Origin of the sequence: Bradyrhizobium stylosanthis, assembly GCF_001641335.1 — a bacterium.
In the GTDB taxonomy this organism is placed as follows: Bacteria; Pseudomonadota; Alphaproteobacteria; order Rhizobiales; family Xanthobacteraceae; genus Bradyrhizobium; species Bradyrhizobium stylosanthis.
In genome coordinates, this window is sequence record NZ_LVEM01000009.1 from 1 (window position 1) to 112588 (window position 112588).

At 63.4% G+C, this 112588-nt stretch carries 106 protein-coding genes, 2 tRNA genes, 1 rRNA gene, 3 pseudogenes and 1 riboswitch; of the genes and pseudogenes, 47 read left to right on the top strand and 65 right to left on the bottom strand.

Annotation, left to right across the window (positions count from 1 at the left end; all coding sequences use genetic code 11):
• A 16S ribosomal RNA gene (locus tag A7X65_RS38525) occupies positions 1-238 on the bottom strand; the annotation flags it as partial.
• A 1026-nt stretch (positions 239-1264) separates the two neighbouring features.
• Between A7X65_RS38525 and A7X65_RS38530 the strand changes: the two genes are divergently transcribed.
• The 3 genes from A7X65_RS38530 (at position 1265) to A7X65_RS38540 (ending at position 5457) form a co-directional block, all read left to right on the top strand.
• The gene (locus A7X65_RS38530; protein WP_063694641.1) at positions 1265-3328 is read left to right on the top strand and encodes a M23 family metallopeptidase; all 2064 of its coding nucleotides are present in this window, start codon (positions 1265-1267) and stop codon (positions 3326-3328) included.
• A gap of 152 nt (positions 3329-3480) precedes the next feature.
• On the top strand, positions 3481-5100 hold the full coding sequence (locus A7X65_RS38535; RefSeq protein WP_063694642.1) for an SMP-30/gluconolactonase/LRE family protein: 1620 nt from the start codon (positions 3481-3483) through the stop codon (positions 5098-5100).
• Between the two features lie 90 nt (positions 5101-5190).
• Complete coding sequence (locus A7X65_RS38540) at positions 5191-5457, top strand: hypothetical protein (protein ID WP_063694643.1); 267 nt, start codon at positions 5191-5193, stop codon at positions 5455-5457.
• A 96-nt stretch (positions 5458-5553) separates the two neighbouring features.
• Here A7X65_RS38540 and clpB read toward each other — a convergent pair whose 3' ends face one another.
• Positions 5554-8193: an ATP-dependent chaperone ClpB gene (gene clpB / locus A7X65_RS38545; protein WP_063694644.1), complete on the bottom strand. Its 2640-nt coding sequence runs from the start codon at positions 8191-8193 to the stop codon at positions 5554-5556.
• Positions 8194-8435: 242 nt separating this feature from the next.
• Here clpB and A7X65_RS38550 point away from each other — a divergent pair, with 242 nt between their 5' ends.
• Positions 8436-9224: an MOSC domain-containing protein gene (locus A7X65_RS38550; protein ID WP_063694645.1), complete on the top strand. Its 789-nt coding sequence runs from the start codon at positions 8436-8438 to the stop codon at positions 9222-9224.
• Between the two features lie 129 nt (positions 9225-9353).
• Here the strand turns inward: A7X65_RS38550 and A7X65_RS38555 are convergent, their stop codons facing one another.
• A complete protein-coding gene (locus tag A7X65_RS38555; protein ID WP_063694646.1) occupies positions 9354-10031 on the bottom strand; it encodes a TIGR02594 family protein in 678 nt (225 codons plus the stop codon).
• A gap of 216 nt (positions 10032-10247) precedes the next feature.
• On the opposite strand from A7X65_RS38555, the gene A7X65_RS38560 reads away from it, so the two are divergent.
• The gene (locus A7X65_RS38560) at positions 10248-11111 is read left to right on the top strand and encodes an alpha/beta fold hydrolase (protein WP_063694647.1); all 864 of its coding nucleotides are present in this window, start codon (positions 10248-10250) and stop codon (positions 11109-11111) included.
• Between the two features lie 116 nt (positions 11112-11227).
• Here the strand turns inward: A7X65_RS38560 and metW are convergent, their stop codons facing one another.
• Both metW and metX read right to left on the bottom strand, forming a co-directional pair.
• Positions 11228-11893, bottom strand: a complete 666-nt coding sequence (gene metW / locus A7X65_RS38565; RefSeq protein WP_063694648.1) for a methionine biosynthesis protein MetW — start codon at positions 11891-11893, stop codon at positions 11228-11230.
• 2 nt (positions 11894-11895) lie between these two features.
• Positions 11896-13098, bottom strand: a complete 1203-nt coding sequence (metX, locus tag A7X65_RS38570; RefSeq protein WP_063694753.1) for a homoserine O-acetyltransferase MetX — start codon at positions 13096-13098, stop codon at positions 11896-11898.
• An 85-nt stretch (positions 13099-13183) separates the two neighbouring features.
• Positions 13184-13263, bottom strand: a riboswitch (SAM riboswitch).
• A 216-nt stretch (positions 13264-13479) separates the two neighbouring features.
• Between metX and A7X65_RS38575 the strand changes: the two genes are divergently transcribed.
• The 3 genes from A7X65_RS38575 to A7X65_RS38585 are packed head-to-tail and all read left to right on the top strand — an operon-like array spanning position 13480 to position 16396.
• Positions 13480-14328: a chorismate mutase gene (locus A7X65_RS38575; protein WP_063694649.1), complete on the top strand. Its 849-nt coding sequence runs from the start codon at positions 13480-13482 to the stop codon at positions 14326-14328.
• A 35-nt stretch (positions 14329-14363) separates the two neighbouring features.
• Positions 14364-15461, top strand: coding sequence for a histidinol-phosphate transaminase (hisC, locus tag A7X65_RS38580; protein ID WP_063694754.1), 1098 nt, complete (start codon positions 14364-14366; stop codon positions 15459-15461).
• The gene (locus tag A7X65_RS38585) at positions 15458-16396 is read left to right on the top strand and encodes a prephenate/arogenate dehydrogenase family protein (protein ID WP_063694650.1); all 939 of its coding nucleotides are present in this window, start codon (positions 15458-15460) and stop codon (positions 16394-16396) included. Before hisC ends, A7X65_RS38585 begins: the two co-directional genes overlap by 4 nt.
• A gap of 122 nt (positions 16397-16518) precedes the next feature.
• Here the strand turns inward: A7X65_RS38585 and A7X65_RS38590 are convergent, their stop codons facing one another.
• Positions 16519-17703, bottom strand: a complete 1185-nt coding sequence (locus A7X65_RS38590) for a DUF2125 domain-containing protein (RefSeq protein ID WP_063694651.1) — start codon at positions 17701-17703, stop codon at positions 16519-16521.
• 110 nt (positions 17704-17813) lie between these two features.
• On the opposite strand from A7X65_RS38590, the gene A7X65_RS38595 reads away from it, so the two are divergent.
• Entirely contained in the window at positions 17814-18422 is a 609-nt protein-coding gene (locus A7X65_RS38595) for a gamma-glutamylcyclotransferase (protein WP_063694755.1), read from the top strand.
• Here A7X65_RS38595 and A7X65_RS38600 read toward each other — a convergent pair.
• From A7X65_RS38600 to ftsE, 4 genes are all read right to left on the bottom strand, one after another.
• The gene (locus tag A7X65_RS38600) at positions 18419-19192 is read right to left on the bottom strand and encodes a lysophospholipid acyltransferase family protein (RefSeq protein WP_063694652.1); all 774 of its coding nucleotides are present in this window, start codon (positions 19190-19192) and stop codon (positions 18419-18421) included. The two genes, A7X65_RS38595 and A7X65_RS38600, sit on opposite strands and share 4 nt — an antisense overlap.
• Positions 19193-19203: 11 nt before the next feature.
• Entirely contained in the window at positions 19204-19908 is a 705-nt protein-coding gene (locus A7X65_RS38605) for a YdcF family protein (protein ID WP_063694653.1), read from the bottom strand.
• Between the two features lie 105 nt (positions 19909-20013).
• On the bottom strand, positions 20014-20982 hold the full coding sequence (locus A7X65_RS38610) for a cell division protein FtsX (RefSeq protein WP_063694654.1): 969 nt from the start codon (positions 20980-20982) through the stop codon (positions 20014-20016).
• The gene (ftsE, locus tag A7X65_RS38615; RefSeq protein ID WP_063694655.1) at positions 20975-21634 is read right to left on the bottom strand and encodes a cell division ATP-binding protein FtsE; all 660 of its coding nucleotides are present in this window, start codon (positions 21632-21634) and stop codon (positions 20975-20977) included. The genes A7X65_RS38610 and ftsE overlap by 8 nt, the downstream gene beginning before the upstream one ends.
• A 170-nt stretch (positions 21635-21804) precedes the next feature.
• Between ftsE and A7X65_RS38620 the strand changes: the two genes are divergently transcribed.
• Positions 21805-22683, top strand: a complete 879-nt coding sequence (locus A7X65_RS38620; protein WP_063694656.1) for an MJ0042-type zinc finger domain-containing protein — start codon at positions 21805-21807, stop codon at positions 22681-22683.
• 44 nt (positions 22684-22727) lie between these two features.
• Complete coding sequence (locus tag A7X65_RS38625) at positions 22728-23102, top strand: response regulator (RefSeq protein ID WP_025033579.1); 375 nt, start codon at positions 22728-22730, stop codon at positions 23100-23102.
• A 191-nt stretch (positions 23103-23293) separates the two neighbouring features.
• On the opposite strand, the gene A7X65_RS38630 is transcribed toward A7X65_RS38625, so the two are convergent.
• Positions 23294-24448, bottom strand: a complete 1155-nt coding sequence (locus A7X65_RS38630; RefSeq protein ID WP_063694657.1) for a DUF4175 family protein — start codon at positions 24446-24448, stop codon at positions 23294-23296.
• The gene (locus A7X65_RS38635; RefSeq protein WP_063694658.1) at positions 24436-26370 is read right to left on the bottom strand and encodes a TIGR02302 family protein; all 1935 of its coding nucleotides are present in this window, start codon (positions 26368-26370) and stop codon (positions 24436-24438) included. The genes A7X65_RS38630 and A7X65_RS38635 overlap by 13 nt, the downstream gene beginning before the upstream one ends.
• 170 nt (positions 26371-26540) lie before the next feature.
• Here A7X65_RS38635 and A7X65_RS38640 point away from each other — a divergent pair, with 170 nt between their 5' ends.
• The 3 genes from A7X65_RS38640 (at position 26541) to A7X65_RS38650 (ending at position 30030) form a co-directional block, all read left to right on the top strand.
• Positions 26541-26924 (top strand): carboxymuconolactone decarboxylase family protein, encoded by a 384-nt coding sequence (locus tag A7X65_RS38640; RefSeq protein ID WP_014491654.1) that lies wholly within the window; start codon positions 26541-26543, stop codon positions 26922-26924.
• Positions 26925-27161: 237 nt separating this feature from the next.
• Positions 27162-28067 carry an NAD(P)-dependent oxidoreductase gene (locus A7X65_RS38645; RefSeq protein ID WP_063694659.1) on the top strand — a complete coding sequence of 302 codons (906 nt, stop codon included), beginning with the start codon at positions 27162-27164 and terminating at the stop codon, positions 28065-28067.
• Between the two features lie 226 nt (positions 28068-28293).
• Positions 28294-30030, top strand: coding sequence for a tannase/feruloyl esterase family alpha/beta hydrolase (locus A7X65_RS38650; RefSeq protein ID WP_063694660.1), 1737 nt, complete (start codon positions 28294-28296; stop codon positions 30028-30030).
• Positions 30031-30069: 39 nt separating this feature from the next.
• Here A7X65_RS38650 and lysA read toward each other — a convergent pair whose 3' ends face one another.
• The 3 genes from lysA to argH form a co-directional block, all read right to left on the bottom strand.
• The gene (lysA, locus tag A7X65_RS38655; protein WP_063694661.1) at positions 30070-31335 is read right to left on the bottom strand and encodes a diaminopimelate decarboxylase; all 1266 of its coding nucleotides are present in this window, start codon (positions 31333-31335) and stop codon (positions 30070-30072) included.
• Positions 31336-31358: 23 nt separating this feature from the next.
• Positions 31359-31649 carry an LPS translocon maturation chaperone LptM gene (gene lptM, locus A7X65_RS38660; RefSeq protein ID WP_063694662.1) on the bottom strand — a complete coding sequence of 97 codons (291 nt, stop codon included), beginning with the start codon at positions 31647-31649 and terminating at the stop codon, positions 31359-31361.
• Positions 31650-31748: 99 nt separating this feature from the next.
• A complete protein-coding gene (argH, locus tag A7X65_RS38665; protein WP_063694663.1) occupies positions 31749-33140 on the bottom strand; it encodes an argininosuccinate lyase in 1392 nt (463 codons plus the stop codon).
• 101 nt (positions 33141-33241) lie between these two features.
• Here argH and tlpA point away from each other — a divergent pair, with 101 nt between their 5' ends.
• Complete coding sequence (gene tlpA / locus A7X65_RS38670; protein ID WP_063694664.1) at positions 33242-33907, top strand: thiol:disulfide interchange protein TlpA; 666 nt, start codon at positions 33242-33244, stop codon at positions 33905-33907.
• 6 nt (positions 33908-33913) lie between these two features.
• Here the strand turns inward: tlpA and A7X65_RS38675 are convergent, their stop codons facing one another.
• The 6 genes from A7X65_RS38675 to A7X65_RS38700 form a co-directional block, all read right to left on the bottom strand.
• A complete protein-coding gene (locus tag A7X65_RS38675; RefSeq protein WP_028182113.1) occupies positions 33914-34108 on the bottom strand; it encodes a putative motility protein in 195 nt (64 codons plus the stop codon).
• A 200-nt stretch (positions 34109-34308) separates the two neighbouring features.
• Positions 34309-35190, bottom strand: coding sequence for a 3-hydroxybutyryl-CoA dehydrogenase (locus tag A7X65_RS38680; RefSeq protein ID WP_063694665.1), 882 nt, complete (start codon positions 35188-35190; stop codon positions 34309-34311).
• A 209-nt stretch (positions 35191-35399) separates the two neighbouring features.
• Complete coding sequence (locus tag A7X65_RS38685; RefSeq protein WP_063694666.1) at positions 35400-36344, bottom strand: electron transfer flavoprotein subunit alpha/FixB family protein; 945 nt, start codon at positions 36342-36344, stop codon at positions 35400-35402.
• Positions 36344-37093 carry an electron transfer flavoprotein subunit beta/FixA family protein gene (locus tag A7X65_RS38690; RefSeq protein ID WP_063694667.1) on the bottom strand — a complete coding sequence of 250 codons (750 nt, stop codon included), beginning with the start codon at positions 37091-37093 and terminating at the stop codon, positions 36344-36346. The genes A7X65_RS38685 and A7X65_RS38690 overlap by 1 nt, the downstream gene beginning before the upstream one ends.
• A gap of 127 nt (positions 37094-37220) precedes the next feature.
• Positions 37221-37793, bottom strand: coding sequence for a cob(I)yrinic acid a,c-diamide adenosyltransferase (locus A7X65_RS38695; RefSeq protein ID WP_063694668.1), 573 nt, complete (start codon positions 37791-37793; stop codon positions 37221-37223).
• Between the two features lie 67 nt (positions 37794-37860).
• Positions 37861-38055 carry a twin transmembrane helix small protein gene (locus tag A7X65_RS38700; protein ID WP_018646527.1) on the bottom strand — a complete coding sequence of 65 codons (195 nt, stop codon included), beginning with the start codon at positions 38053-38055 and terminating at the stop codon, positions 37861-37863.
• A 165-nt stretch (positions 38056-38220) separates the two neighbouring features.
• Here A7X65_RS38700 and A7X65_RS38705 point away from each other — a divergent pair, with 165 nt between their 5' ends.
• Positions 38221-39114, top strand: coding sequence for a YihY/virulence factor BrkB family protein (locus A7X65_RS38705; RefSeq protein WP_063694669.1), 894 nt, complete (start codon positions 38221-38223; stop codon positions 39112-39114).
• On the opposite strand, the gene A7X65_RS38710 is transcribed toward A7X65_RS38705, so the two are convergent.
• The 3 genes from A7X65_RS38710 to A7X65_RS38720 all read right to left on the bottom strand — a co-directional run bounded on the left by A7X65_RS38710 (position 39041) and on the right by A7X65_RS38720 (position 42260).
• Complete coding sequence (locus tag A7X65_RS38710) at positions 39041-40312, bottom strand: ATP-binding protein (protein WP_063694670.1); 1272 nt, start codon at positions 40310-40312, stop codon at positions 39041-39043. The two genes, A7X65_RS38705 and A7X65_RS38710, sit on opposite strands and share 74 nt — an antisense overlap.
• 86 nt (positions 40313-40398) lie before the next feature.
• The gene (gene gluQRS / locus A7X65_RS38715; protein WP_063694671.1) at positions 40399-41286 is read right to left on the bottom strand and encodes a tRNA glutamyl-Q(34) synthetase GluQRS; all 888 of its coding nucleotides are present in this window, start codon (positions 41284-41286) and stop codon (positions 40399-40401) included.
• Positions 41286-42260, bottom strand: a complete 975-nt coding sequence (locus tag A7X65_RS38720; protein ID WP_245324065.1) for a nucleotidyltransferase domain-containing protein — start codon at positions 42258-42260, stop codon at positions 41286-41288. The genes gluQRS and A7X65_RS38720 overlap by 1 nt, the downstream gene beginning before the upstream one ends.
• Between A7X65_RS38720 and A7X65_RS38725 the strand changes: the two genes are divergently transcribed.
• Positions 42237-42890 carry a DNA-3-methyladenine glycosylase family protein gene (locus A7X65_RS38725; protein ID WP_063694672.1) on the top strand — a complete coding sequence of 218 codons (654 nt, stop codon included), beginning with the start codon at positions 42237-42239 and terminating at the stop codon, positions 42888-42890. The genes A7X65_RS38720 and A7X65_RS38725 overlap by 24 nt on opposite strands.
• On the opposite strand, the gene A7X65_RS38730 is transcribed toward A7X65_RS38725, so the two are convergent.
• Positions 42887-43774: a LysR family transcriptional regulator gene (locus A7X65_RS38730; protein ID WP_063694673.1), complete on the bottom strand. Its 888-nt coding sequence runs from the start codon at positions 43772-43774 to the stop codon at positions 42887-42889. The two genes, A7X65_RS38725 and A7X65_RS38730, sit on opposite strands and share 4 nt — an antisense overlap.
• A 183-nt stretch (positions 43775-43957) precedes the next feature.
• Here A7X65_RS38730 and A7X65_RS38735 point away from each other — a divergent pair, with 183 nt between their 5' ends.
• The 6 genes from A7X65_RS38735 (at position 43958) to A7X65_RS38760 (ending at position 51859) form a co-directional block, all read left to right on the top strand.
• Positions 43958-44932 carry an NAD(P)H-dependent flavin oxidoreductase gene (locus A7X65_RS38735; protein ID WP_063694757.1) on the top strand — a complete coding sequence of 325 codons (975 nt, stop codon included), beginning with the start codon at positions 43958-43960 and terminating at the stop codon, positions 44930-44932.
• A 51-nt stretch (positions 44933-44983) separates the two neighbouring features.
• On the top strand, positions 44984-46168 hold the full coding sequence (locus A7X65_RS38740) for an ABC transporter substrate-binding protein (RefSeq protein WP_063694674.1): 1185 nt from the start codon (positions 44984-44986) through the stop codon (positions 46166-46168).
• 25 nt (positions 46169-46193) lie between these two features.
• Complete coding sequence (locus tag A7X65_RS38745; protein ID WP_063694675.1) at positions 46194-47708, top strand: acyl-CoA synthetase; 1515 nt, start codon at positions 46194-46196, stop codon at positions 47706-47708.
• Positions 47709-47810: 102 nt separating this feature from the next.
• Positions 47811-48896 (top strand): DUF2855 family protein, encoded by a 1086-nt coding sequence (locus tag A7X65_RS38750; protein ID WP_063694676.1) that lies wholly within the window; start codon positions 47811-47813, stop codon positions 48894-48896.
• A gap of 75 nt (positions 48897-48971) precedes the next feature.
• The gene (locus A7X65_RS38755) at positions 48972-50747 is read left to right on the top strand and encodes a flavin-containing monooxygenase (protein WP_063694677.1); all 1776 of its coding nucleotides are present in this window, start codon (positions 48972-48974) and stop codon (positions 50745-50747) included.
• Positions 50748-50881: 134 nt separating this feature from the next.
• Positions 50882-51859, top strand: a complete 978-nt coding sequence (locus A7X65_RS38760; RefSeq protein ID WP_063694678.1) for a peptidyl-alpha-hydroxyglycine alpha-amidating lyase family protein — start codon at positions 50882-50884, stop codon at positions 51857-51859.
• A gap of 81 nt (positions 51860-51940) precedes the next feature.
• Here A7X65_RS38760 and A7X65_RS38765 read toward each other — a convergent pair whose 3' ends face one another.
• Positions 51941-52918 carry a Bug family tripartite tricarboxylate transporter substrate binding protein gene (locus tag A7X65_RS38765; RefSeq protein WP_063694679.1) on the bottom strand — a complete coding sequence of 326 codons (978 nt, stop codon included), beginning with the start codon at positions 52916-52918 and terminating at the stop codon, positions 51941-51943.
• Between the two features lie 165 nt (positions 52919-53083).
• Between A7X65_RS38765 and A7X65_RS38770 the strand changes: the two genes are divergently transcribed.
• A complete protein-coding gene (locus A7X65_RS38770; RefSeq protein WP_063694680.1) occupies positions 53084-53641 on the top strand; it encodes an HNH endonuclease in 558 nt (185 codons plus the stop codon).
• Positions 53642-53650: 9 nt separating this feature from the next.
• Here A7X65_RS38770 and A7X65_RS38775 read toward each other — a convergent pair whose 3' ends face one another.
• Both A7X65_RS38775 and A7X65_RS38780 read right to left on the bottom strand, forming a co-directional pair.
• The gene (locus A7X65_RS38775; RefSeq protein WP_063694681.1) at positions 53651-55111 is read right to left on the bottom strand and encodes a GH1 family beta-glucosidase; all 1461 of its coding nucleotides are present in this window, start codon (positions 55109-55111) and stop codon (positions 53651-53653) included.
• Positions 55112-55113: 2 nt separating this feature from the next.
• Positions 55114-56115, bottom strand: coding sequence for a glycoside hydrolase family 16 protein (locus tag A7X65_RS38780; protein WP_063694682.1), 1002 nt, complete (start codon positions 56113-56115; stop codon positions 55114-55116).
• A 320-nt stretch (positions 56116-56435) separates the two neighbouring features.
• Between A7X65_RS38780 and A7X65_RS38785 the strand changes: the two genes are divergently transcribed.
• A complete protein-coding gene (locus A7X65_RS38785; RefSeq protein WP_063694683.1) occupies positions 56436-57677 on the top strand; it encodes a glycosyltransferase family 87 protein in 1242 nt (413 codons plus the stop codon).
• Here A7X65_RS38785 and A7X65_RS38790 read toward each other — a convergent pair.
• The gene (locus A7X65_RS38790; protein WP_063694684.1) at positions 57674-58555 is read right to left on the bottom strand and encodes a DMT family transporter; all 882 of its coding nucleotides are present in this window, start codon (positions 58553-58555) and stop codon (positions 57674-57676) included. The two genes, A7X65_RS38785 and A7X65_RS38790, sit on opposite strands and share 4 nt — an antisense overlap.
• A gap of 158 nt (positions 58556-58713) precedes the next feature.
• Between A7X65_RS38790 and A7X65_RS38795 the strand changes: the two genes are divergently transcribed.
• Entirely contained in the window at positions 58714-58935 is a 222-nt protein-coding gene (locus A7X65_RS38795) for a dodecin (protein ID WP_063694685.1), read from the top strand.
• Positions 58936-59046: 111 nt separating this feature from the next.
• Entirely contained in the window at positions 59047-59694 is a 648-nt protein-coding gene (locus A7X65_RS38800; RefSeq protein ID WP_063694686.1) for an HAD family hydrolase, read from the top strand.
• Positions 59695-59794: 100 nt separating this feature from the next.
• Here A7X65_RS38800 and A7X65_RS38805 read toward each other — a convergent pair whose 3' ends face one another.
• The 6 genes from A7X65_RS38805 to A7X65_RS38830 all read right to left on the bottom strand — a co-directional run bounded on the left by A7X65_RS38805 (position 59795) and on the right by A7X65_RS38830 (position 67097).
• Positions 59795-60763, bottom strand: a complete 969-nt coding sequence (locus A7X65_RS38805; protein WP_063694687.1) for an ABC transporter ATP-binding protein — start codon at positions 60761-60763, stop codon at positions 59795-59797.
• Positions 60760-61755 (bottom strand): ABC transporter ATP-binding protein, encoded by a 996-nt coding sequence (locus A7X65_RS38810; RefSeq protein WP_063694688.1) that lies wholly within the window; start codon positions 61753-61755, stop codon positions 60760-60762. Before A7X65_RS38810 ends, A7X65_RS38805 begins: the two co-directional genes overlap by 4 nt.
• Positions 61755-62672 carry an ABC transporter permease gene (locus A7X65_RS38815; protein WP_063694689.1) on the bottom strand — a complete coding sequence of 306 codons (918 nt, stop codon included), beginning with the start codon at positions 62670-62672 and terminating at the stop codon, positions 61755-61757. The genes A7X65_RS38810 and A7X65_RS38815 overlap by 1 nt, the downstream gene beginning before the upstream one ends.
• A complete protein-coding gene (locus A7X65_RS38820) occupies positions 62638-63597 on the bottom strand; it encodes an ABC transporter permease (RefSeq protein ID WP_063694690.1) in 960 nt (319 codons plus the stop codon). Before A7X65_RS38820 ends, A7X65_RS38815 begins: the two co-directional genes overlap by 35 nt.
• A 29-nt stretch (positions 63598-63626) precedes the next feature.
• Complete coding sequence (locus A7X65_RS38825) at positions 63627-65417, bottom strand: peptide ABC transporter substrate-binding protein (RefSeq protein WP_063694691.1); 1791 nt, start codon at positions 65415-65417, stop codon at positions 63627-63629.
• Between the two features lie 261 nt (positions 65418-65678).
• On the bottom strand, positions 65679-67097 hold the full coding sequence (locus A7X65_RS38830) for a M20 family metallopeptidase (protein WP_063694692.1): 1419 nt from the start codon (positions 67095-67097) through the stop codon (positions 65679-65681).
• Between the two features lie 287 nt (positions 67098-67384).
• Here A7X65_RS38830 and A7X65_RS38835 point away from each other — a divergent pair, with 287 nt between their 5' ends.
• The 3 genes from A7X65_RS38835 (at position 67385) to A7X65_RS38845 (ending at position 69765) form a co-directional block, all read left to right on the top strand.
• Entirely contained in the window at positions 67385-68356 is a 972-nt protein-coding gene (locus A7X65_RS38835) for a S1C family serine protease (RefSeq protein ID WP_063694758.1), read from the top strand.
• Positions 68357-68405: 49 nt separating this feature from the next.
• Positions 68406-69476 (top strand): carboxylesterase family protein, encoded by a 1071-nt coding sequence (locus tag A7X65_RS38840; RefSeq protein ID WP_063694693.1) that lies wholly within the window; start codon positions 68406-68408, stop codon positions 69474-69476.
• 82 nt (positions 69477-69558) lie between these two features.
• On the top strand, positions 69559-69765 hold the full coding sequence (locus A7X65_RS38845) for a hypothetical protein (RefSeq protein ID WP_063694694.1): 207 nt from the start codon (positions 69559-69561) through the stop codon (positions 69763-69765).
• 75 nt (positions 69766-69840) lie between these two features.
• On the opposite strand, the gene A7X65_RS38850 is transcribed toward A7X65_RS38845, so the two are convergent.
• The 3 genes from A7X65_RS38850 to A7X65_RS38860 form a co-directional block, all read right to left on the bottom strand.
• Complete coding sequence (locus A7X65_RS38850; protein ID WP_063694695.1) at positions 69841-70503, bottom strand: DsbA family protein; 663 nt, start codon at positions 70501-70503, stop codon at positions 69841-69843.
• Positions 70504-70670: 167 nt separating this feature from the next.
• Positions 70671-71156, bottom strand: coding sequence for a PaaI family thioesterase (locus A7X65_RS38855; RefSeq protein WP_063694696.1), 486 nt, complete (start codon positions 71154-71156; stop codon positions 70671-70673).
• Between the two features lie 3 nt (positions 71157-71159).
• Positions 71160-71588 (bottom strand): acyl-CoA thioesterase, encoded by a 429-nt coding sequence (locus A7X65_RS38860; protein WP_063694697.1) that lies wholly within the window; start codon positions 71586-71588, stop codon positions 71160-71162.
• A gap of 100 nt (positions 71589-71688) precedes the next feature.
• Here A7X65_RS38860 and A7X65_RS38865 point away from each other — a divergent pair, with 100 nt between their 5' ends.
• On the top strand, positions 71689-72237 hold the full coding sequence (locus A7X65_RS38865) for a TetR/AcrR family transcriptional regulator (RefSeq protein WP_063694698.1): 549 nt from the start codon (positions 71689-71691) through the stop codon (positions 72235-72237).
• Between the two features lie 65 nt (positions 72238-72302).
• Here A7X65_RS38865 and A7X65_RS38870 read toward each other — a convergent pair whose 3' ends face one another.
• Positions 72303-72794: a hypothetical protein gene (locus A7X65_RS38870; protein WP_063694699.1), complete on the bottom strand. Its 492-nt coding sequence runs from the start codon at positions 72792-72794 to the stop codon at positions 72303-72305.
• A 224-nt stretch (positions 72795-73018) separates the two neighbouring features.
• Between A7X65_RS38870 and A7X65_RS38875 the strand changes: the two genes are divergently transcribed.
• Both A7X65_RS38875 and A7X65_RS38880 read left to right on the top strand, forming a co-directional pair.
• A complete protein-coding gene (locus A7X65_RS38875) occupies positions 73019-73291 on the top strand; it encodes a PsiF family protein (RefSeq protein WP_063694700.1) in 273 nt (90 codons plus the stop codon).
• 101 nt (positions 73292-73392) lie between these two features.
• Positions 73393-74478: an AbrB family transcriptional regulator gene (locus A7X65_RS38880; protein WP_063694701.1), complete on the top strand. Its 1086-nt coding sequence runs from the start codon at positions 73393-73395 to the stop codon at positions 74476-74478.
• Between the two features lie 3 nt (positions 74479-74481).
• On the opposite strand, the gene A7X65_RS38885 is transcribed toward A7X65_RS38880, so the two are convergent.
• Complete coding sequence (locus tag A7X65_RS38885) at positions 74482-75021, bottom strand: disulfide bond formation protein B (RefSeq protein ID WP_063694702.1); 540 nt, start codon at positions 75019-75021, stop codon at positions 74482-74484.
• A 164-nt stretch (positions 75022-75185) separates the two neighbouring features.
• Here A7X65_RS38885 and A7X65_RS38890 point away from each other — a divergent pair.
• Positions 75186-75270 (top strand) — tRNA-Leu (locus A7X65_RS38890).
• Positions 75271-75479: 209 nt separating this feature from the next.
• The gene (locus A7X65_RS38895; protein WP_063694703.1) at positions 75480-76850 is read left to right on the top strand and encodes a tyrosine-type recombinase/integrase; all 1371 of its coding nucleotides are present in this window, start codon (positions 75480-75482) and stop codon (positions 76848-76850) included.
• Positions 76851-76879: 29 nt separating this feature from the next.
• Here the strand turns inward: A7X65_RS38895 and A7X65_RS43960 are convergent, their stop codons facing one another.
• A complete protein-coding gene (locus tag A7X65_RS43960) occupies positions 76880-77146 on the bottom strand; it encodes a helix-turn-helix domain-containing protein (RefSeq protein ID WP_145669961.1) in 267 nt (88 codons plus the stop codon).
• Between the two features lie 198 nt (positions 77147-77344).
• Here A7X65_RS43960 and A7X65_RS42355 point away from each other — a divergent pair.
• Positions 77345-77485, top strand: a tRNA-Met gene (locus A7X65_RS42355).
• A gap of 690 nt (positions 77486-78175) precedes the next feature.
• Here the strand turns inward: A7X65_RS42355 and A7X65_RS38900 are convergent.
• Together A7X65_RS38900 and A7X65_RS38905 are read right to left on the bottom strand one after the other, a co-directional pair.
• Entirely contained in the window at positions 78176-79372 is a 1197-nt protein-coding gene (locus tag A7X65_RS38900; RefSeq protein ID WP_063694704.1) for a hypothetical protein, read from the bottom strand.
• Between the two features lie 17 nt (positions 79373-79389).
• Positions 79390-80160 carry a hypothetical protein gene (locus A7X65_RS38905; protein WP_145669962.1) on the bottom strand — a complete coding sequence of 257 codons (771 nt, stop codon included), beginning with the start codon at positions 80158-80160 and terminating at the stop codon, positions 79390-79392.
• A gap of 635 nt (positions 80161-80795) precedes the next feature.
• Here A7X65_RS38905 and A7X65_RS41160 point away from each other — a divergent pair.
• Positions 80796-82205 (top strand): annotated as a pseudogene (locus tag A7X65_RS41160) (helix-hairpin-helix domain-containing protein); the annotation flags it as partial.
• 157 nt (positions 82206-82362) lie between these two features.
• Complete coding sequence (locus A7X65_RS38925) at positions 82363-84399, top strand: ATP-binding protein (RefSeq protein ID WP_082885216.1); 2037 nt, start codon at positions 82363-82365, stop codon at positions 84397-84399.
• A gap of 117 nt (positions 84400-84516) precedes the next feature.
• Here the strand turns inward: A7X65_RS38925 and A7X65_RS38930 are convergent, their stop codons facing one another.
• From A7X65_RS38930 to A7X65_RS38955, 6 genes are all read right to left on the bottom strand, one after another.
• Positions 84517-85692: a restriction endonuclease gene (locus tag A7X65_RS38930; RefSeq protein ID WP_063694707.1), complete on the bottom strand. Its 1176-nt coding sequence runs from the start codon at positions 85690-85692 to the stop codon at positions 84517-84519.
• 65 nt (positions 85693-85757) lie between these two features.
• Entirely contained in the window at positions 85758-86483 is a 726-nt protein-coding gene (locus tag A7X65_RS38935; RefSeq protein ID WP_245324066.1) for an AbiV family abortive infection protein, read from the bottom strand.
• Positions 86473-87471: a restriction endonuclease gene (locus A7X65_RS38940; protein ID WP_063694709.1), complete on the bottom strand. Its 999-nt coding sequence runs from the start codon at positions 87469-87471 to the stop codon at positions 86473-86475. The genes A7X65_RS38935 and A7X65_RS38940 overlap by 11 nt, the downstream gene beginning before the upstream one ends.
• Before the next feature lie 45 nt (positions 87472-87516).
• Positions 87517-88416 (bottom strand): bacteriophage abortive infection AbiH family protein, encoded by a 900-nt coding sequence (locus tag A7X65_RS38945; protein WP_063694710.1) that lies wholly within the window; start codon positions 88414-88416, stop codon positions 87517-87519.
• Positions 88417-88475: 59 nt separating this feature from the next.
• Positions 88476-89165 (bottom strand): hypothetical protein, encoded by a 690-nt coding sequence (locus tag A7X65_RS38950; RefSeq protein ID WP_082885218.1) that lies wholly within the window; start codon positions 89163-89165, stop codon positions 88476-88478.
• Positions 89162-89674, bottom strand: coding sequence for a hypothetical protein (locus tag A7X65_RS38955; RefSeq protein WP_245324067.1), 513 nt, complete (start codon positions 89672-89674; stop codon positions 89162-89164). The genes A7X65_RS38950 and A7X65_RS38955 overlap by 4 nt, the downstream gene beginning before the upstream one ends.
• 161 nt (positions 89675-89835) lie before the next feature.
• Here A7X65_RS38955 and A7X65_RS38960 point away from each other — a divergent pair, with 161 nt between their 5' ends.
• Positions 89836-90627: a DUF5677 domain-containing protein gene (locus A7X65_RS38960; protein WP_063694713.1), complete on the top strand. Its 792-nt coding sequence runs from the start codon at positions 89836-89838 to the stop codon at positions 90625-90627.
• Positions 90628-90630: 3 nt separating this feature from the next.
• Here the strand turns inward: A7X65_RS38960 and A7X65_RS38965 are convergent, their stop codons facing one another.
• Together A7X65_RS38965 and A7X65_RS38970 are read right to left on the bottom strand one after the other, a co-directional pair.
• Entirely contained in the window at positions 90631-91737 is a 1107-nt protein-coding gene (locus A7X65_RS38965) for a hypothetical protein (protein ID WP_145669965.1), read from the bottom strand.
• Positions 91738-91761: 24 nt separating this feature from the next.
• On the bottom strand, positions 91762-92352 hold the full coding sequence (locus tag A7X65_RS38970; RefSeq protein WP_245324068.1) for a hypothetical protein: 591 nt from the start codon (positions 92350-92352) through the stop codon (positions 91762-91764).
• 121 nt (positions 92353-92473) lie between these two features.
• On the opposite strand from A7X65_RS38970, the pseudogene A7X65_RS43465 reads away from it, so the two are divergent.
• Positions 92474-92730: pseudogene (locus A7X65_RS43465) on the top strand (ArdC-like ssDNA-binding domain-containing protein); the annotation flags it as partial.
• A 253-nt stretch (positions 92731-92983) separates the two neighbouring features.
• Here A7X65_RS43465 and A7X65_RS42360 read toward each other — a convergent pair.
• Positions 92984-93373 carry a hypothetical protein gene (locus A7X65_RS42360; RefSeq protein WP_167358342.1) on the bottom strand — a complete coding sequence of 130 codons (390 nt, stop codon included), beginning with the start codon at positions 93371-93373 and terminating at the stop codon, positions 92984-92986.
• A 164-nt stretch (positions 93374-93537) separates the two neighbouring features.
• Here A7X65_RS42360 and A7X65_RS38975 point away from each other — a divergent pair, with 164 nt between their 5' ends.
• Entirely contained in the window at positions 93538-93774 is a 237-nt protein-coding gene (locus A7X65_RS38975; protein ID WP_011084405.1) for a helix-turn-helix domain-containing protein, read from the top strand.
• Between the two features lie 6 nt (positions 93775-93780).
• Here A7X65_RS38975 and ku read toward each other — a convergent pair whose 3' ends face one another.
• Complete coding sequence (gene ku, locus A7X65_RS38980) at positions 93781-94716, bottom strand: non-homologous end joining protein Ku (RefSeq protein WP_063694716.1); 936 nt, start codon at positions 94714-94716, stop codon at positions 93781-93783.
• Between the two features lie 566 nt (positions 94717-95282).
• Between ku and A7X65_RS38990 the strand changes: the two genes are divergently transcribed.
• The 3 genes and pseudogenes from A7X65_RS38990 (at position 95283) to A7X65_RS39000 (ending at position 96861) form a co-directional block, all read left to right on the top strand.
• On the top strand, positions 95283-95732 hold the full coding sequence (locus A7X65_RS38990; RefSeq protein ID WP_063694718.1) for a hypothetical protein: 450 nt from the start codon (positions 95283-95285) through the stop codon (positions 95730-95732).
• A gap of 2 nt (positions 95733-95734) precedes the next feature.
• Positions 95735-96463, top strand: a pseudogene (locus A7X65_RS38995) (SOS response-associated peptidase).
• A 125-nt stretch (positions 96464-96588) separates the two neighbouring features.
• Complete coding sequence (locus A7X65_RS39000; RefSeq protein WP_063694719.1) at positions 96589-96861, top strand: hypothetical protein; 273 nt, start codon at positions 96589-96591, stop codon at positions 96859-96861.
• Between the two features lie 1339 nt (positions 96862-98200).
• On the opposite strand, the gene A7X65_RS39005 is transcribed toward A7X65_RS39000, so the two are convergent.
• The 11 genes from A7X65_RS39005 to groES all read right to left on the bottom strand — a co-directional run bounded on the left by A7X65_RS39005 (position 98201) and on the right by groES (position 108712).
• A complete protein-coding gene (locus A7X65_RS39005; RefSeq protein WP_063694720.1) occupies positions 98201-98524 on the bottom strand; it encodes a DUF736 domain-containing protein in 324 nt (107 codons plus the stop codon).
• A gap of 618 nt (positions 98525-99142) precedes the next feature.
• The gene (locus tag A7X65_RS39010) at positions 99143-99454 is read right to left on the bottom strand and encodes a DUF736 domain-containing protein (protein WP_063694721.1); all 312 of its coding nucleotides are present in this window, start codon (positions 99452-99454) and stop codon (positions 99143-99145) included.
• Positions 99455-100160: 706 nt separating this feature from the next.
• On the bottom strand, positions 100161-102191 hold the full coding sequence (locus A7X65_RS39015; protein WP_082885230.1) for a ParB/RepB/Spo0J family partition protein: 2031 nt from the start codon (positions 102189-102191) through the stop codon (positions 100161-100163).
• A 743-nt stretch (positions 102192-102934) separates the two neighbouring features.
• Entirely contained in the window at positions 102935-104155 is a 1221-nt protein-coding gene (locus tag A7X65_RS39020) for a trypsin-like peptidase domain-containing protein (RefSeq protein ID WP_430643972.1), read from the bottom strand.
• 129 nt (positions 104156-104284) lie between these two features.
• Positions 104285-104620, bottom strand: coding sequence for a hypothetical protein (locus A7X65_RS41170; protein WP_082885232.1), 336 nt, complete (start codon positions 104618-104620; stop codon positions 104285-104287).
• 80 nt (positions 104621-104700) lie between these two features.
• The gene (locus A7X65_RS39025) at positions 104701-105192 is read right to left on the bottom strand and encodes an Hsp20/alpha crystallin family protein (protein ID WP_063694723.1); all 492 of its coding nucleotides are present in this window, start codon (positions 105190-105192) and stop codon (positions 104701-104703) included.
• 82 nt (positions 105193-105274) lie between these two features.
• Positions 105275-105733 carry an Hsp20 family protein gene (locus tag A7X65_RS39030; RefSeq protein WP_063694724.1) on the bottom strand — a complete coding sequence of 153 codons (459 nt, stop codon included), beginning with the start codon at positions 105731-105733 and terminating at the stop codon, positions 105275-105277.
• Between the two features lie 215 nt (positions 105734-105948).
• Complete coding sequence (locus A7X65_RS39035; protein ID WP_063694725.1) at positions 105949-106137, bottom strand: hypothetical protein; 189 nt, start codon at positions 106135-106137, stop codon at positions 105949-105951.
• Between the two features lie 64 nt (positions 106138-106201).
• Entirely contained in the window at positions 106202-106540 is a 339-nt protein-coding gene (locus A7X65_RS39040) for a hypothetical protein (protein ID WP_063694726.1), read from the bottom strand.
• Positions 106541-106742: 202 nt separating this feature from the next.
• Positions 106743-108362 carry a chaperonin GroEL gene (gene groL / locus A7X65_RS39045; RefSeq protein ID WP_063694727.1) on the bottom strand — a complete coding sequence of 540 codons (1620 nt, stop codon included), beginning with the start codon at positions 108360-108362 and terminating at the stop codon, positions 106743-106745.
• A gap of 35 nt (positions 108363-108397) precedes the next feature.
• On the bottom strand, positions 108398-108712 hold the full coding sequence (groES, locus tag A7X65_RS39050; protein ID WP_063694759.1) for a co-chaperone GroES: 315 nt from the start codon (positions 108710-108712) through the stop codon (positions 108398-108400).
• 429 nt (positions 108713-109141) lie between these two features.
• Between groES and A7X65_RS39055 the strand changes: the two genes are divergently transcribed.
• From A7X65_RS39055 to rpoH, 3 genes are all read left to right on the top strand, one after another.
• Complete coding sequence (locus A7X65_RS39055) at positions 109142-109600, top strand: Hsp20 family protein (protein WP_063694728.1); 459 nt, start codon at positions 109142-109144, stop codon at positions 109598-109600.
• Between the two features lie 179 nt (positions 109601-109779).
• Entirely contained in the window at positions 109780-110337 is a 558-nt protein-coding gene (locus A7X65_RS42985; protein ID WP_082885220.1) for a hypothetical protein, read from the top strand.
• Positions 110338-110484: 147 nt separating this feature from the next.
• Positions 110485-111441, top strand: a complete 957-nt coding sequence (gene rpoH / locus A7X65_RS39065) for an RNA polymerase sigma factor RpoH (RefSeq protein ID WP_063694760.1) — start codon at positions 110485-110487, stop codon at positions 111439-111441.
• A 168-nt stretch (positions 111442-111609) separates the two neighbouring features.
• Here rpoH and A7X65_RS39070 read toward each other — a convergent pair whose 3' ends face one another.
• Positions 111610-112002: a response regulator gene (locus A7X65_RS39070; RefSeq protein ID WP_063694761.1), complete on the bottom strand. Its 393-nt coding sequence runs from the start codon at positions 112000-112002 to the stop codon at positions 111610-111612.
• Between the last annotated feature and the right edge of the window lie 586 nt (positions 112003-112588).

The following is a 112588-nucleotide window of genomic DNA, read 5'->3' on the forward strand; positions in this document are numbered from 1 at the left end:
GGCCATTACCCTACCAACTAGCTAATCAGACGCGGGCCGATCTTTCGGCGATAAATCTTTCCCCGTAAGGGCTTATCCGGTATTAGCACAAGTTTCCCTGTGTTGTTCCGAACCAAAAGGTACGTTCCCACGCGTTACTCACCCGTCTGCCGCTGACGTATTGCTACGCCCGCTCGACTTGCATGTGTTAAGCCTGCCGCCAGCGTTCGCTCTGAGCCAGGATCAAACTCTCAAGTTGGACTTGAACTTTGAACCGGCTGATCACAACGTTTGACGAGGTCCCACCATTTTTCCGACGACCGAAGCCGCCGAGCTGCCTGCGATTCACATCGCTGGCAACGATGGTGTTTCCTTTAAAACGTGTACCGCCGAAGTCTTTCGTCCGGTCCCGATCCGAAAAGCCGAAGCTCTTCAGAAGCGAGACCCGCAAGGACTCCGCCGTCCACGTTTCTCTTTCTTCATCTTCACTTGTCAAACAGCCCGAGACCGGAGAGGTCTCAACCTTCCTGAGAGGAAGGGTTCCGACACCCTTACCGACGATGGATGAACTCCAACCGACTGGTGTCGGTTGTTGTGTCACTCAACAAGGTGAGGAGCATCAGTGACGCGTCCGCTCGCCTTGGTCAGTGACCCGGCGGCGCCGCGCTCAGTGGTTGGGGTTATAGGCCCCACCTTCCGGGCTGTCAACGCCAATCGTCAACAAATCGTCGTACAGTGGGTTGTCGAAAAAATTTCAATGATTCTAGCCGATTAGAAGGCCAGGGAGATCGCCTGACGGAACTGCGCCGCAATAAATCTGAAAAAAGTTTGGGCCTCAGGGGGCTCGGGAGGGGCTCCTGAGGGGGTCCTGGAGCGGCCTCCCCTGCCGCTCGCCCTAAGGCCCTCCGCGCCAGGCCGTTCAGGAAACTTTTTCCATATTAGGCGCCGTACTTGAGCCACAATCCCGCGGCGTTCTGATAAGAGACAAGCTTGAATCGCGGGGATGCCAGTGGGGGCTGCCGGCGATTTGCGTGGGGTCAGAGGAAGGCGATCATACCGATGAAGCGGCCTTCTTCAGACATTCGAGAGACATCGAGAGATCTTTTTCCGCTTAGCTGTTCGTAATTCCGGCCGGCCCGACCATCGGGCCTTCTGACCGCGGACGCCTGTGCGGCTTGCCCGTTCCTGCGATGCCCCTCCAAGAGGGCAGCCAGGGAAGGGCTCGAAACCGGGCTCTGGAGATCGAGCTCATTGGGCTCTTGGGTCGTTGATTGGGGGACTTGGGTTGAACCACAGGACGTCACGCGGCGCTTATGGGCGTGAGACCGGGATCATCGATCTCGGCCACGAGCCGCCGCTGTCCGTCGATGGTTCGGAAGCCGCCGTCATCGATCGCCGTCGCGTCTCGGTACAATGGTTCAGCGGGACAATTCTGACCGGACTCTGCGGCGCAGCCCTGATCGGCGGCGCCGTTTTCGCGTCTCTCGACGGCGAGATGACCTTCGCCAAGGTGCCCGAGCGGGTCGAAGGCGCGCTGCGTGGTGCCTTCGGCGCTGCCGACCGCGCCGCCACGCTGCACAAGAGCGACCGCCTGCCTCCCCCCAGTGAATCCACGGCCTCGCGCAACATCGTGCGCGTCTCGACGGTCGCCCGCGTCGGCAATCGCGACGTGATGCGGGTGCGCMCCTTCGTCCGCATCGCCGGCAATCTGTCGATGACGACGAGCGATCTGTCGGCGAAGATTCCGCCGTTCAACGCCCAGCGTCTGCTGACCGACGTCGGCTCCGATCCGAAGACGGCGTCGGAGGATCCGAACAATCCGGAAGCCGTCGAGCCCGACGCCGAGGTCTCCTTCGTCACCAAGGACCTCGCGCAGGTGCTGCCGAAGGCCAAGATCACCGCGGTGGTGGCGCTCGACGACATCCTGATGCGGGTGCGCGATGCCGCCAACTGGCGCGGAGGCAGCGGAGTGCGTTACGCCTCGCTCGCCAATGCCGCCGCCGACGTGTCCGGCGCGACCGGTCCTTCCGACATCAAGATGGCCTATGCCACCGAGGTGTCGTCGTCCGATCCCTATGCCGGCTTCGAAACCCGCGTGGTGCCGGAAAACGTCACGCTGCTGCCGAAGACCAAGGAACAGATCACCGGCGGCAATCCGAACGGCGAACGCGTCCACGTCGTCAAGAAGGGCGACAGCGTCGGCTCCGTCTTGCGCGATCTCGGCGCGACGGCCGAGGAAATCAAGGCGATCACCGCGACACTCGGCCCGCGCGGCCGCGACGGCGGCCTGAAGGAAGGCGAGAAACTCCGCATCCTGATGGCGCCCGCGAGCCCCGGCGCCCGGCTCCAGCCCTATCGCGTCGTGGTTGCTAACGACACCATGGTCGAGGCGATCGCGGCACTGTCCGACCTCGGCAAGTACGTCGCCGTCGACGTCTCCAGCATGAACACCGTCGCCGACGCTGCGGCCAACGCCAACAGCGACGACGATGACGACGATGACGGCACCGGCGTGCGGCTCTACCAGAGCATTTACGAGACCGCGATGCGCAACAAGGTCCCGATGCCCGTCATCGAGGACATGATCAAGATCTACTCCTACGACGTCGATTTCCAGCGCAAGGTGCAGCCGGGCGATTCCTTCGACGTCTTCTACGCCGGCGAGGAAGAGGGCACGACGTCGAGCGAAAAGAACGACGTGCTGTTCGCCTCCCTCACGGTCGGCGGCGAGACCAAGAAATACTACCGCTACCAGAGCCCCGACGACGGCGTGGTCGACTACTACGACGAGACCGGCAAGAGCGCGAAGAAGTTCCTGGTCAGGAAACCCGTCAACAACGCCATCATGCGTTCGGGCTTCGGCGGCCGCCGCCATCCGATCCTGGGCTATGTGAAGATGCACACCGGCGTCGACTGGGCCACCGCCTACGGCACGCCGATCTTCGCCTCCGGCAACGGCATGATCGAGAAGGCCGGCCCCGAAGGCGGCTACGGCAAATACATCCGCATCAAGCATTCCAACGGCTACGAGACCGCCTACGGCCACATGTCGGCGTTCGCCAAGGGCATGGAAGTCGGCAAGAAGGTGCGGCAGGGCCAGGTGATCGGCTTCGTCGGCTCGACCGGCCAGTCGACGGGCCCGCACGTGCACTACGAAATCCTTGTCAACGGCCGCTTCGTCGATCCGCTGCGCGTCAAGCTGCCGCGCGGCCGTTCGCTCGAGGGCGCGGTGCTGGCGGGCTTCGAGAAGGAACGCGACCGGCTCGACGGCATGATGAGCGGCCGCGGCGGCGCCATCGCGCGCATGTCGGACGCCACCGGCGGGCCGTTGCAGGTCAGCAACCGGTAGTCGCAACCGGCCGATACCGGCCTGACATCTCCAGACATTGCTGAAAACAGCGCTGCGAAACCGCAGGTCGCTTCACTGCATCACAACGTCAAGTTTCGTTTGCCAAAGCCGTGTGACGGGCGAATACTTTCCAAAAAACGGGAGGTCTCGCCATGAAGAGCAGGTTCGCCTGCGCGGCCCTGGTTGCCGCGGTTTTCTCCGTCTCGAGCGCATCGGCCGACACTTGGGAAATCACGAAGCTCGTTCCCGGCTCGGCCTTCCACGGCGTGCACGGGCTTGCGATCGACAAGGCCGGCCATTTGTTCGCCGGCAGCGTCGCGGGCGCGGCGCTCTACGAGGTCGACATCCCAGGCGGTACCGCCAAGGTTTCAATCCCGGCTCCGATCGGAATGGCCGACGACATTGCGTTCGCGCCCGACGGCACCATGGCCTGGACCGGATTCCTCGCCGGCGATCTCTATGCCCGCAAGGGCGACGGCCCGATCAAGAAACTCGCGTCGGGCCTTCCCGGCATCAATTCCCTCGCCTTCCGCAAGGACGGCAGGCTGTACGCCACGACCGTTTTCCTCGGCGACACGCTCTATGAAATCGACGTCGAGGGCGTCAAACCGGCCCGCCAGATCATGGAGAAGATGGGCGGCCTCAACGGCTTCGAGTTCGGTCCCGACGACAAGCTCTACGGTCCGCTCTGGTTCAAGGGCCAGGTCGCCAAGGTCGACGTCGACAAGGCCGAGCTCACCGTCGTCGCCGACGGCTTCAAGGTCCCCGCCGCGGTGAACTTCGATTCCAAGGGCAATCTCTTCGTGGTCGATACCGCGCTCGGCCAGCTCGTCCGGGTCGATCCCAAAACGGGCGCCAAGACGACGGTCGCGCAGTTGAAGCCGTCGCTGGACAATCTCGCCATCGACGACAAGGACCGCATCTACGTGTCCAACATGGCCGACAACGGCATCCAGCAGGTGGATCCCGCGACCGGCGAGGCCAAGCAGATCATCATCGGCAAGCTCGCGCTGCCCGGCGGCATCGGCGTCACCTCGGAGAACGACAAGGACACCATCCACGTCGCCGACGTGTTCGCCTATCGCACGGTGGACGGCGCGACCGGCGAGGTCACAGAGAAGGCCCGTATGCACGCCGCAGGCACCACGCTCGAATATCCGATGAGCGCGACGGCGAACGGCAATGACGTGATCCTGTCGAGCTGGTTCACCGGCACCGTGCAGGTGATCGACGGCAAGACCGGCGCAACGCGCGACATGCTGCACGGCTTCAAGGCGCCGCATGACGCGATCGTGCTGGCAGACGGCAGCATCCTGGTGGCCGAGCTCGGCACCAAGTCGCTGACCAAGGTGAGCGGGGAGCACGGCAAGGATCGCACCACGCTGGCAGGCAATCTCGAGGGCCCGGTCGGGCTCGTTCGCGGAAAGACCGACGAGGTCTACGTCACCGAGGCCTTTGCGGGCACCGTGTCCCGGATCGACAGCAACGGCGAGAAAACCGTGCTCGCCAAGGAGCTGAAGATGCCCGAAGGCATCGCGCGAGGTCCCCAAGGCCAATTGATCGTGGCGGAAGTCGGCGCCAGGCGGCTGATCGAGATCGCACCGGAGAGCGGCCAGGTCACGGAGATCGCGGCCAATCTCCCGATCGGCCTGACGGGCGCGCCCGGCGGCCTGCCGACGCACATTCCGACGGGCGTGGCGATCGGCGCAAGCGGCGTGATCTACTTCTCCTCCGACATCGAGAATGCGATCTACAAGGCGGTGAAGAAGTAGCGCCTGGCCGCGGAACCTCGCCGCACGGGAACCGGCCCCGCCGGTTCCCCGTTAAAGGCTGAGGGGAAGCCGACCAGCAGGAGGATCGCCATGACGCGGCTCTCACGCGACGATGTCATCAAGATCGTGGATCGGGCCGACGACGTCACCATTGCCCAGATTATCGGGACCGGCGCGACCGTCGAGGAACTCGCCGAGGCCCAGGCCTGGCTCGCCAATGACGAGCCGATGATCAACGATTTGCGGCCCTTGGCACAGGGACGGGTGCGCGAGCTCGTCGACATCCTGTCCGAGCTCGAGGAAGACGATGAGGAGGCCGCACCGGCCGCGCCCGGCGCCGCGCCGGCACTCGGCTAGGACGTCAACCCGGCGCGATCAAAACAGCTCGCTCAAAACAATACGCCCCGGAGAAACCTCTCCGGGGCGCTCTGTTGTTTCAGGCAGCGATGACGCTCAGTTCAGCTTCCGCTTCGACACCGGCGCCTCGAACTGGGCGATCTCAGCGGTTTGCGGCGCCTTGCCGTTGAAGGTCAGCACGTTGCCTTCGGACGAGATCGCGACGTTGTCGCCGTCGCGCACGTCGCCGCCGAGGATCATCTCGGCGAGCGGGTCCTGCAGGTAGCGCTGGATCACGCGCTTCAGCGGCCTTGCGCCGTAGGCGGGATCCCAGCCCTTGGCGGCCAGCCAGTCGCGGCCAGCGGCATCGAGCGTCAGAACGATCTTGCGATCGGTCAGCAGCTTCTGCAGTCGCGCGAACTGGATCTCGACGATCCGGCCCATCTCGCTCTTCTGCAAGCGGTGGAACAGGATGATCTCGTCGACGCGGTTGAGGAATTCGGGGCGGAAATGCGCCCGCACCGTTCCCATCACCTGCTCGCGCACGGCCGAGGTGTCCTCGCCCTCCGGCTGGTTCACCAGGAATTCCGAACCGAGGTTCGAGGTCATGATGATCAACGTGTTGCGGAAGTCGACGGTGCGGCCCTGGCCATCGGTCAGGCGGCCGTCGTCGAGCACCTGCAGCAGGACGTTGAACACGTCAGGGTGCGCCTTCTCGATCTCGTCGAACAGCACGACCTGGTAAGGCCGGCGCCGCACCGCCTCGGTGAGCGCACCGCCCTCGTCATAACCGACATAGCCCGGAGGCGCGCCGATCAGCCGCGAGACCGAGTGCTTCTCCATGTATTCGGACATGTCGAGGCGGACCATCGCGGTCTCGTCGTTGAAGAGATACTCGGCGAGCGCCTTGGTCAGCTCGGTCTTGCCGACGCCGGTCGGCCCCAGGAACATGAACGAGCCGGTCGGCCGGTGCGGGTCCTGCAGGCCGGCACGGGAGCGACGCACGGCGGTCGCGACCGCACGCACGGCCTCGGCCTGGCCGACGACGCGCGTGCCGAGCTGCTCCTCCATCTTCAGGAGCTTCTCCTTCTCGCCCTCCAGCATCTTGTCGACGGGCACGCCGGTCCAGCGCGAGACCACCTGCGCGATGTGGTTGGCGGTCACCGCCTCCTCCATCATCTCACCGGAGCCTTCACGCGCCTCGATGTCCGCGAGCTGCTTCTCGAGCTGCGGAATCCGGCCATAGGCCAGCTCGCCCGCCTTCTGGAATTCGCCGCGCCGCTGCGCATCGGCCAGATCGACGCGCAGGGCGTCGAGCTCCGACTTCAGCTTCTGGGCGTTGGAGAGCTTGTTCTTCTCCGCGCTCCAGCGCGCCGTCAGCGCCGCAGACTTCTCTTCGAGCTCGGCGAGCTCCTTCTGCAGTGACTCGAGACGGGATTTCGAACCGAGATCGCTTTCCTTCTTGAGCGCCTCCTGCTCGATCTTGAGCCGGATGATCTCGCGGTCGAGCGAATCCAGCTCCTCCGGCTTGGAATCGACCTGCATCTTCAGCCGCGCCGCGGCCTCGTCCATGAGGTCGATCGCCTTGTCGGGCAGGAAGCGGTCGGTGATGTAGCGGTTGGACAGCGTCGTCGCGGCCACCAGCGCGGAATCGGTGATCCGCACGCCGTGGTGCTGCTCGTACTTGTCCTTGAGGCCTCGCAGGATCGAGATGGTGTCCTCGACCGAGGGCTCGCTGACGAAGATCGGCTGGAAGCGCCGCGCCAGCGCGGCGTCCTTCTCGACGTGCTTCTGGTACTCGTCGAGCGTGGTCGCGCCGATGCAGTGCAGCTCGCCGCGGGCGAGCGCAGGCTTGAGCAGGTTGGACGCGTCCATCGCGCCATCGCCCTTGCCGGCGCCGATCAGCGTGTGCATCTCGTCGATGAACAGAATGAAGTTGCCCTCGCTCGCGGTGACTTCCTGGAGCACGGCCTTCAGCCGCTCCTCGAACTCGCCGCGGTACTTTGCACCCGCGATCAGGGCGCCGAGGTCCAGCGACAGCAGCTTCTTGTCCTTCAGGCTCTCGGGCACGTCGCCGTTGACGATGCGCAGCGCGAGGCCCTCCGCGATGGCGGTCTTGCCGACGCCGGGCTCGCCGATCAGGACGGGATTGTTCTTGGTCCGGCGCGAGAGCACCTGGATGGTACGGCGGATCTCCTCGTCGCGGCCGATGACCGGGTCGAGCTTGCCGTCGCGCGCAGCCTGGGTGAGATCGCGGGCGTATTTCTTCAGCGCGTCATAGGCGTTCTCGGCCGTCGCGGAATCCGCGGTGCGGCCCTTGCGCAGCGCCTCGATCGCGGCGTTGAGATTTTGCGGAGTGACGCCGCCTTTGGCGAGGATCACGCCGGCCTCGCTGGTCTTCTCCAGCGTGAGACCGAGCAGCAGCCGCTCGACGGTGACGAAGCTGTCGCCGGCCTTCTCGCCGGCTTTCTCGGCCGCGTCGAAGGTGCGGGCAAGCTCGGGCGCAAGATAGATCTGTCCGGCGCCGCCGCCGGAGACCTTCGGCACCTTGTTCAGGGCCTCTTCGGTCGCCTTCAGGATCGCACGGGAATTGCCGCCGGCGCGGTCGATCAGACCGGCAGCGAGGCCCTCGTTGTCGTCCAGGAGGACCTTGAGGACGTGCAGGGTGGAAAACTGCTGGTGCCCCTCGCGCACCGCAAGCGACTGCGCAGACTGGACGAAGCCCCTGGAGCGTTCGGTATATTTGTCGATATTCATGGTCTTTTCTTTCCCTCGGCCTGCCCCTGGGGCCCTCTAAGGCACCCCAAACGGCATCTTCATTGGGTTTCCGAATACCGCATTGACGTTTCTCAACCGGTAACGGTCGTCTTGGACCGGCGTTGCCGCCGGCCTGAGGCAGATGTGGGAAGCGGGCTGCTGATGCGAAAGAGGCGAGTTCACAATTTCGTGCGCTGATCCGCCCGCTTGGCGGGGCTGCGTCGAATCCCCTAAGTAGCGGCATGACAGCCAGCCAGACCGCCGAGATCACCGGCCTCTACCGCTACCCGATCAAGGGCCTGACGCCCGAGAGCCTGCCCCGGGTCCCCTTGCGGACCGGCCAGACGCTGCCGGCCGATCGCCGCTACGCCATCGAGAACGGGCCGAGCGGGTTCGATCCCGAGGCGCCCGAATGGAAGCCGAAAATCCTGTTCCTGATGCTGGCGCGCAATGAGCGGCTGGCTTCCCTCGACACCCGGTTCGAGGACGCGACCAATCGCCTGACCATCCGCAGGGGCGGCCAGATCGTCGCCAGCGGCGATCTGGAGACCGCCGCCGGGCGCACCGCCATCGAGAGCTATTTCACCGAGAACTTCCAGCCGGAGTTGAAGGGCCCGCCAAAGGTCCTGTCCGGCCGCGACCACAGCTTTTCCGACGTCGCCCGCAAGGTCGTGTCGATCATCAACCTGGACAGCGTCCGGGCCATCGAGGCGATGCTGGGCGGCACTGCCGTCCACCCGCTGCGCTTCCGCGGCAACCTCTATGTGAAGGGCTGGCCCGCCTGGTCCGAGCTCGACCTAGTCGGCCAGACGCTCGCGATCGGCGCGGCGCGGCTGAAGGTGGTCAAGCGCATCGTCCGCTGCCCGGCCACCAATGTCGACCCCGTGACCGCCGCACGCGATCTCGAGATTCCGCCGACGCTGTCGCGCCATCTCGGCCACATGGATTGCGGCATCTATGCCGAGGTGATCGCCGATGGCGAGATCGGCGTGGGCGATGCCGTCGCGGTGGAGCAGCCGAGACTGGTGTGACGGTTCGTAGGGTGGGTTAGCCGCAGGCGTAACCCACCACTGTCTGTCACCGCCGAAACAGAAGAGGTGGGTTACGCTGGCGGACCGCGCTTCGCGCGACCGCCAGCTAACCCACCCTACATCCTCACCTCAATTCGGCATCACATACGCATAGATGCGGCCGCGCGAGACCGGCGCCTCGCGGACGCGGTTGCCGTTGTTGCCTGAGATCATGATCGGATTGCCCTGCGCGTCGACGCCGGTGATGATGCCGACATGGCCGCCGCGGCGGCCGCGCGACATCACCGCGATGGCGCCGACCTGCGGGCCGGAGACACGCGTGCCATAGCGCGCGAACGAGCTCGCCATGTCCGAGCCGGTGCCCTGATGGCCGGTATGCTGCAGCACCATGTTCATGAAGCGCGCGCACCACAGGCTGCCGCGCCCGGTCGGGTTGCCGCCGAGATAGCGCCGTGCCTCGGACACGAGGCCCGATCCGCCGCCGAAGCTGCCGCTGCCTGCGACCGCCGTCGTGCTGGCCATTGCGTTGCGGGCCATGCCGCCGCTGTTGGCGTTCGGATCATAGGAGGCCTGGGTGTCGCCAAAGCCGCCCGCCTGCAACTGCGCCGCGCTGCGATCGAAGCGCGAGCTGCGTGCATGGTGGCGATAGTGATGATGTCTGGCGTGATGTGCGTGAGCGTGCCGCTCTGCGCTATGACGATGATGAGGCCTTGCCGAGGCCGGAGAAACGAAAGCGGCAACCGCCGCGAAGAAGATCGCCAGCGCGACAACACAGCGCGACAGGCGAGACGCAAACAACTCAAACATTCTTCATCCTTCGTTGACACCCCTCTTTCCCGTCGGCCCGTGCGGTGGCCGACAACCGACGAGCCGTAAAGCTTCCGGATGTGGCGAGAAAAAGACGCCACGCCCGGCGAATAGCTGCGATGATTTTGCGCTGGTGCTCGTTTCAGGCTGCCGCATTGCGGACAACAACATTAACTGCGATCCTGCGTGCACGGCTTGAAGAGAGGGAAACGGTTAATGCCCCACGCCACGACCAGGGATGACGTCCGCATCTATTTCGAAGAAGCGGGCCAGGGAACGCCGATCATTTTTCTGCACGAGTTCGCGGCCGACTACACCAATTGGGAGCCGCAGATGCGCTACTTCTCGCGCGGCCACCGCTGCATCACCTATTCCGCACGCGGCTACACGCCATCGGACGTGCCTGCGGGCGAGGTCTACACCTACAAGCACTTCTACACCGACGCGCTCGCGGTGCTCGATCATCTCAAGATCGAACGCGCGCATCTCGTCGGCCTCTCGATGGGCGCCTATTCGTCGCTCCAGATCGGATTGAACGCGCCGCAGCGCGCGCTGTCGATGACGCTCGCCGGTGTCGGCTCGGGCTCCGAGCTCGAGAACCTGGAGGCTTGGCGCAAGCAGTGCCGCGCCAATGCCGAGCAGTTCGAGACGCTGGGCTCCGCGGAAGTCGCAAAGGTCACGCGCGAGGCACCGAGCCGGATTCCCTTCCTTGTGAAGGACCCGCGCGGCCATGCCGATTTCTACGCCGCGCTGGCGCGGCACGATTCAAAGGGCTCGGCGCGCACGATGCGCGGCTTCCAGGGCGGGCGGCCCTCGATCTACACGCTGACGGAGACGATCGCGAAGGTGACGACGCCCGCGCTGATCATCTGCGGCGACGAGGACGATCCGTGCATCGGGGCGAGCCTGTTCCTGAAGAAGCACCTGCCCGCGGCCGGGCTCGCGATGTTTCCGAAGTCGGGCCACGTGCTCAATCTCGAAGAGCCCGCGCTGTTCAACGAGAGCGTCGAGCGCTTCGTGACGCTGGTCGAAGCCGGCCGTTGGCCGGTGCGGGATCCGAGGTCGCTGGCTGCGCATTAGGGCGACGGCGACGCTATACGCTCCGTCATTGCGAGGAGCTCTTGCGACGAAGCAATCCAGACTTCCTCCAAGGAAAGACTCTGGATTGCTTCGCTACGCTCGCAATGACGGTGAGGCTATTTCCCTTGCCCGCCGCGCGTCAGCAGGAACACACCCTGCTCGCCGAACATGTTCCACACCCACCAGGGCAGGTTCAGCGGCACGGGGCGGCCGTAGAGATCGAGCGCCACGGAGCGTTCCATCTTGACGTTGATCGCGTCGCAGAGCTCGACGAAATCCTTGATGGTGCAGAAGTGGATGTTGGCGGTGTCGTACCAGGTCGCGGGCAGATTCTCCGTGCGCGGCATGTGGCCGCCGATCAGGAGCTGGAGCCGCATCTTCCAGAAGCCGAAATTCGGGAACGACACGATGGCGCGATGGCCGATGCGCAGCAAGTTCTCCAGCACGACCTTCGGCTGCCGCGTCGCCTGCAGCGTCTGCGACAGGATCACATAGTCGAACGCGTCGTCGGGATAATTGACGAGGTCGGTGTCGGCATCGCCCTGCACCACCGCGAGGCCCTTGGCGACGCAGCGATTGACGCCCTCGCGCGATAGCTCGATGCCGCGCCCGTCGATGCCGCGGGCCTCGAGCAGCTGCAGCAGATCGCCGTCGCCGCAACCGACGTCGAGCACTCTCGAGCCCGGCTTGACCATCTCGGCCACCAGCAGATGGTCGGCGCGAGCCTGGCCGGATTGTCCGGCCGCAACGCCGCCGAGCGGCAGCACTTCCTGTACAGACATCGCTAGCCGTCCTTAGCCGTAAGCCCGCGTGCCTTGCCGGCCGACTGCAGGAAGGCGCGGGAGATGTCGAAGAATTCGGGCACGTCGAGCAGGAAGGCGTCGTGGCCGCGATCGGTCTCGATCTCGGCGAACGACACCCGCGCGCTCGACGCATTCAGCGCATGCACCAGCGCGCGCGATTCCGAGGTCGGAAACAACCAGTCGCTGGTGAACGACACCACGCAGAAACGCGTCTGGATGCCGGCGAACGCCTTCGCCAGCACGCCGCCATGGTCGGCCGCGATGTCGAAATAGTCCATCGCGCGCGTCAGATAGAGATAGGCATTGGCGTCGAAGCGCTCGACGAAGGACGAGCCCTGGTAGCGCAGATAGGACTCGACCTGGAAGTCGGCGTCGAACGAGAAGGTCGGCAATTCGCGGTCCTGCATGCGCCGGCCGAATTTGCGATGCAGCGCCGCGTCCGAGAGATAGGTGATGTGCGCGGCCATGCGCGCCACCGCGAGCCCGCGATGCGGATGGATGCCCTGATCGGCATAGCCGCCATTGTGCCAGTCGGGATCGGCCATCACCGCCTGCCGGCCGAGTTCATGGAAGGCGATGTTCTGCGCCGAGTGCCGCGTTGCGCAGGCGATCGCCAGCGCGGAGTAGACGCGGCCAGGATAGGCCGCGGTCCATTGCAGCACCTGCATGCCGCCCATCGAGCCACCGACGACGGCGAACAGCGTGTCGATGCCGAGCCGGTCGATCAGCATCGCCTGTGCGCGGACCATGTCGGGAATGGTGATGACGGGAAAATCGAGGCCCCACACCTTGCCGGTGGCGGGGTTGATCGAGGCCGGCCCGGTCGAGCCCATGCAGCCGCCGATCACGTTGGAGCAGATGATGAAGTAATGCCTGGGATCGAGCGGCCGGCCCGGGCCGACCAGCGTCTCCCACCAGCCGGACTTGCCGGTGACGGGATGCACATTGGCGACGTGCTGATCGCCGGTCAGCGCATGGCAGATCAGCACCGCGTTGGAGCGATCCGCGTTGAGCTCGCCATAGGTCTGATAGGCGATCTGGAACGGGGAGAGATCGACGCCGCAATCGAGCCGCAGCGGCTGGTCGGCGCCGAACTGTGCGACCGGCGAGCTCGGATGATCCACCTCATGCGACCGGTCGTCGGCACTGATCGCGGGACTGGGCACGGACTTGACGCCAACCATCATCGACCTCGTTTGCGACTGTCGTCAGACCGCCGCTGGAATCAGGCCATGAAAAACCCGGCCTGAACGATAGGTTCGGCCGGGATCGGAAGCGTCCCCGGCCTGTTTAGCGAGTTTTTTAACGTGGCTGCAAGCCGGCCGGCTCAAATGACCACGGAACGGGCAAAAAACTACCGGCTTGGGCGGTTTTCGTCAAGTCGCGGACCGGATCAGCCAAATTCATCCCTGTCTTGCCGGCCGGACAGGCCGTCATTTCTCTTTGCTTTCGCCGCCCCGACTGCCTAATCAAGACGTCGATCGCAGCGGATCCGGCCTTACCAGTTTCCTACCAGTTTCCTGGGCCGGCCCGCATTGGAACGCCTCTCAACAGTCCAGTCAGATATGTCCCAACGTCCGCCCGCGCCACCATCATTGCAGGACTTGCGCAAGGAGATCGACGCGATCGACGAGGGCATGCATCGCCTGCTGATGCAGCGCGGCGACATCATCGACCGCCTGATCCAGGTCAAGCAGACCCAGGAGGTCGGCTCGGCCTTCCGTCCGGCGCGCGAGGCCTCGATGATGCGCGAGATCGTGCAGCGTCATCGCGGCATCCTGCCGCTCGACACGGTCGAGAGCATCTGGCGCGTCATCATCTCGACCTTCACCTATGTGCAGGCGCCGTTCTCCGTGCATGCCGACATCTCGGTGAGCGAGCCGGCGATGCGCGATTCCGTGCGCTTTCATTTCGGCTTCACGGTTCCTTACGTCGCGCATTTCAGCGCGCAGGCCGCGGTCGAGGCGGTGGCGAAATCCAAGGGCGATCTGGCACTGGTCTCGGCGACCTCGAGCCGCACGCCGTGGTGGCTGGAGCTGGAAGCGGAAGGCGCGCCGAAGATCATCGCGCGGATGCCCTTCGTCGAGCGCGCCGACCATCCGGCCGCGCTGCCGGTGTTCGCGATCTCGCGCGTCGCCGACAGCGCCCTGGTGACTGAGGTCGAGACCTTCAGCGTGCGCGTATCGGGGTGGAACGCCGAGGTCGCGCGGGCGCTGTCGCCGCTCGCCGAGATCGTCGCGGTGCCCGATACCGCCTTCGACGGCGCGGCCCTGCTGGTCTCGGTCACGAGCGAGAGCAGCATCGACAAAATCAGGGCTGCCCTGATCGAGGCGGGGGCCTCGGTACGCTCCACGGCCCTCGTCGGCAGCCACGCAACGCGCTATACGGTGCCCCCGACCGGGCCGAAATCGTAAATCGCGTATCGCCTAAAGCCTATCCGGAGTTGAAGATGTCCCGCCCCGTGCCGAACCCCGGCATTCTCGATATTGCGCCCTACACGCCCGGCAAGACCCCGGTGCCGGAGCCGGGCCGCAAGGTGTTCAAGCTGTCGGCCAACGAGACGCCGTTCGGGCCCTCGCCCAAGGCGATCGAAGCCTTCAAGCGCGTGGCGGATCATCTTGAAGACTATCCGGAAGGCACCTCGCGCGTGCTGCGCGAAGCGATCGGCCGCAGCTATGGCCTCGATCCCAACCGCATCATCTGCGGCGCCGGCTCGGACGAGATCCTGAACCTGCTCGCCCACACCTATCTCGGCCAGGGCGACGAGGCGATCTCCACCACGCACGGATTCCTGGTCTATCCGATCGCAACCATGGCGGTCGGCGCCAGGAACGTGATCGCGGAGGAGACCAACCTCACCTGCAACGTCGACGCCATCCTGAAGGCGGTGACGCCGAAGACGAAGCTGGTCTGGCTCGCCAACCCCAACAACCCGACCGGCACCTACATCCCGTTCGACGAGGTCAAGCGGCTGCGCGCCGGCCTGCCCTCGCATGTGCTGCTGGTGCTGGACGCCGCCTATTGCGACTACGTTTCTCGTAACGACTATGAAATGGGCATCGAGCTCGTCGCCACCACCGAGAACACGGTGGTGACGCACACCTTCTCCAAGATCCACGGCCTGGCTGCGCTGCGCATCGGCTGGATGTTCGGCCCCGAGCACATCATCGATGCCGTCAACCGCATCCGCGGTCCCTTCAACGTGTCGACGCCGGCGATGTATGCCGCGGTCGCCGCGATCGAGGACACCGCGCATCAGGCGATGTCCAAGCAGTTCACCGAGACCTGGCGCAACTGGCTGACCGAGGAGATCACCAAGCTCGGCCTGAAGGTGACCCCGAGCGTCGCCAATTTCGTGCTGATCCATTTCCCGACCGAGAAGGGCAGGACCTCGGACGACGCCGACGCGTTCCTCACAAAGCGCGGCCTCGTGCTGCGCGCACTCAAGAACTACGGCCTGCCGCATTCGCTGCGCATGACCATCGGCACCGAGGAGGCCAACCGCCTCGTCGTCGACGGCCTGCGCGACTTCGTGGCCGGCAAATGAACGCGCAGGCGCACTTCCAGCGCGTCGCCCTGATCGGCTTCGGCCTGATCGGCGGCTCGATCGCGCGCGCTGCCAAGCTCCAGGGCTTGGCAGGCGAGATCGTCACCACCGCGCGCTCCGAGAAGACGCGCGCGCGGGTGATCGAGCTCGGCATTGTCGATCAGGTCGTAGCGACCAATGCGGAAGCGGTGAAGGATGCCGATCTCGTCATCCTCTGCATCCCCGTCGGCGCCTGCGGGCCGGTGGCGCAGGAGATCGCACCGCATCTGAAGCCCGGCGCGATCGTGTCCGATGTCGGCTCGGTCAAGGGCGCGATCGTCAGGGACATGGCGCCGCACCTGCCGAAGACCGTTCATTTTGTGCCGGCGCATCCCGTCGCGGGCACCGAGCATTCGGGCCCCGATTCCGGCTTCGCCGAGCTCTTCATCAACCGCTGGTGCATCCTGACGCCGCCGGAAGGCGTCGATGCGGCTGCGACCGATCACCTGCGCGCGTTCTGGGCCGCGATGGGCGCCAAGGTCGAGGTCATGACGCCGGATCATCATGATCTCGTGCTCGCGATCACCAGCCATCTGCCGCATCTGATCGCCTACACCATTGTCGGCACCGCCGACGAGCTGGCGCAGGTGACCGAGTCCGAAGTGATCAAGTTCTCCGCCGGCGGCTTCCGCGACTTCACCCGCATCGCCGCGTCCGACCCGACGATGTGGCGCGACGTGTTCCTCGCCAACAAGGAAGCCGTGCTGGAGATGCTCGGCACCTTCACCGAGGATCTCGCCAAGCTGACCCGCGCGATCCGCCGCGGCGACGGCGAGGCGCTGTTCGATCACTTCACCCGCACCCGCGCCATCCGCCGCGGCATCGTCGAGATCGGCCAGGATTCGGCAGCCGCGGATTTCGGCCGGCAACACGGACAGCTCGGCAAGAAGCCGTAAGCGCGCGTCCTCGCCGCTCCGTCATGGCCGGGCTTGTCCCGGCCATCCACGCACATCCGCGATTGAAGAGAGACGTGGATGCCCGGGACAAGCCCGGGCATGACGATGAAGCACGTAGAGAGCTAATACAGCGGCGGGATCTGGCCGACCTTGACCGGGCCGAGCAACACGGCGCCGTCGACGAATTTCAGCGGGAAGCTGCGCGCCTTCTTGCCCTCGAGCGTGCTCTCGGTGCCGATCGAGTTGATGCCCGCGGCAAGTCCGGCGTTCGCGTTCTGCTTGATGACCTTGCCGAGGCCGGGAACGGCGCGGTCGAGCGCGCCGAAGAGATTGTTGAGATCCTGCGACTTCACGCCGGGCGCGACGCGATCGAGGGTGGCCTGCGGCACGCCCTCCTCCAGCATCTTCTCGATGCCGAGCGCCGGGATCACGCGCTCGAGACCGGTCACCGTCATCTGCAGCTCGCCGTCCAGTCGGCCATTGGCCGAGAGGCCGAGCGTGCCGGCCGCGACCGCGATCATCTCGCCCTGCTGGATCCGCGACTGCACGATCTCGATATGGCCGCCCGCGGCCTGGATCTCGCGGAAACGCTGCGGCCATGGCTTCGGAGTGAGATCCGAAAGGCCGGTGATCTTGGCGCGGGTGTCGGCCTCGAACGGCTCGGCAAGCAAGGGATGAACGCCCTGGATGCTGCCTTGCGCGATGTGGAGCACGGTCTCAATCACAGGATGATCGGACTTCGACCCCTCCGCGAGACGCCCATGCAGCTCGATCTGCTTGGCGCGCGCGAGCGGCACCTGCACGCTGCCGTCGAGCCGATTCAAGGTGGGATCGTCGAACACGATGGAGGCGCGGTCCGGCACAGCCGGCAGGCCGACAACGCTGCTGCGACCCTTGCTCCAGTTCACCACGAAGGTGTTTTGCGTGACACCGTCGACCAGCGTTGCCGGCGCGGAGAATTCAGCGATGACGAGCTTGGGATCGTAGACCTGCGCAACGACCAGGATGTTGTCGAGCTTCGCCGTGAACGGCGTCTTGCTGGCATTCTGCGACACCAGGGCGACGCTGGCGCCGGAACACTGGACCTCGAAGCGGAACGGAAAGCCTGCGATCGAGCGCTTGGCGCAATCGTAGATGCGGCCGGATTTGGCCTCCTGCGCGCGCCAGGCGTCGGCGGCGACCTCGGCCTGCGACGCGGCATAGAACCAGAAGCAGCTCCACGCGACCGCGAGGATCAGGACGAGAACGGGTGCGATGAAAAGGCCCCAACGGGAGCGCCGGCCTGCGGCAACGGTCATGTTTGACATGCGGCGACCCTTTGACCCCAGATTCTGGCAAATGTAAGCGAGGCCGGCCCCCGGCGAAAGGAGGAGAATTCGCTTCGCTTGGGGTCCTCATTCTGGTAGCCGTGCCCGGCATGTCCGAAATCACCCTCCCCTCCGTCACCACAGCCAAGGGCGACCTCTGGGTGTTCGGCTACGGCTCGCTGATGTGGCGACCGGGCTTCGAATTCGAGGAGCGCGTCCCGGCGCGGCTGGTCGGCGAGCATCGTGCGCTCTGCGTCTATTCCTTCGTCCATCGCGGCACACCGGAGAAGCCGGGCCTGGTACTCGGGCTCGATCGCGGCGGCGCCTGCCGCGGCATCGCCTTCCGCGTCGCCGAGAAGAGCCGCGCCGACGTCGTCGCCTACTTGCGGGCGCGCGAGCAGGTCACATCGGTCTATCGCGAAGTCATGCGCTCGGTGTGGCTGGAGAACGATGCGCGCCAGCGCGTCTCCGCGCTCGCCTATGTCGTCGATCGCGGCCATGTTCAATATGCCGGCCGCCTGTCGCTCGCCGATCAGCATCGCCACGTCATCCAGGGTCACGGCCAGTCCGGCGCCAACCGCGACTATGTCACGGCGACGGTGAAGGCGATCGAAGCCGAAGGCTTTCGCGACGCGCAGCTGCATCAGCTCGCGACCATGCTGCACGGTGATGCACATTCCCTGCACGCGCCTGCGTCCGAAGACCGAGAGAACCGCTAGCTCTCCGACGGCGCGTAGCTTGGCGCGCTGCCGATCAGCTGTTCCTGCTCTTTCCGGCCCGCTTCGACGATGCGGCCCGTCGCCTCTTCGATGACCGTCTGCACGCGGGCGAGAAACTCGTCCTTCGGCAGCCCCGGCGGCAGCGGGTCGAGAAACTCGACCACCAGCGTGCCGGGATAGCGCATGAAGGTGCGGCGCGGCCAGAACAGGCCGGAATTGAGCGCGATCGGCAGGCACTGTACCCCGCAGGACGAATAGATCTGCGCGAAACCGGTCTTGTAGTCGGGCGGCGCACCCGGTGCGCGCCGGGTGCCTTCCGGAAAGATCACGAGCTGCTTTCCGCTGCGCACGGCATCGCGCGCCCGCCGCGTCATGTCCAGCAGCGCCTTCACGCCGGCGTTGCGGTCGATCGCGATCATCCCCGTCTTGGCCAGGAACTGGCCGAACACCGGGATCTGCATGAGCTGGCGCTTGAGGATGAAGATCGGGCGGTTCAAAAACCCGGGCAGCACGAAGGTCTCCCAGAACGACTGGTGCTTCGCCGCGATCACCAATGGCCCCTGCGGGATCTTCTCGGTGCCGCGGAATTCCACCCTGATGTTGCAGACCACGCGCATCAGGAACAGGGTCGCCTTCGCCCACCATCCGGCAACGGTCAGCATCGCGCGCGGCGGCAACGCGAAGGTCGGCAGCGCCACGATCGCGAGGGCGACCAGCACGGCGTAGAACAGCACGTTGAACACGAGCGAACGCAGGAAAATCAGGAACATCGAAGGTCCGATCAATTGGCCTGTGCGGTGGCGGGCCGCCTCATTTGCTGGCCTGCAGGCTGCTCCGACATCTCGGGCGAAAGGTCAATCCCGAAATCCTCCAGCCGCACCCTGAGCTCGGCCGCGATGTACTTGACATATTCGGACAACAGCAGCCGCAAAGTGGACGCCGAGGTCCACCATGGCTCCTCGCGCCATTTGTCGCCGACCACCGCGAACGGGATCAGCTTCGTCTCCGGCATCGCATGCGAGAATTCCACCAGCGCGCGGGGCATGTGATAGTTCGAGGTGACCACGATCAGCGACTTGAAACCGCGCCCCTCGGCCCAGCGCCGCGTCTCTGCCGCGTTACCGCGGGTCGTGAGCGCGGTGCGGTCGAGGTCGACGCAGCAGGTCATGAAGGACTGGTTCTCCGGCAGGGTCCGCGAGATGTCGTTCGCCGTCGAGGTCGGATGCACGCCGGAGATCAGCAGCCGCTTGCCGTAGCCGGCCGCCAGCAGCTCCATCGCGTCCGACACCCGCGAGGAGCCTCCGGTCAGGACCACGATGCCGTCGGCCTTGCGGTCCGGCGCGATCTCGGCGCCGCGCATCTGCGACAGGAACGCGACGAAGCCCGCCGCCGCGCTGACGAAAGCGAGCGCAATTGCCGACACCAATGCCGCGCGCAGCCAGCCGCGCGGCAGTTTCGGCGATCGATCGTCGGTCGGCGCGGTCATGCGATGTCGGTGATCCCTTCCCTGGATGATTTTAGGACGTTTTGAGGCGAAGTGGAGTCCGGTTTCTTCACCCTCTCCCACAAGGGAGCAGGAAGAACAGAAATCTCAATCCACGTCATTCAACGTCGCGAACAACGTCTGGCGCGAGGCCACCGCGGTGATGGCGCCGATCAGCACGGCCTGCACCGCGAGCACGACATAGCCTGATGGACGCAGCGAGAAGGTGCCGAGCAGCGCTGCGAACTGATCCCCGACGGGCGTGCCGGAGAACCAGCCCGCGATCGACTCGGAGAAGCCGAACACCAGCATGGCGACGCCGCCGCCGATCACGCCGCCCTCGAGGCCGAGCCTGAGGAAATGGCGCAGGAAGCGATTGGCGATGTAGCGGTCGCCGGCGCCGACGAAATGCAGCACCTCGACGATCGGACGGTTCGCCGCCATGGCGCCGCGGGTCGCGAACGACACCGAGATGATGGTCGCGATGATGACGAGCGCGAGGATACCGAGGCCGGCAAGCACGGTCGCATTGGTCATCGACCGCATCCGCTCGATCCAGGCGCGGTGATCGTCGACGCTGGCGCTCGGCGCGACCTGGGTCACACGGGCGCGCAGGGCGCCGAGGTCGAGCTGCGTACCGGGCTGCACCCGCGCGATGATCATGCGCGGCACCGGCAGATCGTCCATCGACAATCCGGTGCCGAGCCATGGCTCGAGCAGCTTGCCGCTCTCGTCCCTGCTGAACGGCTTGACCTCGACGATGCCGGGCTGCGAGCGCATCGCCTCGGTCACCGCCGCGGTGTCGCGGTCGAGGTCGCGCCCCGTCTGCGGGCGAACCTGGATGGTGATCTCGCTCGCGACGTCCGACTGCCATTCCGCGGCGGACGCGCTGACCAGCAGCACCGTGCCCGTGGTCATCGACGCCAGGAAGGTCATGATGGCGACGACCGCGACCAGCGCGCGACCGTGGATCGAGGCGCGCGGCACGATCGGCGACATGTTGCGCGCCCTCGCCGGGAGCTGCGGACGCTCCTGTCCGAGGTCGACCAGCACGCCGCGCTCGTCGGTCTTACTCATAGACGTGCAACCGTCCCTGATGCAGCACGAGCCGCCGCGCCTCGTACTGGTCCATCAGGCCGATGTCGTGGGTGGCGATGATGACGGCGGTACCCGATTTGTTGAGCTCGATGAAGAGCCGCAGCAGGCGGCGGCCCAGCGTCGGATCGACGCTGCCGGTCGGCTCGTCCGCGAGCAGCAGCTGCGGCCGCGAGATCACCGCGCGCGCGATCGCCGCGCGCTGCTTCTCGCCGCCGGAGAGGATGGGCGGCAGCGCGTCCATGCGCTCGCCGAGCCCGACCCAGCGCAGGAGGTCGATGACCTCCTTGCGATAGCTCGACTCGCTGCGGCCCATGACGCGGAACGGCAGCGCCACGTTCTCATAGGTCGTCATGTGATCGAGCAGGCGGAAATCCTGCAGCACGATGCCGATGCGCTTGCGCAGGTCGGCGATCTCGTCCTTGCCGAGCTGCGAGATGTCGTGGCCGAACAGGTTGACGAGGCCGCGCGTCGGCCGGTGCGACAGGAACAACAGACGCAGCAGCGAGGTCTTGCCGGCGCCGGACGGGCCGGTGAGGAACTGGAAGGAATGCGCCGGGATCTGGAAGCTGAGGTCGCGCAGAATCTCCGGCCCCAGACCGTAACGCAATCCGACATTTTCGAACCGAACCAAGCTCAGCTCCGTTCGAGAGGTGGCGACAGAAGCGCCGCGACGCTCCGCCTTGTGCGGCCAACGGTTTTTGCGGCCGTTATGGTTTCCGGTTCGTTAACGGTCGCCTTGTAGCATCCTGAGCAACCGCCACTCCGGCTCGTCAAGACCAGTTCGTGCATCAAGGCTCGTCCATGCATATCGTCTGCCCCCATTGTACGACATCCTACGCCATCAAGCCCGCGAGCCTCGGGGCGAACGGGCGGACGGTCCGCTGCTCCCGCTGCAAGGAAACCTGGGTCGCCTATGCCGAGGATGCCATCGAGGAGGCATCCGTCCCAGCCATGGTCGCGGCCAGCCAGGCCGACGACCAGTCCGACCTGGCCGAGCAGTGGAACTCCTACGCCAAGGACGATAACGCCGCCGACACCCCGGTGGTCGAAAGCCCCTCGATCGCGGGCGACTGGCCGGCCGAGACCGCCCAGGAGATCGAGGACGAGTGGTCGGCGGCGGCCCGGGCCGCCGAGGAAGAAGCCGTCGGCGCCCAGCACCAATCCTGGTTCCGCAACCTGTTCAGCCGCCCCGGGGCGCGGGTGAAGCGCCCGACGCCGGCCGTGGCACCGCGAAAATCCTATTTCGGCCTGCCGACCGCCTGCGCCGCCATGGCCGCACTGGTGCTCGCCATGATCATGTGGCGCGGCGACGTGGTGCGCCTGCTGCCGCAGACGGCGGCCTTCTACAAGATGGTCGGGCTCGACGTTAACCTGCGTGGTCTGACCTTCAAGGACGTCAAGCTCTCCAGCGAGACCGTCGACGGTAAGCAGGTGTTGGTGATCGAAGGCGTGATCGTCGGCCAGGGCAAGAAGCCGCTCGATATCCCGCGGCTGCGCTTTGCGGTGCGCGACGCGCAGGGCGCGGAGATCTACGCCTGGAACACCGTGCTGGAGCAGACCGTTCTGCAGCCCGGCGAGCGCGCCTTCTTCCGCTCGCGCCTGGCCTCGCCGCCGCCGGAGGGCCGCAACATCGACGTCCGCTTCTTCAACCGGCGCGACATCGCCGGTGGCAGCGTGTAATCAGGTTCGCAATATCCGCGGGAGCTGATCCCAAGGCTGGTCTCATGCCGAAAATCCTGATCGCCGACGACGAGGACTCGATGCGCACGCTGGTGGCGCGCGCCATCGCCATGGACGGCCACGAGACCGTGACGGCGCAGGACGGCGCCGAGGCGCTGGAGATCCTGACCCGCGAGGACGGCGCGTTCGACCTCCTGCTTACCGACATCCAGATGCCGGTCATGGACGGCATCGCGCTGGCGCTGTCCGCCGCGCGCGATTTCCCCGACCTCACCATTCTGCTGATGACCGGCTTTGCCGACCAGCGCGAGCGCGCCTCGAACTTGAATGCGCTGGTGCATGACGTCGTGACCAAGCCGTTCTCGGTCGCCGATATCCGCACCGCAGTGGCGGACGCGCTGGCGGCGAAGAAGGGGTAGCGAGCACCTGCCGCCGCTGTGACGCGAGGTTGCTCCTGCACGATCGGTGTCGTCCCGGCGAAGGCCGGGACCCATACTCCCCAGCAGCAGTCACGACGCGAGCTGGTCACTCCGAGTCTTCGCCAAACCACTCCCTGTGATTATGGGTCCCGGCCTTCGCCGGGACGACATCGGGGAGAGATCTCGCAGCTTCAAAAATCCTTCAGCAGCCGCTCGATGTAATCGAGCTCGATCTGCGGGCGCGAGGGATCGCCCAAGCGGCGGCGGAGCTCTTCGAGGATGCGGCGGACGCGCTGGGCGTCGATCTCGCCGGGGATCTTGACCGTGTAATCGTCGCTGAATTCACGGCCATGGAGCGGACGGCCGAGCGGGTCGGTCTGATTGCCGCCGCTCTGCTGACGGCCGGCCCGGTTGCCGGGGCCATCGCCCTGCCCGTCGCCATCGCCCTGCTGCATCGCCTCGGCCATCTTCTGCGCACCCTTGCGCAAAGCGTCGAGCGCCTTGCCCTGCGAATCCACGGCGCCGTCCGCATTGCCTTCGCCGAGCTTCGAACCGGCGTCGCCCATGGCGCCGTCGGCGGCGTCGAGGCTGCCGTCGTCATCACCCTGGTCGCCGTCCTGATCGCCATCCTGGCCGGACTGTCCGGGGTCACCCTGCTGGCCCTTCTGTCCCGGCTGACCTTTCTGACCCTTCGGTCCCTTCTGCGTGAGACCGCGCTTGGCGAGCTCGTCCTGCAGCTTCTTCAGGCGATCGCGCAGCGCCTGCTGGTCCTGCTGGAGGTCCGACATCGACTGGTCGCCCTGCGGCTTGCCGCGCGAGCGGTCACGCCGGGAATCCTGGCCCTGCTTGAAGGTCTTGTCGCGCAATTGCTGCTGCTTGCGGATCATGTCGCTGAGCTCGTTCAGCGCCTGCTCCATGTCGCTGTCGCCGGACTGCCCCGGCTGCGCCATCTGGAGATTTTCCATGATCTGCGCGAGCTGCTCGAGCATGCGCTGCGCGGCCTCTTTGTTGCCTTCGCGCGCGGCCTTCTCGATCTGCTTCAAGAGCTCGTCGAGATCGCGCTGCGTGATGACGTTGCGATCACGATTGGAGGACTGGCTCCGTTCCGTCGCGCGCTTGTATTCCTCGAGCTTCTGGATCGCGTCCGACTGGTTGCCCAAGCTCTTGCCGGATTCCTTCTGCCTGAGGCTGTCGCCGGAATCCTGCATCGCCTTTTCGGCGCTGTCGAGCAGCGCGTCGGGATCCTGGTCCAGCTGGGCAGCCGCCGGCGAGATGCCGCCGAGCAGCAGAGCGAGGCAGGCGATCGGGATCGCCTTGAAGACTGGCACGCGCGCTAGCTTCCGCATTTCCGGTCTCGCGTAAACTGGTTGGCCCCGTCGTTGCCCGCCTTGGCCCGGTTGCTCGCCGACTTGCGATAGGCCTGGAGCTGCTGGCGAAGCGCGTCCTGCTGCTGCGCCAACTCCTCGAGCTGCTCCGCCGTCGCATTCTGGGTCTTCTGTCGCAGCTGGATCGCCTTGTCGAGGATGAGCTGGACCTCCGCGGGGAACGGCTGCCGGGGCCCGAGCGGATTCTGCTCGGCGCGGCGGGCGAGATCGCGCACCTTGCCGGCCATGGCCTCGCGGAGCTTCTGCGTCAGCACCTTGATCTCGTCCTCGCTGGCGCCGCGTTCCAGCGCCCGCTTGAGCGCATCCTGCGCCGAGCGCAGCGCCGCGTTGACGCTGCCGGCGACGCCGTCGTCCTCGATGGTGACCGCGAACGCCCACATGCTGCCCACCACTTCGCGCAGCGCATCGTCGGTGCGGGCCGCTTCGAGCTGGAGCGCGAGGCTGCGCAGGCCGAGATAGCAACCGGCATCCGGCGTGAACAAGTCGGGCGCGATCATCAGCGCGTCGAGCGCGGCGTAGACGTCGGAATTCTTGTTGGCGTCGAGCGCGAGGATGCGGCGCTGCTCGATCAGCGCGCGCGCGAGCGAGTTGGTGAAGAGGCGCTCGGGCAGGCGCATGTTGAAGGGTTCGCTCTTGGCCTCGTTGCCAGCCTCGTCCTTGGCGGTGAGCGTCAGGGTGACGTCGGCGCCGGCATAGGGGTCCTCACTGAGATCCTTCACGGTCTGGCCGACGCCGTTGCGGGTGCGCGCATTCGGCAGCACCAGCGGGAATTGCGGCGGCTGGAACAGCGGCCGCGCGGCGGCGGCCTTGGTGTCGTCCTTAGTTGCGTCCTTGCCATCGGCAGCACGCAGGCCGATCTGCGCCTCGGCGCCGGTGACGCCGTAATCGTCCTCGATCTTGTAGGAGAGCTGCAGCGCGCCGCGGGCCTGGCGTTCCGGATCCTTGGCGAGCGAGATCGTCGGCGGACGATCGGGCGTCGCGGCAAAAGCCCATTGCGGCTGGCCGGACGGCGCGCGGACATGCGCGGTGCCGTCGGCGGTGATGGCAAAGTGCTTTTCGTTAGTGCCCTTCGGCGTGGCCTCGGTGGGAGCGACCTCCTTGAGGCCGCCGGAGACGACGACGTCCAGGTTGCCGCCGGAGGAGCGCACGATCAGGGTCGAGCCGGCGGGCACGGCGAGCGGACCGCTCGCCGGCAGCGCGGCGGCTTCCTTGTTCGCGGCCGACAGGATCACCGGCGGCTTGCCGGTGTAGAGCGGCGGCGTGACCCAGGCGTCGACGCGGACATTGGTCGGCGCCAGCACGCCGTTCCAGTCGAAGGCCGCGCCGAGGCGCATCGCGCGCTCATCGCCCGCGGCAAAGAAGGTCGCAACCAGCATCACCATGACCAGGGCGCGCAGAGCCCAGGGATCATGCAGCGCGAGCCGCGGCCGCGGCAGGCCGGCACGGATACGCTTGAGCGAGGCCAGCGTGCGTTCGCGCTGCGCCTGCCACAGCGCCTTCGCGATCGGGTCCTGCGAGCTCAGGGTGTCGGTGAGCGTGGTGGCCGGGCGATGGCGGATGCCGGAGCCGCGGTCGAGCCGGCTCAGCGCTTCCTCGCGGCTCGGCCAGCGGAAACGGATCAGAGGGAACAGGGCGGCGATCGCAAGACCGGCGAAGACGGCGAGACCGATGGCACGGGCAACGAACGGCAGCGCCAGCCAGAGACCGGCCCAGGACACCACCAGGAACAAGCCGATGACGGTCAATAGCCGCGCGAGATTTGGCCAGGCACGCTCCCACGCGATGGCATAGATGGCCCTGTCGAGGGCCTGCGCCAGCTTCAGCCGCGACAGAGCGTCGCCATCGCGGTTCGGGTCTGACGGGTCGGGGGTGACGCCGTTCAATAAGCTCTCCAGGTTGCCCGGTAGAGCGAAGCCTACCACAACGGCAGCACTGAGGCATCCGTTCCTGTACGGGAGACACCCCTTTTCCCGCATAACACGAGGACGTGACTGGCCCGCCGCAACCCCGTAATTTCCGCGCGCCATTCCCAAGAGGACGAGAAGGAAACGTCATGGACAAGAAAATGCACGACAAGGGCCTGGAAGTCCGCAAAGCGGTGCTGGGGGAAGCCTATGTCAACAACGCCCTGAAGAACGTCGACGACTTCAACCGTCCGTTCCAGGAGATGCTCAACGAATATTGCTGGGGCACGGTGTGGGGCCGCGAGGAACTGCCGCGCAAGACCCGCAGCATGCTCAACATCGCGATGATCGCGATCCTCAACCGCCAGCACGAGTTTCGCGCGCATCTGAAGGGCGCACTCACCAACGGCGTCAGCCGCGACGAGATCCGCGAGATCCTGATGCAGGTGGCGATCTATGGCGGCATGCCGGCCGCCGTCGACAGCTTCCGCATCGCGCGCGAGGTGTTCGCGGAGATCGATGGGAAGGCGTGAGGGCTGTGGTGAGGGGCGCGAACTCCCCTCACCACCGTCGTCCCGGCGAAGGCGGGGACCCATAACCACAGGCAGATGTGGTTACGGGGACTCGGAGTTATCAGCTTCGCGCCACACCGCTTCCTGGGGTTATGGGTCCCGGCCCCCCGCGCGCAATTGCGCGCTAGGCCGGGACGACACCGAGGATGTGGCGCGCAGTTCTCAACCGACAACGAATAACAAGCACAAGGAAACACCATGGACATCGGATTCATCGGGCTCGGAAACATGGGTTTCCCGATTGCGCGGCGGCTAATCGAGGCGGGGCACAGGCTCGTCGTGTTCGACACGCGCAAGGAGGTCACGGACAAGCTCGTGGCCCGCGGCGCGACGGCTGCGACATCGCCGAAGGACGTCGCCGACCAGGTCGAGACCGTGATGGCGAGTCTGCCCTCGCTGCAGGCTTCGCTCGAGGTCGCCACGGGCGCGAACGGCGTGATCGAGGGCAGGCGCGCCAAGCGCTTCATCGATCTGTCCACCGTCGGCTCGGCGATGGCCGTGAAGATCCACGGCCTGCTCGCCAAGCGCGGCATCGTGCAGATCGACTGCCCCGTCTCCGGCGGCGTCGGCGGTGCCGAGAAAGGCACGCTGGCGGTGATGGTGTCGGGGCCGAAGGCGGAGTTCGAGCTCCTGAAGCCGGCACTCGACGTGATCGGAAAGGTGTTCTTCATCGGCGAGAAGCCCGGCGCGGCGCAGACCATGAAGCTCGCCAACAATTTCCTGTCGGCCACCGCCATCGTGGCGACGTCCGAAGCCGTCGTGATGGGCGTGAAGGCCGGGCTCGATCCCGCCGTGATGATCGACGTCATCAATGCCGGCTCGGGCATGAACACCGCGAGCCGCGACAAGTTTCCGCGCTCGGTGCTGCCGCGCAGCTTCGATTTCGGCTTCGCCACGGGGCTGATGGTGAAGGACGTGCGGCTGGCGCTGGAGGAGATGAATCAGCTCGGCCTGTCGATGGAGGTCGCCGACGCGGTCGGGCGTCTCTGGGAGACGGTGATCGCCGCGGAAGGCGCCGAGTCCGATTTCACCGCGGCGATCAAGCCGATCGAGAAGAAGGCGGGGGTCGTGGTCGGCGGCAAGGGCGGCTTGGCAGGGAAATAGCCGCACGCCTTAAGCCGCGTAACCCGGATGGAGCGAAAGCGACATCCGGGATTGCTGGATCATTCCGAGAGTCCCGGATTGCACACCGCTGCATCCGGGCTACGACGCCGCAACTGGCGCGCGAGCGTCTCGTAAATTTCGCGGCGCCACCTTTCACCCTTGAGTTGTATTCTTTGTAAGTTATCCTGTCCTCTCTACAAGCCTGAAAAAATCCCGGGAGGACGGAATGAAGCGTCATCGACACTTACTTGTCGGTGCGACCATGGCCCTGTTTGCCTGTGTCGCGATCAGCTCGCCCGCAATGGCGACGGCGTGCACCAATCTTCGATCCTTGCAACTGCCGCACACGGTGATCAATTCGGCGGACGACAACACGACCGGCACCTTCGTGCCGCCCGGCGCGAGCCCGATCACCGGCCTGCCCGCATTCTGCCGCGTCACCGCAACCCTGGTTCCCAGCTCCGACTCCAGCATCAGGATCGAGGTCTGGCTGCCCGAGACCAGTTGGAACGGCAGATTCCTCGGCACCGGCGGCGGCGGCTTCCAGGGCGTGATCACCTACAATGAGCTCGCCATCGGCCTCCGGGCCGGCTTTGCCGCGACCAATAGCGATCTCGGCACTGGATCTTCAGGATGCAATCCGCTGTTCTGCGGCTCGGCCGGCAACATGGGCAATCCGCTCGCCATTCAATTCGGCGATCCCGCGAGCCCCTCGGCCGGCCTGTTCGGGCATCCCGAGCGGATCAAGGATTTCGGCTATCGCGCGATCCATCTGATGACCGTGCGCGGCAAGGAAATCGCCAATGTGTTTTACGGACAGCGGCCGCAGAGGGCCTATTTCGCCGGCTGCTCCACCGGCGGTCAGAACGCACTGATGGAGGCGCAGCGCTTCCCCAATGATTACGACGGCATCCTCGCCGGCGCGCCCGCGTTCAACCGCACCCACCTGCACATGGCGGGCCTCTATGGCTGGCAGAACGCGCATGCTACCCTCGGGCGGTTCATCCAGACCGGCCAGATGACGCTGATCAACCAGGCCGTGCTCAAACAATGCGTCGGACAGGACGGCGGCGCCCCCACCGATCAGTTCCTGACCGACCCGCGCGATTGTCGTTTCGATCCGAAGGTCCTGCTCTGCAAAGGCGGCAACGTGCCGCCCGCCTGCCTGACCTCCGAGCAGGTCACGACCATGCAGCGCTATTATGCCGGCACGATCGACCCGGTGAACGGGCAGATCATCAATCCGGGTTCGCAGCGCGGCAACGAGACCGACGATATCCTCGCGCTCGGTCTTGCCTTTCAGGAGCGGCTGCCCGAGCCAGCCTTCGACGGCCTGTTCTATTGGGTGTTCGGCCCGAGCTTCGGCTACCCTTCAAGCCCAACCAATTTTGCCAATTTCGACTTCCACCATGACATCGCCAAGGTGGACGACCAGCTTGCCGCGGTGCTGAACGCCACCAGCACCGATCTCGGCGAATTCCGCGCTCATGGCGGCAAGCTGCTGATGTACCATGGCTGGGCCGACCCGCTGATCCCGTCACAGAGCAGCATCAACTATTTCCTCGCGCTGGTGGGGAATGAGGGCCAAGGCGTGCAAGAGGCCAGCTTCTTCGATCATGGCAACGGACCTGGCAATCCAGCGCTGAGGCGGACCCAGAGCTACACGCGTCTGTTCATGGTGCCCGGGATGTATCATTGCTCGGGCGGGCCTGGTCCGAACACGTTCGATGCGCTCACACCGCTGGTCAAATGGGTCGAGGCCGGCGTCGCGCCGGACACGATCCTCGCCACGAAGTTCGTGGCCGATACGCCGCCTGCGGTCCAGATGACACGGCCGCTCTGCGTCTTCCCAAAGGTCGCGAAGTACAACGGCCGCGGCGACAGCAACAACGCGGCGAGCTTCACCTGCGTCACCGACGACAACGATTTCAATCAGAAGCCGGCTCCGAAATACGGGCCGTAACGCGCACGTAGCGCCGGCGAGTGCACCTCGCCGGCGTACTCACAGCCACGGCGCCGGCGTGTCCATCGCGATCAGCTGCTCGACCTCGATGCGCGGGCGCACCACGGCGTATTGATCGCCCTTCACCAGCACCTCGGGCACCAGCGGACGCGTGTTGTAGGTGCCGGCCTGCACGGCGCCATAGGCACCGGCCGTCATGATCGCGAGGAGATCGCCCGCCTTCGGCGTCGGCAGCGTGCGGTCGAGCGCGAGATAGTCGCCGGTCTCGCAGACCGGGCCGACCACGTCGGCCTTGATCGTGTCAGCCCCCTTCCCCGGCTGCGTCACCGGCAGGATGTCGTGATGGGCCTCGTACAGCGTCGGGCGGATCAGGTCGTTCATCGCGGCGTCGATGATGACGAAATTCTTGCCGTCGCCGTGCTTCACATAGATCACCTTGGCGACCAGGATCCCGGCGTTGCCGACGATCATGCGGCCCGGCTCGAACATCAGCGTACAGCCGAGATTGTGGCTGACGCGCTTGACCATGGCGGCATAGGCGGCGGGCGCCGGCGGCGCCTCGCGGTCCATGTAATAGGGAATGCCGAGACCGCCGCCGAAATCGACGTGGCTGATGTCGTGGCCGTCGCTGCGCAGCGTCTGCACGAAGTCGGAGAGGATGCGGAACGCCGTCTCCATGCCGGAGAGATCGGTGATCTGGCTGCCGATATGCACGTCGGTGCCGGTCACCTTGATCCCGGGCAGCTTGGCCGCGCGCGCGTAGACCTCGCGGGCGTGCACGATCGGGATGCCAAACTTGTTCTCGGACTTGCCGGTGGAGATCTTGGCATGCGTGCCGGCATCGACGTCGGGATTGACGCGGATCGAGATGCGCGCAGTCCTGCCCGTTTCGGTCGCGAGGCGCGACAGCAATTCGAGCTCGGGCTCGGATTCAACGTTGAGGCAGAGGATGTCGGCGGCCAGCGCGGCGCGCAGCTCGTCTTCCGTCTTGCCGACGCCGGAGAACAGGATCTTGCTGGCGGGAATGCCCGCGGCGAGCGCGCGCTTCAACTCACCGCCCGAGACCACGTCGGCGCCGGCGCCGAGCTTGGCCAGCGTGCGCAGCACCGACTGGTTCGAGTTTGCCTTCATGGCGTAGCAGACCAGCACCTTCTCTCCGGCGAAGGCCTCGGTGAAGACGCGGTAATGCCGCTCCAGCGTCGCGGTCGAATAGCAATAGAACGGCGTGCCGACGGTCGCGGCCAGCTCGGACAGGTTCACGGCCTCGGCGTGCAGCACGCCGTTGCGATAGTCGAAATGGTTCATGGCGTTGGCTCAGTTACCCCGGCCTACCGGCCGGGTTTGTCGTCCAGGAGCGGATCGAGAATAAACGATTTCTTGTTGCCCTTGGGTGCCGCTGGAGCTGCGTCCGCACCGTAGGTCGGATTGAACACGCTCGGCGTCTTCTGGGCTTCGGTGTCGGTATCGGTCGGCCCGGCGACGTTGGCCGTGGACGCACTGGAGGCGGTCGGCGGCAGATCGAGCGGACCTTTGCGGCCGCAGCCGGCCAGCGCGAGCGCCGTCAGGCTCAAGACAATGATGGCCCACCCCGAGCCGGCCGGGCGAAACTTTGACGTCACGACGAAATCCCCACTACGCGGGGCGCACCATACAGAGATTGGCGCGCTCTGGCGAGAGCCGGATGGCCATGAAACATAAGCGAAATTTTGCCCGCAGCCCTATTTCCGCTCTTTTTCCAGCCGCTTCGCCCAGCTCTTCGCCTGCGACATCACATTCTTCGGCGCGGTGCCGCCGAAGCTGGTCCGGCTCTTCACCGACGATTCGACCGACAGCACGCCGAGCACGTCCTTGGTGATCTTGGGCTCGATTGCCTGCATCTCCTTCAGCGGCAGTTCGTGCAGCGCCACGCCGCCCTCGGCGGCCTTGGCGACGATGCGGCCGGTGACGTGGTGGGCGTCGCGGAACGGCATCTTCAGCGTCCGCACCAGCCAGTCGGCGAGATCGGTCGCGGTGGCATAGCCCTCGCCTGCGGCGGCCTTCATCTTCGCTTCGTCGGGCACGAGGTCGCGGACCATGCCGGTCATGGCGCGGATCGCCAGCGACAGCGCGGCAAAGCCCTCCATGGCGCCCTGCTTGTCCTCCTGCATGTCCTTTTGATAGGCCAGCGGCAGGCCCTTCATCACGATGAGCAGGCCGTTGAGCGCACCGATGACGCGGCCGGTCTTGGCGCGCACCAGCTCGGCCGCATCCGGATTGCGCTTCTGCGGCATGATCGAGGAACCGGTGGTGAACTTGTCACTAAGCCGGACCAGGCCGACCAGGGGCGAGGTCCAGATCACGATCTCCTCGGCAAAGCGCGACATGTGCACGGCGCAGATCGAGGCCGCGGACAAGGTCTCCAGCACGAAATCGCGATCGGAGACGGCATCGAGCGAGTTCGCCATCGGGCGATCGAAGCCGAGCGCCTTGGCAGTGGCGTGGCGGTCGATCGGGAACGAGGTGCCGGCGAGCGCGGCGGCGCCCAGCGGCGATTCATTGAGCCGCTTGCGCGCGTCCTGGAAGCGGCCGCGGTCACGCGCGGCCATCTCGACATAGGCGAGCAGATGGTGGCCGAAGGTGACGGGCTGCGCAGTCTGAAGATGCGTGAAGCCGGGCATCACGGTCGCAGCATGTTCGAGCGCGCGATTGACCAGCGCGGCCTGGAACGCGGCGAGCGCGGCATCGGTCTCGTCGAGCACATCGCGGACATAGAGACGGAAGTCGGTCGCGACCTGGTCGTTGCGCGAGCGCGCGGTGTGCAGCCGGCCGGCGGCGGGGCCGATCAGCTCCGACAGGCGGCTCTCGACATTCATATGGATGTCCTCGAGCGCACGCTTGAATTCGAAGCCGCCCTTGCCGATCTCTGACAAAATCGTGTCTAGACCCTTGCCGATATTTTTCGCATCAGAAGCCGTGATGATGCCATTCGCGGCGAGCATCGCGGCGTGGGCCTTGGACGCGGCAATGTCCTGGGCAAAGAGGTGACGATCGACGTCGATGGAGACGTTGATCTCTTCCATGATCTCATCGGGACGCTCCGAGAACCGGCCGCCCCACATCTTGTTGCTCATGATCCCCTGCTCGCGCCTTGCCTTGCCGCACATTTGCTGGCCGCAGCCAGCCGTATTAAGAGGCCCCTGATAGCCATATCTGCGACCGGATGACAAACGATATGCTCGACAAGAAGCCCTCCGCCACGCGCCGGATCCCCCTCGTCATCGCCACCGTGGCGGTCGGAGGGCTGGCCGCGTTCGCGGCGCTGTACGGGCTGGGCCTGAGCCGGACGCCCTCGGGCGATCCGACCTGCAAGCCGGCGGTGGCGACGGCGCAAAAGATCGCCCCGCTCGCCCATGGCGAGCTGGCGGCGCTGACCATGGCCAGCGCGCCGCTGAAGCTGCCCGACCTCACCTTCGAAGATGCCGACGGCAAGCCGAAGAAACTGTCCGATTTCCGCGGCAAGACGCTGCTGGTGAACCTCTGGGCCACCTGGTGCGTGCCCTGCCGCAAGGAAATGCCGGCGCTGGACGAGCTCCAGGGCAAGCTGTCGGGCCCGAATTTCGAGGTCGTGGCGATCAACATCGACACCCGCGACGCGGAGAAGCCCAGGACCTTCCTGAAAGAGGCCAATCTGACCCGTCTGAGCTATTTCAGCGACCAAAAAGCCAAGGTTTTCCAGGATCTTAAGGCGATAGGCCGGGCCTTGGGCATGCCGACCTCGGTGCTGGTCGACCCGCAAGGCTGCGAAATCGCGACGATCGCGGGGCCGGCGGAATGGGCGAGCGAGGATGCGCTCAAGCTGCTGCGGGCCGCGACCGGCAAGGCCGCCGCCTCGTTCTAGGGTGGCTCAGGCCGTCACGTTGAGATTGCCGCCGACGCCGGGGCCGACATTGGCAAGCGAGGGCTGACCGGCGCCCATCAGCGTCAGGACCGTGGATTTCTCCATATCCATGTTCTGCTTGGTCAGCGTCGCCGCAATATTCGACTGCAGCGCGCCTTGCTGAGCGGCCAGCATGGTGCTGACCATCGCCATCATGTCCATTACGCGAACCCTCGTACTGGCCGTAACCTAGAGGCGAGCGGTTAATGGGACATGAATTGTCACGAAGTGGATGCCAGCCGAGGGCAACGGTGCCGTAGGGTGGGCAAAGGCGCGCTTGCGCCGTGCCCACCACCTCACTGTGGCCGCGAAAATGCGTGGGCACGCTTCGCTTTGCCCACCCTACGACACCTGGGAATGGATTACCGCGTCGGAACCGGCTTGGCGCCGCGGTAATCGTAGAAACCGCGCTGGGTCTTGCGGCCGAGCCAGCCGGCCTCGACATATTTCACCAGCAGCGGGCACGGGCGGTACTTGGAGTCGGCGAGGCCCTCGTGGAGGACCTGCATGATCGACAGGCAGGTATCGAGGCCGATGAAGTCGGCGAGCTCGAGCGGCCCCATCGGATGGTGCGCCCCGAGCTTCATCGCGGCGTCGATCGCCTCGACGTTCCCGACGCCTTCATACAGCGTGTAGATCGCCTCGTTGATCATCGGCAGCAGGATACGGTTGACGATGAAGGCCGGGAAATCCTCGGAGACGGCGACCTGCTTGCCGAGCTTGGCGACGAATTCCTTGGAGGCCTCGAAGGTCGAATCGTCGGTGGCGATGCCGCGGATCAGCTCCACCAGCTCCATCAGCGGCACCGGATTCATGAAGTGAATGCCGATGAAGCGCTCGGGCCGGTCGGTGGCGGCGGCAAGGCGGGTGATCGAGATCGAGGACGTGTCGGAGGCGACGATCGCCTCGGGCTTCAACACCGCGCAGAGCTCGTGGAAGATCTTGCGCTTGACCTCTTCCTTCTCGACCGCGGTCTCGATCACGAGATCGCAATCGGCGAGATCGTCGAGCTTCTCGGCCAGCGAGATGCGCGCCATCGCCTTGGTCTTGTCGTCCTCGGAGACGGCCTTCTTGGAGACCTGGCGGGCCAGATTACCGTTGATGGTGGCCATGCCCGACTTCAGGCGGTCCGCCGAAACGTCGTTGAGCACCACGTCGAAGCCGGCCAACGCCGCAACATGCGCGATGCCATTGCCCATCTGACCCGCGCCGATCACGCCGACCTTCTTGATCACTGCCGCCATAATGTCATCCACCGGAACGGCGCGCAGATCGCGCCCTGCCTATCCCCTGAGCCGGGAGGTCTGATTTGACCAGAAGCCTGATTTAATCAGAACCTTGGCTCGAAACCTAGATTGGATCGCTTCGAAGGCGTGCCCCACGCCAAAGAAAACGCCTCAAAAATGAAACACCGGCCGGAGTTTATACCTCCGGCCGGTGTTTTGTACGGCTTTTACTTGCCGAGCTTGGCGAGTTCGTCGGTCAGCTCAGGAACCGCCTGGTAGAGGTCGGCGACCAGGCCGTAATCGGCGACCTGGAAGATCGGCGCGTCCTCGTCCTTGTTGATCGCGACGATCACCTTGGAGTCCTTCATGCCGGCCAGATGCTGGATCGCGCCGGAGATGCCGACCGCGACATAGAGCTCGGGGGCCACGACCTTGCCGGTCTGGCCGACCTGCCAGTCGTTCGGCGCATAGCCGGCGTCCACCGCCGCGCGCGAGGCACCGACGCCGGCGCCCAGCTTGTCGGCCAGCGGCTCGATGTACTTGGCGAAGTTCTCTCGGCTCTGCATGGCGCGGCCACCGGAGACGATGATCTTCGCCGAGGTCAGCTCGGGACGGTCGCTCTTGGCGACTTCCTCGCCGACGAAGGACGACAGACCGGGATCGGCCGCCGCCGCAACGTTCTCGACGCTCGCGCTGCCGCCTTCGCCTGCTGCGGCGAAGGTGGAGGTGCGGACCGTGATGACCTTCTTGGCGTCCTTCGACTTCACTGTCTGGATGGCGTTGCCGGCATAGATCGGACGCTCATAGGTGTCGGGGGCGACCACCTTGATGATCTCCGAGACCTGCATGACGTCGAGCAGGGCGGCGACGCGCGGCATCACGTTCTTGAAGCGCGAGGTCGCGGGCGCGACGATCGCGTCATAGCCGGAAGCCAGCGAGACGATCAGCGCAGCCAGCGGCTCGGCCAGATCGTGCGCATAGGGCGCGCCGTCGGCGAGCAGCACCTTCTTGACGCCGGCGAGCTTGGCAGCGGCGTCCGCCGCGGCCTTGGCGTTCTGGCCGGCCACCAGCACCTCGACGTCCGCGCCGAGCGCGGCGGCCGCGGTCAGGGCCTTGTTGGTCGCATCCTTGAGCGACGCATTGTCGTGTTCGGCAATCAGAAGCGTCGTCATCAGAGCACCCCGGCTTCGTTCTTGAGTTTCGACACCAGCTCGGCGACGTCCTTGACCTTGACGCCCGCCTTGCGGCCCGCCGGTTCAGTGGTCTTGAGAACTTCGAGACGCGCGGCGACGTCGACGCCGTAATCGGCGACGGTCTTCTCCGCGATCGGCTTCTTCTTCGCCTTCATGATGTTCGGAAGCGAAGCGTAACGCGGCTCGTTGAGACGGAGATCGGTGGTGACGATCGCCGGTCCCTTCAGCTTGACGGTCTGCAGGCCGCCGTCGACTTCGCGCGTGACCTTGAAGTCAGATCCTTCGACCTCGAGCTTGGAAGCGAAGGTCGCCTGCGACCAGCCGAGCAGCGCGGCCAGCATCTGGCCGGTCTGGTTCGAGTCGTCGTCGATCGCCTGCTTGCCCAGAATGATCAGGCCCGGCTGCTCTTCGTCAGCAACCTTCTTCAGGATCTTGGCGACGGCGAGCGGTTCGACATTGCCGTCGGCCTTCACCAGGATGCCGCGGTCGGCGCCCATGGCGAGACCGGTGCGGATCGTCTCCGACGCCTGCGCCGGTCCAATGGAGACCACCACGACTTCGGTCGCCTTGCCGGCTTCCTTCAGCCGCAGCGCTTCCTCGACCGCGATTTCGTCGAACGGGTTCATCGACATCTTGACGTTGGCGAGTTCAACGCCCGATCCATCGCCCTTGACGCGGACCTTGACGTTGTAATCGACCACCCGCTTTACCGGCACTAAGACCTTCATCGATCCTCTTTCACTCAATTTGGGAGGGGGGATTATCAACTGGCGCGGAACCTAAAGGCCTGATCCGGCCCGGTCAACGCGCGAAGCGGCCAATTTTTAGACCTTAGAAATGCGCGATCCAAATGGGTCAGCGGTTCTGGCCCGGAACCCAGAGCACGTCCCCGGCGCCGTTATGGTTAGCGGCACGGCTCGCCACGAACAGGAAGTCCGAGAGGCGGTTCATATACTGGATGCCAGCGCTACCAACGGGCTCGCCCGGCTGCGCCGCCAGTTCCACGATCACACGTTCCGCCCTGCGGCATATCGTGCGCGCGACATGGAGGTAGGCTGCGGCCGGCGTGCCGCCGGGCAGCACGAAGGAGGTCAGCGGAGCGAGCTTGTCGTTGAGCGCGTCGATGTCGCGCTCGAGCCGCTCGACCTGGCTCGCCACCACCCGCAGCCGCTCCGCCTTGCCCTCGCGCTCTGGCACCGCGAGATCGGCACCGAGGTCGAACAGATCGTTCTGGATGCGGCCGAGCATCGCGTCGAACTCGGGCATCTCATGGGTATGGAGCCGCACCACGCCGATCGCGGCGTTGGTCTCGTCGACGGTGCCGTAGGCCTCGATGCGGAGATCATATTTCGGACGGCGCTCGCCCGAGCCGAGCGCTGTCGTGCCGTCGTCACCGGTCTTGGTATAGATGCGGTTCAGCACAACCATGCAAGATTCCTTAGTTTCAGGGCGTGGTCTGATCGGAAAACCGCTTCACACTTTTCCGGATCACGCCCTACCGCCCCATCGCCCAGACCGCGGCCATGGCGATCACGATCGCCACGAACTGGAGCAGCACGCGCCAGCGCATCAGCTTCTGCGAGGTGTTCGGTGAGCCGCCGCGCATCATGTTGACGAGACCGAGCAGCAGCACCAGCGCCACAGCGCCGACCGCGATCGGGAGGATGAAAGTACTCAGGATAGATGCCATCTAAAGGTAGATAACACCCTGCGCAGCGCTTCGCTATGGCGTTCCCGATCTGGCTTTTGAGCCAATAATATCAGAAGCTCATGAAATGATTTCCGATTTGCATCCGCCGCCGGCCCTCTTCGCCTCTCCCCGCGTGCGGGGAGCGGGGCAAAGCCGGGGCAAGCCGTGAACGCCGTCCGCACGATCTATGGCGTGGTGATGGACGCGTTCTACACGTTCCTGGCCGACGACGGCTGGGCGATCGCGAGCCATATCGCGCTGTCGACCTTGATGGCGCTGTTCCCGTTCCTGATCGTGCTGACCTCTCTCGCCGGCTTCTTCGGCTCCAAGGAACTGGCCGACCAGGCCGCCAGCCTGATGCTGCAGGTCTGGCCCAAGCAGGTCGCCGATTCGATCTCGGGCGAGATCCACGACGTGCTGACCACGACCCGCACCGGCGTGCTGACGATCGGCGCGGCCCTGTCGGTCTATTTCGCTTCGAACGGCGTCGAGGCGCTCCGCGTCGCGCTCAACCGCGCCTATGCCGTGGTGGAGATGCGGCGCTGGTACTGGCTGCGACTGGAATCGATCGGCTACACGCTGGTCGCGGCCGTCACCGCGCTCGCCATGGCATTCCTGATCGTGCTCGGCCCGCTGTTCATCGAGGCGGCGCGACGCCACATCCCGCTGTTCGTCGAGTCCAACGAGAGCATCCTCACCTGGCTGCGCTACGGCATCACCGTCGGCGCATTGGTGGTGGCGCTGCTGATCCTGCACGCCTGGCTGCCGGCAGGCCGCAGGAGCTTCGTCCAGATCCTGCCCGGCATCGTCTTCACCATCGTGGCGTCGCTGATCTCGGGCATCGTGTTCGGACAATATCTGGCGCGCTTCGCCAACAACTACGTCACGATGTATGCGGGGCTCGCCTCGGTCATCATCGCGCTGGTGTTCCTGTATTTCATTGCCGCGATCTTCGTTTACGGCGGCGAGCTCAACGCCGCGATCATCAAGTCGCGACTTCCTCACGGCGTGTCGCTTCAAGCAGCGCAGTCGCTAGAGCCCGCGGAGACACAGGCTTGACGAGGAAGGCGTCGGCGCCGGCTTCGCGCGAGGCCGCCTCGTCCTCGCCGCGCCCGGAGACCCCGATGATGGGGATCTGAGCCAGCGGCGCCGCCATGGCGCGAATGCGCCGGATCGCTTCGATGCCGTCGATCCCCGGCAGCACCATGTCCATCAGCACCGCATCGAAGGCGCCCTGCTCCAGCCGGTTCACGGCATCCTCGCCGCGCCCGATGAACTCGGCATGATGGCCGAGCTCGGTCAGAATGGTGTTGAGCACGACGCGGCCGAACGGATTGTCCTCGACGCTGAGCACGCGGAGCGCGGCGACCGCGTTCACCCCGGCCTCGCCCTTCGCTTTGCGCGACCGGGCCGGCTCTGCCGCATCCAGCGACACCGTCAATGTAAAGGTGGCGCCGCCGCCGCCGCGCGGCGCGACCGAGATGTCGCCGCCCATCGCGCGCGCCAATTGCTTCACGGAGGACAGCCCGAGCCCGGCGCCGCCGAAGCGCGAGGCGATGGTGACATTGGCCTGGGTGAAGGGGCGGAACAGCCGCTTGATCTCGGCCATGGTGAGACCGATGCCGCTGTCCGACACAGCGAAGGCGACGCCGACCCGGCCTTTGCCCTTGGCCTTGCCTTTGGCCGGCCGCCAGGGCGCGACCGCGAGCGCCACGGCGCCGTGCTCGGTGAACTTCACGGCATTATCGATCAGGTTCTCGAGCGCGGCACGCAGGCGGACGGGATCGCCGACCACCAGCCCCGACAGCTTGTCGGAAATCTCGACACGGGCCTGAAGCCCCTTGGCCGCGGCGCGCCCGGCGAGCGAATCGCCGGCGCTGCGGGCCAGCGCCCTGAGGTCGAACAGGTCCTGCCGCAGCGCGCTGCCGCCCTTGCCGGCTCCCTTGCCCGTTCTGGCCGCGTCCACGAACAGCGTGGCAAGGCTCGCCAGATGCTCCGCGCCGGCCTTGATCGTGTCGGCCCAGCGCCGCTCCCGCTCGCCGAGATCGGAGGTCGCGAGCAGGTCGCTGATGGCGAGAATGCCGGTCAGGGGGGTGCGGACTTCATGGGCGAAGGCGGCGAGCGCCGCCTGGACCACGTCGGGCGCGTCTGCCTTGGCGGCGCTGCGCTTGCGCACCTTGCCGGCCGCCCCGGACCGCTTCCGAGGCGGTCGCCTGGACGTCCGCGTAGTGCGCGCTGCGCGCGATTTCGCCGCCATAACTCCCCTTCGAAGTATCCCTTCGAACCCCGGGCCGTCGGGCAAGCATGGCACGGCGGAACCCCCGGAGTCACGGCAGCGTTTTGCTAACCCCCAGAGAAACTTGACCTAATCCCCACCAGCCGGCGGATACCGTCAGGCGAGGTCCCACCGGCACGCAACTCCCGCAATCCGGTGGCCTGGCTCGACTTCGACAGCTTCCGTCCCGCCTCGTCGCGAATCAGGCCGTGATGGCGGTACGCGGGTTCCGGCAGGCCGAGCAGGACCTGGAGCAGGCGATGGACCGAGGTCGCGTGAAACAGGTCCTGCCCCCGGACCACCTCGCCGACGCCCTGGAGCGCGTCGTCGACGACGACCGACAGATGGTAGCTGGTCGGCGTCTCCTTGCGGGCCAGGATCACGTCGCCCCAGGCCTCCGGACGCGCCGGCACGGTGCCGCACTCGCCATTAGGCCCCTCGCCGAGCTCGTTCCAGGTCAGGCCGCCAACGCGGCGGCAGGCGGCCGCCATGTCGAGCCGGAGCGCATAGGGCACGCCCGAGGCGATCAGGCGCGTCCGCTCGCCGGCGGCCAGCGACTTCGCTTCGCCCGGATAAAGCGGCGCGCCGTCGGGATCGCGCGGCCAGGGCCCGCCGGCCTCGCGCGCGGCCACCAGTTTTGCGATCTCGGCGCGGCTCTCGAAGGCGGGATAGACGAGGCCGAGCGCGGAGAGCTTGTCCAGCGCGGCGCGGTAGTCGGACAGATGCTCCGACTGCCGCCGCACCGGCCTCTCCCAGGCGATCCCGAGCCAGCCGAGGTCCTCATAGATCGCCGTCTCAAATTCCGGCCGGCAGCGCGTCGCGTCGATGTCCTCGATCCGCAGCAGCAGCCGCCCGCCGGTCTCGCGCGCGCGATCGAAATTGAGCAGCGCGGAATAGGCGTGGCCGAGATGCAAAAAGCCGTTCGGGCTGGGGGCAAATCGGAAAACGGGTGGCATCAGGCAAGCCGGAACGGAAGAACGGCACCGCTCTCCCGTTCGAGGCGCTCCACCACGCCGCGGTAAAACTGTTCTGCCCGAATGATCATCTGTTCCGATAAACCTGGTGCACTGCTCTCGAAGAGACGACGGGCAAGCTCGAACTCCGCATCGAGGAAACTGGCCACGGTGCGCGGCAGTGGCGCCGAGCCGAGCTCGTGCGTGATCGACTTCCGGGCCATGAGCTCGGCGACCTCCGATTTCAGTTCGCTCGGCGGGTCGCACTCCTCCATCAGGGTAGGAAAATGCATTGGCGCCACGGCTTCGGCAGGACGCATGCGCAGCCATCGCAAAGCGGCGGCGGGCCGAAGTGCATAGAAGATCTTCTTTTGCGCAACGCTCGTCCCGTCACCGAAATAGACACGCCGTTGGCGCTCGCCGAGATGAAGATAGTGGCGGCAGACCGCCTCCCGGCTCGCGGCCTCTCTGGCAAACGCCAGAAACTCGTCGCGAAACCATGCCTGCCCCCGGTAAACGACGGGCGAGCACAACCACTCCACGATGACTGCATTGCCCTTCAACAGGAGCTGGAGCGCCTTGCGCAAGTCCCAACCGTTGGCGTCGAGATCGCCTTCGAACGGGAGCTCGATGACGTCACGGCTGACCCACGGCGTGATGTGATCGACCGCGCGGCGCACATAGACAAAGCGGCAGTCATAGTCGCTGTCAGGAGACGCAAAACCCCAGGCTCGGCTTCCACTTTCGATGGCCAGCGGCAGGAAAACGCGGTGTTCATCGGCGACGCGATCCAGCATGGCATCGATCAGGGCGACTTTCCCGCCGTCCATCTCCACAGGAATACTTCTCAAAGTCATCGAACGCTTCCGGGATTCCGATAGTATGGTCTTAATCTTATCGTCCCAAGGCGTCCACAGGATGCCAAACCCGCATCGCGGCGAGCCGATGACGCCATGACCATCCACCTCGAAACCCAATCCGATCTCGAAGAGGCCGTCCAGGCGCTGATCAAGCGCGATCCGCGCCTCAAGCCGGTGCTCGAGGTCGCGGGCATGCCGGCGCTGCGGCGGCGCGAGCCGGGCTTTGCGGGACTCGCGCACATCGTCTGCGGGCAGCAGCTCTCGACCGCGAGCGCTGCGGCGATCTGGGGCCGGCTGTCGGCGGCGTTCGATCCGTTCGACCATGACGCCGTGCGCCGCGCCCGCGCCGACCGGCTGGGACGGCTCGGCCTGTCCGCCGCCAAGATCAAGACACTCAAGCATCTCGCGCGCGAGATCAATGCGCAGCGGCTGAGCCTCGAGGTGCTCGCGGAGGAAGACGCCGACGCCGCGCATCACACCTTGATCTCCCTGCCCGGCATCGGCCCCTGGACCGCCGACGTCTATCTGCTGTTCTGCCTCGGCCATGGCGATGCCTGGCCGGCCGGCGACCTCGCCGTGCAGGAGGGCATCAAGATCGGCCTCGGCCTGAAGGCGCGGCCGACGGAAAAGCAGATGGCGCCGCTCGCCGAGCCCTGGCGTCCGCTGCGCGGCGCCGCCGCGCATCTGTGGTGGAGCTATTATCGCGCGGTGAAGAAGCGCGAGGGCGTGCTCGCGGGATCGGCTTAGCCTCGCAACTGCTCGCGATCGGCGCGGGCACATCCGGCCACGAAGTCGATGACGGCGCGCACCGCGGACAGTTCGACAAGATCGGGATGCGCGAGCAGCCAGAGGTCGGCGACGCTGACGAGCTTCTGCGGCGCGACGCGCACGAGGTCCGGATAGCTCTCCGCAACGAAGCAGGACAGCGCGGAGATTCCGATTCCCGCGCGCACCGCCGCCAGCATGTCGCCTTGCGACGAGCAGCGCATCACGACGGTGCCCTGGCGTGTGATCGTGTCGCTCCAGCGCGCAAGCTGCGCGTTCGAATCCTGATCGGCAAAGCCGACGACGCTGTGCCCTTTCCATTCGCCGCTCCGCTCCGGCAGGGACCGGCCGGCGGCATAGTCGCGCGAAGCATAGAAGCCGGTGCCGAGCCGGCCGACCTTGCGGCCGACGAGGTTCTCCTCGCCGCTGTCGACCGGACGCAGCACGACGTCGGCCTCCCGGCGGCGCACGCTGGCGGGAAACGGGTGGGTGATGATCTCGAGCCGGATATGGTCATGCTCGCTCAGGAAGGATCGCAGGCGCGGCATCAGCCAATGCGACGCCAGCGTGGCGCCGATCGACAGCTTGACCGTGCCGCGCGCCTTGCGCCCGCCGGCGCCGACGGCGGCCTCGGCCCGAAGCGCGGCGGCCGCCATCGCCTCCGCATGCTCGCGCAGCATGCGTCCATCGGCGGTGAGCACGAAACCGTCCGCGGCGCGCGCCAGCAGCTTGGTGCCGAGCTGCGCCTCCAGCGCCGCGATCTTGCGGCTGACGGTCGGATGGCTGGCGTGCAGCCGCCGTGCCGCAGCGGTGAAGCTGCCGGTGTCGGCGACCGCGACAAAGGTCTTGCAGAGATCCCAATCCACCGGGCGGCTCCGTTCAAATCTGGTCAGGCGTGTGTTCAATATTGGACGATCCCATCTCCGCCGTCCAACCCTATAGTGGGGTCAAAGCGCCGGGCGGCGGATGTCCCCGCCGGTGCGACAATCGACATGGAAGCGCTCACCATCGGCCGGCAGGCCGTTGACGCGCGTTGTCAGGAGGATCGGATGGCACTGCCCGCCCTGCTCAAGAACAATCTGGAGCTGCCCGTCGTCGGCTCGCCCCTCTTCATCGTCTCCGGACCGGAGCTGGTGATCGCCCAGTGCAAGGCCGGCGTGGTCGGTTCGTTTCCCGCACTCAATGCCCGTCCGGTCGAGAAGCTCGACGAATGGCTGAGCCAGATCGAGGACGAGCTCGGCGAATTCAAATCGCGCAATCCCGGCAAGAAGGTCGCGCCCTACGCCGTCAACCAGATCTGCCATGCCTCCAACGACCGGTTGATGAAGGACATGGAAACCTGTGTGAAGCACAAGGCGCCCATCATCATCACCTCGCTGCGGCCGCCGGCGGAGATCGTCGAGGCCGCGCATTCCTATGGCGGGCTTGTGTTCCACGACGTCATCAACGTCAAGCATGCCCGCAAGGCCGCCGAGCAGGGCGTCGACGGCCTGATCCTGGTCTGCGCCGGCGCGGGCGGACATGCCGGCACGCTGTCGCCCTTCGCGCTGGTGCGCGAGGTCAAGCAATGGTTCGACGGCGCGATCCTGTTGTCGGGTGCGATCAGCGACGGTTTTGGCATCGCCTCCGCGCTGACGCTGGGTGCCGATCTCGCCTATATGGGCACCCGCTTCATCGCGACGCGGGAAGCCAATGCCGATGAAGCCTACAAGTCCGCGCTGACGCAGCACGCCGCGCACGACATCGTCTACACGAACCTGTTCACCGGCGTGCACGGCAATTACCTCGGCCCCTCGATCGCCGCCGCGGGACTCGATCCGGACAATCTCCCGGTCGCCGACAAGACCAAGATGAATTTCGGCTCCGGCGGCAACATGAAGTCCAAGGCATGGCGCGACATCTGGGGATCGGGCCAGGGTATCGGGCAGATTACCGACGCGCCGCCGGTCGCCGAGCTGGTCGGCCGGATGAAAGCGGAGTTCGATCAGGCCCGACAGGATTTCCTGATGCGAGCCAGCGCCTGACGGCTCGGTCCGACAAGAAGATTGGACTGAAAAGACAAACGGGAGGACATCATGAAACTGGCAGCCGCACTGATCGGCCTGTCGTTGCTGGGGCCCGCCGCCGGCAGCGCCTGTGCCGAAGGCGCCGGCGAGATCCGCATCGGCCAGACCCTGCCCTATAGCGGCCCGGCCTCCGGCTTCGGCGCGATCGGACGGACGCAGGAGGCGTTCTTCGAGAAGGTCAATGCCGAGGGCGGCATCAACGGCCGCAAGGTCCGGTTCATCACGCTGGACGATGCCTATTCGCCGCCGAAGACGGTCGAGCAGACCCGCAAGCTGGTGGAACAGGACGAGGTGCTGATGATGTTCGGCTCGCTCGGCACCGCCACCAACAGTGCCGTGCAGCGCTACCTCAACGGCAAGAAGGTGCCGCAGCTCTTCGTGCTCTCCGGCGCGACGAAATGGGCCGAGCCGCAGAAATATCCGTGGACCATGCCCGGCATGGCGGCCTACGAGTCCGAAGGCGTGGTCTATGCCAAGCACGTGCTGCGCACCAAGCCCGGCGCCAAGATCGCCATCCTGTCCCAGAACGACGATTTCGGCCGCGACTATGTCGCCGGCTTCAAGCGCGCGCTCGGCGAGAAGGCCGCGAGCCTGATCGTGGCGGAGCAGACCTACGAGACCAGCGCGCCGACGATCAGCTCGCAGCTCTCCACCCTGAAGGCCTCGGGCGCCGACGTACTGTTCGGCGTCGTGCTCGGCAAGTTCACCTCGCAGATGGTCAAGGGCGTCGCCGAGATCGGCTGGAAGCCCGAGCTGTTCTTCGTGCCGACCTCGGCCTCGTCGATCTCGTTCCTCGAGCCGGCCGGGCTCGACAACGCGGTCGGCCTGATCTCGTCGAGCAACCAGAAGGACACGATGGACCCGCAATGGGCCGAGGATCCCGGCGTGAAGGAATATTTCGCCTTCATGAAGCAGTACATGCCGACCGCAGACCTCTCCAACTCCAACTACGCGGCCGGCTACCACTACGCGACGCTGCTGATGACGGTGCTGAGAGCCTGCAAGGACGATGTCAGCCGCGACAACATCATGCGCCAGGCCGCCTCGCTGAAGGAGGTGAAGCTGCCGCTGCTGCTGCCGGGCATGTCGGTGACGACCGGCCCCGACGACTACCTGCCGTTCCAGCAGCTTCAGCTCCGCCGCTTCAACGGCAAGAGCTGGGTGGGCTTCGGCGACGTGCTGGATGACCGCTAGACCAAAGCGAGATTGAGGACACGCCATGATCATCAGCGGCGAACGCCGGATCGGCTATGACGAGATCCAGGCCCGCATCAGGCGGGCGGCGAGCGGGCTTCGTACGCTGGGCCTCGCCGAAGGCGCTCCGGTCGCCATGATGCTTCGCAACGATTTTGCGCTGTTCGAGGCGGTTGCCGCGTCCGCCGCGCTGGGCAGTCCTGTGGTGCCGATCAACTGGCATCTCAAGGCCGAAGAGGTCCGCTACATCCTGACCGACAGCGGCGCGAAGATCCTGGTCTGCCATGCCGATCTGCTGCCGCAGATCCGCGACGGTCTGCCGCCGGGCGTCCGTCTTCTCGTCGTCGCGACGCCGCCCGAGCTCGCGGCGACCTTCACGATTGCCCCTGGGCTGACCGAGGTCCCGGCGGGACTGACCGATTGGGACCGCTGGCGCGACGGCCATTCGGAAATGCAGGAGCCGCCGCGCCGGGCCGCGGCGATGATCTACACGTCGGGGACCACGGGCATGCCGAAGGGCGTGCGGCGCATGCCGATGCAGCCCGAGCAGGCGGCCGCCTCCGAACGCGTCGGGGCGATCGCCTATGGCATCAAGCCGCGCGACAATCAGGTCGTGCTGATCAACGGCCCGATGTATCACTCGGCGCCGCACTCCTACGGCATGCTGGCGTTCCGCGGCGGCTGCACCATCGTGCTCCAGGCGCGGTTCGACGCCGAGGAGCTGCTCGCGCTGATCGAGCGCCACCGCGTCACGCATATCCACATGGTGCCGACCATGTTCGTCCGGCTGCTGCGGCTGCCGGAGGACGTGAGACAGCGCTACGATCTCTCCTCGCTGCGTTTCGTCGTGCACGGCGCCGCGCCCTGCCCACCCGAAGTGAAGCTGGCCATGATCCATTGGTGGGGACCGGTCATCAACGAATATTTCGGCTCCACCGAGACCGGCATCCCGGTGTGGCACTCGGCCGAGGAGGCCCTGCAGAAGCCGGGCACGGTCGGCCGCGCCATCGAAGGCGGCATCGTCAAGATCTTTCGCGAGGACGGCAGCCTCTGCGGCGCCGGCGAGGTCGGCGAGATCTACATGCGCCAGACGGCGGTGCCTGATTTCGACTATCACGGCAAGGCGCAGGCGCGGGCCGAAGCGGGGCGCGACGGCCTCGTCAGCGTCGGCGACGTCGGCTATCTCGACGAAGACGGCTATCTGTTCCTGTGCGACCGCAAGCGCGACATGGTGATCTCGGGCGGCGTCAACATCTATCCTGCCGAGATCGAGAACGTGCTGATCGCGATGCCCGGGGTGCGCGACTGCGCCGTGTTCGGCATTCCCGACGCCGAATTCGGCGAACGGCTGTGCGCCTGCATCGAGCCGGAGACGGGCGCGCAGCTCTCCGCCACCGCTGTGCAGGCCTTTCTGCGCGAGCGGCTGGCCAACTTCAAGGTGCCGAAGGAAGTCCAGTTCCTGGATGCGCTGCCCCGCGAGGCGACCGGAAAGATCTTCAAGCGCAAGCTGCGCGATCCCTACTGGGCGAACCGCGCCTAGCGGAACGCGCGCGAACAGCGTTTAAAACTATGTTGAGGTTGCAAACTGGGTGCGCATAGCCGATGAGATTGCCGGCACGGATCAGAGCCGGGGATCGACGTCATGACAGCCACCGACTTCATCGTTGCACGGGACAATCTCGAAACCTGCAGGACGATCGCGACAGAGCTTCCCCCTGTGGACGCGCTGCCGCAGGATGCACTGCTCGTCAAAGTCGACCGCTTCGCGCTGACCGCCAACAACATCACCTATGCGGTGATGGGCGACGAGCTGAAATACTGGCAGATCTTTCCCGCCCCTGAAGGATTCGGCAACATTCCCGTGTGGGGCTTTGGCGAGGTGATCGCCTCGAAACATCCGAACGTCCCGGTCGGCGAGCGCCTGTTCGGCTATTTCCCGATGGCGACGCATCTCGTCATCGAGGCCACCGACGTCAGCAAGCGGGGCTTGCGCGACGGCGCCGCGCACCGGCAGGGCGTGGCGCCGGTCTACAATGCCTATGCGCGCGTCGGTGGCGATCCCGCTTACGCCGGACGGCAGGGCGATCATCAGGCGCTGCTGCGGCCGCTGTTCATGCTGTCGTTCCTGGTCGACGACTTCCTCGCCGAGAACGACGATTTCGGTGCACGCACCGTGCTGCTGTCGAGCGCCTCGAGCAAGACCGCATTCGGCCTTGCGCATCTGCTTCACGCGCGCGGCCGCAAGGTGATCGGGCTGACCTCATCGGGGAACACCGGCTTTGTTACCTCGCTCGGCTGCTATGACGAGGTCGTCACCTATGACCGCGTGACGTCGCTGCCGTCGGACGCGCCGGTTGCCTTCGTCGACATGGCCGGCAACAGCGCGCTGCGCACCGCGCTGCACAGGCATTTCGGCGACCGGATGACATGCTCGATACGCGTCGGATTGACGCATCGCGCGACCGAGGCCGACGAAGGCGTGCTGCCCGGCGCGAAGCCGCGCTGGTTCTTCGCTCCCGACCACATCCGCAAGCGCGCCAAGGAGTGGGGACCGGGTGGTATCGAGCAACGCTTTGGCGCCGCATGGTCCGGCTTCGCGCCGATGCTGGACCGGTGCCTGCGTGTGGTCGAGAGCCGCGGGCCTGAGGCAGTGCGGCAGGTCTATCTCGACACACTGCAGGGCCGCATTCCGCCGGAGCAGGGCCACATGCTCTCGCTGCTCGGGTAAAGCGCTTTTGGCGGCGCCTGATCCAGTATAGCGTTCCTCCCAAGGGAAACGCCGAAGACGGCCACGAGGTCGCGCATGCTGGATCGTACGACGGATATTGCTTCATCCGCTCAAGCCTGGCTCGATGAATTTGAGCGCACGCTGGGCAAACCCGAGCCCGCCTCGCTCGGCCGGCTCTTCTTCGTCGACAGTTTTTGGCGCGACGTGCTGGCGCTGAGCTGGAACCTGCAGACGCTTGCCGGACGCACCGCGGTCGCACAAGCGCTGGCCGCGCTCGCGCCCGAGGCCGCACCGACCGGTTTCAAAATTGCACCGAACCGCGCGGCACCACGCTGGGTGACGCGTGCCGGCACCAACAACGTCGAAGCGATCTTCAACTTCGAGACCGCGATCGGCCGCGGCAGCGGTATCGTGCGGCTGGTGCCCGACCCCGCCGACGGCGATCGCCTGAAGGCGTGGACGCTGCTGACCGCGCTGGACGAGCTCAAAGGTTTCGAGGAGCAGCTTGGCACCGCGCGGCCGCGCGGTCAGGCCTATTCGCGCGACTTTCGCGGGCCGAACTGGCTCGACCAGCGCAACGCATCGCTCGACTACACCGGCCGGGATCCCACCGTGGTCGTCGTCGGCGGCGGACAGGCTGGGCTGGCGATCGCGGCCCGGTTGAAGCAGCTGAAGGTCGACGCGCTGATTGTCGACCGCGAAAGCCGGATCGGCGACAATTGGCGCAAGCGCTATCACGCGCTGACCCTGCACAACCAGGTGCAGGTCAATCACCTGCCCTACATGCCGTTTCCGCCGAACTGGCCGACCTATATCCCCAAGGACAAGCTCGCCAACTGGTTCGAAGCCTATGTCGACGCGATGGAGCTGAACTTCTGGACCGGCACCGAGTTCGAAGGCGGCACCTACGACAAGGCGAAGGGCCAATGGACCGTCACGCTGCGGGGCGCCGACGGCAGCAAGCGGACCATGCATCCGCGCCATGTGATCATGGCGACCGGCGTCAGCGGCATCGCCAATATTCCCGCCATTCCGACGCTCGAAAACTTCAAGGGCACGCTGGTGCATTCCAGCCGCTACGAGGACGGCGAGAACTGGACCGGCAAGCGCGCCATCGTCATCGGCACCGGCAATAGCGGCCACGACATCGCGCAGGACCTTCACTCCAGCGGCGCCGACGTGACGCTGGTGCAGCGCTCGCCGACGCTGGTCACCAATATCGAGCCATCGGCGCAACTGGCCTACGCGGCCTACAATGAGGGCACGCTCGAGGACAACGACCTGATCGCGGCCTCGATGCCGACGCCGCTTGCCAAGAAGACGCATGTGATGTTGACCGAGCAGTCGAAGCAGCTCGACAAGGAGCTGCTCGACGGCCTCTCCCGCGTCGGCTTCAAGCTCGATTTCGGCGAGGCCGGGACGGGCTGGCAATTCAAATACCTCACCCGCGGCGGCGGCTATTATTTCAACGTCGGTTGCTCCAACCTGATCGTCGAGGGCGCGATCAAGCTGAAACAATTCAGCGATATCGAACGCTTCACCGCCGAGGGCGCGCGGATGAAGGGCGGCTCGACCATCCCGGCCGACCTGATCGTGCTCTCGACCGGCTACAAGCCGCAGGAATATCTGGTGCGAAAGCTGTTCGGCGACGGCGTCGCCGACCGCGTCGGGCCGGTCTGGGGGTTCGGCGACGGCTTCGAGCTGCGCAACATGTATGCGCGCACGGGACAGCCCGGCCTCTGGTTCATCGCCGGCAGCCTCGCGCAATGCCGCATCAACTCGAAATATCTCGCGCTCCAGATCAAGGCGATCGAGGAAGGGATTTTGGGGCGCGAGGTGAGCACAAGGTGAGCCTCCTCGTCATTGCGAGCGTAGCGAAGCAATCCAAAATCCTTCCGGGGAGACAGTCTGGATTGCTTCGCTACGCTCGCAATGACGGTGTGGAGACAGTGTCACACCGCGACGATGAATAAAGGAGACCACCCATGCCAGCCATTCTCGGCAGCGGCGACCACCGCTACCGCGTCGTCGAAAACTTCGCGAAACTACCTGACGGCTGGACGCTGACCGACGTCGCCTCGGTCGCCGTGGACAGCAAGGACCGCGTCTACGTCTTCAACCGCGGTGCCCATCCGATGGTGGTGCTGGATCGCGAGGGTAACTTCCTGCGCAGCTTTGGCGAAGGCCTGTTCTCGCGCGCGCACGGCCTGCATATCGATGCCGACGACAATCTCTATTGCACCGACGACGGCGACCACACCGTGCGCAAATGCACCACCGACGGCAAGGTGCTGCTGACGATCGGCATCCCCAAGAAGCCGGCACCATTCATGAGCGGCGAGCCGTTTCATCGCTGCACCCACACCGCGCTGTCGCCGAAGGGCGAGATCTACGTCTCCGACGGCTACGGCAATGCGCGCGTGCACAAATACACGCCGGACGGCAAGCTGATCAAAAGCTGGGGCGAGCCGGGCACCGATCCCGGCCAGTTCAACATCGTGCACAATATCGCCACCGATGCCGATGGCTGGGTCTATGTTGCCGACCGCGAGAACCATCGCGTGCAGGTGTTCGACGGCGAGGGCAGATACGAGACGCAGTGGAACAATCTGCACCGCCCCTGCGCGCTGTGCTGCTGCGGCGGCGCCAAGAGCCCGACCTTCGTGATCGGCGAGCTCGGCCCCGGCCTCGACATCAACCGCAATGTGCCCAATCTCGGCCCGCGGCTCTCGATCGTCGATGCGCAAGGCAAACGCATCGCCCGGCTCGGCGGCGAGGACGGCCCGGGTGTCGCCAGCGGTAAATTCCTGGCGCCGCACGGCCTCGCGCTGGATTCGAGGGGCGATATCTATGTCGGCGAGGTCGGCGTGACCAACTGGAAGGCGAGCTTTGGCGATCAGGAGATGCCGGCCGAGGTGCGCGCGACGCGGTGCCTGCAGAAGCTGGAGCGGGTGCGGGAATAGCGACGAAGACGTTATTTGGACGACGCCACTTCCCAACGTCGTCCCGGCGAAGGATGTGATCGTTCAACACTCCCAACACCCCTACTCCACCTTCACGCCTGACGCCCTGATGATCGGCCACCAGCGATCCGCTTCGTCCTTCTGGTACGCGCGCAGCGCCTCCGGCGATTGCTGGGCGAGCGGCGAGACCTGGATGCCGAGCTCGGCAAAGCGTTGCGTGACCTGCGGGCTCGCCAGGATCTCCACCATGGCGGCATTGAGCTTTGCGGCGATGTCCTTCGGCGTGCCCTTCGGCACCCACAGCCCGTACCAGAGCGAGGCGGAATAGCCTGACAGTCCCGCTTCGTCGGCCGACGGAATGTTCGACCACGACGGCGAGCGGGCCTTGCTGGTCACGGCATACGTCTTGATGCTGCCGGCGCCGACCAGCGCCTTGAAGTTCGACGCCGGCTCGATCATCGCGTCGATCTGGCCGGCGACGAGGTCCTGCATCGCCGGCCCGTTGCCGCGATAGGGCACGAACTGGAATGTCGTGCCGGTCGCCTTCTGCAAGGCGATGCCGGCGAGATGGCCGGTAGCGCCGACGCCCGCGATGCCGACCGAGGCCTTGTCCGGATTCGCCTTCAGCCACGCGATTAGTTGCTTGAGATCGTCGGCGGGAAGATCCTTGCGGCCGACGATCAGCAGTGGCTCGCTGCCGATCAGGATGACCGGCTCGAGATCGTGGAGCAGATCGAACGGCAGGGCGTAGAGCCCGCCCGTCAGCATATGCGTGGTCGAGGTTCCGATCGACAGGGTGTAGCCGTCGGGCGCAGCGCGGACCGCGCGGCCGACGCCGAGCGAGCCCGCGGCACCGCCGACATTCTCGATCACGATTGGCTGCTTCAGCACCACGTTCAGGCGCTCGCCGAGGAACCGCGCCAGGGTGTCGGTGGCCCCGCCCGCGGGGAACGGTACGATCATGGTGACGGGGCGCGCCGGATAATCCTCGGCCGCAGCAGGCCCATTCGGCCCCGCGCCGAGCATGGCCACGAGCAGCGCGGCGAGCCAGCCTCGCATGGACCCCTCCCCGAATCGCGGCGTTTTTGAGCGTCTTTGCCACCCCGCCGCCGCATTGCATGCGCCTGAATAAGTCGCTCAACGGGCTTCACAATCCCGTCACGCTGCATGTAGTATGTCAATACATGCTGCTTCGCAGCGTACATTGGAGGCCGGGAGCGTTACTTGAACGCACATGTCTCGCAAGGCAGTTGGCCGGTGTTGGTGCTGAATGCGGACTTCCGGCCGCTGAGTTACTACCCACTGTCTCTGTGGTCGTGGCAGGACGCGATCAAGGCGGTGTTCCTCGACCGCGTCAACATCGTCGCTCACTACGATCAGGCGGTCCACAGCCCCACGCTGCAAATGCAGCTGCCGAGCGTCGTCTCGCTCAAATCCTTCGTCAAGCCGACCACCCACCCTGCCTTCACACGGTTCAACGTCTTCCTGCGCGATCGTTTCGCCTGCCAATATTGCGGCTCGCCCGAAGACCTCACCTTCGACCACATCATTCCCCGCAGCAAAGGCGGCCAGACCACCTGGGAGAACGTGGTCGCTGCATGCTCGCCGTGCAATCTGCGCAAGGGCAATCTCACGCCCGCGCAAGCCAAGATGTTTCCGCGCCAGACCGCGTTCGCACCGACCGTGCACCAGCTCCACCGCAACGGCCGCCTGTTCCCGCCGAACTATCTGCACGATAGCTGGCTGGACTATCTGTACTGGGATACGGAGCTGGATCCGTAGGGGCGGCACTCACATCCCGATCGCATTCCGTGCCACCACGTCACGATAGAACGCGGCGCTCAGCTTCGGCACCCTTGCCTGCGTCTCGAAGTCGACGCGATAGAGGCCGAAGCGCTTGCTGTAGCCGAAGATCCATTCGAAATTGTCCATCAGGCTCCACAGGAAATAGCCGCGGATCGGCACGCCTTCGCTGATCGCGCGCTGCATCTGGGTCAGATAGTTGCGCAGGAACATGATGCGGTCGAGGTCGTAGACCTGGCCGTCGGCGGCGATCCTGTCCTCCGACGAGGTACCGTTCTCGCTGATGTAGATGTTCTCGATGTTCCAGATCTTCGCGGCGAGGCGCGGCGCCCAGTAGATCACCTCGGGGCCGACCCGCAACCATTCCGAGTTCATGTGCGGGAACGAGGTCGGGAACGGCAGCACGTGGAAGCCCGGCGCGCGGTCGGAGGCGGTGACGTAGTACTGCGGCGCATAGATGTTGAGGCCGACGAAATCGTTCGGCGTGCCGATGATCTTCAACTCCTCGGGCGTGAATTTCGGCGCGTCGGCGCCGGCAAAAGCGAGGAAACCGTCGCTGTACTTGCCCTCCAGCACCACGCCGAGGAAGCCGGCATTGAGCTCGCGCGTCGCGATCTCGGCGGCGCGGACATTCTCCGGCGTTGCGATCGCCGGTACGCAAGCGGCGATGTTCTCGGCTGCGCCCACCCGCGTGCCGGCCCGTCCTGACGCGCGTATCGCCTGCACGGCGAGCCCGTGCCCGAGCGCGACGTGATGGCGGGCCTGGTTGAGCTGCCCGGTCGGCAGCTTCAGGCCCGGCGCGTCGATGCCCCAGCCATAGCCGAAATTCAGGAAACGCCCGACCTCGTTCACGGTGAAGATGGTCTTCACGCGATCGGTCAAGCGAGCGGCGACGTAGGCTGCGTAATCGGCAAAGGCCTTTGACGTGTCGCTCGATTGCCAGCCGCCGACGCGGTCCTGCAGCGCCTGCGGCAGGTCCCAGTGATAGAGCGTGGCGTAGGGCTCGATGCCGTTCGCGAGCAGCTCGTCGACGAGGCGGCTGTAGAAATCGAGCCCCTTTGGATTGGGCTGGCCCGATCCCTCGGGAAACACGCGCGGCCATGCGATGGAGAAACGATAGGCCTTGACGCCGAGCGCCTTGATCAGCGCGGCGTCCTCCTTGTAGCGATGATAGTGCTCGTTGGCGCGATCGCCGGTCGAGCCGTCCTCGATCTTGCCGGGCGTGTGGCTGAAGACGTCCCAGATCGACTTGCCGCGCCCATCCTCGTTGACGGCACCCTCGATCTGATAGGACGAGGTCGCCGTGCCCCACAGGAAATCCTTCGGAAAGGGCGCGGGCGCGTGAGGATCGGCCGGAGCGGTCTCTGCGGCTCTTACGCCGGTCGCCGCGCCAAGTGCGGCGAGGCCCGCAAATCCCGCAAATTCGCGCCGCGAGACATCAGCTGACATCGCTATCTCCGCGCCTGCTCCATATCGATCTGATAGACGGAGATCCGGTCGATCTCGAAGGCGACGCTCGGCGGCGATTCCGCGTCGACCGGCCCGACACCGACAAAGAATTTCGATCCGATCGCGAGATTGACGATCATGTACATGGGATCGTCGAAGCCGATCGGCACCTTGATGTCGGAGACCGGCCGGCGGTCGATGAAATAGACCAGGCGATCCTCCGCCCACAGCACACCGTAATTGTGGAAGGTGCTCGACGCATCGCCAACCGAGAAATCGAAGCCGCAGGACTGGATCTTCTGGGTCGACGGTATCCGCCAATGCGTGGTCATGACCAGATCGCCCGGCCGCTCGCCGCGCCCCTCCAGCACGTCGACCTCCGGCGGCCAGCCGCCGTCGTCCGCCAGCATCCAGAACGCCGGCCACACCGCATGGCCGACCGGGACCTTGGCGCGGATTTCGAAATAGCCGTGCTTCTGCGCGAACGTGCCTTGTGTCGTCAGGATCCCGGAAATGTAGTCGTTGTTGAACAGCACCGATTTCAATTCCGGCGGCGTGCGGCTGGCAACGATCGACAATACGCCGTCCCTGACCTTGAACGGATCGAGCCCGAGCGGCGCAGCGCCGCGCCCGGCGTAGCGCGGATCGACATAAATCTGCTGCTCGCCATTGGCGCTGGTCTTGCGCTTGAAGTCCGAACCGTCACCGCCCCAGTAGCGTGCCTCCGGCCACGCCGCACCGCCGGCATAATGCGGCACCCAACGCCCCGTCGCGAGCGGGTGCTCGTCGAAATCGTCGTTGAACGTCCGGCGCAGCGACAGGAACGCGAGCGAGGTGGGATTGACCGTCTCCAGCTTGCGGCACTCGATCGTGGAGGGATCGGTGGTGATCTGCAGCGACATCGTGCCGGGCGCATCGCCGAGATCGTCCTGCGCGACGACAGGTGCGGTCATGGCCGACAGACCGATCGCGATCAGAGCGCCCTTCGTCCAACGGTCGATCATCGCTGCACATCGCACATTTAAGGAAGCGCGCCGAAGTTAGCTTGCCTGTCCCTGAACCGGCAAGCACACCCGGTCGACGCCCCCGGGCGATTTCGAAAAGACATCTCGATTGCTCGCGCGAAACGAACAATGCGTCATTGGGTGCGGGACCGATGACGATCCGGCCGAATCCCGTGCCTTGATTCCTGAAGGAGCGGGACCACCCGCCAAAATCCTTCCGGATTCGTTACCGTCCCTTAAGGCTCCAATGGCAGTTTGGCAGGGATCTGCGGACCTGCCCGCCCGGCCGCCAATCCGTCAGGTACGAGGTTGCAGCCGCCATGCTGGCCGACACACTGGAACAGGTTCAGCTCTCGCCGTCGAAGCGGGCGACCTATGTGCGTCTGGCGCTGGCCGCGCTGACGGCGATCGTCGCTTTCAAGACGTTCTGGTTCGCCCGCTGGGGCGGCTGGGCCGACCGCGAGCTCGCCGACTTCGACGCCTTCCACATCGTCGCGCAGCGCGTCTGGCGCGGCGACCTCGACCAGATCTATCACTTCGCCGCGCTGCTGAAGATGCAGCTCGAGGCCGCCGGCGGCGCGACCGGCTTCATGCCCTGGACCTATCCGCCGCAATACGCTCTCCTGCTCGCGCCGCTCGCCTTCCTGCCGGTCGGGCTCGCCTATCTCCTGTTCACGGCCGGCACTCTCGCGCTCTATCTCGCGGTGCTGCGCAGGATCGCGGACGTGAATTTCGCGCACGTACTGGTGATCCTGTTTCCGGCGCTGGCGATCACCATCGGCTCCGGGCAGAACGGCTTTCTCACCGGCGCGCTGATCGCGCTCGTGTGCCTCAACGTCGAACGGAGACCGCTTCTCGCAGGCCTAGCCCTCGGCGCGATGGTGATCAAGCCGCATCTTGCCATTGCCGTCGGCGTCTATCTGCTGGCGACGCGGCACTGGATCGCGCTCGCGACGGCTACAGCCGTCGTACTGGCGAGCTCACTGCTCTGCACGCTCCTGTTCGGCTGGCAGATCTGGACGGCGTGGCTGGGCGCGATCAAGGAATCGGCGAGCTATCTCGAGCAGGGCTTCTATCCGCTCTATCGCATGGTCTCGGCCTATGCGGCGCTCTACCAAGCCGGCCTTTCGGCCAACATCTCCTTTTGGGGACAGGTGATCGTTGCGGCGCTGGCCTTGTGCGCGGTCCTGTTCGCCACGGCACGCGCCACGTCATCCAGTTTCGCACTCGGCATCGCGGTGATGGTGTCGGTGATGATCAGCCCTTACGCCTATGATTACGACCTGCCGATACTGGGGATCGGTCTTGCATTGATCCTGCCCGATCTCGCCGGGCTGGCGAGCCCGCGCATACGAAGCTGGATGTACGGGTTGATCCTGCTCGCCGGCGCCTATGGGCTGCTGCAGTCGGCTCGGCTTGCCGTGCAGAAGCCAGGTCAGGACTTCGCGCCCGCCTTGGGCGGCTTCGCGCTGATGGCGCTGCTGCTTCTCCTGCTGGGATTGCTGTGGAGACAAGCACAGCTCGCACCGGCTTCGTCGCAGGCCGCGCAACAACGCCTCTAGGCCCGCTGCAATGCCAACGTCACGCCGCCGAGCGTGAGCGCCATCGCCATCCATTCGCGATAGCCCAGCGGCTCGCCCAGGATGATCGCGGCGGAGATCACGCCGATCACGGGGACGATCAGCATGCCGGTCGAGGCGGTGGTCGGCGGCAGGCGGCGCAACGTCTCGAACCAGGTGACGTAGCAGAGCCCCATCGGCACCAGCGTCATATAGACGAAACAGCCCAGTCCCAGCGGGGTGATCGCCGAAACATTGGGTTGCTCGAACAGCACGCCGAGAACCAGCATGGTGGCGCAGCCGAGCCCGACCTGCCAGGCGACGACGACCAGCGGCGGCATCGGCAGCGGCTTGCGGTTGAGCACATTGCCGAGCGCGAACAGGATGGCGCAGGACAGAGCGAGGGCAATCCCGAGCAGCTTGTCGGTGCCGAACGCAAATCCGTTGCCGCTAAGGAGCAGTGCAACACCGGCGACGCCGAGGACGAGCCCGCAAACATCCCGCAAGGTCGGCCGCGTATGCAGCACCGGCCAGGCGAACAGCATGGCCCAGATCGGCATGGTGTAGGCGAGCAGCGCGCCTTCGCTCACGGTCACGTATTTCATCGCGACCGTTCCGAGCCCCATCCAGGCGAAGACATTGGTGAGGGTCGCAAACAGCAGCCGCGGGATTGCCTCGCGCGGCACCGCGAAAGATTCCTTCCGGCTCAGCGCGAGGCCCCCGAGAATGAGCGAGGCACAGACACCGGCAAGCCCGCGGGCGAACAAGGGCGGCCATTGCTGCAGCAACAGCTTCATCAGCGGCCAGTTCAGCGCCCAGCCGAACGCGGTCACGCAGAGGCAGAGAGAGCCGATCGTCCTGTCGCGCCGCGCCGAATCCATGCCCAGCGCTTAGCAGCTAGGCGCTGGCCACTCCACCTCGGCTGGTGCGATGCTGGCCATCGCCGGACACGGAACCCGGCGCACAGGTGCCCGTTCACAGTGAGGCCCGACCGCGGGAGCGGTATCCAGGCCTGCCACAGCACAAGGGGAGACACCTCATGCCCACAGCCGAAAAGGATCACGTCTACAAGATCCTGGAACTGGTCGGATCATCCGAGACCTCGATCGAGGATGCGATCAAGAACGCGGTCGGCCGCGCCGCCAAGACCGTCCGCGACATGAAATGGTTCGAGGTGGTGCAGACGCGCGGCCATATCGAGAACAACACCGTGCGCCATTATCAGGTGACGCTGCGCGTCGGTTTCACCCTGGAGGGATGACGCGGTCGCCAGGGCGCAACTGTAGAGATGCAGCCAGCGCATCCGAGCACCTGACGCCGGCGCCGATTTGTCGCCCGCGTCGGGGCGCGATATGACTCGGATCGCGGCCGGATGTTCGGCCGGTCCGAGAGTGTGGCCGTGAGTGAAGATATCAAGCTTGTCCTGTTCGACATGGACAACGTGCTCTGCGACTACGACAGGGCAAAGCGCGTCGCTTGCCTCGCAGAGCTGGCGGGGACAACCAGCGCGTTCGTCCACGCTGCGATCTGGGAGAGCGGCTTCGAGGCGCTCGGCGACTCCGGCGCGCTCGACGCGGCGGACTATCTACGGGGCTTTGGCGAACGCATCGGCTATCCGCTGTCGCTGGGCGAATGGGTGGAGGCGCGGCGGCGTTCGATGCAGGCCGATCTCGCCATGCTGGAGATCGCCCGCCGCCTGGGCGAGACCGTCGATGTTGCCGTCCTGACCAACAACACCACGCTGGTCGCCGACCATATCGACACGCTGGTGCCGGACTTGCGGCCGTTGTTCGGCGCGAGAATCTACGCCTCGGCCCGGTTCAAGACGGCGAAGCCGGACCCGGATTGCTATCGCCGCTGCCTGTCGGAGCTGCAGGTAGCGCCGGAAAACGTCCTGTTCGTCGACGATCTCGCCGCCAATGTCGCGGGAGCGCGCGAGGCGGGGCTGCTCGCGCATCACCACACGTCGGTGGAGGCGTTCAGGCAGGCGCTTTCGGCGCACGGCCTGCGTCCGGGATGAAGATGCCAGGGTGGGCGAAGGCGCGTCGCGCCGTGCCCACCGTCCGTCGCATGAAAAGGTGGGCACGCTTGCGCTTTGCCCACCCTGCGGGGTCAGCACACTAAGCCAGGTGGCACGCCACGAAGTGTCCGCCCGCCCCTTCCTTCAGCTCGGGTGCGCTTTCCGCGCAGCGCGGCTGGGCGATCGGGCAGCGGGTGTGGAAGTGGCAGCCCGACGGCGGCTTCATCGGGCTCGGCACGTCGCCCTTGAGGCGAATGCGCTCGCGCTTGAGCTTTGGATCTGGCACCGGCACCGCCGACAGCAGCGCCCTGGTGTAGGGATGCTGCGGGTTGCGGTAGAGGTCGCTGGCCTTGGCGAGCTCGACGATGCGTCCGAGATACATCACCGCCACGCGGTCGGAGATGTGCTCGACCACCGAGAGGTCGTGCGCGACGAAGAGATAAGTGAGGTTCAGCTCGGCCTGGAGGTCTTCCAGTAGGTTGATGACCTGGGCCTGGATCGAGACGTCGAGCGCGGAGACCGGCTCGTCGCAGACGATCAGCTTCGGCTCGACCGCGAGCGCGCGCGCGATCACGATGCGCTGACGCTGACCGCCGGAGAATTCGTGCGGATAGCGCCGCATGTGCTCGGCCTTGAGCCCGACCTTCACGAGCAGGCCCGCGACGCGCTCCTCGCGCTCCTTGGCGGAGGATGCGAGATTGTGGATGGTAAAGGCCTCGCCGAGAATGGCGCCGACCGTCATGCGCGGATTGAGCGAGGCGAACGGATCCTGGAACACCAGCTGCATGTTCCGGCGCATCGCGCGCAGGTCGGTGCCGCTGAGCTCGCGCACGTTCTGGCCGTCGAAGGTGACCTCGCCGTCGGTCGGCTCGATCAGGCGCAGCACGCAGCGGCCCGTGGTGGACTTGCCGCAGCCGGATTCGCCGACGAGGCCGAGGGTCTCGCCGCGATTGACCGAGAACGACACGCCGTCGACGGCGTAGACCGTCCCGACCTGGCGCGACAACACGCCACCGAGCACGGGGAAATGTTTCTTCAGACCGCTGACGCGGAGCAAGGGTTCGCTCATGACGCTGCTCCCAACTGCGCATCCCCCAGATGACAGGCCATGCGATGACCGGGCTTGACCTCGCGGAGCAGCGGCTCCTTCTCGATGCAGACGTCCATGGCAAACTTGCAGCGCGGCGCAAAGCGGCAGCCGACCGGCGGGTTGATCAGGATCGGCACCGAGCCGCCGATCGCCTCGAGCCGCGTCTTGTGCTCGCTGTCGAGGTCGATGCGCGGGATCGAGCGGATCAGGCCCTGGGTGTAGGGATGGCGGGGATCGCCGAACAGATCGTCGACCGGCGCCTCCTCCACCACCTTGCCGGCATACATCACGACGACGCGCTGCGCGGTCTCGGCAACGACGCCCATGGCATGGGTGATCAGCATCACCGCCATGCCGAAGCGCTCCTTCATGTCCTGCAGGAGATCCAGGATCTGCGCCTGGATGGTGACGTCGAGCGCGGTGGTCGGCTCGTCGGCGATGATCAGCTTCGGCTTGCAGGCGAGCGCCATCGCGATCATCACGCGCTGGCGCATGCCGCCGGAGAACTGGTGCGGATAATTGTGCACGCGGCCTTCGGCGTTGGGGATCTGCACCAGCTTCAGCATCTCGATGGTGCGCTCGAGCGCCTGCTTCCTGGTCAGCCCTTCATGGCGGCGCAGGCTCTCGGCGATCTGCTCGCCGATGGTGAGCACCGGATTGAGTGAGGTCATCGGCTCCTGGAAGATGAAGCCGATCTCCTTGGCACGGATATCGTCGAGCTCGTTGCTCGTGAGCGGCACGAGATCGCGTCCCTCGAAAATGATCTGGCCGGCCGCAATGCGCCCCGGCGGCATCGCGATCAGCTTGAGGATCGACATTGCCGTCACGGTCTTGCCACAGCCGGATTCGCCGACGACGCAGAGCGTTTCGCCCTTGTTGATGGTGATGTCGACGCCGTCGACGGCCTGGAGGATGCCGTCGTCGGTGGAGAAGTGGGTCTTGAGACCCTTGATCTCGAGCAGCGGCGCCATCAGATCACCCGCCGCGCGTCGAGCGCGTCCCGCAGACCGTCGCCGATGAAGTTGATGGCGACCACCGCGATGAAGATCGCGCCGCCCGGGAACAGCGCCCAGTGCGGACCGATATCGAGGAAGTCCTTGGCGTCGAACAACAGCCGCCCCCATGTCGGTGTATCAGGCGGAAAGCCGAGGCCGAGGAAGGACAGCGTCGATTCCGCGATGATGGCGGCCGCAACGTCGATGGTGCCGGCGATGATCACCGGACCAAGCGCATTGGGCAGGATGTGCCGCACCACCTGGCGCACCGGGCTTGCGCCGAGCGCGCGGGCGGCCTCGACGAACTCCTTTTCGCGGATCGACAGGAACTGCGCGCGCACGAGACGCGCGACCGGCATCCAGCGCAGGCCGCCGATCACGAGCACGATCAGGACGAAGATGCCGCCCTCGGCCCCGAACACCTGCTTCAGCCCGTCCCGGAAGAGATAGATCAGCAGCAGCAGCAGCGGCAGTTGCGGCAGCGACAGGAACAGGTCGGTGAGCCACATCAAGCCATGGCCGAGCGCGCCGCGCGACATGCCGGCGAGCGCGCCGATCAGCACGCCGATGAAGACCGACACCAGCATCGCGGCAAGGCCGACCGCAAGCGAGATGCGGCCGCCATAGATCATCCGCGCCAGGATATCCTGACCAAGATCGTCGGTCCCGAACGGATGCGCGAGCGAGGGGCCCTGCATGCCGGCGATCACGTCGATGTCGTTGATCTTGACGCGCCAGACGAACGGCCCGGCCACGACGGCGAGGATGAGAACGAGGAGCAGGAAGGCGCTGACCACGGCGAGCTTGTGGCGGCTGTAGCGCCGCCACATCTCGCGCCATGGCGAGTAGACGCCCCGCTCAGCGGAGGGAGATGCGAGGGTCAAGCCAGCCATAAAGGACGTCCGCGATGAGGTTGAACAGCACCACGAGGCACGCGAAGACGAAGGTGACGGCCATCACCACCGGCGTGTCGTTGGAAAGGATGGAGGAGATCAGCAGCGAGCCGATGCCGGGAATGCGGAAGATCTGCTCGGTGACGATGGCGCCGCCGAACACGGCGGGCATCTGCAGCGCGATCAGCGTGACCACCGGGATCATGGCGTTGCGCATCACGTGCTTGACGATGACCGTGGCCTGTCCGAGGCCCTTGGCCCGCGCCGTGGTGACGTAGTCGAGCCTGATGACGTCGAGCATCGCCGAGCGCACGAAGCGCGTCATCGACGCCGCCTGGAACAGGCCGAGCACCGCCACCGGCATGATCGCCTGCCGGATCATCTCGAGCACCCAGTGGATGCCGGTCGCCTTGACGTCCGTGGTGTAGACGAAAGGCAGCCAGTCCAGCGTCACCGAGAAGATCAGGATGAACAGCAGGCCGGTGAAGAAGGTCGGCAGTGAGAACCCGATGAAAGCGAACGTGTTCGCGATCTGGTCGAACAGCGAATAGGGCTTCGTCGCCGCATAGACGCCGACGGGAATTGCGACCAGGAGCGCCAGGATCTGCGCCGAGCCGATCACATAGAGCGTGGCCGGCAGACGCTGGAGGATCAGCGTATCGACGTTCATCCGGCTGACGAAGGAGAACCCCCAGTCACCGTGCATCATGGCGTTGAGCCAATGCAGGTAACGGAGATAGATCGGATCATCGAGACCGAACTTGGCCCGAAGTGCGGCCTGCACTTCGGGCGGCACGTTCGGATTCGTCGCCAGCTCCGAGAACGGATCGCCGGGCGCGAGCGCGAGCACGACGAACAGCACGACCGAGATTCCGAGCAGGCTCGGAATCGCGATCAGCAGGCGACGCAGGACGTACTGACTCATTGGGGAGGATCCCGTCTAGAGCTGGGGGATCATTCCTCGCGGTACCAGTCGTGCAGATTGTCGGTTTCGTTGGCCCAGCCGCTGATGATCGGACGCAGATTGTTGGCCGCCGCCTCGACCTTCAGACGGTGCTGCACCGGAATGAACACGGTGTCCTGGAACATCAGATCGTTGGCCTTGATGTAATGCGAGGCGCGCTTGACCGGATCCATTTCGCTTTCGGCGGCCTCGATCGCCGCGTCGTACTCCTTGTTGACCCAGCGCGGGAAGTTCGTTCCCTGCCACTTGTTCTCCTTGGTGGCGACGTTGGTCGACATATAGCGGCGCATGTGCTGCGACGGGTCCGGCTGGCTCAGCGGGATCTGGAACATCTCGAGGTCAGCGTAGAAATGCGCATAGGTGTCGGGGTTGGCGACGTCGGAGGAGAAGAACACGGAGGCCACCACCGACTTCAGCTCGACGTCGATACCGGCCTTCTGGCAAGCCTGCTTGATGATCGCCTGCGTCTTCTGACGCGGCCCGTTGATCGAGGTCTGGTAGAGCAGCTTCAGCTTCTTGCCGTCCTTCTCGCGGATGCCGTCCGCGCCCGGCTTCCAGCCGGCGTCGTCGAGCAGCTTCGAGGCCTTCTCGATGCTGAACTCCCAGGAGGTGTTCTTCGAGACGAATTTCTCCGGGCCGTTGAGGAAGTTGGCGGTGGTGCGGCCGGCACGGCCGTAGATCGCCTTCTTCACCGACTCGCGATCGACCAGCATCGACAGCGCCTTGCGGACCGCGGGATCGGAGAACAGCGGGTGCTTGGTCTTCATCGACGAGCGCTCGCCGTCCACCTCGGTGTTGGGATCGGTGAAATTGAGCGCGATGAACTCGGTGTCGCCGCCCACGGCGTAGATGGTCTTGCCCTTGCCGCCCTTCTCCAGGCGCAGCAGCACGTCGTCCTCGACCTGGATGTTCCAGCCGAAATCATATTCGCCGGTCTGGATCACCGCACGCGCGGCCGAGACGGCGTCGCCGCCGCCCTTCATCTCGACCGTGTCGAAATAAGGCCGATTCGGCATGTGGTAGTCGGGATTGAGCTGGCCGCGGACGAGATCGCCCGGCTTGAACTCGACGAACTTGTAGGGACCGGTGCCAACCGGCGAAAGGTTGGTCGGCGCCTCCCGCGATTTGGACCCCATATAGTCCTTGAACAGATGCTTCGGGATGATGGTGTTGGGCGCGCCGACGAAGGCGTCCGCCCAGAACGGCGTCGGCTTCTTGAAGAGGATGCGGACGGTCAGATCGTCAACCTTCTCGACCGTGATGTCGCGATGCGTCGCGATCGTCAGCGCCGAAGTCGCCGGGTCCTTCGCGTATTCCCAGTTGAACACGACGTCGTCGGCGGTGAACGGCTTGCCGTCATGCCATTTGACGCCGGGCTTCAGCTTCCAGGTCACCGACTTGCCGTCGGCGGTCAGGCCGCCGTTCTCGAGCGAGGGGATTTCCGCCGCCAGCACCAGCTTCATGTTGCCGTCCGGATCCCAGCAGGCCAGCGGCTCGTAGAACAGGCGGGAGCCGTCCTGGTCCTTGGTGCCGGTGGCGAAATGCGGATTGAGCAGGGTCGGGCCCTGCCACCACAGCAGCTTAAGCGCACCGCCGCCGCCGCGCTTGGTCGGCTTGTAGACCTGGGCACCTTCCGCCATGGCGACGCCGCCGAGCGCGAGGATCTGGTTGGCGAGGGGGGCGGTGAGGCCGACCGCGGCCATGCGCTTGATGAAGGCGCGGCGATCCATCCGCCCGTCCTTCACGTCACCGATCATCGAACGCAGTTCTTTATCCAGCATGGTTGTCCCCCGTCTGGTTCCCGTATGGATGCAGGCGGCCGCGAGCGGCCGCCGGGTTTTCTCTGACAGTAGATGGCACACCGAATAGGCTGCCCGTCAACTGCGACCGTGTGTGTGCAAACGGTGTTCTGGCTGTCCGTTGGGCAAAACTTTGTTTCGCAGCCCAACCGTTCGGCAATCCGGCGTCAAAACACGCCGGATTCCACGTTGCACTGCAGAAAATTTGTTCGCCGGATCAGACGAAAGTATCGAGGCGAAATTCTACGCCACGGACATATTCAGCGGCGGCTCCACGTGGTCCGGCAACGGACACACGTAAGGCGTCTTGGTCGTCCGCTTTTGCAGGTCCGCCTTGGCGGCCTTGATAAGCTCCGGTTCCGTGAGCGCCTTGATGCCGAGCCCGGCCATCGCCTTGGCGGCCTGCACCATGGCCTTGTGGGCGTGCGGGCTCTTGCCCTGCGCCACCACCTGCCAGGTGTGGAAGGGCGTGCCGATCGCAACCGTCGGTGCGTGAACCTGCACGGTCGGCACCACCCAGCTGACGTCGCCGACGTCGGTCGAGCCGACAAGCGGGTTGCGCTTGGCATCGAGCGGCACCAGGAAGTCGGCCAGCGGCCGATCGGTCTGCTCCATACCGATCGCGTAATAGACCGAGGCGATGTCCTTGTCGCTCAGCGTCGAACGGATCTGGGTGGCGAAGCCCTTGTCCGCATCGTCGAAATGCGGCGGTCCGAGCTCTTCCATCACCCGGTGCAGCGCCTGCTCCAGCGGCGTGTTCGGCAGGATGTTGGAGACCGCGGAGATGATCTTCATCTCGACCTTGGTCTCGGTCATCAGCGCGGCGCCCTCGGCGATCTTGCTGACGCGTCCGACCAGCTCGTTCATGCCGGGCAGATCACGGGCGCGGATCGAATAGCGCACGCGTGCATGCGCCTGCACCACGTTGGGGGCGATGCCGCCGGTGTCGAGCAGCGCGTAATGCACGCGGGCATCGCTCGGCATGTGCTCGCGCATGTAGTTCACGCCGACATTCATCAGTTCCACGGCATCGAGCGCGGAGCGGCCGAGATGCGGCGAGGCGGCCGCATGCGAGGTGCGGCCGGTGAAGATGAAGTCCGCGCGCGTGTTGGCGAGCGACGGCGTCACCGCCACCTCCCAGAAGCTGTGCGGATGCCAGGTGATGGCGATGTCGGCGTCCTCGAACGCGCCGGAGCGCACCATGAAGGCCTTGGCCGCGCCGCCTTCTTCGGCGGGGCAGCCGTAATAGCGCACGCGGCCCGGCACCTTGTTCGCGGCGAGCCAATCCTTGACCGCGGTCGCGGCGAGCAGCGCGGCGGAGCCGAGCAGATTGTGACCGCAGCCATGGCCATGGCCGCCGGTTTCGACCGGACGATGTTCCGCAACGCCCGCCTCCTGGCTGAGGCCCGGCAGCGCGTCATATTCACCCATGAAGGCGATGACCGGACCGCCCTCGCCCCATTCGCCCATCAGCGCGGTCGGGATGCCCGCAACGTTCTCGGTGATGCGGAAGCCCTGATGGCGCAGCTCGGCGAGATGCTCGGCGGCGGACCGCGCTTCGGTGTAACAAACCTCGGGCGTACCCCAGACCTTGTCGCTGAGGTCGATGAAACGCGCCTTGATCGTGTCGACGCCACGCCAGATGTCGCTGCGGTTATCCATGCTTCGGTCCGTGATCTCTTGGTCAAACGAAGCGGCAATGGTTAGCAGCTTCATTGCGGCCCGCCTAGCACCTCGCGGGACGGCAGCCATGCAGCCGGTGCCGGATCGCGCCGGTCATCTGCCTGTGACCAAGGCGTTTCCATGCCTTTCCAACATTTCACATGGCGTTCTCTGCAATAGTTGGCGAACGAGGCTTTCAAGACGGCCATCTCCGGCATAAATTATGCGTGCTTCGAGGCGTCGTCCTGCCAGCTGTGGCGACCCAATTGCTCAGCGAGGAGAACTCCATGCCCGCTCTGACCGAATGGAGAGTGCCGCCGGCCAATCAGCCGCGAGCGAGCGATTACGGCTTCGATCTCGACCGCGCGCTCGGCTCCGTCGTCGGCCTGCACGCCATCATCCCGCCGGACGCTTTCAGCGCCGAAACATTGGGCACCGAGCGCGCCGGCAACGGCGTCGTGATCGACGATGGGCTGGTGCTGACGATCGGCTATCTCATCACCGAAGCGGAATCGGTGTGGCTGCACCTCGCCGACGGGAGGGTCGTCGAGGGCCATGCGCTTGGATTCGATTCCGTCACCGGCTTCGGCCTGGTGCAGGCGCTCGGCCGTCTCGACGTCGAGCCCTTGCCGCTCGGCAACTCGGCCGACACGCGTGTCGGCGACCGCGTCGTGGTCGGCGGCGCCGGCGGCCGCACCCGATCGGTGGCGAGCCAGATCGTCGCCAAGCAGGAATTCGCCGGCTACTGGGAATATTTGCTGGATGAAGCCGTCTTCACCTATCCCGCGCACCCGAACTGGGGCGGCACCGGCCTCCTCAACGAGCGCGGCGAGCTGATCGGCATCGGCTCGCTCCAGCTCGAGCGTGAGCGCGACGGCAAGGCCGAGCACGTCAACATGATCGTGCCGATCGACCTGCTGAAACCGATCCTGGAGGACCTGCGCAAGTTCGGCCGCGTCAACAAGCCGTCGCGGCCCTGGCTCGGGCTCTACTCGACCGAAATCGACAACCGCGTGGTGGTGATTGGCATCTCCGCCAACGGCCCGGCGGCCCGCGCCGAGCTCAAGACCGGCGACGTCATCCTCGCCGTCGACGGCGAGAAGGTCACGAGCCAGACCGCCTTCTACAAGAAGATGTGGGCGCTGGGCGCCGCCGGCGTCGACGTGCCGCTGACCGTGCATCATGAAGGCGTCACCTTCGACGTCACGGTGACCTCGACCGACCGCTTCAAGCTGCTGAAGGCGCCGAAGCTGCACTGATCCCGCGCTGAAGAAACGCTACCAGGGGAAGCCGCCAAGGGAAGCTGCAATGAGCGAGGCCGTGATCGACGATATCGTGGCCGTGCTGCCGCCGCTGCTCAATGCACTTGAAGCGCTCGGGTTCTTCCAGCGGCATCTGCACCCGCTGGCCTTCGCGTCGGTGATGAATGCGATCGGCACGCCGGACGAAGCATTGCAAAAGGCACACACGGCGATCGGAGACTGGCCGGAACAATTCGGCGGGCTGCGCGAGCGGCTCGACCGCGCCTGCAGCGAGACGCGCGCGGCGTTCGCCGGCATTCGCGAGGTCGAGCGCGGCAATGGCGATCTCGTCGCCGTGTTCCGCGCGCTGCGCCACGTCCCGCGCGCGCAGGAGGCGCTGTATCCGCTGGCGGCGCAGTTTCCGCCGGTGAGCAGCTTCTTCCTCAACGACGCCAATCGCGAGAACGGCGACCTGCTCTCGCGGCTGGAAGTCGGCCCAGGCGAGCACGCCGGGATCTTCCACGACCACAACGAGCCCGGCAGCCGCGGCGGCTTCTCGGTCTACGTGCCCGAGTATTACAGACCCGATCGCGCCATGCCGCTGGTGATGGCGCTGCATGGCGGCAGCGGCAACGGCCGCGGCTTCCTGTGGAGCTGGCTGCGCGACGCGCGCAGCCTCGGCGCGATCCTGGTGGCACCGACCGCGACCGGACCGACCTGGGCGCTGATGGGCGACGATTCCGACACGCCAAACCTGATGCGCATCCTCGAGACGGTGCGCAGCCGCTGGAGCATCGACGCTTCCCGCATGCTTCTGACCGGCATGAGCGACGGCGGCACCTTCTGCTACGTCACGGGCCTCGACGGCGCCTCGCCCTTCACGCATCTTGCGCCGGTTTCGGCGACCTTCCATCCGCTGATGGCGGAGATGGCGGATGCCGAGCGAATGAGGGGCCTGCCGGTTTTCATCACCCACGGCAAGCTCGACTGGATGTTTCCGGTGCAGACCGCGCGGCAGACCCAGGCCGCGCTCTCCACTGCCGGCGCTGACGTCACCTACCGTGAAATCGACGATCTCAGCCATACTTATCCGCGCGAGATCAACGCGAAGCTGCTGCAATGGCTGAATGGGGAATGAACGACCTGTCCTTAGATGCGCCGCATGGCCGCGGAACCATCGCGCGGTGCCGACGTTATCGGCGCGTCACCGGAGGTTCGCTATGAGAACGTTTTTTGGAATGATTTTGGGCGCCCTGCTTCTTGCCGGCGGCGTCTACGTCTACGACTCCATGCAGACCTCGTCCGTCGCCAATGGCGAGGTCGCAACGACCAATCGCACCATCGTGAACTGGGATGTCGCCAAGGCCGATTGGGATGCGCTGCGCGATCGCGCACACAAGGACTGGATCCGCATCTCGCAGAAATAACGTCCCGACCAAATGAACAAGGCGCCGTCGCGGGTCCGCGGCGGCGCCTTTGTGTTGACGGCAAACGATGCCGCGTCAGTTCATCTTGGCCTTGCGGGCATCGGCGATGACCTGCTCGAACTCGGTCATGCTGAGCACGCCGGGCACGCGGTACTTGCCGACGATGAAGGACGGCGTGCCGCGGAAGCCGAAAGCCTCGGCCTGCTCGTTGTTGCGCTTGAGGAGCGCATCGATGTCGCTGCCATGGCCGGCGAGATCGCGCTTGAGGCGGTCCATGTCGACGCCGGCGGCCGCTAGCAGCTCGTTGATGCGCGGCTCGGTCAGGCGCGAGCTGACGCCCATCATGGCGTCATGGGCCTGATGGTACTTGTCCTGGTATTTCGCCGCGAGTGCGATCCGCGCCGCCGTGACCGACACCGGCCCGAGGATCGGCCAGTCCTTCATCACCAGCCGCACCTTGCCGTCGTCCTGGACGACTTGGCGCAGCTCGGGCTCGAGCTTGCGGCAATAAGGACAATTGTAGTCGGACCATTCGACGATGGTGATGTTGCCGTCGGGATTGCCGGCGACGGGCGTATCGGGATCGCGAAGCACCTTGGTTTCGGTCAGCACCTCGTCATCGTCGGCGGCTGCGAGCGCAGAGGTGATGCCGCCGGCCGCGAGCGCACCCGCCCCGATCAGCGTCAGCGCCGAACGCCGCGTCGTCACCAGTCGGCTCTTGTTTCCAGATCCAGTCATATCTCGTCCCGTTTCGGTCCCATCCTCGCCAAATACGGCTCAGGACCGGGAATTGTTACCGACCATATAGAGTGTCGCGACGGCGATGTCATCGCACCAGCGAGCGGGACCGGGAACGAGGCCTGCGAGCATGAATGCCGCATCCGGGAATGCCGGCGGCAGGCGTGTCAATCGCCGTGCCGGGCGGAGGACATGCGCGGCGTCTGCGGAGCCTCGCGGGACAGCATCGCCATCAGCGTCCCGCTCATGGTGGCAATCAGCGTGGTCTTGCCCTCGTGCTCGGCAAATGCCCTGGCCTCACAGAACGTGAGCGTGCGGCCGGGCTTGACCACCTCCGCCTTGAACACGAACCGCTCGCCGCGGGCGGGGGCCAGCAGCGTGGTCTTGAACTCGACGGTGAGGATGTCGGCCTCCTCCGGCATCAGGGTGAAGGCGGCGACGCCGCAGGCATTGTCGAGCCCCGCCGTGATGATGCCGGCATGAATAAAGCCGTTCTGCTGCGTGAAGGCGGCAGAATGCAGCATGGCCAGCTCGACCTCGCCCGGCGAGAGACGAACGATCATGACGCCGAGCGTGCGCATCGCCGGCTGAGCGTCGAACATGGCAATGGTCGCCGCACGATAGCCCGGGTTTTTCGGCTCGAACGCGGCCATGGCTCAGACCTCGGCAGGCTCGGCGAGATGCCTCATCGCGATCTCGCGAATGGCATCGGTGAACGGCGCGGACTTGCGCAGCTGGCGGTCCATATGCACGCCCGTGATCTCGCATGTCGCGGCGATCTCGCCGGTCTCTGCATTCCGCATGTCGTGCCGGAAGCGGATCGACTTGTCGCGAATCTCGAGCAGGTGGCTGCGGATCTCGACGGTGTCGCCGGCGAGCAGCTCGCGCTTGTAGGCGATGTTCTGCTGGACCGCGGCCATGCCGCGTCCGGAGCTGCGCAGGTAGCTCGGCGTCAGCCCGAGGCGGGCGAACAGATTCCAGTTGGCTTCGTCGAATTTGCCGACATACCACATGATGTTCATGTGGCCGACATGGTCGCATTGCCACGGATAGACCGTGCCGCGATAGCTCGCCTCCTGCTCCATCGGCAATCCTCCTGCTTTTTCATTCTTGATACGGTAGCGTATCAGGCGCGTCCTGCGTTAGCAATACGGCACCGTATCAAGAACCGGTGAGGTTTCCTCCATGAGCGACGGCAAGGGCGATGTCTGGGTCGAGGCGGGGTTTGCCGAGCTCGCCCGCTCGGGCGTCGAGGGTGTCAGGGTCGAGGTGCTCGCCAAGAATCTCGGCGTCACCAAGGGCGGCTTCTACCGCCGCTTTGCCGACCGCGCCGCGCTGCTCGGGGCGATGCTGGAACGCTGGCGCGAGGGGCGCGCGGCATCGATCGCGCAGCAGACGAGCCTCGACGGGCAGGCACCGCGCGAGCGGCTGAAGGCGGTAATCCAGCTCTATTCCGAGCGGCTCAACCCGGAAGGCATGGCGATCGAGCTCGCGATCCGGCAATGGGCTCGCTCGGACGAGAACGCCGCGGCGGCCGTGGCGAACGTCGATGCAGCACGGCTCAAGCACGTCGCCGAGCTCTATCGCGCGACCGGCCTCGACGCCGAGGCGGCCGAGGCGCAGGCCTTCCTGTTCTATTGCTTCATCTTCGGCCAGAGCCTGCTGTTCGTCGAGCGCGGGCCGCGCAAGCGCTCGCAGCTCGTGGCGAAATCGGCCGAGAAGCTGTTGGACTAGGCGATCGGGACCAACGAAAATGGCCGGAGCGGTGCTCCGGCCATCGCGTCACGTCGCCTCGAAGCTCAGGCCGCGCCCTTCAGCTTCTTGTTGCATTCGCTGTAATAGCCGCCGCCCTTCTCGATCCACTTCATGCCGCCGTTGCCATTGGTGGTCTTGTTGGCGTTGTACTGATCGACGCAGGTGTGCAGGCGGGCCTTGCCGGCGGACTCCTTGGCGTATTTCGGATCGACCGCGTTCGGATAGATCGCGGGGCCGGCCGGCAGCGTCGGCGCCGCAGCAGGGGCGGCCTCCTTCTTGGCCTGCTTCGGTTCGGCGGGAGCCGCAGGCGCGGCCGGAGCCGCGGCGGTCGGCGCAGCGGCAGGGGTCGCATCGGCACCGCACTGGGCCTTGCGGAAGTCATTCCACTTCATGGTGCCGAGCGAGCCGTCCTTCTTGGCGGCCTGGTATTTCGCGCTGCACTCCTGCGAGGTCAGAGCCTGGGCCGGCGCGGAGACGGCCAGCATGGCGAAGCCCGACACCGCAACCGCACACAACAATTTTGCTTGAATGGTCATCCGTTGTCTCCTCCTTGGTCTTCCCACGACCTTCCCCTGGACTTTCCTTTGGGGAAGTGAAACGAGGATTGCTATCCTAGCGTGCCGCCCGCTCGCGACAAGGAAGCGACGGCTTTCGCCGCAAAAATATAGTGATCGCGCCGTTCAACTCATTCATGTCGCGTTCAGCATCGCGAGCCGACGTTCCCAGCTCTTCGCAATTCCCCCAAGAAGAGTGCAACATCATGACCCTCGCCTCTCGCCTCGCCGCCGTCGCTCTCGCCTCCCTGCTCGCCTCCGGCGCCGCCTTCGCGCAGGCCACCGCGCCGGCCGCCAAGACCGATGCCGCCGCCACTGCCGACAAGAAGGCGCCGAAGGAGCGCTCGGCCGAGTCGCTCGAATGCTCCAAGCAGGCGGACGCCAAGGGGCTGAAGGGCAAGGAGCGCAAGAAATTCCGCCGCGAGTGCATGAAGGAAGCGAAGGCCGGCACCGCTGCGCCCGCTGCCGACAAGAAGTAAATCCGTCGCAATACGGTTCGCGAGCATCTGCGAGGGGCGTGCGCATTGCGGCATGACGTAGCCGCAATTGTGCGCCTCTCGCCGATTTGCGATAAGGTGGCGTGAAGCAAATCACCGCCTCCCTGCCCATCGAATGGCCAAGCCGTGCCAAGATCCTGAGCACGGTGGAGACGCTTGCCATCGGCACCGCCGGCGGTCTCGTATTTCTCTTCGCACACCTTCCCGGCGGCCTGATCTCGGGCTCGATGATCGCGGTCGGCATCGCCGCGATCGCCGGCCGCCAGCTGTCGCTGCCGCCGATCCTGACCCAGACCGTGCTGGTGCTGCTCGGCATCTCGCTGGGCTCGGTCGTCTCGCGCCATCTGATCCAGCAGGTCAGCGCCTACCCCCTCACCATCGGCCTGCTCGCGCTCGCCACGTTCTGCTCGACCTTCGGCTCGAGCTATTACCTCCAGCGCATCCATGGCTGGGACCGCACCTCGGCCTTCCTTGCCGGCAGCCCCGGTGCGCTGTCGCAGATCACGATCCTGGCGGTCGAGCGCGGCGCCGACCTGCCGGGCATCGCGGTGGTGCAGACCATGCGCGTCATCATCCTCACGGCGGCGCTGCCGATGGTGCTGGCGATCGCGGGCGTGGCGCCTTCCGCCGCGCCGTCGCTGACGAGCACGATCGCCTCGCCGCTCGGGCTCGCGGCGCTGGTCGCGGCCTCGCTGGCTGCGGCGCTCGTTCTGCGACTGATCAAGTTTCCCGCGAGCTGGATGTTCGGCGCCATGATCGGCTCCAGCGTGCTGCACGGCGGCGGCTGGGTCGAGGGCGGCCTGCCGGACTGGGTGCGCGGCGTGGCGCTGGTCGGCATCGGCGCCCTGATCGGCAGCCGTTTCGCGAAAATGCGGATCAAGACGCTCGCCGGTCACATCAACGCAGCGCTGGGCTCGTTTGCGGTCGCGATCGCCGTCTCCGCCATCTTCGTCGGCATCGTCGCGCTCGCCACGCAGGTGAAGTTCTCCGACGTCGTCGTCGCCTTCGCACCGGGCGCGATGGACGCGATGCTGGCGCTGGCCCTGACGCTGCACATCGACCCGATCTTCGTCGGCGCCCATCATCTGTCGCGCTTCGTGTTCGTCACGATCGCAACGCCGGGCATCGTGCACCTGTTCGGGCGCACGCAGGACGACGTGGACGATTGAAGTCTAGCGCTTCGCCGTCCGCACAAATCCCCACGCGGCGATCGCCGCCATCAACAGCGAGATCAGCACGTTGTAGCCGGCGAGCGAGAGGCCGAGGAAGCGCCACTGCACCTCGTCGCAGCGGACCACCTTCACGGTATCGAGCTTCGACAGCAGATCAGCGGCGTTGCCGAGATTGATGACGGGACCGGAGCAGTCGGTCGGCCCCTTCCAGAATCCCCATTCGACGCCGGAGTGATAGGTGCCGAGGCCGGCATTGGCGAGCGTCACCAGTACGAGGATCGCGAGCCCCGCCAGCAGCAGCGGCCGTGGCGCGCCGCTCCGGGCGGCAAGCGCCGTCAGCGCACCGACCGGGATGACGAGGTAGTAGGCGTAGCGCTGCTCCAGGCACAGCGGACAGGGCAGGATCTCCAGCACGAGTTGGAAGAACCAGGCGCCCGCGATGGTCGCTGCCGCGATCAGGGTGACCCCAAGCGAGGCGGCCAGCGCGGGGCTGGTGGCCGCCGGCTTGAACGCAGCTACTGCAGCACTCTGGGTCGTCACGGCAGCCTCTTTCCGATCGGTCGCGCTCCCATGCCTCTAGCCCCGGCCCAGGCGGCTGTCGAGAACGGCCGGCATCACTTTGGCGCGGGTTGACCCCGCCATGCCCATGGCTATAGTCCGCCGGCTTCGCGACGCCCTCCCCTTAAGGAAGGGGCCGACCGAGGGCCCCTGTGGCGGAACTGGTAGACGCGCTCGACTCAAAATCGAGTTCCGCAAGGAGTGCTGGTTCGATTCCGGCCAGGGGCACCAACTCGGGTGTTCACGCTCGTTCCCAAGCGTCCGCAGCTGTCCGCGCTGCGCTCAAACCCCTTGAAAAATAGGCACTTTTTCATACATCGGTGTTCGTCACCGTTTGTTCTCATCCGACACCAGCCGCCCAATTTGTCGGTATTTTTGACGGTATCTAGAGAACAGACGTTCACGGCGACTTGCGCTCCGAACGAGGGGATTTTGAGCAGATGCCTGACGAGAATGATAGCGTGTGCGCCACTCCTAAGCAGATCAAGACAGACGTCGACTGCCGCGCTGCGCGACCGAAATTCGACAGTGGCACTTGGAGCCCCGCCAAGATCTCCGACGTGACCGGCGGCGGTCTCTATCTCTTCGTCACGCCGGATCAGAGGAGGCCCGGCAACGCTGCCTCGAAGCTCTGGCGGATGGACTACCGCTTCAACACCCGTCGGAAAACCTACTCCATCGGCCCTTACGGCAACGGCAAGGATGGCACCTTCTCGCTCGCCGACGCGCGGCGAGAGCGTAACAAGGCCAAAGACCTGCTCAAGGAAGGCAAAGACCCGAGCACCGAGAAGCAGCTCGACAAGCATAGGCAGACGGCCGCCCGCTCTTTCGGACAATGGGCCGAGGAGTGGCTCGCAAAGAAGAAAATCGAAAAAGTCAAACGCGGCAGGATCGTCGCGGTGCGCGCCCCCAAGACCATCGAGGTGCTCGAGCTGCGTGTCAGCTACGTCAAAGCTCGCTTCGGCAAGTTATCTAGGCTGGACATCAAGCGCCCGGACGTTCTCGCATTCATGCGTTCATACGAAACCGAGGGAAAGCTGGAAACGCGCGACCGCGTGCGCAGCATCGGTGAGCAAATCTGCGACTATGCCGATGTCGAAGGCGACGGCTACAATCCATTCCGCAACCTGAAGGGGCAGATGATCGCCAACATTTCGACGCCGCGTCCTGGCGTTACCGAACCACGCGACGTGACGCGCGTTTTCAAGCTCATCAGCGAACCGTGGACGAGAGCGAGGTTTAGTGACGTTGTTGGCCTTGCCTTACGCTTCGACGCGCTGACCGTTCCTCGCCCCGGGATGGTCAACGAAATGGAGTGGACCGAGGTCGATTGGGACACCGAACGCTGGACTGTTCCAGCCGCCAAGATGAAGACCGGCTGGGACCACGTCGTGCCTCTGTCACGCCAGGCACTTGCGATTCTTAGGAGCGTTCAGAAGCTAACGGGTCATCGCCGGTACGCGTTCTCCTGCTCGAGGGACACGCCGTTGTCGAACAACACGCTCAACAAGCGCTTGCGGCTGCTTGGCGTTGACACCAAGACTGAACATTGCGCCCACGGATTTCGGACCACCTTCTCGACCTTGTCTCACCACGAAGAGATCAAGGACGCCAAAGCGTGGGATGGTGATGTCGTCGAGCTGCAACTCGCGCATCTCGATAGCTCTACCGTCGAAGGTCTCTACAAGAAGCACGGACCGCTCGCGCTGATCGGCTCGCGCACAAAGCTGATGCAGCATTGGGCTGATCGGATTGACCACTGGCTCAATCCAAAGAGGATCATTCCGATCAAGGGAGGTGCGCAGCGCTGAGCGCGCCCATCAGGCTAATTAAGGCTTGGTCACGCGGAAATAGTTGTGCCTACAAGTTCAAGAAGCGATCGCACTATCACCAAGCGCCGACGCCCAATCGTTGTGGTGGCAAGTTGGCCCGATCCAATCAACTCATAAAGCTTCGTGCGTCCCAAGCCCGTTACCGTGCAGGCCTCGTCCACCGTGCAGCTGAGTCGCTCCCGAAACGGGACCACTTTCTCGTCGCGATCATTCGTCGGCGAAAACGGGCTTCTAGACGGTCTACGTCCAGCCTCCCCCAGTGAGTCATCCGTCATGGTCTCTCCTTGTCCACGAAAGCAGTCGCTTGGTTCAAGCGCGCTGGAGACAGATCGGATGATACAAAACGCAATAATGAAGACACTTCAACAGCTCTGAAAAGTTCGCGAACCAAGCTGCGGCAATTTCAATCGAGTTAAGCCATATGCCCATCAAGCTCTGGCAAGCTTCGGAGCAAGTGGTGAAACTGTTCAATAGGGCGTGAGCAGCCCAAGCTGCCGTAAACTACCTGCCGCGGAAGTGCGCGAGAAGATTGATGCGCGAAAATATTGCCAGATCGCGTCAGCCGACCGCTCATAACGGTCTGGTTGCAGGTTCGAGTCCTGCCGGGCCCACCAAGAATATCAATATCTTGCTTGCTCTCCGTTGCCCTCAGCACGACGACCGCACCAGAAACCGCACCAGATACGTCCACTTTTCGTTCGTGCGCAGTTCGGGAGAGGGGCAGGCTAGCGTGACGAGGTCCTCGAGGATGTTTCCCTTAGCTTTTGCGGTCATCGTCTTGCCGCCCAGTTCCGTCGATGTCTGGCTATGGCCCGCTGAGCGCGGAGATGGTCGAATCCATGTTGACACCAAGATACCACATGGAGCCGAGGGTCTCGAAAAAAGCAGCCTACCCGCGCGAAGGATCGGCACCCGATAGAGCCTGAGCAAGGAAGGCGAACGCGGTCCCAAGCTCGTAGGGTCACGGGCTTCGAAAGATATCTTTGATCGCCGGACATTCGAATTTCGGCTCCGGGTTATCCAGCCTGACGAGTCTTCCTGACATCGATGTCGCATTTGGTGATGACGATGTCGGCCATCTGCGGTAAAGCGGAGGTCAAAAGTTGAGAATGTCCGACTACGAGACGGCGGTCGCCGTCTCTCGATAAGCAGGCAGAGCGCTTAGCGCCTCCAGTCCTTTTCTCGCGATCGCACTCAGCGCGAAATCGAGGCTGCGCTGGCGACTATGACACCGACGAAGAGCAGGACGAGAGACGACGTATCAGGCCGCATCGCAGACCTAGGCTACCCCTAGGCACTTCCAACTAAGTCCGAAAATTGGCGATATAGTCTCGATACATTTGGGCTTGCTCCTCATCGAGTCCGAATCTGTTGAGTTGCACCCTGCCCCTCATTCGGTCATCGCCATGCATGATGCAGCTCAAGTCGGTCGCCTGCTCATGTCTCTCCACGATGGTTTTGGCCACTTCGACCGGCAACTCATCGTTGTAGGTCGGATTGCGGCCGAAGTTGTTCTGCGCGTGATACAATGCCCTCTCGTAGTCCCGAAGAACGTCCCTCATGTAGACCATGGCGAGGTCATCAATCTCCCGCGGGGCCTCCTTGCTTCCGAGTATCAGCACGGACACGAGCCGCGCTACCTTCCAGGTTTCACGCTCCCATCCCTGCGTCAAACGTTCCTTCAGGAGGCCGAGGAAGTCCGGCTTGATGTATTCGAATGGAACGTGCGGCCAGCCATCGAGCAGGTACATATCGTAAAGGCCACGCCCGAAGAGGCTTCGAACGGTATCGTCCTCCAGCCAACGCGTTATCTCCACGCTGCTGACCGCCCCGACCCGGTGAGCCATGTAAGCGAACATGATGTCTGTGATCTGCTTGAGGGAATAGATTCCCTGTGACGCTTCACCGAGGATCGATGTAAGCATCGGGAATTCAGCCTTGGTCGCGTACAGCTCAAGCCACCTTGAGGAAGCCCGCCTCAAGCGGACGTCGATCGGGTGCGGTGGCTGCGTCAGTTTTCTCGCATTCTCCAACGCCACACGATACCGGGAGACCCAGTACCTGGTCCTGCTTGGCTCCTCCAAGAACACGTCGTTATAGGAGGCCTCGATCTCCTGAGCGAACCATTCTTCTTGTTGCGCCTTAACCTTGCCACTACGCGCATCATCAAGCATCTCGCCCAGATCGCGCAGTAATGGGTGGGTGAGCGCATCCACCCCGAACATGGCTTTTAATCTGGCTCTCTCAGCATCCCCTTCAATGATGTAGGGCGCCTGTTTGTGCCAGAAGATGATCGGTGCGGGATCGCCGACGCGGAACAGCCTGTCTCGATACGAATCCGGGAGATACCGGACTACATCGTAGTGGTCCACGTTCTCATAGAGGAGAAAAGCGCTGATATTGTAGTCAGCGTCCATCTCGGGAACGTACATCGCGTTCCCCGCCTCGAATATTGGCACGCCGATAGAGTCGGCTGGAGAAAGCCGCAGCGCAGCGGTCATCTTCAGCCCATCGGGTATCAAATGTTCACTCCGGCCTTCTTGTAGATTCGTTCGACGGCGTCATAGATCGACGAGTAATGCTGGCTGAGACTGAGCGGCAACAACCGATAGGTTTCGATGTACTTTGTGAGCTTGAGCAGCGACTCACGCACGCCATCTGTGCGCATGTACTCCTCTGGGATCACCACACCGAGCAGATCCTGCTTGCGGAGAGGAATGTCCTCGCCGACTTGCACCTCAATGGCTGCGGCGCGGTCATCGTAGTTCTTGGTTGAGCCCTCTCGATACAACTTCCCAAGAGCTAGGATTTCGGCATGACTCATGTCGAGAACGTGCTCTTCCTTGATCTTGTCCTCATCGACCGATTTGCGATCCACGTACCTCCGTGGGGTATCGAAATACAGGGAGATGAGCCTACCGATCAAAGCATCGTCGGACCCGAGCTCGAAGTTCTGCATGTCGAAGGCTGTGAGATACGATGGCATCCTGTTACGATCGAAGGCGCCGGTGTCGAAGGGATAGATACGCTTGATGGGCGGCGGTGTCGCAAACCTCATAACGAACACCGACGGAAGTTGCCAGGCCTCCGGGTTCAGCGCGTCCCTGCCCTTGTATGCGGCCCGCCCCACGAACAGATAGCAGAGCTTTTCGCCCTTGAAGACATCGCACTTCATCGCCACAAGCTTCTCATCCTGAATGATCTTGATGAGCTTGCTGGACGGCGCGCTATGGACCCATGGCGGGCTTTTAGGGGTGGCTATATTCGAGTTGCTGAGAAATTCACGCAAGCGGACTTCCCGAGGTTTCATCGTCTGATCCTAGAGGCTGCAGCAAATCACCATGACAACTTATTAGAAACAGATCGATCAAGGGGATACATTACCCACTATCCCCACTACTCAACCGATATGTCGGGCGATCCCATGGGCGATCAAGAGCAACGTGCCTAGCGGCACCAACACTCCGGCCAGCACAGCCAAGAGCATGAGGATAAACCCCCTGTCCCGGCCAAAGGCTCTAACGACGGTCTCGGACTGCGATAGGATTCCACCCATACCTACCGCGAACCTAGCTAGGGTCGGTTCATGCTTTTGCGTGGCTTTAGCCATGCCCGTCTCCGAAAGTGAGCATCCGGGACATCCCGGCTCGTAGCGTAAGACCATTTCCCGGCCGTCAACCGCTAACAACGCACCACGACTAAACCCATGCGGTTTGCAGTTTGGAAAATCCTCTTTGCCGCTTCTTCCAACACCAATGGTTATTGCATCAAACCGCAACGCACCAGCAACGCACCGCCTCCGTAAGCGGCCTTTCCGTCAACGATTTCAGATCGTTATGCGGCTAGCAGCGACGACATCACGGAGACTACCGAAACCGCTGTCCAAAATTTGGAAAAGTCGTCCGAACCTACGGATTCGCTGGGTATCTTCGTCGCCGAGACGGATTGGAGCCTGTCGTCTTCCCGAAACCCGAGCTAGAGAAAGTGCTCGGCAAGACGCTCGGCGTGCCGTTTTCCAGGATCAGGCCATGCGCGTCGCGATCGAGTGCGCAGGCTTCATCCCCGGCGATGCCGACCTGCTGCGAAAGTCGATGGCCACGTTCAAATCCACTGGCGGTGTTTCCAGCTTCAAGCAGAAGCTGATCATGGTCGATAACGGCTATGAGCGCGATTTCGCCGACCACCTTCCGCCAGCTCGAAGGCTTCGGCTCCTACGGATTTCCGGAATCGAACGCAGCCTCTTTTGCGCTGATCGCCTATGCCAGCGCCTGGCTCAAATGCTGGCATCCCGACATCTTCTGCGCGGCGCTCCTGAATGCACAGCCCATGGGCTTCTACGCGCCAGCCCGGATCGTCAGGGATGCTATCGCTCACGGTGTCGATGTTCGGCCCGTCTGCGCCAATGCCTTGCGCTGGGACTGTACCCTGGAGCCGACGAACGACGATAGCCAGTTCGCTGTGCGCCTCGGCCTGCGCATGGTCAGAGGAATCGCCAACGCTCACGGCGCCGCTATCGTCGCCGCGCGGGCGGACCAGCCCCTCTCCTCGATCGATGATCTCTGGCGGCGCGCCGGCGTGCCGTCAGCCGCGTTGGTTCAACTGGCCGAGGCCGACGCCTTCCGTCGGACCTGCGCCTCGCCCGCCGCGACGCTCTGTGGGCAATCAAAGCCCTCCGGGACGAACCGCTGCCACTCTTCACGGCCGAGTCTGCGCGGGAAGCCGAGATCGTGCCCGAGGTGAACGAGCCGGCGGTCGCTTTGCGATCGATGACGGCAGGCAGCGAAGTCGTCGAGGACTACGGACATGTCGGACTGACGCTCAGAGCGCACCCGCTCAGCTTCCTCCGCGAAGATCTCCGGCGCCAGCGCATCGTCACCTGCGCCGAGGCTATGGCTGCTCGCGATGGACGTTGGCTGGAGGCCGCGGACATCGTCCTTGTGCGCCAGCGCCCCAGCAGCGCCAAGGGCGTCATGTCATCACATTGGAAGACGAGACAGGCATCGCCAATCTCGTCGTCTGGGCAAAGGTGTTCGAAGCGAACCGGCGCGCCGTCCTGTCAGCCAGCATGATGGCCGTGCGCGGCCGCATTCAGCGCGAGGGCGATGTCGTTCACCTGGTCGCGCAGCGGATCACCGACCTCTCGGCCGATTTCGCCAGCGTCGGGAGTCGCGACGCGGCATTTCCGCTTCCGCATGGCAGTTGCGACCAGGTCCGCAACGGCAGCTCTGGTCCCGATCCGCGCGACCTGCCGCCCAAGGGCTTGCGCACGCGCGACATCTATATTCCGATCTGCACATCGACACAATCAAGGTAAAGACACGGAATTTCCATTGACGCATCGGTCGAAAGTCGCAGAAACGGTAGTTGCCTCTTGCCAGAAGGGTATGAAACCGGGCTCGATAAACACAATTGCCGTCGATTTCGGCCGGTCTCGACACCCTAACTTGTCGAATCGAAAGTAAAGTTGGCCGTCGTCAGGGCCGGAGGGAATATGTCAGGCGAGGAACACGTCTCCGTTGCAGTTCGAGATGACTTTTTGGCGCGGCAGACCAAAGCGAAGCCGGTACCTGCCCTCGCGGAATTGCTGTGGAATAGCCTCGACGGCGACGCCACCGACGTCTCGGTGGAATTCGTCCATAACGACCTAGCCGGCGGAATGTCCAAGATCGTCGTCTACGACAATGGCGACGGCTTTTCGCGCACAGATGCGCGTGCCCTCTTCGGCAATCTCGGCGGATCGTGGAAGCGTCAAATTCGTCAGACCAAGCGCAATCATCGCATGATCCACGGACAAGAAGGGCGCGGGCGCTACAAGGCATTCGCCCTCGGCCAGTCCGCCACCTGGAAAGTGTGCTACGACGATGCATCAGGCCGAAAGGCTTTTGAGGTCAGGCTCCTGGAAGCCGATCTCACAGATGTCACCATCACGGAGGAAGTGCCCGCGCCTGATCGCTCGACCGGCGTCATCGTCGAGATCGATGACCTTCGGCGGGATTTCAGAACCTTCGAGAGCGACGAAGGCATTCAGGACCTGAACGAGATCTTCGCGCTCTACCTCATGAATTATCGCGGGGTATCCATCTCTGTCGCCGGCCAGAGGCTCGATCCAGAGAAGGTGATCGCCAGCCACCATAAAGCTTCGCTTCCGCCAATCGAAACCGCGGAAGGCCACCAGCACAGCGTCGAGCTCGAGGTCATTGAATGGCGAACAGACGCGCGCCGCGTGTTGTATCTGTGCTCGGCGGGCGGATTTCCGTTCGATCAGGTTGAGACGCGCTTTCACATTCCCGGCTTTTCTTTCTCCGCATACCTGAAATCCACCTACGTCGAAGAGCTACACAACGAAGAACGCGTCGCGCTCTCGGAAATGGATCCTTTGCTTGGCGCGGCGGTGGAAAATGCGCGGTCCGCGATCAAAGACCATTTCCGCGACAAAGCGGCAGAAAAGGCTCGATCCCTCGTCGATGAATGGATCGCCGAAGACGTCTATCCATATCGAGGCGCACCGCAGAACGCCGTTGAAAAGGTGGAACGGCAGGTCTTTGATATCGTGGCGGTCCAAGTTCAAGAGCTCGCGCCTGACCTCGGAATCAGCTCGGCAAAGGCGAAAGCGTTACACCTTCGGATGCTTCGAAACGCGATTGAGCGCGGACCAGAGGAATTGCAGCTGATATTAAAGGAGGTGTTGGACCTTCCGGCTCGCAAGCAGAAGGAACTCGCTTCGCTTCTCCAGGAGACCACGCTATCCGCGATCATTACTGCGGCCAAGACAGTCGCCGACCGACTCAAATTCATCTCGGCCCTCGAATCGATCGTCTTCGACCCCGAAACCAAAGGGCGCCTGAAGGAGCGCACACAACTTCACAAGATACTCGCTGAAAATACGTGGGTTTTCGGCGAAGAGTATAATTTATGGGTGAGCGACAAGGATCTTCGCCGTGTCCTCGAGAAGCATCGCGACTATCTTGATCCGGACATCTCGATCGACGAGCCTGTAAAGGTGATCGGTAAGGCGCGTGGGATCATCGACCTGATGTTCTCGCGCTCCACCCGGCGGCATCGCGCCAACGACATCGAACACATGATCGTCGAACTCAAGGCTCCCAAGGTGAAGATCGGCGCCAAGGAAATCACACAGGCAAAACAGTATGCGATCGCTGTCACCTCCGATGAGCGATTTTCGACCGTCGATGGAGTCCGCTGGCACTTCTGGCTCGTTTCGAATGCCTACGACGATTTTGCCAAGCACGAGATTGAAAGTGGACCGGATCGAGAGCGGCGCCTTATCGCAAAAGGGCCGAGACACATCATCGGAATCAAGACGTGGGGCGAGCTTATCGAAGAAAACCGCGCTCGCCTACAGTTCTTCCAGGAACATCTGCAGCATTCCGCTGACGAAAGCGCCGCGATAAAATACCTGCAGGAAAAGCACAGCCAGTTTCTCGAGGGCGTGATTGTCGAGGAAGTCACCGAGACCAGCGAAGATCAGCCGGATACTCCTGCCCCGGAAGATTCTATGCCTGCTTAATGTCCTGCGCTAGCTGATGCATCAAGCCAGACGGCACCTCAACCGCAGCAGCCGGGCTGCTTTCACCAGCCCGCAGCATTTAATCGCAATCCGCGCTAGTTACCGCTCAACGGCCGATCAGTGTCCCCGCAGGCCAAACTCGGCGATGATTGCAGGCCGAGCGGCGAGGAGACGTTCGAGATGGCTCTCGGGCCACATCTCGATGCGCGGCGACGCCCCATTCGCATTGTGCTGCTCGATCCAAGTCACGGCATCAGCGGTGAACCGCCCGCTGGTTGCTATGATCAGCACATCGACCCGCGGATTGGGCCAAAGCGCCATTTGATCCTTCGTCGACGAGACCTCGGAGAGGCTCACGCTACGACTCGTCCAATGCTTGCACTGGATCACGACACGAAGGCGCAGCGTGCCCGACAGCTCGTCCTGGATCACGCGCATCACAGATAGATCCCTACCTTTGTCAGGCGCCCTCGTCTGCATCAGCCACTCTGGATTCTCGTAGCCTGGCGTGTCGCTGATGAGCGTGAAAATCAGGCGCTCGAAAGCCTGGTCATCGATTTTAGACCAGGCCAATGCCGTCGTGATCGGACCAGTCGGCCGCGCGGCGACCAAGGCCGACAGGTCCTCGACCTGTACAGGCACCGCCTCGTTGACGCCGTAAAGTCCCTTCCGCAAGGTATTCTTTACGTCCGGCCAATCCATCGCTTCTATGTCATGAAGGTCGCCGACATATCCAAAATGCATATGCCGCATCATGTCCGACCACCGCGCCGGCTTCACGCTTGAGCCGAGCAGCACCTCAATTTGCTTCATGCGCTCACGAATGGCGTTCCACACGTCTCGTTCGATCTGCTGCCGCGGATCTGCATCCGGGCCTACGCCCGCGCGAACCGTTCGGATGTCCGCATCGATCTGGTCGATCAGGCCGACGAGCGCATCACGAATAAGCGCCTTGCGCATGTTGTTGAGCCGGAAGCGATATTTTCGAAGTTCACGACCGGGCTCCTCGATCCAGCGTTCCACGGATACATGCGCGCTCGGCTCATCGATCTCCATCGCGTCTAACCGGCTCTGCGCGAGGCCGTCGAGATCCGGAGGTGTCGCCGTCGGCTTCCATCCCCCGATTTTCGGAAGGCTCGCGAGGAGAATGTCGAAAGAGCGCGCGCGATCCTCGTATTCGACGTTTTCACCGAAAGTGACACCGGTCGGGATCATCTCGGCCATCTGATCCCAGAGCCGTTCGAGCTTGATAAGATTGGCTTCCGTCGCCTCGAATTGCTCGAGAGCCGTCATGATGGAATTATTTGCTGTACTCGGCGTAGGCATGCGCCTCCCCTTCGCCCGCTATAGCGGTGATACTACGACGTCGTTTTAGCCCGGTCCCCTAACTTCGCCTTACCTGCCTCCAAGAAGGCCGACAACATTGTCTCCATCGCCTCCTCGAGGTTGTCCGGCTCTTCCGCCCTCAGCCGTTCCGATTCTGCCACAAAACCAGAAAGCAGGTCGCGAATGACGGCCGGTGACGCCGTCAAAGTTCTCAGCATCTTCAATGAATTGTGCGCATAACCAAGAAACTCGGCGTTTCTCTCAGTTATTTCTTCAAGCATTTTCTTCGTAATGCGCTCGCTTGGCGCCACGAACTCACCATCCAACCAATCCACATAGAAGGAAGCGTTCTTATTTCGGTTTGAACCGTCGTGGAAATCATCTTGCGTTTTCCTGAACGCCTCCCTCGCGGCGTCCCAATCGCCTCGCGCTCGCGCTGCCAGTTCATCTTCGGAAGGCTCGAGCATGTAGGCATTCGATTTGTTCTTCGAGGAATGGCGCGCAAACGCGGCCAACACTTTCTTCTGATTGAATTCAAGGTCAAGAATAAGACTGACGGCCCACACTCCGAGAGTGTTCACCTTCGAACGCTCCTCCAGCGAAATCTGGTGCAGGCAAAGGGCGCGGGCCACCGCACCGGCTTTCGCCAGCAGCTCCGCCTCAAAGAAAAGCTGTTCCGCATTGGTGAAGGTCTTCTCTGCGCCCTGGAGCAGAACGTCCAAGGACGCTTCATTCTCACCCGCCTTGCTATCGGCCACCCGCATCTCCATCAAAAAGGACTTCAGTTAGATTGTCCGGCGGCGACCAAATCCCAGACTTAGCCTTCACATATGTCCGGCAAAGAGTGACGATCTTCTCCTGATCCCCGAACCTCAATTTCTCTCGCTCAATCGTGGTGAGCTGCTCGAACGCATTCTCGGTAAATCCATAGGTCGACAGAAACAGGCCACCTGCCTTCTTTTCGGTGACAATGACCTTCAAGAGCTTCGCGACCGCGTCGGCACCCACCTTTGTTGAGGACCGCCAATGCTTGATCTCCACATAGTAGGTCGCCTGCTTTCCGGCGACTTCACATTCGAGGATGACGTCCTTACCGCCGTCCTTCGACCCGGGGGTGAGCGTCACCCGAAAGCCAAGCCCATCGAAGACCTCAGCAACGGTGCGCTCGACATCCCGCCATTCCAAATGGGCTAAGGCGCCCGGGTCTCGCGCGATGAGCCGGGCGAAACGCTCGCTGAGTTCGCGCAGAATGACCCGCACCTCTGTCTCCGCGTCGGGCTCAGCTTCCCGTACGAGCTCCAACCAGCTGCGCAGATCCTCAAGCGCTTTCAGTTCGACCGACAGTGGGAGGTCATGCTCGATCGTGGCCCTGGCCGCGGTCGTGAAGGCGCAATTGCTGACGAGGATCACTCGACCCATCCCCTTCGCCAAGCCAGCCCCGATTAGCTCCCTGACCTGCTCAACCGCGACCTTTCGTGCTCGTGAGTAAAACTTGGCTACTACCCCGAGGCTTTCCGCCGATCCGAGCGCTGGATCGCCGCGGACACCCACGAAGTCGATCCCTTCGTCCCTGTGTGTGGATGTCGCCTGCAGGTCAAACCCTTCGACCCGGAGGATCGGTCTCAATACACCTCCCAAAATCTGGTCAGCCTCCATCGGTGATGGCGCTGATCCGACTTCGAGCCGGGCAATATCGGCGATGATGCGAGAATATTCTTCATTCGAAATTTTGGCCGCAGCGCGCATTACCCTATCTGTTCCTCTTCGATCTCTCCAACCGGTCCGGGCGCTTCAAAACTCACTCAGCAGGGCATATTCGACCAAATGAGATGGCACGCCCAGCGCCACCATGCGCTCGCGCAAACCGTCGAGATCACCGTAGTAGCTGATCTTCCACCGAACCCGATCAACGTCGATATTGGCGATCACCTCGTGAAAGTACGGGTGATCGACGTCGGACACCGAGTGTCCCATCACAAAGATCCGATCCACGTCCGAAAGGCCGGCGAAGAAGGAAGCATTGTTTTCAATGACTTTTGACGTCGGCTTGAACGTGTCCTTGAAGTAGTCGTCGACAAGTCGCTGCCCTTCGATGACGCGGATGTCCGCGTCCTCCGGATCTCGTTCAAAGCGGTAAGGGTCGGGACTTGGATCCGGTTCCCACCCATGACCCAGAATAAGGGTGTCCGTCGGGTTCGCGGCGGCGCCATGAATATGGAGTATGTTGGCGTCAGAGACCCCGTACAGCCGCTGCAATGACGGGGTGTAGTTGAAGTTCAGGAAGACCGCGGAGGGGTCGACCGGGACGCGCCGGTCGACGATATCCGAAGCGGACGGAATGGGAAGTTGGCGAATCCATTCGGCAAACCGCAAGCGCAGCGTCGTCGAGATCGCCTCGACCGCCTGTTCGATCTCGTATTGATAATCGTGGTGGTACGCGTCGCTCCAATCCTCCGCCCCATACCCCACGAGGAAATTTGAGGCGTCCTCGATCAGTGAATCACTGTCGAATGAGGCCAGCCGATCCTCAAACTCAGCCCAAAACTGCGCGTCCATGGCGAAGTATTTCGCGACCACCTCATAGGTCTTGGAGTCGTGCTTTCGAAGATATTCACCGAACGCTTTATATGACGACGGAATGCCGTGGTGGAGATCGAAGCCATTTCCAATGATGTAGAGAGTCTTCGCCATCGGACCCATTCTTCCGCAGTTCAAGGTTGACGATAGGAGTTGCCCATGCCCGCCGCCCCTCAGTCATCCGTGTCCATGTCCACCTCCGCGATCAGCTCTTCGGCCAATTCCGAAAGCCATGGCGAGACATCATCGATATGCACCGCGTTGGAGTGGGCCGCGTAGTAGTCGCCGACCGTTCGAAATCTCTCGCCGAACCGATCCGCGAACATTTTCTGCAGCTTGCTGTTTCTGCTCAGCACGCTCGACATGGCCCGACCACCTCGCAAGAACCTGATCGCATGCTCGGTCCCGAGCAGATAGAGGTGCTTACGCTTCGCTGTCGGATGCTCTGCAAGCAGCAGATAATCCTTGAAAACGGAATTCTGGCGGATCGTTTCCGCGCCGCCCCGCCACCGGATGAACTTGAATTCGGCAACCCGAACATTGGTCTCAAGATCGAAGTCGCGGCCCGTGTTTCCGGCGCCGAGCGATACAGATTCGACCCGCTCCCCCGGCTCGAGAATGTGCGGCAGACACATGAGAATGCCGAGCGCGTGGATCGTGACGTTGATTTGGCCGGCCAACCGCTTCATCTCGGCAGCCGCCGCGAGAACGTCGCGGCCGGCCCCTGCACTTTCGAGGAAGCCCGTGCAGTCTCCTGCCGTAACACCACGAACCGCGCCTTCGATGCGCGATAGCGTTCGTGTCAGGTCCGGGCCGGTGAATCGTCCGACCAGCTTGACGATCTCGGCCGGGTCTGCGGTCAATCTGCTCCCTCCAGCTCCAGATGCATCCATTCCGTCAACTCTTCATCCAGTTCGGCGTCAACATAGACGTCGCAACGGGGGGCATTCCCTGCCTTCACGTCGATCACCAGATGAAGGCCGACCAAATAGCCATAGGGTCCAGCTTGCTCGGTCAGGCCCTTGAGCTTCCAGATGTCCCCTTCGTAGTCCTTGTTCGTCGACTTCTTGACCTCGACGACCAGCAAGTTCTCCCTCTTTCCGACCCGATGCACGATCAGGTCAGGCACGATCGCGTCCTTGCCAATCAGCTCATCGTCGCTGAGACCGTACCGAAGACGTTTGATGACATCCTCTCGGCGATTCCATTCGAGATCGATCGACCAACCGGCATACTGGCCGTGCAGGAGATCCCGGATTCGAGCGACAAGCGCACGTTCGGCCGGATCGGCATAAGCAAGATCCTTTTCCTGCAGCAGTGCACGCACCGCGGCCGCGAATACTGAAAGTATTGCTTGCAAATCATCTCCCATACCACCCATTTATCATGAATTACTTCAAAGAAAATCGGGGGCTCCGACGTGAACACCGAAATCGGCGGCACGAACGCGAAAATCGCCACCGCCGCGCACCGGACTGCCGCGATCATCGGACAGTCGGACGCGACGCGTCTCGTTGACCCGGACTGATTCCCATGACTGAAGATCATTCACGTTCATCGGAGTGGGTCGCCTGGATGCGCGACTATGTGGACGCGGCGCGCCGCTTTGCCGCCGAGGATCCCGTCGATGTTTCGTCAGAGGAAGAACGCCAGCTTGTGGCGATAAAGGCGGCGCTCTATGCCCGCGCCCTGACGCTGTTCGAAGGTGCCCTGCTCGTCCTCGAAAACGACCGGCAGCTCGATTTTCGCATTCAGTCGCGTGGTGTCATAGAGGCGACGATGTACCTCATCGCGCTGGACCGAAACCCCGCGTTCGTCGCACGCATGAAGGATGACGACTTCAAGAGTCGGCAATCTCGCGCGGCCCTGCATCTTGGTGCGAAGACGTTTAGTGGCACGGAAGACGTGAGACAGCAGCTCGAGGAATTTGTCGCACAAGGGCTCCAGGGCGCAAAGGCGATCCAGCTCGGCACGCTCCTTCAGGGCAGCGATTTCGATCGTCTTTACCGCAGTTATCGAGACATTTCCGGGGACGCCGCGCATGTCAGCCTGACGGCGCTAAACCGACACTATATCGCGAACGAGACGACCGGCCTGGCGGTTCTGATCATCAACCCTGAGCTCGATGACATCGACTTCCAGGTAACCGTGACAGAGCTCGGCATCTCCATGACGATCGCGACGCTTCACATCATGAAGATCAAGGAAAAGACCGACCTCTGGGATGAGTTTCAGGCGCTGTTGCAGCGATACCGAGCCCTGGCGCGCGATGGACACGGCTCGCCCGAGGCCCCAATCTTGGACACCGGACCAACGCAGCAATGAAGCCTACGTCCTCACGAGCTCATTGAGCCACTCGCTGAACAGGACTTGCGATTTCAAAAACATGCCGCAAAAGCTGAATAGCGACACAAACGGGGTCCGCTCAATACGGAACAGGTGCGTCCGAAAGCTCGCATCCTGGACTTTGCCGTTCTGCAGCATCTGAGCGAAACGCTTCTCCCGGTCTTCTCCCTCGTAGACATTGATGGCCAAGTCGAGGTGCTGCATTTCTACCGTGCCAAGCGGGGTCAGCGCGGGGTCGCGGGTGTCGAGATGGATGCATCGGGCGATCATCAAGCCGCTGGGATCATCCGGCCGCGGCAGTTCCTCGATCATCATCGTCAGGTAGTCGTCCTCACGGCGTTCAACATGAACCTCAAGCCGGCGCACCTTCTTTACATGATAGTCCCAGTATTCCGCATGTCCCTCGGATGCCGGACGGTCCAACAGATGGTACGCAGCGAAATCCTTCATGCCTTTGCGGAGGCTGAAGTCTTCCAGCCATCGCGGATTTGCAGGCACCAGCGTCGCTTCGGTCAGCAACTGCAGCGGCTGTGTCGCAGAATAATATCCTGCGTCGAGACGAACAAAGGCCGGCGCCGTTGGCCATTCATTCTGCGCCCAGTTTACGATACCCGGGCTGAGGTACGGGCAGAGTTTCGTAAATCCGCTTCCAGCCCGATAGATCTCACTGCCACCGACTGAACTCACTGCGCTGACATCAATCAGCTCGAAATCCTGCCTCCCGTTCGGCCGGCGTCGGATCTTGCCAAAAAGCCCAGGGACGCTCTTAAAGAGATGCTGGCCACTGTCATAGCGCGTACACAGTCTCTTGACCTCGCGACGATTCCATTCGTGCTCGACCTCGAACGTCATCGCAAAGGCCGCAAGTCGCTCTCGACGCGTTCGACCTGCAAAGAAGCCGATCGCCAAATAGCCGCTCAGCCCGTTCTCGTCCTCGGACGTCAAAATGCTTTCGCGAAACGCGAGCAACGGAGCAACCATCGCTGCATGCGGGCCCGGACTTTCCACCAACTCATGGACCGCGATGTTCGCCTCCTTGGCGATCTTGGCTAAGTCACTGAGCTTCTCGAAATATTCGTCGATCTCCACCAGAAATCCTTCCCCCAATGCCGCCTATTCCCTGATCGCGAACACTTTCCGGGTCCCCGAGACATTGCCGTCCTGATCCATATATCCGTCGTAAGTCCGCCGGACCTCATCTTCCAGGAACGCATCGAAGATCCGAGCGATCTCGGGCGGCGAGAAATGAAAGAGCTGCGTCTTGCTCTGGGTATCCGACGCGATCAGCAACCCGTCCGGCAGATAGGCGCTTCCGGAAAGAACGCCGATGACACGGGCGTGCAACATCTTGTCGGAGATCACTTTTGGCGTTCGATTCTCGCGTCGCCGCGCCGTCATGTCATAGTTATTGAAGATTTCGCTCGCGGTGCGGCTGACGAACGGTTCACGCCACTCGACATCTTTTTTGACGGCGATCTCGTGTACCTCGAGCGGCGTCTCGCGAAATCGATCCGTCACCAAACGACACTCGATCAGCCGCCTCATGCACACCGCGGCAACGCCAACCGCCCGTTCCAGCATGTGATAGGGATTATGCTCGGTGTCCGCCTCCGCAAACACCTCGTCCAAACACAGAAGTATTCTGCGGCGCTGCTCTGCCAGCTCGTTCTTCCACGTATAGGATTGCCACTCGGAGGAGCCCACGCTTCCCAACTTCCGAGCTTCCTCGAACCTTGCCTGTATCTCATCTTCCGACCTCACGCCTTCCGCCCCCTCATTCCTGCGTCCACTCATCCTACCTGTTCCACCTGGAGCGTGCCTGCCGCCAATGGACGGATCGACGGGCCGCAGTTACTCGGGGATCGACGTCCTGATCCTCTGGGGCGCCGTGATCGAGCACGGCTATCCCGGCCAGAGCTGGCTCACCTTCCGCCAAGCGCTCGCCCTCGGCGGCTATGTTCGCAAGGGCGAATGTGGCACGACCGTTGTCTACACCGTTTCGTTCCCGACGACGAGAAGAGGCGTGCCCGCGAAACCGGTGAGGATGCCCAGGCCATTCCGCTCCTCAAGCGCTTTACGGTCTCCGATGCGCCCAGCTCGACCACATTCGCTGGCCAGTTTTACCTCGTCGCCAACCTGCATGACGGGCGTCCAGTTGCCCGCGTCGTCTGTTCTCAGAAAGCCGATATGCCGATTGAGTGTGAAAGCGTATACCCGGTCGACACATTGGGAACCGTCGCGGCTTGCCGTCCAGATAGTTGTGCTTAGGCTTGGCGGCCGAGCTCGATTGCTAAAGCGAAGGGTTGTCTTCTGACCAGTTAACGAGAGCAGGTCACTACTTGACCGCACTTACGCCGTACTTCGAGTCCTCTTCACGAACATAGCGAGCCAACGTGTCTCTTACAGCCCTGGTCGATTCTTCCAGTCTTTGAAGCATAGCTCTCAAGTCCGCGATTGTTGCTTCCTCCATATGTAGATTCTGCGGATTTAAAGTAGCTCGGATGAGTTGGTCGAGCGGCATTAGGGAGATCGATATTCCAGCCGGAGCGTTGCCGTATTCAAACGATAATTCAGAGATCAGATTGCCGTCCGGGGTAAGTCTGCATGACGACGTCAAGTTAGATGAAATTGCTTCTTCTAGCAGCCGAGCGGGGATTTCAATCGCCGCAACGACGGTCCCGGTCTCACTGACCCTGTATCCAAGCCGATAAAGATCATCCGCCATTCGCGCATTTCCGGGGCAGACGCGTTCGGCAAAAGGTTCGATTCCCCACCGAGCAGAAAGAGCCAATACCTTACCCCATCAACGTGAGTTTCCCCTCCAGAAATACCTAATTTATCGGTATCTGAAAAGTCGTTCTATGTGTCTGGCCCCCTTTCGGAGGCCAGATGCCCAAGACGGTTACTTCGCCCATTCAAAAGAAGCTCGCCGCGATGTTGGTCGAGCTAAGAAAGGGTGCGGGACTCCGTCAGGTTGATCTTGCCAACAAGCTTGGGGTCTACCAATCCTGGGTAACCCATCTTGAATCTGGGCAACGTCGAATAGACGTCGTTGAGCTGATTGAGTTGGGTCGAGCCATTGGCTTTGACCCCGCCGAGGTCGTACGGAAGCTCAATAAGCGTTAGGGCAAGCTAAGCAGACCGACGCTGCGATTTTGCCAGCTGCTTTTTCGCAGCTGTCTCCTTTGCCTGCTTTTTACCGGCAATAGGCATTAGCATCTCTTTCTGACCGCTTGCAGCTTTGCGCGGCTTCTTGGCCGACTTCTTGGAAGTATTTGCAGGCTCTGTGGACTTCTCCCTCCCGACGCTCTGCCGTAGCGCCTCCATCAGATCAACGACGTTCTCTCCCTTTGGCCGCTCTTTGGGACGGATCATCTTGCCGGCCCGCTTCTGGTTGATCAGGTCGACTAGTGCGCCTTCATAGTGGTCCTCAAACTTCTTGGGATCGAACGTGCCTGCCTTCTGGTTCACGATGTGCCTGGCGAGATCGAGCATGTCTTTGGTGACTTTGACGTCCTGGATCTCGTCGAAGTATTCCTGCTCGCTGCGGACCTCGTAGGGGTAACGCAGCAACGTTCCCACGAGCCCTTTGTCCATCGGCTCAAGTGCAATGATGTGCTCTCGATTGGTCAGCACGACGCGTCCGATGGCGACCTTGTTCATTTCACGGATGGTCTCACGGATCACCGCGAAAGCGTCGTGGCCAACCTTGCCATCCGGGCGCAAGTAGTAGGGTCGGATCAGGTAGCGCGGGTCGATGTCTGCCTTGTCGACGAACTCGTCGATTTCGATCGTGCGGGTTGATTCCAACGCGAGCTCTTCGAGCTCCTCCTTCGTCACCTCAATGAACTGCCCCTTCTCCAATTCATAGCCCTTGACGATGTCTTCGTTGGGCACCTCGTCGCCAGTGTCCTGATCCACCTTGATGTACTTGATGCGGTGGCCAGTCTGCCGATTGAGCTGGTTGAAGGAAATCTTCTCGGACTCAGAAGTCGCCGGGTACAACGCCACCGGACAAGTCACGAGGGACAGACGCAGGAAGCCTTTCCAGTTGGCGCGGGGGGCCATGTACGCAGAACTCCATGTTGGACGGCTTGGACTCAAGACGATCGAAAGCTGCTGGTTCCGACAATGTCAGGGGCAAATAATTCGGCCAGCCTCCTATGGTCGGACTCGATTTTTGTTCTCTTTATGTTCTAATTCGGTTATGAACGATCGACCTGCGAGTTGGCGAATGCCCACCCCAAAACAGATGGAAAAGCTAGCCGCCTCAATGGGAAAGGGAGCCGAGAGGGAGCTTTCGCCAGGCCCCAGGGACGACATGCCCGACGAATACTGGCGTGCCCTCCTCGACGATGCCCATGACCGGACCGCGGTTTCGAGACGTTCGAGCCCCGTCCAGCGCCTCTGCGAAATCCCACAGCATGTCCTGCGCGTTTCCTGCCGCAGGTGCGAGCGCATTGTTGAGATCCAGAAAGTGGACGCCGTCCGTCTCTACGGACAACAGGCGAGCTGGAAGGAGGTTGGGCAACGTTTGCTGGACAACACATGCCAGAACCGAACCGGCCGCCACGAGGAGGACGGTTGCTGGCCGGCCTTCGGGCCGGTTTGACCGATTACCTGCGTCAACCCGAATGGCTCCGAAGCATCACCCGACGCCGCTCTCCGGCGGCGACCGGAAGGCGCTTGGCAAGGAGCTCGGCAAGGCGCGCGCGATGACCACGATCCTGGCTGAGCAGTCGACCGCGGCTCGCGCCAAAGGTGAAGCCCTGATCGAGCAGGCGGATCGCCTCCTGTGTGAGAGCTGGAATGAGCGCATGTGGGCGAACGGCGAGCCGATCGATCCTTCGCCGGCAATCGATCAGGCGATCAACGGTGGTTATCCTTGGCTCGAGATCCAATGCTCCCGCTGCAAGACCCGACGTGACGTTGATCTGGCTGCGTTGCCTCATGCAACCACAACCTTTGTCCATGACCTCGCTGGCAGGCTCCGGTGCAACAAATATGCTAAGGCGGGACGCCGTCCTGTGGCGACGCTGCTGCAGCTTGTGCGCCGCCCCCGCCCCGCTCCCTCAGAGAGGTGACGATGTGCAACCTCTACTCGATGACCAAGAACGTTGATGCAATACGTCAGCTGTTTGGAGCCTTGAACAGCCGCGTGGGTAACCTGCCGAGCATGCCGGGCATCTTTCCCGACTATCCCGCACCCATCGTCCGCAATGCGGCGGACGGACGCGAGATCGTAATGGCGCGGTGGGGAATGCCTTCGTCCTCGAAAGCCTTGATGGACGCCACGAAGAAGCGAGCAGAGAAGCTCGAGGCCAAGGGCAAGCAAGTCGACTTCAAGGAGCTGCTCCGAATGGAGCCAGACTCCGGGACAACAAACATCCGCAATACGAACAGCAGCCACTGGAAGCGGTGGCTCGAGCCGGACCATCGCTGCCTGATGCCGTTCACCAGCTTCAGCGAGTACGACACCATCGATGGAAAGAAGGTCCCCGTGTGGTTCTCCCCAGATGAGAGCCGCCCCCTGCTCGCCTTCGGCGGAATCTGGACCAACTGGACGTCTGTGCGGAAGGCAAAGGAAGGCGAGGTCACGGCCGATGTCTTTGGGTTCCTGACCTGTGATCCCAACGCTGAAGTGAAACGCGTCCATCCGAAGGCGATGCCGGTCATCCTCACCACGGCCGAGGAGCACGACACCTGGATGCGCGCGCCTTGAGGGGAGGCAAAGGCGCTGCAGCGTCCGCTCCCGGACGGCGCGCTGAAGATCGTGGCGACGGGCGAGAAGGAAGACCCGGCCGCGGCGGCCTAGTGTTGTGCACAAGAGGGCGGAACACGGGGACAAGATCCGGTGCCGACGATTTCGAATCCCTGCCCTGTGTTAATCGCCCGGAACGAAGACGAGAGACGAGGGATTCCTCTCGGTGGAGCGAACTCATGCTGATGTTTAGGGAAAGACGGCCTGCGATCCGCACGCTGCGCGGTTGGGCCATTTCGGTCCTCAATGAGGCCGGAGCCATCAGAGACTGTGGGGAGCACGGCTGGATGCAGGATCGCGGCGATCCGCACGCCCATGAGCGCGCGTTCGATGTGGCGCGCCAGGATCCACCGGAGCGATATTCTCCGGAGGCTGCTGCGGTTGCGATCGCCGAAGTTCTGGAATCGATCGGCGATACATGCCCGGAGTGCCCGGCGGAGGAGACCGTCTAACAACGCGCGACCTGCCCGCTCGTCGTCGATCGCTAGCGCGGCTCGCATCTCCGGCGTTGAACGTGCCGGCATTTTGTGAGGCCGAGGAAACGCAGACGCAATTGCGCAAGTCTGCCATCGCGTTAGGTCGAACGTGGCGACAGTGGGGCCCCTGAGAGCGCCAAATCTTGGATGTGCAGACAACCACTTAGCCGCTCTTCGGCGATAGTGCTTTTATCTTGCATGTCGGCCCTGCTCTTTCTTGACTAACTCACGCTTCTTCTCTTTGCTCCGACGAAGTCCGCTGATGCACGCGCCAGCACTCCATTCGCCAGCAATTGAGCTGGAAAAAGAAACGATCGTAGTGCTGAAATTTCCAACAGCGCACGTCGGGCGAGCCAGTTTGCTGACGCACTTTAGGAGGCCGGCGCTCAACGGAAGCACGAAAAATCCGGCCGCTCAGAAGGTCCGATCGACGAAATCGATGCGCCTTACGCGTGTAGATTGACGCAGATTTTGCTGCCGACGGCGTCGATTTTTTTCTGCTTTACCCTTGTTCTGCGTCTCCCGAACGCTCATTCCCAGGGGCCAACACACGCTTGGCATTCGCGGCGATTTGCGACAAAATGCGTCGAGTCATGCAATAAATCCATCAATAGCGCCTGCGGAAACACGTCGGCTGGTGGCCGGTTCATTGCGAAAAAGCGGCCCCGACTTCGCAGTTGGCTAGCGAAACCCCACTGCCTCCACGCTCGCGATAGCGATCGTTACCCGAAGGGCCGAGACACCCCCTAGGGTGGCTCGGTGAGGAGCGAAGCGACGAGTAGAGCGCGGGCCGAAGGCATCGCCCTTAGGCGTTCAGCACGCCATTATCGCACCGCTCCGCGAACTCCTACCCGCGCCAGCGAGGGTCCTTTTAACGCTCAGAACCACCGCCATTTGTCTGCAAAGAAGGGCAATCCTGGTGCAGAGATCCCAGCTACGGAACACCGGACGCACCAGTTTGAAGCAAGCGATTTGAGGCAGAAGCACCCAAATTCGAACGTTCGGCATGCGTTATCAATTCTAGCTCTCTGCGATCCCTAGATCGGCGTAAATTCCAATGGAGCTAGTGTGATTTCCTCCACCGGAACGAAGAGAAAGCGCCATCATCCGACGCTCACTCCAGTCTAAGTTCCGCTCCGTGCGAGTGCATTTTCTTCGATCTTATTGGAACGTCTCGCAGGCAGTTCAGCCGCCGCTCCTCTTCGACGTGCGCTCTGTTGGGCGCGCCCTTACGGCAGTCGGCGATATTCAAAACCTGGCTTCCGGGAGACAAGAAAAGGCTCCCACGCGATGCGTGGGAGCCCAACATTGCGACCTAGTCGACAGGATTCCAGATCAAGAAGAAGCTGCCTTCACCGTAAAGGCCAACCGTCCGACCAAGGTTTGCGCGGAGCTCGCGGCCTCCGAGGCCAGGTGCTGCAAATGACAGGCTGAGATAGTCCGCTCCCCGGCCCTCGCCGGTCAAAATCCGGCCGGCACCGACCTCGAGCCCATGTGTGAAGATGCGAAAGTCCGGTGAGCTTTCGCCGGACTTTTCGCGGTTGGGCACGATGTCGATGTCGGCGCAAATGGGCAGAAGTTTGAGCTGGCCCCTGAAGCCGCCGTAAATTGTGCGGGTGACGAATCCGATCGCAGTCATGGTCTGTCTCCTTCGTTGCCGCAAGGCGCCGATGCCCTGCGATGGCGAGACCGTCATGGCGGCCGGCTCACATCCGAACCCCTGGGGCGAAGCGCAGCGGCGCACCCGAGCGCGCTCCTTTTTTGAAGCGAAGCGGCCGCGAGGAGCCGCACTTCGGCGGGGAAAAAAGGAGGCGTGCGAGGGTTTCAGATGGGGGACGGCTGCCATAGGTCGTAGCGCCATAAGCAGGGAATCGTGCCCTGCAAACGCAAGAGAAAGTCCTTGCGGCGGAGCGCTAGTGACCCGCACAAACGGTGATCCAGCGCCGATTATCTCGCCGAGAAAGCGGCTCGATTTCGGATCCGAGGCGTCGTCCTGATGGCCGCCATCACGCCGAATCCGGCTCGATTAATCGACCGTGCGGATAGCGGTTGCGCTCACGGACCGCCAACGAAAACGTCCTCAGAACTCAGATAAATTGGCAACTCGGAGCCGTAAATCGCGGCTGGGATAACCTACAGATCCAAGGGCACGCGCTTCACTTTCACGATGAGAATGCCCTTTCGCCTGCTTTCTAAAGCGGCGCAAGCGACGTAAAAAAGCCCCGCCTCCGAAGAGGCGGGGCCGTTGCCCCCGGTGTCAGTCGCCGCTGCGGCGCGACCAGATCAGGCTGAAACCGTCCTCGCCTTCGACCTTGACCAGCGAGGCGTAGATCGGGGCGGGGAAGCTCGGATCGTCCAGCTTGACCGAGAGATATTCGCGATCGCTGTCGCGGACCGTCTTCTTCCAGGCGGCGCCGAATTCGGTCGCGCCTGCGAAAATCCTGAAGTCAGGAGCCTTGTCGTTGTCCTTCTCGGAGGCCGTGAACTTGGCCTTGATGTTGAGCGTCAGCGTCTTGATCGACCCGGTGTAGCCGTTGTCCGAAGCGGTGAAAGTGCCGATGGTCGCCATGGTGATCTCCGTCTGTCTGTTGTTCGGGCCGCGCCCATCGCGGCCTCGATGGCGATCCCTTGCTCGGGGAGCGATCGGCCCGCAGCCGCAAGGCCCGCAGCGCAGCGGAGGACGGCGAAAGCCTGCTTTTTTGTCTTGCGCGAGGAATGCCGCCGCTTTGCGGCAGGGGAAAAAAGCAGGCGTGAGCCGTTGCGGGAAGGCGATCGAGGCTTTTGCCGTCCCTCGGGCCTGATCAGCCAATCGAGGTTGCGTTGGACGCGAGCCCATAACCCGGACTGACGGAGATTACCGTGGCTGCCGACGCCTACCACGGCATTGGAGAACAGTGGGATCGATCAGGAAAAGCAACGCCTGCACATCAATCGCTAGGATGGTGCACCGGACAGATCAAAGCGAACTGGCGGCATTTTCGCATCGGGGAACGACGGCGACGGCCAGGATTATTCGCGCGATTGCGCGTCGGATACGCGAGGTCCAGACACAATCAGGGCCCCAACCTGATCGCCTAGCCGCTGCCAAAAGGGAGGCGCGGCACAAGCTCACGGGTCGCTGCAAATGGCTCAGATCGGAGGGATCGTGGCTCGCATTTGGAGACGGGCTAACCCGCGTTGTCGCCGCTTCATCTCAATTAAAACGGCCGCGCACCGTCAGGCGCGCGGCCAGAATTTGATGAGCGCCGGGGCGCCTTGCGATCCCGGCTCACCTCTTACTCAGCAGCTTGCGAGCAGAATTCGTGCCCTTGCATCCCGTCCGGCGCACGGGCCTGATCATCCCTTTTCGGTGTGCGGAGCAACGGCGGCAGCCAGTCCGTCGTCGCCAGCAGTTGCTCGGCAGCCGCCGCCATCTCGACTTTTTTCATGCCCGACAATCGTTCGGCAGCCTCCTCGCTGACACCTTCGCGCACGGCGTCAAGAATGGTGGCCTTGGTGACCCGACCGAGATAACTCGCCACCGTCGGCCGCCAATATCCGGTCATGTCGAGGGCGACGGCCCCGCCCAAACGGCCGGCTGCGGCCAACGCGCGAGGTCGCAGATCAAACGGCAATTTGACCGCATTGACCGTCAATGCCGTGCAATGCGCGAACAACGCCATGCGGCTGTCGTGGTCGAGTTCGACGACGAATTCCCACAGTCCGCCGACGTCCCGGGGCATCTGTCTGGCCCAATTGGCATGGCGATCCGACCATTCTTTACCAGCCGGAGTGTCCTCGATCCCGACCGCATGCGTGGCCAAATCCGTCTTGACTGGTTGAATGCCGACCACATGGGCATTGGCCCCGATATAGAAGATTTGTGCGGCGAGCGCGTGCGTAACGGCCGCGATGGCGACATCTGGCTGCTCACTCAAATTGAGACGCAGCCCCAGGGTGCGATGCGCGGTGAGGTCACGAACAAGCGTGTCGGACAGCTTCTGCTCCTCGTCTTCCTCCTCGTTCTCTCCGTCCTCTGCTTCACCATCGCGGGTGGCTCGATGATCCCCGTCGCCCTCCTCGTCCTGCCCCTGAGCGGCGCCCTCTTGCCCGGTCTCGGGTTGGGATTTGTCGTCCTCGGGGCGGATGAACCCCCGTTCGATCCTGACGGTACCGTCATGATTGAGCACAACGAACGCACCGCCGCGCGCGACATCGCCGGGATCGTAGGCCTGCCTTTTCGCTTCGAGTTGCTCGATTTGGCTCTCCAATTGACCGAACCGTGCATCCACCTCATCTGGCAATTCTTCGGCTGTTTGGTGCTCTTCCGTCAGCCAATCGAACTCAGTTTGAAGCGCTTGAAGAGCGGCCTGATCTTCCGCCGAAAGCTCAACCGGATGCGGGTAGGCACGACGCATCCCGTGAGCATGCGGGAAGTCGAGATGGGGCTCGGTCCACTTCCATCCCTCGGCGACCCGCAATGTGTCCGCCTCGCGGCCAAGCCGTGCCGTCACCAAGAGATCGAGCAGCGCCACGTCTTCCAGATAGCCGCCGCGATCCTCGGTGAAGAGGTCGCGCAGGATCGTACCGCCCGCATCGATATAGGCCTCCAACCCGACAAACCGCGCGCGGCGATCGGTTGCGGCGACATGGGTTTCGGTAAGTAGACGGCGGATCGTGCTGGGCTCACGGTCGTAGGAAAGACGTTCATAGACACTTTCCTGCCGAACCACATCGTCGGTAATGGCAAATGCCATCAACTGGTCAAGAGCCAGATTGCCCTCGCGATAAAGTTGGATCAGTTTTGGGGAGACCGCACCCAACCGAAGGCGTTGTCGCACGACATGCGGCGTCACCCCAAAGCGCGCGGCGATCTCCTCCGCACCGAAGCCGCGCTCCTCCGCAAGCCTCCTGAACGCCTCGAACTGGTCCGCCGGATGCATGTTTTCCCGGGTAACATTCTCGTCCAGGCTGATCTCGTGCGCGTCATTCTTGGTGTCGATGACGCAACGGATCGGCTCGGTCTTCTTGATCTCCTTCCGCTTCACCCGCAGCAATTGGGCCAACCGCCTACCCTCGCCGATGGTCACTAGATAGAACCCGGTGGCTACGCCCTCTCCGTCCAATTCGGGCTCGACCACCAGATTTTGCAGAATGCCTTTCGCGGCAATACTCGCCGCATAGGCCTCAATCGACGCCTCGCTATGCGGCGTCTTGCGCGCATTATTCGGTGACTTCTTCAGCTTGTTAAGCGGAATCAAAACCTCCGTCCCGCTCGCGGGGATAATTTCAACGTGCTTTACCGGTTCAAGCTGCTTTGCCGACATGATCATTCTTCCTTTTGCTTCCATGGGTGCAAGGCGCACCACGCGCCTGCACCCCTGCCCGTCGGCGAGACCAGGGGTAGCAAGTGCCAGGGCGACCCGAGCGGAGGGGTATCGCCCGCCCCACGAGGGCCGCTCGCAAGAGCGGGTCTGCACGGGCGCAGGTCAGTTGTTCGAGAAGATGAAGACCCAGCGAAAGCACGGAAGACCGGGGAGACCGCTCGGGGCGGCGCCGGCCACAGCCGGCGCTTTACCCTGGCGCGCGCGAGGGGCGGAGGCCCCTTAGATCTGGAGCGTCGGAACTCTGAGCAAGTCTGCGCAGGCTAAAACAGGGGATCGAAGGCAAGCGAAGAGTGAGCAAATCAAAAGAGGCACCCGCAAGAGGGTCAGCATAGCGCCGACGCGCAAGCGGCGGGACCCGGGACCGAGTGCAGTCGCGAGACCGGTTCAAGAAGGCACCCGCGCGACGGGCAGTGATAGCGGTGCCGCGAAGCGGCAGCCCTTCGTGCGAGTGCCTCCGGCGAGCGACACATTATATCTATGCTTGCTTCCGCGAGGGATCGAAGCCGAAGGCCGAGACGCGAAGCGGCTCGGTTCACAAGAGCCCGGTCCGCAACAGGCGGACGCGCCCAGCCTAACGAAAATTGGGGCTGCTTGCCTGTCTCAGCAAGTGCTACGCCGCCATCTATTTTGCGATACGCCTACATCTTGGATGTTTATCGCGGGTCGGGCTGACTGCGTTCTCGTCAGCTCCACCACAGGTCCGACAATCGATTCGAAAATATGCGCTTTTCGCTCGACGAGGTCAGCTGGCGCATTGGCTTCTCTCGCAAAGTTGTACGAAGAGATGGCCTGCTCGCTCCGAATTCACCTGGGGTAACTGCCGCGCCTCGTTCCATCCGGGGCGCCACTTTAACAACGACACTGCTTATGCCTTCCCTTCGCTGAAGCGTTAATTTCAACTCCTGTCCAACTCGCGCCAAGCCGACCTTGTTGCGCAATTGCGCAGCCGACCGAATGGGACGGTCGTCGGCCATTGTCACAATGTCCCCTTTGCGCAGACCGGCTACTTCTGCCGGCGAGTTTGGCAGAACCTCAGCTATTAGAGCGCCTTCGGCCCGAGCGCCGGACGGCCGCGGGTCCTGCAGAGAAACGCCGATACGGCCGCGTTCGACATGGCCGGTGGCGACGATTTGCTCCATCACTCTCCGCGCCATATTGGCGGGGATCGCAAAGCCAATCCCGACGTTTCCTCCCGCAGGCGAGATGATCGCTGAATTAATTCCGATCAGCTCGCCGCGCAGGCTGACCAGCGCGCCACCGGAATTGCCGGGGTTAATCGCCGCGTCAGTCTGAATGAAATCCTCAAAGCCCTGCTTGCCGAGGCCAGTGCGGCCGAGTGCACTGACCAGACCTGAAGTTACGGTTTGACCCAGACCAAAGGGATTGCCGATCGCGAGCACGAAATCACCGACCTCGAGGGCGTCACTGTCGCCAAAGGCAAGCGCCTTGAGCCCCACGGGATTCTGGATCTGGAGCACGGCAACATCGGTCGGCGGATCGCGACCAATCACCCTGGCCGAAAACTGCCGGCCCTCTTTCGTGGTGACCTGCACTGTGGACGTGCCTTCGACAACATGATTATTGGTGAGCACATAACCGCGCAGAGCATCAACGATCACTCCGGAGCCAGTTGCGTTGACCTCTTTCTCGATTTGCTTCGGAACATCGAAGAATTCGCGGAACATCGGATCACGGTAGAGCGGATTGTCTTCGCGCACCCGACCGTGCACCGAAATGTTGACGACCGCAGGCGTGACCTGGCGAACGAGCGGCGCCAATGTGGGGACCGGCGCTCCGGTCCTGAGATCTGAGACCTGCGCCGTCCCGAGAGACGGTACCCCAAATGTCAGTAACACCAACAGCGCCAATCGAACCGCAAGACCGTTGTTCATCTTGTCCACCATGATATTTGCGCGACCCGTTTCAAGCGTTCGCCGGCTGCCACATCGCACGCTGCAGAGCGACGTAGGGAACGACACAGGCCGCAGCCATATGGCCGAACAGGACAAGGCCGAGGACAGCGTGCGTGAACATCATGCGGCCCTCCGTTCTGCGGCGGCCCAAGGCCGCCGCAGCCGCATCGGCACGCCGCCACCACGCGGCGGGTCATCATCGTCATTATCGCCGTCGAGCTTGCGCAAGGCTGCGAGAATATCCGCAAGCCGTACCGTATGGCTTATGCCGGGAATTTCGCGCAGCCACGGACAGGATTCCACCGCGTACATGTCGGAGGCCCAGGACGACAGAATGACGCGCTTCTCCGGCGCGGAGAGCTCATTGTCGTTCAGGACGCTCCTCGGGGAATCGTAGTGAGCGGCGGGGTGAAAGATCGGATGAAGATTGTGAGCATTTGTGTTTGCGTTCGTCATCGTCATGCCTCCCTTATCTCTCCTTTCCAGGGATTGCTGTGGGGGGAAGCGGCGGCGGAGCCGCCGCTTCCCGTTTCAGACTATAGCGCGTTGATCGCGATGCGTTTCACGCCCTCGCGCGGCTTGTCCGATTTGGGCAATGAGACGGTCAAGACGCCGTTCTTGAACGACGCTTCGACCTTGTCCTCCTGCACGTCGTCGAGTGGAATCTGACGCTCGAAAGCGCCGTAATAGCGCTCGCTGAAATATCGGCCTTCGCCATTGCGTTCGGCCTTCTTCTCACCGCGGATCGTCAGGACGCCTTTGGTGATTTCCACCTGAACGTCCTTTTCGTTCATCCCCGGCAGTTCGGCCGACACGGTCAATGCCTTGTCGGTCTCGCTGAGCTCGACTTTTGGCCAACCGAGGCGACCTTCCATCGATGGGGACAGGCCTGGATTGCCGAAGCCTCGAAACACATCGTCGAACAGACGGTTCATCTCGCGGTGCAGGGTCAGGAAGGGATCGAAGCTGTCACGCGCGGGCGCAAGCTCCTGGGTTTTCGACCACGGAATCAGATCACGAATAGCCATTGTTTGACCTCACTTGTTCATGGGGACAGGGAGTGCGGACGCTGCATGCGCCACACGCCCCGTCTCGATGCTCCAATCGTGCCTAAGCTGCCTTCTTCTGCGCGATCTGGGGTGAGGAGGAAGCCGCCGTTCCGATCTCGATTCGGCGCGGCTTCATCGCTTCCGGCACCTCGCGCACCAGATCGATTGTCAGCAGACCATCCTGGAACGAGGCCTGCTTGACCTGGACATAGTCAGCGAGGTTGAACACGCGCCGGAACGGACGGGCCGCGATACCCTGGTAGAGGTATTCGCGCGCGGCACCGTCGGGCTTCTTGCCCTCGACGGTCAGCACGTTCTGTTCCACCGTCACAGCGATGTCCTGGACGCCGAAGCCGGCCACTGCCAGGGTCACGCGGTAGTGGTCTTCGCCGAAGCGTTCGATGTTGTAGGGGGGATAGTTATCTTCAGTCGCCTGACGCAGCGTCGAATCGACGAGGTTTGCCAGGTGATCGAAGCCGATCGTGGAGCGCCACAACGGCGCGAAGTCGAGTGTCCTCATAGCCAAGTCCTCCAAAGAGCAAGATGGATACGAAGGAACGCAAGACCGTACTTACGGTATGATCGGAAGCCCGGTCCGGCGCCCATGCCGGACCCGAAACTGGCGTCCGGCACACCGCTCTCGCGGCGAAAAATGACTTAAAAAAAAGGCAACTGATTTCAAGAGGGCGTCCAAGAATTTTTCGAGTCCGGTCGGGTCGCATTTTTCCGTCCGGATCATGCGGCCTCGGCGTAGGTCAGACGGGCCAGCTCCGCTTCGGCGGCATTGCGCAAGCGCTCGAGGCGAGCGCGATCCTCAGGGGTGAGGTCGTTGGCGGGCAAGAGCCTTTCGCAATGCAAAACAACGCGTCGCTGGCTTTCGATCAGAAACGCAACCGCGCCGCCAACAGCGGGTTCAAACGGCATCGGAAGTCCTCACAGCTCGGACGGAAGTTTGGGGCGGCCGGATCAACCGGCCGCTCCACCCGGACTAGCTGGTTGCAGTCTGGGTCCCCTCGCGCTGGGTCGGCAACAGGTCGAACCTCAACCGGGGTGCATCCAGGATTGGCGAAAGCAGCGTGTCCACGTTCACCGTAGAGGGCGCTTGCGGCCAGCTCAGCCACGGCATCGTGTCCAGTTGTGGAATCGGCGGCAACGCAATTTTTTCGAAGCCGCCTTTTGTCGCCCGCAGCGAGGACGTCGTTTCTGACCCGTGGGCTGCAAACGGCGCCAAAGCAATGACACCTCCGAGCGTCACTGCGACGAGATTGCGTAGGATATTGTGGGTGCTCTCCGCCCGAGCGGAGAATGTGAATTGATCCTTGATCATCTCATGCTCCTACCGTCCGAAAACAGATCCAGATGATGGTCGCGACGCTTGCGGCGCACATGCCCCAATCGGGTACGTGGCGCGCCAGCCCCGGACGCCATTGATGTGAGCTGTTCATCTGAAGCTCCCTCGCTCTTGCGAATTATCCCTTCTGCTTGATGTGAGAGGTGGGCCCGGCCGGATCGGCCGGGCCCGATACGCGTTAAAAGTCCATGGCGGGGGCCGGGGCGGCTTCCGTCTTCTTCGGCTTGTCAGCTACCAGTGCCTCCGTGGTGATGAGCAGCGACGCGACCGAAGCCGCATCCTGCAGGGCGGTGCGCACGACCTTGGCAGGATCGATGACGCCGGCCTTCACCATGTCGAGGTATTCGCCTGTCGCGGCATTGAAGCCCCAGTTGTAGCTCTGGTGCTCCAAAAGCTTGCCGACCACCACCGAACCGTCCTCACCCGCGTTTTGCACGATCTGGCGGGCAGGTCCCTGGACCGCGCGGCGCACGATATCGACGCCGGCCTTCTGGTCGGAATTGGCGATCTTGATGCCCTCAAGGGCCTTCAGCGAGCGCAATAGCGCCACGCCGCCACCTGGCAGAATGCCTTCCTCGACCGCTGCCCGCGTCGCGTGCAATGCGTCGTCGACGCGATCCTTACGCTCCTTCACCTCGATTTCGGTGGCGCCCCCGACGCGGATGACCGCGACGCCGCCAGCAAGCTTCGCCAGCCGTTCCTGCAGCTTCTCGCGGTCATAGTCGGAGGTCGTCTCCTCGATTTGCGCCCTGATCTGCTGGCTACGCGCCTCGATGTCCTTCTTGCCGCCGGCGCCGTCGACGATCGTGGTGTTCTCCTTATCGATCACCACCTTCTTGGCGCGCCCGAGCATCTTCACGGTGACGTTTTCGAGTTTGATGCCGAGGTCTTCTGAGATCACGGTGCCGCCGGTGAGGATCGCGATGTCCTCCAGCATGGCCTTGCGCCGGTCGCCAAAGCCGGGCGCCTTGACGGCGGCGACCTTTAGCCCGCCCCGCAGACGGTTGACGACGAGGGTGGCGAGCGCTTCGCCTTCGACTTCCTCGGCGATGATCAGAAGCGGCTTGCCGGACTGCACGACCTGCTCGAGCAGCGGCAGCATGGTTTGCAGGCCCGAAAGCTTCTTCTCGTGGATGAGCACGTAGGGATCCTCGAGCTCGACCCGCATCTTTTCCGTGTTGGTAACGAAGTAGGGCGAGACGTAGCCGCGGTCGAACTGCATGCCTTCGACCACTTCGAGCTCGGTGTTCAGGCTCTTGGCTTCTTCGACTGTGATGACCCCCTCGTTGCCGACCTTCTGCATGGCCTCGGCGAGGTAGCGGCCGATCTCGGGGTCACCATTGGCCGAGATGGTGCCGACCTGGGCGATCTCATCGTTGGAAGTGACCTTCTTGGCGTGGGTTTTGAGGTCGGTCACGATTGCGTCGACCGCCAGATCGATCCCGCGCTTCAGGTCCATCGGGTTCATGCCGGCCGCAACGGCCTTGGCGCCCTCCTTGACGATCGCCTGCGCCAGAACGGTCGCGGTGGTGGTGCCGTCGCCCGCGAGATCATTGGTCTTGGAAGCGACCTCGCGCACCATCTGCGCGCCCATGTTCTCGAACTTGTCCTCGAGTTCGATCTCCTTGGCGACGGTAACGCCGTCCTTTGTGATGCGGGGCGCGCCGAACGATTTTTCGATCACGACGTTACGCCCCTTCGGACCGAGCGTGACCTTCACCGCATTCGCCAGCGTGTCCACACCCCGCAGCATCCGCTCGCGAGCTTCGGTCGAAAACTTCACGTCCTTGGCAGCCATTTTGAAAATCTCCTTTCTCTTCGATGACTGTCAGCTCACGCGGCCTTCTTGAGCGCTTCGGTCTTTTCGACCACACCCAGAAGGTCACTCTCCTTCATGATCAGCAGTTCCTTGCCGTCGATCTTGACCTCGGTGCCCGACCACTTCGCAAACAGCACGCGGTCGCCGACCTTGACGTCGAGCGGCACGAGTTGGCCTTGCTCGTTGCGGCCTCCCGGGCCGACGGCGATGATCTCGCCCTGCTGCGGCTTCTCCTTGGCGGTGTCGGGAATGATGATGCCGCCAGACGTTTTCTCTTCGGCATCAATGCGGCGCACGAGCACGCGATCGTGCAATGGACGGAAATGCATGCACATCCTCCTCGATAGGTTCAGCGATGTCCAAAATCCGGGTCCGGAACCGGCCCCCGGGCGAAAAACGAACTGGGAGTCGAATCGACTTCGTGCAAGACCGCTCGAGTGAAATTTTTTCAGCCCGCGCCCATGCAGTCGGACGGAAGCCGCGGGCATTGACCAAGGGCTTGCCGTAAACAATTGGCAAACCGTGCGCGCGAAGTCGCACTAAGTTCTTGCCGTGCCACCGATTTGGATAATCCGCATTCCGCGCGTCGGTGTCAAAATTTTCTCGGCGCCCTCTTGAAACCGAAAACGGTTTTGCTAATTTTCCGATCGCCACAGAAACGTGGGATTCGGACGCCTTATGGGTCCGGGTAAATGAGACGGGCACCGGTCGTGTCCGGTGCCGCTCGTAACCATCTTGCTCTCTTGGAGGATTTGGCTATGCGCACTTACGATTTATCGCCCCTCTGGCGTTCGACCATTGGCTTCGACCGCCTTTTTGACCTCGCAGAGATGGCGCAGCGCGCCGGCGAGGACAACTACCCACCCTACAACATCGAACGCCTCTCCGAGGACCGCTATCAGATTTCGCTGGCGATCGCGGGCTTCGCGCCGAGTGATATCGCAATCACGGCCGAACAGAACGTGGTCACCATCGAGGGCAGCAAGCCGGATAATGCCGAGCGGAATTTCATCCATCGCGGCATCTCCACGCGCAGCTTCAAGCGGAGGTTCGACCTGGCGGACTACGTTCAGGTCAAGAGCGCATCCTTCGAAAACGGGCTGCTCCGAATCGACCTGGTCCGGGAGATTCCGGAAGCCATGAAGCCGCGCCGGATCGCGATCAACGGCGCGCCGGCGGACAATGTCCAGAAACTAGAGAGCAAGGCAGCAGCGTAACCAAGCTGTCTGATCGGCGCCGCGCCGTTCGCGCGGCTGCCGTTATTTGTCAACGGACAGGAGGATACGATGCGGCTGACGACCGCGCACGACAACACGCGTCTCTCGACAATCGACGGCCGACGGTACTTTCGTCGGACCAAGGGCGCAACGCTACGTGACGCGGGAGAGAAGCAGTCATGACTGGCCATCACATCGAACGGCTTCGCGCCCACCGAAACAATATTCGTCGTTATCGCAGGCTCCTCGAAACGTCTCTCACGGATCTTGAACGAGGCTATATCGAGCGACGATTGCTTGACGAGCGAGCTTCCGTGGAAGCTCTCCTGCGAGAGGCCTACCCGGATCGCCTGTCGCTCCGGACGACGAAACCCGCGGCAGATCAGGGCACAACTCCGTTGGAGCTAACGGAGTACCTGCATCCGGCCGGCGCCTTTGAGCATCCCCTGGATGTCCTCGATGATCCCGATCTCACCGCGTACGAGAAGCGGGCCATCTTGTCCTCCTGGCTCGCGGATCACTGCCTCGGCGAAGATCGCTCCTACTTGAAGCGCCACGACGATACGAGCGTCCGGCTCGAAGATATCGTTGATGCGCTATGTGATCTCTCCTCGCAAACGGAGGCCGAGAAGCTCGATCATGAATGCGAACCGGATCGAAAGGAGCGGCGCACCGGACCCCAGTTCCCTTCAGGCCGTCGGCATCATGACGACGTCAGGAGGACAAATCGATGCTGATCGATCTCACGGATGTTGCAACACTGGTCGGGTCAGTCGGATCCCTTTTGAGCGTGGCGGTCATCGCAAGCAAACTCTCGAGACCAACGCCACTCTGATCATGGCTCGATACCGGCCTTGTCAGACAAGACCAACTACGAGGGGCACATGCACAAAATGAATTCTCAGCCACTGCCTTCCATTGCCACAGGACTGACTCACTATCTCGCACAGATCAAGAAATTCCCGATCCTGACCCAGGAGGAGGAGACCCAATTCGCGAGACGCTGGCGCCAACTGGGCGATCGCGACGCCGCCTATCGGCTCGTCACAAGCCATCTGCGCCTCGTTGCGAAGATCGCGATGCGATATCGCGGTTATGGATTGCCGATCGCCGATATCGTTTCCGAAGGCAACATTGGATTGATGCAGGCCGTACGACGCTTCGACCCGGACCGAGGGGTTCGTCTTTCAACCTACGCATTGTGGTGGATCAAGGCGACGATTCAGGAATACGTACTTCGATCCTGGTCGATGGTGAAGGTTTCAACAAACAACGCACAAAAGAAGCTCTTCTTCAAATTAAGGCAAGCGAAGCGTGCGATCTCGGCTGTCGAAGACGGGGATCTGCATCCCGAGCAGGTCCAAGCAATTGCTGCACGCCTCAGGGTCCCGGAACGAGAAGTCGTCGATATGGACCGGCGCCTGCGAGGTGACGTGTCGCTGAATTCCCGCACTCACGACGATCCGGACGCCGACGAAGCGATAGAACGGCTTGTAGACCCCTCTCCTGCACAAGACGACAAGTTGGCTGATGAACACGAATTGGTCCAACGCCGACAAGCGTTGCGAGCCGCTATCCAGACGCTTGGTCCGCGCGAGCGACACATCTTCACTGCGCGCCAGTTGACCGATACGCCTCCAACACTGGAGGAACTCGCGGCAGAATATGGAGTATCCCGCGAGAGGGTCCGCCAAATAGAGCAGCGAGCATTTGAGAAGATCAGGCTGGCAATGCAACCGGCCGGCAATTCTTTGAAGCCGCGACACCTGGTCGCAAGGAATGCCATGTCGATCCAATCGACACAAGAAAACCGAGAGAGACCTCTTTCGGCGAGTTACTGAATTCAACGATATCTAGGCCGTGAACGCATGAACCTGCCGGGCGGACCGCTTGCCACAGTACGCTATGCACCATAGCAACCAAATTCTGCAGCGCAGCTGAATGACGCGAAGAGCCAATAGCGGAAATTTGCGTTGGTTGAATGAAAGGTTCCGCTAACTGAGGCGACCTTATTCTTTCGGCGGCGGCGCCTGGTTGATCAATTGAGAGACAGCCGTCACGACTTGGGCAGGCGCAAATGGCTTGTTCAGAAGAATGCTATTAGGTACGCCATGCGAGGGCCACTCGTCCGCCGCAGCGCCGGTCATGTAAATTACCGGCATCTCCGGATTAAGCTCCCTGGCCCGTTTGGCAACGTCCCACCCCGTCAATTGGCCTTTCAAGTTAATATCGGTCAGGAGCGCTCGATACTTCGTAGGCGCGCCTTGAAGCAGTGCGACCGCCTTCTCACCAGATGCAACGATCTCATTTTCAAATCCGCCCTCGGCAAGCGCGGCGTCGACAAGGTCTTGGATCAGAGAATCGTCTTCTACCACTAGGATTAATAGTACTGCGCTGTGCACAATCCACCTCCGCCGCACCAATGCGGCAACTGCTAAGTGTTAAAGTGCACATAAGTTCCAGATGCGAAACCGGCCAGCGGGAATGTCAACTAAACCAATGGCACGTGTGGGGCCGCTCCGCGACCGGAAAAGTCCGACGGCTGAGCTAGCCGGTTCAATAGCTCGGAAGGCCTTCACTTTCTCGCCTTCAAATTGCCGACGACCGGTTCGCTGGCAAAGGCGCTAACCCGCTGAAAAAACGCTTTATTCACGTGCCATTGCTGAGGATGCGCTACACTGTTGTGAGACAGGGCGCAAGGTTGCGTCTGCGCGCCGCCCCTCCGGCGCAGCTACACTTGGCTTATCGCCCTCGATGCCGCATCGCACGCTATGTTAGACCTCACGCACCCTGCGATATTCGATCTCTGCTCCCAAGCTTTGGAATTGGCTCAACTCAAGCACCTTCCTGAGCGGTCAACGCGGCATATTGGCGGCGCGAGCCAATTCCAGAACGTAGCCTCAAAACGTGTGGGTGTGTTCATAAAGGTCCCTCACGTTCGCTGATAGTGAGCCGCCCGTCGGACGCTTCCTTCGCGCTAGATGGAAT

Bases quoted from the DNA above. Each gene is read 5' to 3' on its own strand.
- A7X65_RS38535 (WP_063694642.1), top strand. From the start codon at position 3,481: ATGAAGAGCAGGTTCGCCTGCGCGGCCCTGGTTGCCGCGGTTTTCTCC.
- A7X65_RS38540 (WP_063694643.1), top strand. From the start codon at position 5,191: ATGACGCGGCTCTCACGCGACGATGTCATCAAGATCGTGGATCGGGCC.
- clpB (WP_063694644.1), bottom strand. From the start codon at position 8,193: ATGAATATCGACAAATATACCGAACGCTCCAGGGGCTTCGTCCAGTCT.
- A7X65_RS38550 (WP_063694645.1), top strand. From the start codon at position 8,436: ATGACAGCCAGCCAGACCGCCGAGATCACCGGCCTCTACCGCTACCCG.
- A7X65_RS38555 (WP_063694646.1), bottom strand. From the start codon at position 10,031: ATGTTTGAGTTGTTTGCGTCTCGCCTGTCGCGCTGTGTTGTCGCGCTG.
- A7X65_RS38560 (WP_063694647.1), top strand. From the start codon at position 10,248: ATGCCCCACGCCACGACCAGGGATGACGTCCGCATCTATTTCGAAGAA.
- metW (WP_063694648.1), bottom strand. From the start codon at position 11,893: ATGTCTGTACAGGAAGTGCTGCCGCTCGGCGGCGTTGCGGCCGGACAA.
- metX (WP_063694753.1), bottom strand. From the start codon at position 13,098: ATGGTTGGCGTCAAGTCCGTGCCCAGTCCCGCGATCAGTGCCGACGAC.
- A7X65_RS38575 (WP_063694649.1), top strand. From the start codon at position 13,480: ATGTCCCAACGTCCGCCCGCGCCACCATCATTGCAGGACTTGCGCAAG.
- hisC (WP_063694754.1), top strand. From the start codon at position 14,364: ATGTCCCGCCCCGTGCCGAACCCCGGCATTCTCGATATTGCGCCCTAC.
- A7X65_RS38585 (WP_063694650.1), top strand. From the start codon at position 15,458: ATGAACGCGCAGGCGCACTTCCAGCGCGTCGCCCTGATCGGCTTCGGC.
- A7X65_RS38590 (WP_063694651.1), bottom strand. From the start codon at position 17,703: ATGTCAAACATGACCGTTGCCGCAGGCCGGCGCTCCCGTTGGGGCCTT.
- A7X65_RS38595 (WP_063694755.1), top strand. From the start codon at position 17,814: ATGTCCGAAATCACCCTCCCCTCCGTCACCACAGCCAAGGGCGACCTC.
- A7X65_RS38600 (WP_063694652.1), bottom strand. From the start codon at position 19,192: ATGTTCCTGATTTTCCTGCGTTCGCTCGTGTTCAACGTGCTGTTCTAC.
- A7X65_RS38605 (WP_063694653.1), bottom strand. From the start codon at position 19,908: ATGACCGCGCCGACCGACGATCGATCGCCGAAACTGCCGCGCGGCTGG.
- A7X65_RS38610 (WP_063694654.1), bottom strand. From the start codon at position 20,982: ATGAGTAAGACCGACGAGCGCGGCGTGCTGGTCGACCTCGGACAGGAG.
- A7X65_RS38620 (WP_063694656.1), top strand. From the start codon at position 21,805: ATGCATATCGTCTGCCCCCATTGTACGACATCCTACGCCATCAAGCCC.
- A7X65_RS38625 (WP_025033579.1), top strand. From the start codon at position 22,728: ATGCCGAAAATCCTGATCGCCGACGACGAGGACTCGATGCGCACGCTG.
- A7X65_RS38630 (WP_063694657.1), bottom strand. From the start codon at position 24,448: ATGCGGAAGCTAGCGCGCGTGCCAGTCTTCAAGGCGATCCCGATCGCC.
- A7X65_RS38640 (WP_014491654.1), top strand. From the start codon at position 26,541: ATGGACAAGAAAATGCACGACAAGGGCCTGGAAGTCCGCAAAGCGGTG.
- A7X65_RS38645 (WP_063694659.1), top strand. From the start codon at position 27,162: ATGGACATCGGATTCATCGGGCTCGGAAACATGGGTTTCCCGATTGCG.
- A7X65_RS38650 (WP_063694660.1), top strand. From the start codon at position 28,294: ATGAAGCGTCATCGACACTTACTTGTCGGTGCGACCATGGCCCTGTTT.
- lysA (WP_063694661.1), bottom strand. From the start codon at position 31,335: ATGAACCATTTCGACTATCGCAACGGCGTGCTGCACGCCGAGGCCGTG.
- argH (WP_063694663.1), bottom strand. From the start codon at position 33,140: ATGAGCAACAAGATGTGGGGCGGCCGGTTCTCGGAGCGTCCCGATGAG.
- tlpA (WP_063694664.1), top strand. From the start codon at position 33,242: ATGCTCGACAAGAAGCCCTCCGCCACGCGCCGGATCCCCCTCGTCATC.
- A7X65_RS38675 (WP_028182113.1), bottom strand. From the start codon at position 34,108: ATGGACATGATGGCGATGGTCAGCACCATGCTGGCCGCTCAGCAAGGC.
- A7X65_RS38680 (WP_063694665.1), bottom strand. From the start codon at position 35,190: ATGGCGGCAGTGATCAAGAAGGTCGGCGTGATCGGCGCGGGTCAGATG.
- A7X65_RS38685 (WP_063694666.1), bottom strand. From the start codon at position 36,344: ATGACGACGCTTCTGATTGCCGAACACGACAATGCGTCGCTCAAGGAT.
- A7X65_RS38690 (WP_063694667.1), bottom strand. From the start codon at position 37,093: ATGAAGGTCTTAGTGCCGGTAAAGCGGGTGGTCGATTACAACGTCAAG.
- A7X65_RS38695 (WP_063694668.1), bottom strand. From the start codon at position 37,793: ATGGTTGTGCTGAACCGCATCTATACCAAGACCGGTGACGACGGCACG.
- A7X65_RS38700 (WP_018646527.1), bottom strand. From the start codon at position 38,055: ATGGCATCTATCCTGAGTACTTTCATCCTCCCGATCGCGGTCGGCGCT.
- A7X65_RS38710 (WP_063694670.1), bottom strand. From the start codon at position 40,312: ATGGCGGCGAAATCGCGCGCAGCGCGCACTACGCGGACGTCCAGGCGA.
- gluQRS (WP_063694671.1), bottom strand. From the start codon at position 41,286: ATGCCACCCGTTTTCCGATTTGCCCCCAGCCCGAACGGCTTTTTGCAT.
- A7X65_RS38725 (WP_063694672.1), top strand. From the start codon at position 42,237: ATGACCATCCACCTCGAAACCCAATCCGATCTCGAAGAGGCCGTCCAG.
- A7X65_RS38735 (WP_063694757.1), top strand. From the start codon at position 43,958: ATGGCACTGCCCGCCCTGCTCAAGAACAATCTGGAGCTGCCCGTCGTC.
- A7X65_RS38740 (WP_063694674.1), top strand. From the start codon at position 44,984: ATGAAACTGGCAGCCGCACTGATCGGCCTGTCGTTGCTGGGGCCCGCC.
- A7X65_RS38745 (WP_063694675.1), top strand. From the start codon at position 46,194: ATGATCATCAGCGGCGAACGCCGGATCGGCTATGACGAGATCCAGGCC.
- A7X65_RS38750 (WP_063694676.1), top strand. From the start codon at position 47,811: ATGACAGCCACCGACTTCATCGTTGCACGGGACAATCTCGAAACCTGC.
- A7X65_RS38755 (WP_063694677.1), top strand. From the start codon at position 48,972: ATGCTGGATCGTACGACGGATATTGCTTCATCCGCTCAAGCCTGGCTC.
- A7X65_RS38760 (WP_063694678.1), top strand. From the start codon at position 50,882: ATGCCAGCCATTCTCGGCAGCGGCGACCACCGCTACCGCGTCGTCGAA.
- A7X65_RS38765 (WP_063694679.1), bottom strand. From the start codon at position 52,918: ATGCGAGGCTGGCTCGCCGCGCTGCTCGTGGCCATGCTCGGCGCGGGG.
- A7X65_RS38775 (WP_063694681.1), bottom strand. From the start codon at position 55,111: ATGTCAGCTGATGTCTCGCGGCGCGAATTTGCGGGATTTGCGGGCCTC.
- A7X65_RS38780 (WP_063694682.1), bottom strand. From the start codon at position 56,115: ATGATCGACCGTTGGACGAAGGGCGCTCTGATCGCGATCGGTCTGTCG.
- A7X65_RS38785 (WP_063694683.1), top strand. From the start codon at position 56,436: ATGCTGGCCGACACACTGGAACAGGTTCAGCTCTCGCCGTCGAAGCGG.
- A7X65_RS38790 (WP_063694684.1), bottom strand. From the start codon at position 58,555: ATGGATTCGGCGCGGCGCGACAGGACGATCGGCTCTCTCTGCCTCTGC.
- A7X65_RS38795 (WP_063694685.1), top strand. From the start codon at position 58,714: ATGCCCACAGCCGAAAAGGATCACGTCTACAAGATCCTGGAACTGGTC.
- A7X65_RS38800 (WP_063694686.1), top strand. From the start codon at position 59,047: ATGTTCGGCCGGTCCGAGAGTGTGGCCGTGAGTGAAGATATCAAGCTT.
- A7X65_RS38805 (WP_063694687.1), bottom strand. From the start codon at position 60,763: ATGAGCGAACCCTTGCTCCGCGTCAGCGGTCTGAAGAAACATTTCCCC.
- A7X65_RS38810 (WP_063694688.1), bottom strand. From the start codon at position 61,755: ATGGCGCCGCTGCTCGAGATCAAGGGTCTCAAGACCCACTTCTCCACC.
- A7X65_RS38815 (WP_063694689.1), bottom strand. From the start codon at position 62,672: ATGGCTGGCTTGACCCTCGCATCTCCCTCCGCTGAGCGGGGCGTCTAC.
- A7X65_RS38820 (WP_063694690.1), bottom strand. From the start codon at position 63,597: ATGAGTCAGTACGTCCTGCGTCGCCTGCTGATCGCGATTCCGAGCCTG.
- A7X65_RS38825 (WP_063694691.1), bottom strand. From the start codon at position 65,417: ATGCTGGATAAAGAACTGCGTTCGATGATCGGTGACGTGAAGGACGGG.
- A7X65_RS38830 (WP_063694692.1), bottom strand. From the start codon at position 67,097: ATGGATAACCGCAGCGACATCTGGCGTGGCGTCGACACGATCAAGGCG.
- A7X65_RS38835 (WP_063694758.1), top strand. From the start codon at position 67,385: ATGCCCGCTCTGACCGAATGGAGAGTGCCGCCGGCCAATCAGCCGCGA.
- A7X65_RS38840 (WP_063694693.1), top strand. From the start codon at position 68,406: ATGAGCGAGGCCGTGATCGACGATATCGTGGCCGTGCTGCCGCCGCTG.
- A7X65_RS38845 (WP_063694694.1), top strand. From the start codon at position 69,559: ATGAGAACGTTTTTTGGAATGATTTTGGGCGCCCTGCTTCTTGCCGGC.
- A7X65_RS38850 (WP_063694695.1), bottom strand. From the start codon at position 70,503: ATGACTGGATCTGGAAACAAGAGCCGACTGGTGACGACGCGGCGTTCG.
- A7X65_RS38855 (WP_063694696.1), bottom strand. From the start codon at position 71,156: ATGGCCGCGTTCGAGCCGAAAAACCCGGGCTATCGTGCGGCGACCATT.
- A7X65_RS38860 (WP_063694697.1), bottom strand. From the start codon at position 71,588: ATGGAGCAGGAGGCGAGCTATCGCGGCACGGTCTATCCGTGGCAATGC.
- A7X65_RS38865 (WP_063694698.1), top strand. From the start codon at position 71,689: ATGAGCGACGGCAAGGGCGATGTCTGGGTCGAGGCGGGGTTTGCCGAG.
- A7X65_RS38870 (WP_063694699.1), bottom strand. From the start codon at position 72,794: ATGACCATTCAAGCAAAATTGTTGTGTGCGGTTGCGGTGTCGGGCTTC.
- A7X65_RS38875 (WP_063694700.1), top strand. From the start codon at position 73,019: ATGACCCTCGCCTCTCGCCTCGCCGCCGTCGCTCTCGCCTCCCTGCTC.
- A7X65_RS38895 (WP_063694703.1), top strand. From the start codon at position 75,480: ATGCCTGACGAGAATGATAGCGTGTGCGCCACTCCTAAGCAGATCAAG.
- A7X65_RS43960 (WP_145669961.1), bottom strand. From the start codon at position 77,146: ATGACGGATGACTCACTGGGGGAGGCTGGACGTAGACCGTCTAGAAGC.
- A7X65_RS38900 (WP_063694704.1), bottom strand. From the start codon at position 79,372: ATGACCGCTGCGCTGCGGCTTTCTCCAGCCGACTCTATCGGCGTGCCA.
- A7X65_RS38925 (WP_082885216.1), top strand. From the start codon at position 82,363: ATGTCAGGCGAGGAACACGTCTCCGTTGCAGTTCGAGATGACTTTTTG.
- A7X65_RS38930 (WP_063694707.1), bottom strand. From the start codon at position 85,692: ATGACGGCTCTCGAGCAATTCGAGGCGACGGAAGCCAATCTTATCAAG.
- A7X65_RS38940 (WP_063694709.1), bottom strand. From the start codon at position 87,471: ATGCGCGCTGCGGCCAAAATTTCGAATGAAGAATATTCTCGCATCATC.
- A7X65_RS38945 (WP_063694710.1), bottom strand. From the start codon at position 88,416: ATGGCGAAGACTCTCTACATCATTGGAAATGGCTTCGATCTCCACCAC.
- A7X65_RS38955 (WP_245324067.1), bottom strand. From the start codon at position 89,674: ATGGGAGATGATTTGCAAGCAATACTTTCAGTATTCGCGGCCGCGGTG.
- A7X65_RS38960 (WP_063694713.1), top strand. From the start codon at position 89,836: ATGACTGAAGATCATTCACGTTCATCGGAGTGGGTCGCCTGGATGCGC.
- A7X65_RS42360 (WP_167358342.1), bottom strand. From the start codon at position 93,373: ATGGCGGATGATCTTTATCGGCTTGGATACAGGGTCAGTGAGACCGGG.
- A7X65_RS38975 (WP_011084405.1), top strand. From the start codon at position 93,538: ATGCCCAAGACGGTTACTTCGCCCATTCAAAAGAAGCTCGCCGCGATG.
- ku (WP_063694716.1), bottom strand. From the start codon at position 94,716: ATGGCCCCCCGCGCCAACTGGAAAGGCTTCCTGCGTCTGTCCCTCGTG.
- A7X65_RS38990 (WP_063694718.1), top strand. From the start codon at position 95,283: ATGGCTCCGAAGCATCACCCGACGCCGCTCTCCGGCGGCGACCGGAAG.
- A7X65_RS39000 (WP_063694719.1), top strand. From the start codon at position 96,589: ATGCTGATGTTTAGGGAAAGACGGCCTGCGATCCGCACGCTGCGCGGT.
- A7X65_RS39005 (WP_063694720.1), bottom strand. From the start codon at position 98,524: ATGACTGCGATCGGATTCGTCACCCGCACAATTTACGGCGGCTTCAGG.
- A7X65_RS39010 (WP_063694721.1), bottom strand. From the start codon at position 99,454: ATGGCGACCATCGGCACTTTCACCGCTTCGGACAACGGCTACACCGGG.
- A7X65_RS39015 (WP_082885230.1), bottom strand. From the start codon at position 102,191: ATGTCGGCAAAGCAGCTTGAACCGGTAAAGCACGTTGAAATTATCCCC.
- A7X65_RS39020 (WP_430643972.1), bottom strand. From the start codon at position 104,155: ATGGTGGACAAGATGAACAACGGTCTTGCGGTTCGATTGGCGCTGTTG.
- A7X65_RS41170 (WP_082885232.1), bottom strand. From the start codon at position 104,620: ATGACGAACGCAAACACAAATGCTCACAATCTTCATCCGATCTTTCAC.
- A7X65_RS39025 (WP_063694723.1), bottom strand. From the start codon at position 105,192: ATGGCTATTCGTGATCTGATTCCGTGGTCGAAAACCCAGGAGCTTGCG.
- A7X65_RS39030 (WP_063694724.1), bottom strand. From the start codon at position 105,733: ATGAGGACACTCGACTTCGCGCCGTTGTGGCGCTCCACGATCGGCTTC.
- A7X65_RS39035 (WP_063694725.1), bottom strand. From the start codon at position 106,137: ATGCCGTTTGAACCCGCTGTTGGCGGCGCGGTTGCGTTTCTGATCGAA.
- A7X65_RS39040 (WP_063694726.1), bottom strand. From the start codon at position 106,540: ATGATCAAGGATCAATTCACATTCTCCGCTCGGGCGGAGAGCACCCAC.
- groL (WP_063694727.1), bottom strand. From the start codon at position 108,362: ATGGCTGCCAAGGACGTGAAGTTTTCGACCGAAGCTCGCGAGCGGATG.
- groES (WP_063694759.1), bottom strand. From the start codon at position 108,712: ATGCATTTCCGTCCATTGCACGATCGCGTGCTCGTGCGCCGCATTGAT.
- A7X65_RS39055 (WP_063694728.1), top strand. From the start codon at position 109,142: ATGCGCACTTACGATTTATCGCCCCTCTGGCGTTCGACCATTGGCTTC.
- A7X65_RS42985 (WP_082885220.1), top strand. From the start codon at position 109,780: ATGACTGGCCATCACATCGAACGGCTTCGCGCCCACCGAAACAATATT.
- rpoH (WP_063694760.1), top strand. From the start codon at position 110,485: ATGCACAAAATGAATTCTCAGCCACTGCCTTCCATTGCCACAGGACTG.